Origin of the sequence: Scandinavium tedordense, assembly GCF_024764965.1 — a bacterium.
GTDB lineage: Bacteria > Pseudomonadota > Gammaproteobacteria > Enterobacterales > Enterobacteriaceae > Scandinavium > Scandinavium tedordense.
Window position 1 is genome coordinate 1 of record NZ_JALIGG010000047.1, and the last position, 115,343, is coordinate 115,343.

Annotated in this window: 100 protein-coding genes, 1 pseudogene and 1 riboswitch (1 of these 102 running past the window's edge); of the genes and pseudogenes, 53 read left to right on the forward strand and 48 right to left on the reverse strand. The window is 54.6% G+C overall.

The genetic code is table 11. The features are described from left to right. The 6 genes from MUU46_RS02195 to MUU46_RS02220 form a co-directional block, all read left to right on the forward strand. A partial coding sequence (locus tag MUU46_RS02195) for a hypothetical protein (protein WP_258964647.1) occupies positions 1-386 on the forward strand: 386 nt, incomplete at its 5' end. A 63-nt stretch (positions 387-449) separates the two neighbouring features. Next, positions 450-659: an HHA domain-containing protein gene (locus MUU46_RS02200; RefSeq protein ID WP_159759669.1), complete on the forward strand. Its 210-nt coding sequence runs from the start codon at positions 450-452 to the stop codon at positions 657-659. A gap of 121 nt (positions 660-780) precedes the next feature. Next, on the forward strand, positions 781-1,710 hold the full coding sequence (gene cbpA, locus MUU46_RS02205; protein ID WP_258964648.1) for a curved DNA-binding protein: 930 nt from the start codon (positions 781-783) through the stop codon (positions 1,708-1,710). After that, positions 1,703-2,002, forward strand: a complete 300-nt coding sequence (cbpM, locus tag MUU46_RS02210; protein WP_159759673.1) for a chaperone modulator CbpM — start codon at positions 1,703-1,705, stop codon at positions 2,000-2,002. Before cbpA ends, cbpM begins: the two co-directional genes overlap by 8 nt. A 156-nt stretch (positions 2,003-2,158) precedes the next feature. Further along, positions 2,159-3,127, forward strand: coding sequence for a nickel/cobalt transporter (locus MUU46_RS02215; protein ID WP_258964649.1), 969 nt, complete (start codon positions 2,159-2,161; stop codon positions 3,125-3,127). Positions 3,128-3,267: 140 nt separating this feature from the next. Continuing rightward, the gene (locus MUU46_RS02220) at positions 3,268-4,020 is read left to right on the forward strand and encodes a glycosyltransferase (protein WP_159759677.1); all 753 of its coding nucleotides are present in this window, start codon (positions 3,268-3,270) and stop codon (positions 4,018-4,020) included. A 77-nt stretch (positions 4,021-4,097) separates the two neighbouring features. Here MUU46_RS02220 and proP read toward each other — a convergent pair whose 3' ends face one another. Further along, positions 4,098-5,600, reverse strand: a complete 1,503-nt coding sequence (gene proP, locus MUU46_RS02225) for a glycine betaine/L-proline transporter ProP (protein WP_159759679.1) — start codon at positions 5,598-5,600, stop codon at positions 4,098-4,100. Positions 5,601-6,343: 743 nt separating this feature from the next. Between proP and kdgT the strand changes: the two genes are divergently transcribed. Next, positions 6,344-7,339: a 2-keto-3-deoxygluconate transporter gene (gene kdgT / locus MUU46_RS02230; RefSeq protein WP_258964650.1), complete on the forward strand. Its 996-nt coding sequence runs from the start codon at positions 6,344-6,346 to the stop codon at positions 7,337-7,339. Between the two features lie 23 nt (positions 7,340-7,362). Here the strand turns inward: kdgT and MUU46_RS02235 are convergent, their stop codons facing one another. Both MUU46_RS02235 and crfC read right to left on the reverse strand, forming a co-directional pair. Continuing rightward, the gene (locus tag MUU46_RS02235) at positions 7,363-8,235 is read right to left on the reverse strand and encodes a diguanylate cyclase regulator RdcB family protein (protein WP_258964651.1); all 873 of its coding nucleotides are present in this window, start codon (positions 8,233-8,235) and stop codon (positions 7,363-7,365) included. Next, the gene (gene crfC / locus MUU46_RS02240) at positions 8,232-10,577 is read right to left on the reverse strand and encodes a clamp-binding protein CrfC (protein WP_258964652.1); all 2,346 of its coding nucleotides are present in this window, start codon (positions 10,575-10,577) and stop codon (positions 8,232-8,234) included. The genes MUU46_RS02235 and crfC overlap by 4 nt, the downstream gene beginning before the upstream one ends. A gap of 429 nt (positions 10,578-11,006) precedes the next feature. Here crfC and MUU46_RS02245 point away from each other — a divergent pair, with 429 nt between their 5' ends. The 13 genes from MUU46_RS02245 (at position 11,007) to phnP (ending at position 20,630) form a co-directional block, all read left to right on the forward strand. Further along, positions 11,007-11,342 (forward strand): zinc ribbon domain-containing protein YjdM, encoded by a 336-nt coding sequence (locus MUU46_RS02245; RefSeq protein ID WP_159759687.1) that lies wholly within the window; start codon positions 11,007-11,009, stop codon positions 11,340-11,342. 164 nt (positions 11,343-11,506) lie between these two features. Beyond that, positions 11,507-11,941 (forward strand): VOC family metalloprotein YjdN, encoded by a 435-nt coding sequence (yjdN, locus tag MUU46_RS02250; protein ID WP_258964653.1) that lies wholly within the window; start codon positions 11,507-11,509, stop codon positions 11,939-11,941. Between the two features lie 628 nt (positions 11,942-12,569). Further along, a complete protein-coding gene (phnF, locus tag MUU46_RS02255) occupies positions 12,570-13,295 on the forward strand; it encodes a phosphonate metabolism transcriptional regulator PhnF (protein ID WP_159759868.1) in 726 nt (241 codons plus the stop codon). Beyond that, positions 13,296-13,748, forward strand: a complete 453-nt coding sequence (gene phnG, locus MUU46_RS02260; protein WP_159759691.1) for a phosphonate C-P lyase system protein PhnG — start codon at positions 13,296-13,298, stop codon at positions 13,746-13,748. Beyond that, on the forward strand, positions 13,745-14,341 hold the full coding sequence (gene phnH / locus MUU46_RS02265) for a phosphonate C-P lyase system protein PhnH (protein ID WP_258964654.1): 597 nt from the start codon (positions 13,745-13,747) through the stop codon (positions 14,339-14,341). Before phnG ends, phnH begins: the two co-directional genes overlap by 4 nt. Then, positions 14,341-15,405: a carbon-phosphorus lyase complex subunit gene (locus tag MUU46_RS02270; protein WP_159759695.1), complete on the forward strand. Its 1,065-nt coding sequence runs from the start codon at positions 14,341-14,343 to the stop codon at positions 15,403-15,405. Before phnH ends, MUU46_RS02270 begins: the two co-directional genes overlap by 1 nt. Further along, positions 15,398-16,243, forward strand: coding sequence for an alpha-D-ribose 1-methylphosphonate 5-phosphate C-P-lyase PhnJ (gene phnJ, locus MUU46_RS02275; RefSeq protein ID WP_159759697.1), 846 nt, complete (start codon positions 15,398-15,400; stop codon positions 16,241-16,243). Before MUU46_RS02270 ends, phnJ begins: the two co-directional genes overlap by 8 nt. Further along, positions 16,240-16,998, forward strand: coding sequence for a phosphonate C-P lyase system protein PhnK (phnK, locus tag MUU46_RS02280; RefSeq protein WP_258964655.1), 759 nt, complete (start codon positions 16,240-16,242; stop codon positions 16,996-16,998). Before phnJ ends, phnK begins: the two co-directional genes overlap by 4 nt. Positions 16,999-17,008: 10 nt before the next feature. Then, positions 17,009-17,689 (forward strand): phosphonate C-P lyase system protein PhnL, encoded by a 681-nt coding sequence (gene phnL, locus MUU46_RS02285; RefSeq protein ID WP_258964656.1) that lies wholly within the window; start codon positions 17,009-17,011, stop codon positions 17,687-17,689. Further along, positions 17,686-18,822 (forward strand): alpha-D-ribose 1-methylphosphonate 5-triphosphate diphosphatase, encoded by a 1,137-nt coding sequence (gene phnM / locus MUU46_RS02290; protein ID WP_258964657.1) that lies wholly within the window; start codon positions 17,686-17,688, stop codon positions 18,820-18,822. The genes phnL and phnM overlap by 4 nt, the downstream gene beginning before the upstream one ends. Beyond that, a complete protein-coding gene (gene phnN, locus MUU46_RS02295) occupies positions 18,822-19,388 on the forward strand; it encodes a ribose 1,5-bisphosphokinase (protein ID WP_159759705.1) in 567 nt (188 codons plus the stop codon). Before phnM ends, phnN begins: the two co-directional genes overlap by 1 nt. Next, complete coding sequence (phnO, locus tag MUU46_RS02300; RefSeq protein ID WP_258964658.1) at positions 19,378-19,809, forward strand: aminoalkylphosphonate N-acetyltransferase; 432 nt, start codon at positions 19,378-19,380, stop codon at positions 19,807-19,809. The genes phnN and phnO overlap by 11 nt, the downstream gene beginning before the upstream one ends. A gap of 62 nt (positions 19,810-19,871) precedes the next feature. Further along, the gene (phnP, locus tag MUU46_RS02305) at positions 19,872-20,630 is read left to right on the forward strand and encodes a phosphonate metabolism protein PhnP (protein WP_258964659.1); all 759 of its coding nucleotides are present in this window, start codon (positions 19,872-19,874) and stop codon (positions 20,628-20,630) included. A gap of 75 nt (positions 20,631-20,705) precedes the next feature. On the opposite strand, the gene MUU46_RS02310 is transcribed toward phnP, so the two are convergent. The 3 genes from MUU46_RS02310 to MUU46_RS02320 form a co-directional block, all read right to left on the reverse strand. Continuing rightward, positions 20,706-20,978, reverse strand: coding sequence for a YdgH/BhsA/McbA family protein (locus MUU46_RS02310; RefSeq protein WP_159759711.1), 273 nt, complete (start codon positions 20,976-20,978; stop codon positions 20,706-20,708). 353 nt (positions 20,979-21,331) lie between these two features. Beyond that, on the reverse strand, positions 21,332-21,673 hold the full coding sequence (gene yjdP / locus MUU46_RS02315; protein WP_159759713.1) for a DDRRRQL repeat protein YjdP: 342 nt from the start codon (positions 21,671-21,673) through the stop codon (positions 21,332-21,334). Between the two features lie 69 nt (positions 21,674-21,742). Then, positions 21,743-24,055 (reverse strand): hybrid sensor histidine kinase/response regulator, encoded by a 2,313-nt coding sequence (locus MUU46_RS02320; protein WP_258964660.1) that lies wholly within the window; start codon positions 24,053-24,055, stop codon positions 21,743-21,745. Between the two features lie 502 nt (positions 24,056-24,557). On the opposite strand from MUU46_RS02320, the gene MUU46_RS02325 reads away from it, so the two are divergent. The 6 genes from MUU46_RS02325 (at position 24,558) to MUU46_RS02350 (ending at position 31,513) form a co-directional block, all read left to right on the forward strand. After that, positions 24,558-26,078, forward strand: coding sequence for a sugar ABC transporter ATP-binding protein (locus MUU46_RS02325; RefSeq protein WP_159759721.1), 1,521 nt, complete (start codon positions 24,558-24,560; stop codon positions 26,076-26,078). Next, entirely contained in the window at positions 26,075-27,082 is a 1,008-nt protein-coding gene (locus MUU46_RS02330) for an ABC transporter permease subunit (protein WP_258964661.1), read from the forward strand. The genes MUU46_RS02325 and MUU46_RS02330 overlap by 4 nt, the downstream gene beginning before the upstream one ends. A 30-nt stretch (positions 27,083-27,112) precedes the next feature. Beyond that, positions 27,113-28,054, forward strand: coding sequence for an ABC transporter substrate-binding protein (locus tag MUU46_RS02335; RefSeq protein WP_159759725.1), 942 nt, complete (start codon positions 27,113-27,115; stop codon positions 28,052-28,054). 893 nt (positions 28,055-28,947) lie between these two features. Further along, positions 28,948-29,634, forward strand: coding sequence for a D-lyxose/D-mannose isomerase (locus MUU46_RS02340; RefSeq protein ID WP_258964662.1), 687 nt, complete (start codon positions 28,948-28,950; stop codon positions 29,632-29,634). Between the two features lie 11 nt (positions 29,635-29,645). Further along, positions 29,646-30,506: a ketose 1,6-bisphosphate aldolase gene (locus MUU46_RS02345; RefSeq protein ID WP_258964663.1), complete on the forward strand. Its 861-nt coding sequence runs from the start codon at positions 29,646-29,648 to the stop codon at positions 30,504-30,506. Further along, positions 30,506-31,513 (forward strand): carbohydrate kinase family protein, encoded by a 1,008-nt coding sequence (locus tag MUU46_RS02350; RefSeq protein ID WP_258964664.1) that lies wholly within the window; start codon positions 30,506-30,508, stop codon positions 31,511-31,513. Before MUU46_RS02345 ends, MUU46_RS02350 begins: the two co-directional genes overlap by 1 nt. A gap of 4 nt (positions 31,514-31,517) precedes the next feature. Here the strand turns inward: MUU46_RS02350 and MUU46_RS02355 are convergent, their stop codons facing one another. Then, complete coding sequence (locus MUU46_RS02355; protein ID WP_258964693.1) at positions 31,518-32,276, reverse strand: response regulator; 759 nt, start codon at positions 32,274-32,276, stop codon at positions 31,518-31,520. Positions 32,277-32,538: 262 nt separating this feature from the next. Here MUU46_RS02355 and fdhF point away from each other — a divergent pair, with 262 nt between their 5' ends. After that, on the forward strand, positions 32,539-34,689 hold the full coding sequence (gene fdhF / locus MUU46_RS02360; protein WP_159759733.1) for a formate dehydrogenase subunit alpha: 2,151 nt from the start codon (positions 32,539-32,541) through the stop codon (positions 34,687-34,689). Positions 34,690-34,745: 56 nt separating this feature from the next. Here the strand turns inward: fdhF and MUU46_RS02365 are convergent, their stop codons facing one another. Next, positions 34,746-36,974, reverse strand: coding sequence for a glycosyl hydrolase family 18 protein (locus MUU46_RS02365; protein ID WP_258964665.1), 2,229 nt, complete (start codon positions 36,972-36,974; stop codon positions 34,746-34,748). Between the two features lie 503 nt (positions 36,975-37,477). On the opposite strand from MUU46_RS02365, the gene acs reads away from it, so the two are divergent. From acs to actP, 3 genes are all read left to right on the forward strand, one after another. Then, entirely contained in the window at positions 37,478-39,436 is a 1,959-nt protein-coding gene (gene acs / locus MUU46_RS02370) for an acetate--CoA ligase (protein WP_258964666.1), read from the forward strand. Positions 39,437-39,713: 277 nt separating this feature from the next. Continuing rightward, entirely contained in the window at positions 39,714-40,028 is a 315-nt protein-coding gene (locus MUU46_RS02375; RefSeq protein ID WP_258964667.1) for a DUF485 domain-containing protein, read from the forward strand. Next, positions 40,025-41,674: a cation/acetate symporter ActP gene (actP, locus tag MUU46_RS02380; RefSeq protein ID WP_159759741.1), complete on the forward strand. Its 1,650-nt coding sequence runs from the start codon at positions 40,025-40,027 to the stop codon at positions 41,672-41,674. The genes MUU46_RS02375 and actP overlap by 4 nt, the downstream gene beginning before the upstream one ends. Positions 41,675-41,708: 34 nt before the next feature. Here the strand turns inward: actP and MUU46_RS02385 are convergent, their stop codons facing one another. Both MUU46_RS02385 and MUU46_RS02390 read right to left on the reverse strand, forming a co-directional pair. Further along, entirely contained in the window at positions 41,709-42,398 is a 690-nt protein-coding gene (locus MUU46_RS02385) for an LrgB family protein (RefSeq protein ID WP_133462031.1), read from the reverse strand. Then, positions 42,391-42,801 carry a CidA/LrgA family protein gene (locus MUU46_RS02390; protein ID WP_159759743.1) on the reverse strand — a complete coding sequence of 137 codons (411 nt, stop codon included), beginning with the start codon at positions 42,799-42,801 and terminating at the stop codon, positions 42,391-42,393. Before MUU46_RS02390 ends, MUU46_RS02385 begins: the two co-directional genes overlap by 8 nt. Positions 42,802-42,903: 102 nt before the next feature. Here MUU46_RS02390 and MUU46_RS02395 point away from each other — a divergent pair, with 102 nt between their 5' ends. The 8 genes and pseudogenes from MUU46_RS02395 to MUU46_RS02430 all read left to right on the forward strand — a co-directional run bounded on the left by MUU46_RS02395 (position 42,904) and on the right by MUU46_RS02430 (position 49,365). Beyond that, entirely contained in the window at positions 42,904-43,791 is an 888-nt protein-coding gene (locus tag MUU46_RS02395; RefSeq protein WP_258964668.1) for a LysR family transcriptional regulator, read from the forward strand. A 213-nt stretch (positions 43,792-44,004) separates the two neighbouring features. Further along, complete coding sequence (locus tag MUU46_RS02400; RefSeq protein WP_258964669.1) at positions 44,005-44,484, forward strand: Hcp family type VI secretion system effector; 480 nt, start codon at positions 44,005-44,007, stop codon at positions 44,482-44,484. Positions 44,485-44,526: 42 nt separating this feature from the next. Further along, on the forward strand, positions 44,527-45,387 hold the full coding sequence (locus MUU46_RS02405) for a hypothetical protein (RefSeq protein ID WP_258964670.1): 861 nt from the start codon (positions 44,527-44,529) through the stop codon (positions 45,385-45,387). 15 nt (positions 45,388-45,402) lie between these two features. Next, complete coding sequence (locus MUU46_RS02410) at positions 45,403-45,855, forward strand: DUF1240 domain-containing protein (RefSeq protein WP_258964694.1); 453 nt, start codon at positions 45,403-45,405, stop codon at positions 45,853-45,855. A gap of 25 nt (positions 45,856-45,880) precedes the next feature. Then, positions 45,881-46,138: pseudogene (locus MUU46_RS02415) on the forward strand (LysR substrate-binding domain-containing protein); the annotation flags it as partial. 162 nt (positions 46,139-46,300) lie between these two features. After that, on the forward strand, positions 46,301-47,212 hold the full coding sequence (gene murQ / locus MUU46_RS02420; RefSeq protein WP_258964671.1) for an N-acetylmuramic acid 6-phosphate etherase: 912 nt from the start codon (positions 46,301-46,303) through the stop codon (positions 47,210-47,212). A gap of 2 nt (positions 47,213-47,214) precedes the next feature. After that, positions 47,215-48,666 (forward strand): PTS N-acetylmuramic acid transporter subunit IIBC, encoded by a 1,452-nt coding sequence (murP, locus tag MUU46_RS02425; protein WP_258964672.1) that lies wholly within the window; start codon positions 47,215-47,217, stop codon positions 48,664-48,666. Between the two features lie 339 nt (positions 48,667-49,005). Further along, the gene (locus MUU46_RS02430) at positions 49,006-49,365 is read left to right on the forward strand and encodes a hypothetical protein (protein ID WP_258964673.1); all 360 of its coding nucleotides are present in this window, start codon (positions 49,006-49,008) and stop codon (positions 49,363-49,365) included. Between the two features lie 328 nt (positions 49,366-49,693). On the opposite strand, the gene MUU46_RS02435 is transcribed toward MUU46_RS02430, so the two are convergent. From MUU46_RS02435 to soxR, 4 genes are all read right to left on the reverse strand, one after another. After that, entirely contained in the window at positions 49,694-51,340 is a 1,647-nt protein-coding gene (locus MUU46_RS02435; RefSeq protein ID WP_159759753.1) for a Na+/H+ antiporter, read from the reverse strand. Positions 51,341-51,477: 137 nt separating this feature from the next. Next, entirely contained in the window at positions 51,478-52,824 is a 1,347-nt protein-coding gene (locus MUU46_RS02440) for an NCS2 family permease (protein WP_159759755.1), read from the reverse strand. 537 nt (positions 52,825-53,361) lie between these two features. Continuing rightward, on the reverse strand, positions 53,362-54,030 hold the full coding sequence (locus tag MUU46_RS02445; RefSeq protein WP_159759757.1) for a glutathione S-transferase family protein: 669 nt from the start codon (positions 54,028-54,030) through the stop codon (positions 53,362-53,364). A gap of 266 nt (positions 54,031-54,296) precedes the next feature. Continuing rightward, positions 54,297-54,758 (reverse strand): redox-sensitive transcriptional activator SoxR, encoded by a 462-nt coding sequence (gene soxR, locus MUU46_RS02450; RefSeq protein ID WP_159759759.1) that lies wholly within the window; start codon positions 54,756-54,758, stop codon positions 54,297-54,299. 86 nt (positions 54,759-54,844) lie between these two features. Here soxR and soxS point away from each other — a divergent pair, with 86 nt between their 5' ends. Then, positions 54,845-55,174 carry a superoxide response transcriptional regulator SoxS gene (gene soxS / locus MUU46_RS02455; RefSeq protein WP_159759761.1) on the forward strand — a complete coding sequence of 110 codons (330 nt, stop codon included), beginning with the start codon at positions 54,845-54,847 and terminating at the stop codon, positions 55,172-55,174. On the opposite strand, the gene pdeC is transcribed toward soxS, so the two are convergent. Next, a complete protein-coding gene (pdeC, locus tag MUU46_RS02460) occupies positions 55,159-56,757 on the reverse strand; it encodes a cyclic di-3',5'-guanosine monophosphate phosphodiesterase PdeC (RefSeq protein ID WP_258964674.1) in 1,599 nt (532 codons plus the stop codon). The genes soxS and pdeC overlap by 16 nt on opposite strands. Before the next feature lie 302 nt (positions 56,758-57,059). Further along, a complete protein-coding gene (locus MUU46_RS02465; RefSeq protein ID WP_258964675.1) occupies positions 57,060-58,457 on the reverse strand; it encodes a GGDEF domain-containing protein in 1,398 nt (465 codons plus the stop codon). 542 nt (positions 58,458-58,999) lie between these two features. On the opposite strand from MUU46_RS02465, the gene MUU46_RS02470 reads away from it, so the two are divergent. Further along, positions 59,000-59,281: a YjcB family protein gene (locus tag MUU46_RS02470; protein ID WP_159759767.1), complete on the forward strand. Its 282-nt coding sequence runs from the start codon at positions 59,000-59,002 to the stop codon at positions 59,279-59,281. Positions 59,282-59,378: 97 nt separating this feature from the next. On the opposite strand, the gene ssb1 is transcribed toward MUU46_RS02470, so the two are convergent. Next, on the reverse strand, positions 59,379-59,915 hold the full coding sequence (gene ssb1 / locus MUU46_RS02475) for a single-stranded DNA-binding protein SSB1 (protein ID WP_159759769.1): 537 nt from the start codon (positions 59,913-59,915) through the stop codon (positions 59,379-59,381). Positions 59,916-60,162: 247 nt separating this feature from the next. On the opposite strand from ssb1, the gene uvrA reads away from it, so the two are divergent. Then, positions 60,163-62,985, forward strand: coding sequence for an excinuclease ABC subunit UvrA (uvrA, locus tag MUU46_RS02480; protein WP_159759771.1), 2,823 nt, complete (start codon positions 60,163-60,165; stop codon positions 62,983-62,985). Positions 62,986-63,096: 111 nt separating this feature from the next. Here the strand turns inward: uvrA and MUU46_RS02485 are convergent, their stop codons facing one another. The 5 genes from MUU46_RS02485 to dnaB all read right to left on the reverse strand — a co-directional run bounded on the left by MUU46_RS02485 (position 63,097) and on the right by dnaB (position 68,488). Continuing rightward, complete coding sequence (locus MUU46_RS02485) at positions 63,097-63,465, reverse strand: MmcQ/YjbR family DNA-binding protein (RefSeq protein WP_159759773.1); 369 nt, start codon at positions 63,463-63,465, stop codon at positions 63,097-63,099. A 122-nt stretch (positions 63,466-63,587) separates the two neighbouring features. Then, on the reverse strand, positions 63,588-64,304 hold the full coding sequence (gene aphA / locus MUU46_RS02490; protein WP_258964676.1) for an acid phosphatase AphA: 717 nt from the start codon (positions 64,302-64,304) through the stop codon (positions 63,588-63,590). 212 nt (positions 64,305-64,516) lie between these two features. Continuing rightward, positions 64,517-65,710 (reverse strand): aromatic amino acid transaminase, encoded by a 1,194-nt coding sequence (gene tyrB / locus MUU46_RS02495; protein WP_258964677.1) that lies wholly within the window; start codon positions 65,708-65,710, stop codon positions 64,517-64,519. A 137-nt stretch (positions 65,711-65,847) separates the two neighbouring features. After that, positions 65,848-66,927: an alanine racemase gene (alr, locus tag MUU46_RS02500; protein ID WP_258964678.1), complete on the reverse strand. Its 1,080-nt coding sequence runs from the start codon at positions 66,925-66,927 to the stop codon at positions 65,848-65,850. Positions 66,928-67,072: 145 nt separating this feature from the next. After that, positions 67,073-68,488 carry a replicative DNA helicase gene (gene dnaB / locus MUU46_RS02505; RefSeq protein WP_110511038.1) on the reverse strand — a complete coding sequence of 472 codons (1,416 nt, stop codon included), beginning with the start codon at positions 68,486-68,488 and terminating at the stop codon, positions 67,073-67,075. An 86-nt stretch (positions 68,489-68,574) separates the two neighbouring features. Between dnaB and MUU46_RS02510 the strand changes: the two genes are divergently transcribed. Next, a complete protein-coding gene (locus tag MUU46_RS02510) occupies positions 68,575-69,558 on the forward strand; it encodes a quinone oxidoreductase (RefSeq protein WP_258964679.1) in 984 nt (327 codons plus the stop codon). Positions 69,559-69,729: 171 nt separating this feature from the next. Here the strand turns inward: MUU46_RS02510 and pspG are convergent, their stop codons facing one another. From pspG to MUU46_RS02530, 4 genes are all read right to left on the reverse strand, one after another. Then, positions 69,730-69,960: an envelope stress response protein PspG gene (gene pspG / locus MUU46_RS02515; protein WP_159759783.1), complete on the reverse strand. Its 231-nt coding sequence runs from the start codon at positions 69,958-69,960 to the stop codon at positions 69,730-69,732. Between the two features lie 139 nt (positions 69,961-70,099). Further along, the gene (gene dusA, locus MUU46_RS02520) at positions 70,100-71,098 is read right to left on the reverse strand and encodes a tRNA dihydrouridine(20/20a) synthase DusA (RefSeq protein ID WP_159759785.1); all 999 of its coding nucleotides are present in this window, start codon (positions 71,096-71,098) and stop codon (positions 70,100-70,102) included. Positions 71,099-71,180: 82 nt separating this feature from the next. After that, positions 71,181-72,491 carry a conjugal transfer protein TraF gene (locus tag MUU46_RS02525; protein WP_159759787.1) on the reverse strand — a complete coding sequence of 437 codons (1,311 nt, stop codon included), beginning with the start codon at positions 72,489-72,491 and terminating at the stop codon, positions 71,181-71,183. Positions 72,492-72,667: 176 nt separating this feature from the next. Next, positions 72,668-73,156 (reverse strand): cupin domain-containing protein, encoded by a 489-nt coding sequence (locus MUU46_RS02530; RefSeq protein WP_159759789.1) that lies wholly within the window; start codon positions 73,154-73,156, stop codon positions 72,668-72,670. A 112-nt stretch (positions 73,157-73,268) separates the two neighbouring features. On the opposite strand from MUU46_RS02530, the gene zur reads away from it, so the two are divergent. Beyond that, on the forward strand, positions 73,269-73,790 hold the full coding sequence (gene zur, locus MUU46_RS02535; RefSeq protein ID WP_159759791.1) for a zinc uptake transcriptional repressor Zur: 522 nt from the start codon (positions 73,269-73,271) through the stop codon (positions 73,788-73,790). 76 nt (positions 73,791-73,866) lie between these two features. On the opposite strand, the gene MUU46_RS02540 is transcribed toward zur, so the two are convergent. The 4 genes from MUU46_RS02540 to MUU46_RS02555 form a co-directional block, all read right to left on the reverse strand. Next, on the reverse strand, positions 73,867-74,076 hold the full coding sequence (locus MUU46_RS02540) for a CsbD family protein (protein ID WP_125354113.1): 210 nt from the start codon (positions 74,074-74,076) through the stop codon (positions 73,867-73,869). Positions 74,077-74,224: 148 nt separating this feature from the next. Continuing rightward, a complete protein-coding gene (dinF, locus tag MUU46_RS02545) occupies positions 74,225-75,544 on the reverse strand; it encodes an MATE family efflux transporter DinF (RefSeq protein ID WP_159759793.1) in 1,320 nt (439 codons plus the stop codon). A gap of 139 nt (positions 75,545-75,683) precedes the next feature. Next, the gene (gene lexA, locus MUU46_RS02550) at positions 75,684-76,292 is read right to left on the reverse strand and encodes a transcriptional repressor LexA (RefSeq protein WP_110511047.1); all 609 of its coding nucleotides are present in this window, start codon (positions 76,290-76,292) and stop codon (positions 75,684-75,686) included. A 109-nt stretch (positions 76,293-76,401) separates the two neighbouring features. Next, positions 76,402-76,770, reverse strand: a complete 369-nt coding sequence (locus MUU46_RS02555) for a diacylglycerol kinase (protein ID WP_159759795.1) — start codon at positions 76,768-76,770, stop codon at positions 76,402-76,404. Between the two features lie 129 nt (positions 76,771-76,899). Here MUU46_RS02555 and plsB point away from each other — a divergent pair, with 129 nt between their 5' ends. Then, positions 76,900-79,320 (forward strand): glycerol-3-phosphate 1-O-acyltransferase PlsB, encoded by a 2,421-nt coding sequence (gene plsB, locus MUU46_RS02560; RefSeq protein WP_258964680.1) that lies wholly within the window; start codon positions 76,900-76,902, stop codon positions 79,318-79,320. Positions 79,321-79,419: 99 nt separating this feature from the next. Here plsB and ubiA read toward each other — a convergent pair whose 3' ends face one another. From ubiA to malK, 5 genes are all read right to left on the reverse strand, one after another. After that, positions 79,420-80,289: a 4-hydroxybenzoate octaprenyltransferase gene (ubiA, locus tag MUU46_RS02565; protein WP_159759799.1), complete on the reverse strand. Its 870-nt coding sequence runs from the start codon at positions 80,287-80,289 to the stop codon at positions 79,420-79,422. A gap of 13 nt (positions 80,290-80,302) precedes the next feature. Next, positions 80,303-80,800, reverse strand: a complete 498-nt coding sequence (gene ubiC / locus MUU46_RS02570) for a chorismate lyase (RefSeq protein WP_258964681.1) — start codon at positions 80,798-80,800, stop codon at positions 80,303-80,305. A 188-nt stretch (positions 80,801-80,988) separates the two neighbouring features. Further along, positions 80,989-81,966, reverse strand: a complete 978-nt coding sequence (gene malM, locus MUU46_RS02575; RefSeq protein ID WP_258964682.1) for a maltose operon protein MalM — start codon at positions 81,964-81,966, stop codon at positions 80,989-80,991. A gap of 117 nt (positions 81,967-82,083) precedes the next feature. After that, positions 82,084-83,433, reverse strand: a complete 1,350-nt coding sequence (locus MUU46_RS02580; protein WP_258964683.1) for a maltoporin — start codon at positions 83,431-83,433, stop codon at positions 82,084-82,086. A gap of 43 nt (positions 83,434-83,476) precedes the next feature. Continuing rightward, on the reverse strand, positions 83,477-84,586 hold the full coding sequence (gene malK, locus MUU46_RS02585) for a maltose/maltodextrin ABC transporter ATP-binding protein MalK (RefSeq protein WP_258964684.1): 1,110 nt from the start codon (positions 84,584-84,586) through the stop codon (positions 83,477-83,479). Positions 84,587-84,957: 371 nt separating this feature from the next. Here malK and malE point away from each other — a divergent pair, with 371 nt between their 5' ends. The 3 genes from malE to malG all read left to right on the forward strand — a co-directional run bounded on the left by malE (position 84,958) and on the right by malG (position 88,804). Next, on the forward strand, positions 84,958-86,148 hold the full coding sequence (malE, locus tag MUU46_RS02590; protein ID WP_110511055.1) for a maltose/maltodextrin ABC transporter substrate-binding protein MalE: 1,191 nt from the start codon (positions 84,958-84,960) through the stop codon (positions 86,146-86,148). Positions 86,149-86,212: 64 nt separating this feature from the next. Further along, complete coding sequence (malF, locus tag MUU46_RS02595; RefSeq protein WP_159759810.1) at positions 86,213-87,757, forward strand: maltose ABC transporter permease MalF; 1,545 nt, start codon at positions 86,213-86,215, stop codon at positions 87,755-87,757. A gap of 156 nt (positions 87,758-87,913) precedes the next feature. Beyond that, entirely contained in the window at positions 87,914-88,804 is an 891-nt protein-coding gene (malG, locus tag MUU46_RS02600) for a maltose ABC transporter permease MalG (protein WP_258964685.1), read from the forward strand. A gap of 227 nt (positions 88,805-89,031) precedes the next feature. Here malG and psiE read toward each other — a convergent pair whose 3' ends face one another. From psiE to yjbE, 5 genes are all read right to left on the reverse strand, one after another. Then, positions 89,032-89,442, reverse strand: a complete 411-nt coding sequence (psiE, locus tag MUU46_RS02605; protein WP_159759814.1) for a phosphate-starvation-inducible protein PsiE — start codon at positions 89,440-89,442, stop codon at positions 89,032-89,034. 132 nt (positions 89,443-89,574) lie between these two features. After that, positions 89,575-91,671 (reverse strand): YjbH domain-containing protein, encoded by a 2,097-nt coding sequence (locus MUU46_RS02610; protein WP_159759816.1) that lies wholly within the window; start codon positions 91,669-91,671, stop codon positions 89,575-89,577. Next, positions 91,671-92,408: a capsule biosynthesis GfcC D2 domain-containing protein gene (locus MUU46_RS02615; protein ID WP_258964686.1), complete on the reverse strand. Its 738-nt coding sequence runs from the start codon at positions 92,406-92,408 to the stop codon at positions 91,671-91,673. The genes MUU46_RS02610 and MUU46_RS02615 overlap by 1 nt, the downstream gene beginning before the upstream one ends. Beyond that, entirely contained in the window at positions 92,405-93,043 is a 639-nt protein-coding gene (locus MUU46_RS02620) for a YjbF family lipoprotein (RefSeq protein ID WP_258964687.1), read from the reverse strand. Before MUU46_RS02620 ends, MUU46_RS02615 begins: the two co-directional genes overlap by 4 nt. A 65-nt stretch (positions 93,044-93,108) precedes the next feature. After that, the gene (gene yjbE / locus MUU46_RS02625) at positions 93,109-93,351 is read right to left on the reverse strand and encodes an exopolysaccharide production protein YjbE (protein WP_159759822.1); all 243 of its coding nucleotides are present in this window, start codon (positions 93,349-93,351) and stop codon (positions 93,109-93,111) included. Positions 93,352-93,862: 511 nt separating this feature from the next. Here yjbE and MUU46_RS02630 point away from each other — a divergent pair. Beyond that, positions 93,863-95,284: an L-fucose/L-arabinose isomerase family protein gene (locus MUU46_RS02630; RefSeq protein ID WP_258964688.1), complete on the forward strand. Its 1,422-nt coding sequence runs from the start codon at positions 93,863-93,865 to the stop codon at positions 95,282-95,284. A gap of 90 nt (positions 95,285-95,374) precedes the next feature. Here MUU46_RS02630 and pgi read toward each other — a convergent pair whose 3' ends face one another. Then, a complete protein-coding gene (pgi, locus tag MUU46_RS02635; protein WP_258964689.1) occupies positions 95,375-97,021 on the reverse strand; it encodes a glucose-6-phosphate isomerase in 1,647 nt (548 codons plus the stop codon). Positions 97,022-97,217: 196 nt separating this feature from the next. Between pgi and MUU46_RS02640 the strand changes: the two genes are divergently transcribed. From MUU46_RS02640 to MUU46_RS02655, 4 genes are all read left to right on the forward strand, one after another. Continuing rightward, positions 97,218-99,005 (forward strand): cation:proton antiporter, encoded by a 1,788-nt coding sequence (locus MUU46_RS02640; RefSeq protein ID WP_258964690.1) that lies wholly within the window; start codon positions 97,218-97,220, stop codon positions 99,003-99,005. A gap of 58 nt (positions 99,006-99,063) precedes the next feature. Then, a riboswitch (Lysine riboswitch) is annotated at positions 99,064-99,258 on the forward strand. Between the two features lie 217 nt (positions 99,259-99,475). Beyond that, positions 99,476-100,837 (forward strand): lysine-sensitive aspartokinase 3, encoded by a 1,362-nt coding sequence (gene lysC, locus MUU46_RS02645; protein WP_159759830.1) that lies wholly within the window; start codon positions 99,476-99,478, stop codon positions 100,835-100,837. 96 nt (positions 100,838-100,933) lie between these two features. Then, positions 100,934-101,875, forward strand: a complete 942-nt coding sequence (gene panS, locus MUU46_RS02650; protein WP_159759832.1) for a ketopantoate/pantoate/pantothenate transporter PanS — start codon at positions 100,934-100,936, stop codon at positions 101,873-101,875. A 113-nt stretch (positions 101,876-101,988) separates the two neighbouring features. Continuing rightward, the gene (locus tag MUU46_RS02655; protein ID WP_159759834.1) at positions 101,989-102,261 is read left to right on the forward strand and encodes a YjbD family protein; all 273 of its coding nucleotides are present in this window, start codon (positions 101,989-101,991) and stop codon (positions 102,259-102,261) included. 72 nt (positions 102,262-102,333) lie between these two features. On the opposite strand, the gene rluF is transcribed toward MUU46_RS02655, so the two are convergent. The 3 genes from rluF to metH form a co-directional block, all read right to left on the reverse strand. Then, entirely contained in the window at positions 102,334-103,215 is an 882-nt protein-coding gene (rluF, locus tag MUU46_RS02660) for a 23S rRNA pseudouridine(2604) synthase RluF (protein WP_159759836.1), read from the reverse strand. Positions 103,216-103,299: 84 nt separating this feature from the next. Further along, a complete protein-coding gene (locus MUU46_RS02665; RefSeq protein WP_159759838.1) occupies positions 103,300-104,931 on the reverse strand; it encodes a Na/Pi cotransporter family protein in 1,632 nt (543 codons plus the stop codon). Between the two features lie 136 nt (positions 104,932-105,067). Continuing rightward, a complete protein-coding gene (gene metH, locus MUU46_RS02670; protein WP_258964691.1) occupies positions 105,068-108,751 on the reverse strand; it encodes a methionine synthase in 3,684 nt (1,227 codons plus the stop codon). A 182-nt stretch (positions 108,752-108,933) separates the two neighbouring features. On the opposite strand from metH, the gene iclR reads away from it, so the two are divergent. Next, complete coding sequence (iclR, locus tag MUU46_RS02675; RefSeq protein WP_159759842.1) at positions 108,934-109,764, forward strand: glyoxylate bypass operon transcriptional repressor IclR; 831 nt, start codon at positions 108,934-108,936, stop codon at positions 109,762-109,764. A gap of 77 nt (positions 109,765-109,841) precedes the next feature. Here the strand turns inward: iclR and aceK are convergent, their stop codons facing one another. The 4 genes from aceK to metA all read right to left on the reverse strand — a co-directional run. Further along, positions 109,842-111,563: a bifunctional isocitrate dehydrogenase kinase/phosphatase gene (gene aceK, locus MUU46_RS02680; RefSeq protein WP_159759844.1), complete on the reverse strand. Its 1,722-nt coding sequence runs from the start codon at positions 111,561-111,563 to the stop codon at positions 109,842-109,844. A 50-nt stretch (positions 111,564-111,613) separates the two neighbouring features. Continuing rightward, positions 111,614-112,918 (reverse strand): isocitrate lyase, encoded by a 1,305-nt coding sequence (gene aceA, locus MUU46_RS02685; RefSeq protein WP_159759846.1) that lies wholly within the window; start codon positions 112,916-112,918, stop codon positions 111,614-111,616. 32 nt (positions 112,919-112,950) lie between these two features. Continuing rightward, positions 112,951-114,552, reverse strand: coding sequence for a malate synthase A (gene aceB, locus MUU46_RS02690; RefSeq protein ID WP_159759848.1), 1,602 nt, complete (start codon positions 114,550-114,552; stop codon positions 112,951-112,953). Between the two features lie 268 nt (positions 114,553-114,820). Then, on the reverse strand, positions 114,821-115,343 hold the 3' portion of the coding sequence (gene metA, locus MUU46_RS02695) for a homoserine O-acetyltransferase MetA (RefSeq protein WP_258964692.1). The gene runs 407 nt beyond the window's last position; only the last 523 of its 930 coding nucleotides appear in the window; its start codon lies beyond the right edge, outside the window; its stop codon occupies positions 114,821-114,823.

Genomic DNA, 115,343 nt, shown 5'->3' on the forward strand with positions numbered 1-115,343 from the left:
GAGTCCGGGCACCACTATTTAAAGAAACCAGCCTAAGGGCTGGTTTTTTGCTTTCTGGAGTATGGACTCTCCATCGAACTCCGTTCGATTATTCGCCGCAAGCGGCTCACCCCTTCGGGGCCAACGCAAAAGCACGCCGTTCAACGCCTTCGGCGTTAGTCCGAGTCCGGGCACCACTATTTAGAAGAACCAGCCTATGGCGGGTATTTGCTTTTCTACGTATCAATCCTTTTGCCCCCTTCCCTAAACTGAAAATCGCACTCCCTCAATACAGTTCAACCATGAAGAGAAACCGTCCTGATTCAGGGGTATGCCGGCCTTTTCATGAAAGTTTCATCCAAGTTGAGTCCATTCAGGTCGCAATTGAACAAACATTAATTGGCTAAACAGTGTACTATTGACGCTGTACGCGTCGATAAATTTACCACCGGATACCGGAAGGCTGCCCTATGACCGTTGAAAACTACCTGAAACGACTGCGAAATGTGAACGAAGAGCAGATGCTCGAAAAAATTGTTGCTCGCATTGAAAATAGTATCGAACCCGAATATATGGCTGCATTCCAGAAAGCTGCCGATAAGCGCCGCGCAGAGCTGTGTGATTATCAGTTCAGCCTTAACGACGACTTTGGTGAATTGCAAGCCCCTCGCAAGTATTAAGTCCTACGCTCTTTATTCCGCTGCATTTTCTCCGGGCGAATCACCGGGGTTGCCCTACACTTACAAAGGTGAGCTATTAGGGAAACCCGTTCTGTTTGTGTGATTCACAAGAGATAATGCTATGGAATTAAAGGATTATTACGCCATTATGGGCGTGAAGCCGACGGACGATCTCAAGACCATTAAGACCGCATATCGTCGTCTTGCCCGCAAATACCATCCTGATGTCAGTAAAGAACCCGATGCCGAAGCCCGCTTTAAAGATATCGCGCAGGCTTGGGAAGTGCTGAGCGACGAACAGCGTCGCACTGAGTATGACACCCTCTGGCAGCACCGCAACGACCCGCAGTTCCGTCAGCAGGCACAGCCTGAACCGCAACAACAAAACTACAGCCAGGAGGAGTTCGACGATATCTTTTCCTCCATTTTTGGCCAGCACGCGCAGCAATCGCGTCAGCAACATTCTGCCCGGGGCCATGACGTAGAAATTGAAATCGCTGTTTTCCTCGAAGAAACGCTCGAAGCCCATACCCGCCCTATCAACTACACGCTGCCGCGTTACAACGTTTTCGGCATGGTTGAGAACGAAATCCCCAAATCGCTTAACGTTAAAATCCCGGCTGGAGTTAGCGACGGGCAGCGCATTCGTCTTAAAGGCCAGGGCACGCCGGGCGAGAACGGTGGCCCTGCAGGAGATCTGTGGCTCATCATCCGCATCGCGCCACACCCACTGTTTGATATCGTCGGCCATAATTTGGAAATTGTGCTGCCGCTCGCCCCATGGGAAGCCGCGCTGGGGGCAAAAGTGAAGGTCCCGACGCTGAAAGAGTCGATTTTACTGACCATTCCGCCGGGCTGTCAGGCTGGCCAACGACTGCGAATCAAAGGCAAAGGTCTGGTGAATAAGCAGCACACCGGCGATCTGTTTGCGGTGATTAAAATCGTCATGCCACCAAAAGCAGATGAGAAAACCAGCATTCTGTGGCAGCAGTTAGCTGATGCACAAACCACCTTCAACCCTCGCCAACAGTGGGGTAAAAATCATGGCTAATGTCACTTTCACCCTGACCGTCACCGAATTTTGTCTGCATACTGGCGTCTCTGAAGAGGAGCTGGATGAGATAGTCGGCCTGGGCGTTATCCAGCCCGACGAAAGCCCCGACGCGCACTGGTTGTTTGACGATCGTGCCGTCACCATCGTCCACCGCGCGCTACGTCTTCGGCGTGAACTGGCGCTCGACTGGCCTGGTATCGCCGTCACGCTGACCCTGCTCGATGAAAACGAGCGCCTGAAACAGGAAAACAGGCTGCTGCTTCAGCGGCTACAACGCTTTATCAACTAGCCTTCCGGACCCGCCGATTTTTTCCGCGTGAACAAAGCCGCAACGTCGGACAAGATTTGACACAAAGCCAGCCTGCGGGCTGGCCCTTTCGGTTACCCTTCTTAGCCAGCGCCTCTTATAATGTCTGCATGCATTCTTTACCGACATTATTTCCCTATGACCACATCCGTTCTTAAACGCGACTGGCGAATTCCCGCCGCTGCTATCCTCGCTGCGGTGATACTGGCCTTTGCCTTTCAGCTCCATACCCATTGGGCTACCTTCCTGCAATGGTGCCTGGCGACGCAAATCACGCTGCATCGCTATCTGGTGATGTACCTGTTGCAGCTCAATAACCATCAATACACCGGTGGGCTGTGGCTGCTAGCCGGGGCGTTTCTTTACGGGGTGCTGCACGCCATCGGGCCGGGTCATGGCAAATTTATTGTCACAACCTATCTCAGTACGCATCAGGAAAGTCAGCTGGCCTCGCGGGTAGTGCCTTTCCTCGGTAGCCTGATGCAGGGCGTCAGCGCCATTGTGTTCGTCTTTGTGCTCGCCGTCGGGATGAATCTGGCCTCGGGTGACCTCAGTGAAAGCCGCTGGTACATTGAGAAAATCAGCGCGGTGTTGATCGGCAGCTTCGGCATGTTTGTGATTTGGCAGACCCTGAAAAGCCTGAAGCCGAAAACCTTCAGCATTCGTCGCATTAAACCCCTGTCCAATGACGGGCATGACCACGGCGCCGACTGCGGTTGCGGGCATCATGGCGTCGGGGCCGATATCACCCATGCCGACTGGAGAACCCGCGCAGGCATTGTGATTGCCATCGGGGCACGGCCGTGCAGCGGGGCGATCATGATTTTACTGTTCTCCAACGCCCTCGGCATCGTCAGTTGGGGAATTGCGGCGGTAATGTCGATGGCGCTCGGCACCGCGCTCTCCATTCTCGGGTTATCGCTGGCGGTACGTTACGCGCGTGAACGCACGGTGGCGTGGTTTGGTGAAGGTTCCGAACAAATGCGCTGGCTGGTACCGACGGTAAAAATCATCGGCGGAGTGCTGATTATTCTGTTCGCGGTCGTGCTGTTCCTGACGGTGATTCCGATCAGCGCAAACGGCGACTATATCGCCGCTGGTTGCTAATCTTGTCGCCAGGTATTCAGACGTCGTTTTAAGCGACTTGTGCCGGACACCTCGCAAATAAACAAAAGATTTATTCTAACATTTAGCAGTCGCGGTATAACCAGCAGGTAATCACACAAGGTGATACCAGGGATGACACGATGCGAACATTAAATGCACACTGGATATGGATGGGCGGCCCTCCGCCCGAAAGCTTATTTAATAACCTGTCACGGTTTCGCAGTTTAGATAGCGAAAAAGCGTTCACCTACCATATCTGGCTGGATCAAAACTATGTCCTGCCACCTTCTTGCCTCGAGGAAGGCGTTTACATCCATCAGATTGTCTCCGCGTTTAGAAACGTATCACCGTTTAAGTTACTGCCTAATCTGGAGGGGATCTTTCTGAGGGAGAGGTTTGGCGCATTTAACAATCTCGCAGCCGCAAGTGATATCGCCCGATATGTGATCCTCTATACCGAGGGCGGAATTTATATGGACGCCGATGCAGAAGTTCATGATGTCAGGGTGTTACATCAGTTTTACCGTCAAGCCCTCGCATCAAATGTTGTCTATGTTACCACCGCCAACAACCGGCTCTACCAGGGCGTTATCCTTTCAGAAAAATATCATCATTTCTGGCATCAGGTATTTCGGGGCATCATATCGAAATATCACCAACCCTATTCTTATGGCGCAAAAAGGCACTTTTCCGCTGCTCGTGATGGTCAGCAGCGGGTCACTGATACAGTAATGACGTCGGGTATCGGAGCGATGCTTGGGGCCCAGGCTCCCCGGTTACCTGCATCATTGGCCCACTTTGACCAGCATAAATGTTTTAAGCCCATTGATGCCTCTGCATCAAATTATCGACATCGCCCCGCTTTCCTGCGCCACAACTCTTGTTTCTGGTAAAAAAAAACGGTGCCCGTCAAGGACACCGTTGAATAGTCATCTTTTTGCCCTGCTACAGCCCGAGCAAAGAGAAAAGATTACTCGTTGATACGCGGGTGCTGATCAACCAAACGAGTACGCTTTTCCTGCAGCGCTTCGATTTCCGCATCAATATCTTCAATTTTATGTTCGATATTGTCGTGATGCTCTTGCAGAATTTCTTTCGCTTCATGAATGTCAGACGCTGCTGGCGTCGCACCTTTCAACGGCTGATTAGCGGTTTCTTTCATGTTAATACCGGTCAGCAGACCAATCACCGCAACCACCATCAGGTAGTACGCTGGCATCATCAGGTCCTGCGTATATTCCACCAGCCACGCGGCAAGCGTTGGCGTCAGACCGGCCACCAGCACTGAGATATTGAAGGCGCTCGCCAACGCACTAAAACGGATGTGGGTTGGGAACATCGCCGGGAGCGATGATGCCATCACACCGATAAAGCAGTTGAGGATCACCGCCAGCAACAGCAGCCCAGCGAAAATCAGGGCAACCACATCACTGTTAATCATGATGAACGCCGGGATTGCGCACAGGAACAACAGCACGCTACCGACCAGGATAAACGGACGACGACCAAAGCGGTCGCTCAGCATCCCGATAATCGGCTGAACAAACAGCATCCCGACCATGATGGCGATGATGATCAGCACGCCGTGGTCTTCTGAATAATGCAGGTTATGCGACAGGTAGCTCGGCATGTAGGTCAGAAGCATGTAGTAGGTGACGTTGGTTGAAATCACCATCCCCACGCAGACCAACAGTGCGCGCCAGTGTTTGGTCGCAATCTCTTTGAACGAAACTTTCGGACCATCCTGCAGACCCTGACGGTCGCCCTGCTCCAGTTTATCAACGTGCTGCTGGAACGCAGGCGTCTCTTCCAGAGCATGTCGCAGATACAGGCCGATAATGCCTAACGGCAGCGCCAGGAAGAACGGCAGGCGCCAGCCCCAGTCGAGGAAGTTGTCCTCACCGACAATGGTGGAAATCAATACCACCAGGCCCGCACCGAGCACGAAGCCCGCAATCGACCCGAAATCGAGCCAACTGCCCATAAAGCCGCGCTTACGGTCAGGTGAGTATTCCGCAACGAAGATAGACGCTCCGGTGTATTCCCCGCCCACTGAGAAGCCCTGAGCCATCTTACACAGCAGCAGCAGAATCGGGGCCCAAATACCAATGGTGGCATATCCGGGTATTAGACCAATACAGAATGTACTGATCGACATAATGATGATGGTTATAGAGAGTATCTTCTGACGACCGTATTTATCGCCGAGCATCCCGAAGAATAGGCCACCCAGTGGACGGATCAGGAAGGGAACAGAAAAGGTCCCCAAAGCAGCAATCATCTGAACGCTGGGGTTAGCGTCCGGGAAGAAGACCTTACCAAGGGCGTAGGCCACAAAACCATAAACGCCGAAGTCAAACCATTCCATCGCGTTACCGAGCGACGCAGCGGTAATCGCTTTGCGTAGCTTACTGTCGTCGATGATGGTGACATCACGTAGCGTGATCGGCTTAACTTTTTTCCTTTTTAGCATTTTGTCCTCGTTAACTATCGCCGTGAGCGCACACAGGGGGAGGCAAACACGAAGGTTCGCTTGTGTGCGGTTAGGGAGCGGCGAATTGCTGTGCTCCTCATTTCAAGCGTAGCAGGTTTACTTACACTGGCTGGTCACAGCCTGTACAACCGAACCTGTTGACGCCTGCTCTGGCAGTAAAAGATTCTGACCAAACCCTCAAAGCAGAGTGATATTTTCCATACTTTCCTTTCTTACCCTAACAGTGTTTATATGTGTGATCAACTTCACGGAAAATAATGCTTACTGTTAAGTTGGTTCATGAAACGTCAATAAGTTCATATTGGCGCTAAGTACACTCTTAATCCAGATTCTCCTCAGCCATAAGAAAAATGCTAACCACGCCAGCCAATTAAACAAAAATAAGCCTGGAAATTATTTATTTGCTAACGATTTTCTGTCGACAATTCTTTACATCCAATTCACACCCCGTTGATTATTTAAAGCCTCGCAATCCTTTCCTTTAAATATGTGATCTAAATAACTAAAACACTGTTTTATTTTCATTGAGTCAATATTCCATTGATCGCATTATAGCCCCAACGCATCAGCCCTCCACTGATGAAGAGAAAGCAACCAGGCCAATTCAGCTTAAATTTACTCGTATAAACAGATAGATACCTGAAAAACCGTCAGTCAATTTGTTGAACCGCATTCTTTTATGTCTTCCCAGTGCGGAGCGCTGTGGGAAGCGAGGATAGAAAATGAAAATCAAAGCCACGATTGAACGTATCCCCGGTGGAATGATGTTAGTTCCGCTGCTATTAGGCGCCGTGTTAAATACGCTCGCACCTGATACAGGGAATTATTTTGGCTCGTTCACCAAAGGAATGATTGGCGGTACGGTGCCAATCCTGGCGGTTTGGTTTTTCTGCATCGGGGCGTCGATCGACTTACGTGCGACCGGCACAGTACTGCGCAAATCTGGCACTCTGGTGCTCACAAAAATTGCTGTCGCGTGGGCCGTTGCGATGCTCGCCGCCACCTTTATTCCTGACGGCGGCATTCAGACTGGCTTCTTCGCCGGACTGTCGGTGCTGGCACTGGTGTCAGCGATGGATATGACCAACGGCGGGCTGTACGCCAGCCTGATGAATCAATACGGCTCAAAAGAAGAATCCGGCGCATTCGTGCTGATGTCGCTGGAGTCTGGTCCGCTGATGACCATGGTTATCCTCGGTTCCGCAGGCCTCGCCTCCTTTGAAGCACACCACTTTATTGGCGCCGTGCTGCCGTTCCTGATTGGCTTCACCCTCGGCAACCTCGACCACGATTTCCGCACCTTCTTCAGCAAAGCGACGCCGGTGCTGATCCCGTTCTTCGGCTTCGCGCTGGGTAACACCATTAACCTGAGCGTGATTATGGACACAGGCCTGCTGGGTATCGTGCTGGGCGTGGCGGTAATCATCATTACCGGTATCCCGCTGATTATTGCGGACCGCGTGATTGGTGGCGGGAACGGTACAGCAGGTGTGGCGGCGTCGTCGGCAGCGGGTGCTGCGGTGGCGAACCCGGTGATTATCGCGCAGATTAACCCGGCCTTCGAATCAGTTGCCGCATCAGCAACGGCGCTGGTGGCGGCCAGCGTAATTGTGACGGCGATTCTGGTGCCGATTATCACCGCGCTGTATGCCAAGCGCTTTGGCAACGTTCAGGCGAAACAGCCTGAACCCGTGCCGGTCGAATCCTTACATCATTAATCGTTCACTGACCGGCGGGGCCATCAGGTCTCGTCGGTAAACAACTCTTCCAGCATCCCATCAACCAGCCTGGTCGCAGAACACAGTCTCGGCATTCCCAGCGCCACCGGCTGCCAGGTTTGCGTCACTGACCAGCACACCGGCTGACGCACCGCGTCAGAGCTGCTGCCCAGCCAGGCCAACATCTCCTTGTGATCCATCAAGCCTAATGTCGTCGGCGACGCCAGCCACTGATGATAAGAATGACGCGTTTCCGTCGCAGCACCGATGCCTTGCGCCAGATACTGAGCCGTCATCGAACGCAAACTGTCTTTCAGCAAGCCTCGCACTTCACCGTTTGCAAGCCGCCATGCATCGCCAAACGCGCCCCAGCGCAGCTCTTCCAGCGCAATGTAACAACGCCCGGCCAGCGACCAGCCGTCGTACTGCCCGGCGTGCCAGCGGGTGAACACTTCATCGCTGTGCGAACCGGATTCCACCATCAGCCCACGCTGCGTCAGCGCCCGCTGCTTATGCTCCGCGCGCTGACTGAACTGTTCACTCACCAGACCAAACTGATGGCGGAGCTCCGGCGAACTATGGCTTTTGCTCTGTAACTGTTGCAGGTATCGGCTCATACGCGTCAGCGCCAGATGACCAGGGTCAAACTGACTGGCGAGTTTTTCCGCCAACCCGAGGCGCATCGCCGGGTTATCGCTAAACAGGCCCGCCACCGACCACGGGCGCAGCTGTGTTTGCGCCACGATTTCATTCATCAGGCGTTCGCGAAACTGCTGCTGTTGCGGGGCTAATGTATGCTGACGCGGGTTTTCAATGCCCAACACCAGGTCCACCATAAATCGGGCATGGAGCGATTCCAGTATCCGGCCTGGGCCCTCCAGCAATCGCGTGTTCATCTCTGTTCAGCCGCAAAAAGGGTTTGAATATCATCGCGCAACATGCGCGCATCCTCTTCAATCCAGCGTACCGTGGCCAGGCACTGAGCAAGCTGCAAGCAAAGGGCGTTAACCGTGGACTGATGCTGTTGGCGCAAAGAGAGACTCTCCTGCAAATTTTTCTGCAAGCCACTGAGGCTCTGTGAAAACTCCGCAAAGAAGGTCACCATTCCCGCCGTAACAGAGACATCGACTTGCGCAGCTAAAGCTTTAAGGATTTGTGAGCAGAAGGTCGAAATACTCACGATGATGCGTTCCTTAATCGCATTCACATCAATGATGTAACGCGTTTTGGTCATCACATAATCATCCCAGCCCCAGCCGGGATTATTCAGCCAGCGGCTAATGGAATCGCGCATCCCGCCGCGCTGGCTACCCAACGGCAGATCTTCGGTAGCAATCGCCCCGTTAAACCACTGCGGCATGGTGATTTGCAGCGAACCGGACTGAAAGACTGGCAGCGTTATTCGCGTGTGGAACCCAGCGCGGTGCAGCTCTTCCTTCACATGAGATTCAATCGGCTTCAGCGCGTCATCAAGCGTTCGGCTGAGCGACGTTTCAAGCTGGCCAAAACGCAGCGACAGCTCACGAATAATACTTTGCTGACAGGCAAACACCATGCCTTCACAGTCAGCACGAATAATGCTGAGCAGCCGGTTAGCCTGCTCCTCATCATCGAGCACGATTTCGCCGCTGTCATCATGCTGCGACCATTGCAAATCCGCGCCGTTGGCGAGGCTCATCCGCAGCAGATTATCCGCGCTAAAGCTGCTGTCGATCAGCGCTAAAATCTCACTTTTCTGCCCGGTGATAAACGATTCTGCGGCGTCCATAGCCTGCCCCACTTCATGGCTAATTTCTTCGCTCACCACCCGCTGGCGCACCTCGAACTGCGCCATATCTTCTTCGAGACGAACGATATTATCCTGCAACTGCTCGGCGGCGACGGTCAGCCCTTGCAAACGAAACTCAAGAAAATCCCGGGCGCTTTGGGCATAGTTCAGCAGCTTGTGCGAAGCGGAACGCAGGGCGAACAGCGAGGCGTTGGCGTGTGCGGCGTGCAGCAGCATATTGATAGGTTTTTCAAACAGCGAATCTTCCCACAGCAAATCTGCGGCGTGGCGAATGTGGATCACGTCAGCCAAATCGGCGGTGCGCCAGCGGCGTCCGAGTGCCGCTTCGGCAAAATCCTGCACCCAGCGCTGCTCCTGCGGGTCGGGTAATCGGCCATGAAGGGCCAGTTCATGGCGCGCGCGGTTGGCGAGATAACCCCACATCGACGACACCGGGAAAATCTGTCCCGGATGAATATAACCCTTCATCAACGTGCCGGAGATCATCGCCCGCACCTGATCCTCATCGTCGCTGTTTCGGTCCTTCTGATCGAATTTGTTCACCAGCGCGTACAGCGGTACTGACTTGCTGACCGCGGTAATCGCCTGGCGCACTTCCTGATCGGAAATGGATTTGAGCTGGGTGTAATCCATCACTGCCAGCACCGCCGAGGCGCGGGCGAGCTGCTCATTAAACATTTTTTGCAGATGCGGCTGCCCGGCTTCGTTCGGCCCCGGCGTGTCCAGCAGCGTCAACTGGCCTGCGTTTTCGCCCAGTCCGGCGAGATGCACGAACTCCACCTCAATTACCGGAATATGTTCAATGGAAGCGTAATCGGCAAAGGGAAAGTCGACGTCCATTGCTCGGGAAAGACGAACCAAATCATTCAGGCTTTTCAAACACTGGAATATGGGTTGCGCCCCGAGATAATGTTTTTCAAAAGCAACGCCGCCGATAATACGCTCGAGCAGGGCATTCATGTCTTTATCCATTTCAAGCTTGAGCGCAAGCTTTGCACGGTCGACGTGACGAAGTTTATCCTGCAATTCATGCATTAAGCGTTCAATGGGCTTAACGTGAATAAAATTAAGACCCGGTTCTTTCTGACCCGGGGTATGGCGAATAAGCGTGGGTAATGCGGTCATCGGCCGGTTACGATTAGGTAAAACCTCCGTTCCAACGATGGCATTAATGGTGGTGGATTTACCCGCTTTCATTGTGCCAACAATCGCCAGTACCATTTCCAGACCGGTAATTTTACGCAGCTCGTTATTCAGCGTGTCCTGTTGCGTCGTCAATAAATGGCTTCCCGGATTACGGCCATGCGAGCCACCAGGCCCATCAGGCATAGCCTGAGCACCGCTCAGCATGTTACCCGGAAGCCCATTCACGGTATCGAGATGTCGTAATGCCAGCTGCAGCAAGCGCTCTGCTTCCTGACTCAATTCAAATATTGTCTGTGTGTACATGGTTAAAGTATTCCCTTAACGCAAATTTTATAACTTTTTATTTGTCAGATTTTTTATATCCGGATTTTATTTTTATATAATGATCTGTACTACCATAGAAAATGCAGGACGTAAGAAAACCAAAAGATATACAGATTAGCGCCATAAGCAGCATTCGACAGGATATATTGCATATAAATTACCTGCCAAAATACAGTGAATAAGATAGCGCTGGGTAATAATCAGAAATACGATCCTCAACATAACGCAAACTACATTACTCGGCAATTTCGAAACCTAAAAAATTGTACAGTTTTACGTAAGCGGTACAGGCTGGGGGATAAATAGTCCCGACAACCGTAAGGACATGCGGTATAATGAGTCATACTTTTAGCGCTCAGCGGCGGTTTGAACGGTCTGTGGCGCATTTTCAATTATTACGAGGTTACTATGTCTCTGCCACACTGCCCAAAATGTAATTCCGAATACACCTATGAAGACAGCGGCATGTTCATCTGCCCTGAGTGCGCCCACGAGTGGAACGACGCAGAGCCTTCTAATGACGGTGACGAGCTTATCGTGAAAGATGCCAACGGCAACCTGCTGGTTGACGGCGACAGTGTGACCGTCGTGAAAGATCTGAAGGTTAAAGGCAGCTCTTCGATGCTGAAAATCGGCACCAAAGTGAAGAATATCCGCCTCGTTGAAGGCGATCACAACATCGACTGCAAAATTGACGGTTTTGGCCCAATGAAGCTGAAATCTGAGTTCGTTAAAAAGAACTAACCCCTCGCCATATCGCCCGGCGGCGCTTCGCTTGCCAGGCCTACATGCGATAAGCGTTTGTAGGCCCGGCCAACTTTACGCCGCCGGGAAAAATACAACCGCTTGGTTATATTAACTCATGGTAACTATAATTATCTGGGTATCCACTCTCCGAGGTTATGGTTATGCCGTTAAGTCCCTATATCTCTTTTTCCGGCAACTGCGCCGAGGCCCATGCATTCTACCAACAGGCATTAAACGCTGAACTGGGCTACAAAATCACCTTCGGCGAAATGCCAAAATCCGATCAAAATAGCGAAGAAGGCTGCCCCTCCGGGATGGTCTTTCCACCCGATGCTATCGCCCACTCCAACGTCCGCATTGCGGGCAGCGAGATAATGATGAGCGACGGTATGACCGGTAGCGTCAGCTATTCCGGTTTTACGCTGGTACTCGACACCCAAGACGTCAACGAAGGGAAAGGCTGGTTCGATGCCCTTGCCGAGGGCGGCAAGATTGAAATGGACTGGCAGGAAACGTTCTGGGCCCACGGATTTGGCAAAGTCACCGATAAATTCGGCGTGCCGTGGATGATCAACGTCGTCAAACAGCCGCAGTAATTTCCCCAGGGCGGTCCGCTCCGCCCTGTCACACACCCTACTCCAACTCTTCATCGTTCAGTCACCGCACCTTAACCGGAGTGTCATATTGTCGCGTCACTCTATCGGCAGTTTCTCCCCTCACCCCGACCCTCTCCCCAAAGGGGCGAGGGAGAAAGGATTACCCAAGCTGTCCCGGACAGCCCCCTCTCCCCAAAGGGGCGAGGGAGAAAGGATTACCCAAGCTGTCCCGGACAGTCCCCTCTCCCCAAAGGGGCGAGGGAGAAAGGATACCCAAGCTGTCCCGGACAGCCCCCTCTTCCCAAAAGGGCGAGGGAGAAAGGATTACCCAAGCTGTCCCGGACAGTCCCCTCTTCCTAAAGGGCGAGGAGAAAGGATTACCCAAGCTGTCCCGGACAGCCCCTCTTCCCAAAAGGGCGAGGGAGAAAGGATTACCCAAGCTGTCCCGGACAGCCCCCCTCTTCCCAAAGGGTCGAGGGAGAAAGGATACCCAAGCTGTCCCGGACAGCCCCCTCTTCCCAAAAGGGCGAGGGAGAAAGGATACCCCGGACAGTCCCCTCTCCCTTTTAGGGAGAGGGTTAGGGTGAGGGTCACACACGATACTGACGTTGAAGAGGTCTTCCAAATGATGCACTTGTCCAGACATCCGACCAGTTACCCGACGCGCTACGAGGAGATTGCTGCCAGGCTCGAGCAGGAACTGCGCAGCCAGTATCGCTGCGGCGACTACCTTCCCGCCGAACATCAGCTTGCCGCGCGCTTTGAAGTTAACCGTCACACCCTGCGCCGCGCCATTGACCAACTGGTGGAAAAAGGCTGGGTGCAGCGTCGTCAGGGCGTCGGCGTGCTGGTGCTGATGCGTCCGTTCGATTACCCGCTCAATGCCCAGACACGTTTTAGCCAGAATCTGCTCGACCAGGGTAGCCACCCGACCAGCGAAAAACTGCTCTCGGTACTGCGCCCGGCATCCGGTCACGTGGCCGACGCGCTGGGTATTCAGGAGGGCGACAACGTCATCCACCTGCGCACCCTGCGCCGCGTCAATGGCATCGCGCTGTGCATCATCGATCACTACTTTGCCGACATGCGTTTCTGGCCCGCCCTTCAGCGCTTTAACAGCGGCTCGCTGCACGATTTTCTGCGTGAAGAATTGGCCCTCGTACTGACTCGCACGCAAACGCGGGTAGGCGCCCGCCGTGCTCAGGCCAAAGAGAGCAAGGTGCTGGAAATCCCGAACATGGCGCCGCTGCTTTGCGTGCGCACCCTGAACCATCGTGAAGGCGAAGTTAACGCGGCGGAATACTCCGTCAGCCTGACTCGCGCCGACATGATTGAATTCACAATGGAGCACTGAATGCCATTCGATACCGCCACTCGTCAGCGCTGGATGTCGACGCTGGCCCACAGCCAGCCTGCCGAACTTGCCGCCCGTATGCAGGCCCTGAAGCTCTCGCCGGAATATGAAATCCTCCGCGCACCAGAAAGTGGCCTGGTACAAATCCAGGCCCGGATGGGCGCTACCGGTTCACGATTCTTCGCTGGAGACGCCACCCTGACCCGCGCCACCGTGCAACTGAACGACGGCACGCTGGGCTACAGCTGGGTACTGGGTCGCGATAAAGCCCACGCCGAACGCTGCGCGGCAATAGACGCCCTGCTGCAAACGCATGCCCATTTTCAGACCCTGATGGAAACCCTGATTGCCCCGCTGGAAGCCGAGCGCGAGGCCCGCATTGCCGCGCGCCGCGCCGAAGTGAACGCCAGCCGGGTGGACTTCTTTACCTTAGTGCGTGGAGACAACGCATGACCTTTTCTTCAGAATTAAAGACCGCCTTCCCTCATCCGGTACAGGATGCCCAGCACAGTTTCCGTCGTCTGCTGAAAGCCATGAGCGAGCCGGGCGTGATTGTGTCGATGCATCAGCATAAACACGGCTGGCAGCCGCTCTCCCCGGCGACTACCAGCGTGCTGCTGACCCTGGTGGATAACGACACGCCAGTGTGGCTGTCAGCCTCAGTTGATAACGACATCGCGCGTCAGAACCTGCGTTTTCACACCAACGCTCCATTGGTCGAGCAGCCGCAGCACGCGCTGTTTGCCGTCACCGACGTGTCTGTCAGCACCGAACAGCTGAACGCCCTGTCGGCGGGCAGTGCGGTTGCGCCAGAAACCAGCGCCACGCTGATTGTGCAGCTCAGCAGCCTGAGCGGGGGCCGGATGCTGCGCCTGACCGGGGCCGGTATCAATGAAGAGCGGATGATTGCCCCGCAGTTGCCGGAATGCATTCTTCATGAATTGACCGAACGTCCGCACCCGTTCCCGCTGGGCGTGGATCTGATCCTGACCTGCGGCGACCGTCTGCTGGCTATTCCGCGCACCACTCACGTGGAGGTTTGCTGATGTACGTCGCCGTCAAAGGGGGCGAAAAGGCTATCGACGCCGCACACGCCCTACAGGAACAAAAACGCCGCGGCGACGCGCAGCTGCCTGAGCTTACCGTCGCGCAAATTGAACAACAGCTGAATCTCGCCGTCGACCGCGTCATGACCGAAGGCGGCATCGCCGATCGCGAGCTGGCGGCCCTGGCGCTGAAACAGGCCAGCGGGGATAACGTCGAAGCCATTTTTCTGCTGCGCGCCTACCGCACCACCCTGCCGCGTCTGGCGGTAAGCGAACCGATTAACACCGCAGAAATGCGTCTCGAACGCCGGATCTCAGCGGTCTATAAAGACGTACCCGGCGGCCAGCTTCTCGGCCCGACTTACGATTACACCCACCGTCTGCTCGATTTTACGCTGCTCGCCAACGGTGAGACGCCACAGGTTGCCAAGAGCGATGAGCAACCCACCGCGTCACCGCATGTGTTCAGCCTGCTGACTCGCCAGGGACTGGCGAAGGTGGAAGAAGACACCGGCGAAACGCCGGACGACATCACCCGCATGCCGCCGGTTTATCCGTGCTCCCGTGCTTCCCGCTTACAGCAACTGATGCGCGGCGACGAAGGCTATCTGCTGGCAATGGCCTACTCCACGCAGCGCGGCTACGGGCGCAATCACCCCTTTGCCGGGGAAATCCGCAGCGGTCACATTGACGTGGAAATTGTGCCTGAAGAGTTAGGATTTGCAGTGAACGTCGGCGAACTGCTGATGACCGAATGCGAAATGGTGAACGGTTTCGTCTCACCTGACGAGCAGGCCCCGCACTTCACCCGTGGCTACGGCCTGGTGTTCGGCCTGAGCGAACGCAAAGCGATGGCAATGGCGCTGATGGACCGCGCGCTGCAAGCCCCGGACTACGACGAACACATCGCCGGTCCCGCGCAGGACGAAGAGTTCGTGCTGGCCCACGCCGATAACGTCGAAGCCGCCGGGTTCGTCTCGCACCTCAAACTACCTCACTACGTCGATTTCCAGGCCGAACTGGAACTGCTCAAACGCCTGCAACAGGAGCGCAATCGTGGCTAATCTCAGCGGTTATAACTTCGCGTATCTCGACGAACAGACCAAGCGCATGATCCGCCGCGCCATCCTGAAAGCCGTCGCGATACCCGGCTATCAGGTACCGTTTGGCGGGCGTGAAATGCCGATGCCTTACGGCTGGGGCACCGGTGGTATTCAGCTCACTGCCAGCGTTATCGGCGAGGCTGACGTGCTGAAAGTGATCGACCAGGGCGCCGATGACACGACGAATGCCGTATCGATTCGCAACTTCTTCAAACGCGTCACCGGCGTGAACACCACCGAAAAAACCGAAGATGCGACGCTGATCCAAACCCGTCACCGGATCCCCGAAACGCCACTGACCGAAGATCAGATCCTGATCTTCCAGGTGCCGATCCCGGAGCCACTGCGCTTTATCGAGCCGCGCGAAACCGAAACCCGCACCATGCACGCGCTGGAAGAGTATGGCGTGATGCAGGTGAAACTGTACGAAGACATCGCCCGTTTCGGCCATATCGCCACCACCTACGCCTATCCGGTGAAGGTCAACGATCGCTACGTGATGGATCCATCGCCGATCCCGAAATTCGATAACCCGAAAATGGACATGATGCCTGCACTGCAGTTGTTCGGGGCCGGGCGTGAAAAACGCATTTACGCCGTGCCGCCGTACACCAAAGTGGAAAGCCTCGATTTCGACGATCACCCGTTCACGGTTCAGGCCTGGGATGAGCCCTGCGCCATTTGCGGTTCGCGCCACAGCTATCTCGACGAAGTGGTGCTCGATGACACCGGCACACGGATGTTTGTCTGTTCCGATACCGATTACTGCCGCCAACAGAGCGAGGCGTTAAGCCAATGAATCAGCCGTTACTTTCGGTCAATAACCTGACCCATCTTTATGCGCCGGGCAAAGGCTTCAGCGACGTGTCGTTCGACCTGTGGCCAGGTGAAGTGCTGGGCATCGTCGGGGAATCCGGCTCCGGCAAAACCACGCTGCTGAAGTCGATTTCCGCACGTCTCACGCCGCAGCAGGGTGAAGTGGTTTACGAAACCCAGTCGCTGTACGGCATGTCGGAAGGCGAGCGCCGCCGCCTGCTACGTACCGAATGGGGCGTGGTGCATCAGCATCCGATGGACGGCCTGCGTCGTCAGGTTTCGGCGGGCGGCAACATCGGCGAACGCCTGATGGCCACCGGGGCGCGCCATTACGGCAACATCCGCGAAACCGCCGCGCAATGGCTTGAGGCGGTGGAAATCCCACCGTCGCGCATTGATGAACTGCCGACCACCTTTTCCGGCGGCATGCAGCAACGTCTGCAAATCGCCCGCAACCTGGTGACACACCCGAAGCTGGTCTTTATGGACGAGCCGACCGGCGGCCTGGATGTGTCCGTGCAGGCACGTTTGCTCGATCTGCTGCGCGGCCTGGTGGTGGAACTGGATCTGGCGGTAGTCATTGTCACCCATGATTTGGGCGTCGCTCGCCTGCTGGCTGACCGTCTGATGGTGATGAAGGAAGGCCGGGTGGTGGAAAGTGGATTAACCGACCGCGTGCTCGACGACCCGCTTCATCCATATACCCAGTTGCTGGTTTCCTCCGTTTTGCAGAATTAAGGAGCTGATTATGATTCGCGTTGAAAATCTGAGTAAAACCTTCGTCCTGCATCACCAGAACGGCATCAATTTGCCGGTGTTGTACAAAGCGGAACTGACGGTGAACGCCGGGGAATGCGTGGTGCTACACGGCCATTCCGGCAGTGGAAAATCGACGCTGCTGCGCTCGCTGTACGCCAACTATTTGCCAGATGAAGGCCATATCCACATCAAACATGGCGATGAATGGGTCGATCTCGTTACCGCCCCGGCGCGTAAAGTGCTGGAAGTCCGTAAAGGCACCATCGGCTGGGTCAGCCAGTTCCTGCGCGTTATCCCGCGCATCTCCGCCCTCGATGTGGTGATGCAGCCGCTGCTGGATCTCGGCGTTTCCAAAGAAGAATGCCGCGCCAAAGCCGCCAGCCTGTTGACGCGCCTCAACGTACCGGAACGCTTATGGCACCTGGCGCCGTCGACCTTCTCCGGCGGGGAACAGCAGCGTGTGAACATCGCCCGCGGCTTCGTGGTCGACTACCCGATTTTGCTACTCGATGAACCCACCGCCTCGCTGGATGACAGAAACAGCGCAGCCGTGGTTGAGCTTATCGACGAAGCCAAAGCGCGTGGCGCGGCCATCGTCGGCATTTTCCATGATGAAGCGGTGCGAAATCGCGTCGCCGACCGTCTGCACCCGATGGGAGCCGCAGCATGATTATCAACAATGTGAAATTAGTGCTCGAAAATGAAGTGGTTCACGGCTCGGTCGACGTACAGGATGGCGTTATTCGCACGTTTGCCGAAACCCAGAGCCAAAGCCCGCAGGCGATGGACGGCGAAGGCGGCTGGCTGCTGCCGGGGCTGATTGAGCTGCACACCGATAATCTGGATAAATTCTTCACCCCGCGCCCGAAAGTAGACTGGCCTGCGCATTCCGCCATGAGCAGCCACGACGCGCTGATGGTGGCGAGCGGCATCACCACGGTGCTGGACGCGGTGGCGATTGGCGATGTGCGCGATGGCGGCGATCGTCTGGAAAACTTAGAGAAGATGATTAACGCGGTAGAAGACACGGAAAAACGTGGTATCAACCGCGCCGAGCACCGTCTGCACCTGCGCTGCGAACTGCCACACTTCACCACCCTGCCGCTGTTTGAAAAGTTGGTCGACCGCGAACTGGTGTCGCTGGTATCACTGATGGATCACTCGCCGGGCCAGCGTCAATACGCCGACCGTTCCAAATATCGCGATTACTATCAGGGCAAATACCATCTGACCAACGAGCAGATGAACACATTTGAAGAAGAGCAGCTGGCGCTGGCAGCCGAATGGTCGCAGCCGAACAGGATGGCGATTTCACAGACCTGCCGCACGCGCAACATCGCGCTGGCAAGCCATGATGACGCCACCCACGAACATGTTGCCGAATCCTTTGATATTGGCAGCGTGATTGCCGAATTTCCTACCACCTTCGAAGCCGCAGAGTCCTCACGCCTGCACGGGATGAACGTACTGATGGGCGCGCCGAACATCGTGCGCGGCGGTTCGCATTCCGGCAACGTCGCGGCGCATGACCTCGCTTCACGCGGGCTGCTGGATATTCTCTCCTCGGATTATTACCCCGCCAGCCTGCTTGATGCGGCCTTCCGTATAGCCGACGACGAGCGCAACGCCTACAGTCTCGCACAGGCCGTGCATCTGGTGACGCGCAACCCGGCGCGGGCACTGAACTTGTCTGACCGCGGCGTAATCGCTGAGGGCAAACGCGCTGACCTGGTACTGGTGCATCGTAAAGGCGAGCACGTGCATATCGACCACGTGTGGCGCCAGGGCAAGAGGGTCTTCTGATGACGGGACGAATTATCTGGTTGGTCGGCCCGTCCGGGTCCGGGAAGGACAGCCTGCTGGCCGCGCTTCGCCAGCGGGAGCACGCACAAATGCTGGTCGCACATCGTTACATCACCCGTCCGGCCAACGCCGGGAGTGAGAACCATATTGCGCTCAGCGAACATGAATTTTTCACCCGCGCGGAACGCCAGCTGTTCGCCCTGAGCTGGCACGCCAACGCGCTGTACTACGGCGTCGGCATTGAAATCGACGTCTGGCTGCACGCCGGATTTGACGTGGTGGTCAACGGTTCACGCGCGCATCTGGCGCAGGCCAAAGCCCGCTACGCCGACGCGCTGCTGCCAGTGTGTCTGCAGGTTTCGCCGGATGTGCTGCGCCAGCGCCTGGAGCAGCGCGGGCGTGAAACGGAAAAAGAGATTGCCCTGCGTCTCGACCGGGCCGCGCGTTATCCGCTCAGCGACGGTTTGATGCTGAACAACGATGGCAGTCTGCTACAGTCTGTGGAAACCTTTATGCGCCTGATCCGCGTCCACGGTAACCAGAAAGAGAGCCAGCATGTCCTGTGAACTTCGCCCAGCCACGCCCGCTGACACCGATGCGGTGTACGGGCTTATCTGCGAGCTAAAACAGAAAGAATACGACCGACAGACCTTCGCAGCAGGCTTTGCTGCGAGTTTGAATAACCCGAGTCAGCGCTACCAGCTGGCACGGGTGAACGGCGAAATCGTTGGGCTGATTGGCCTGCAAATGATGTTTCCGCTGAACCTGAATTGCTGGATTGGTGAAATTCAGGAGCTGGTTATTCTGCCGCAGATGCGCGGCCTGAACATCGGCCAGCAGTTGCTGAACTGGGCGGAAGAGGAAGCCCGTCAGTGCGGCGCGAGCCTGATGGAGCTGTCGAGCGGTAAAGTTCGCACCGACGCGCACCGCTTTTACCTGCGCGAAGGCTATCAGCAGAGCCATTTCCGTTTCAAAAAGACCCTATAAGTCCGGGGTTTGTAGGTCCGGCAAAGGCAGTGCTGCCGGGCACATTGAGTGACGAGGTAAAAATGAGCCTGACCTTACGCTTGACCGGCACCGGTGGCGCACAGCTGGTGCCGGTGTTTGGCTGTGACTGTGCGGCGTGTCGTCGCGCCCGACAGGACGAAACCCACCGCCGTCGCCCTTGCAGCGGTGAAGTGCGCTACAACAACGCGCTGACGCTGCTGGACGCAGGCATTCCTGACCTGATGGACCACCACCCGGCGGGCAGTTTTCAGCAGTTTTTACTCACCCACTATCATATGGATCACGTGCAGGGCCTGTTCCCGCTGCGCTGGGGCGTGGGGAACAAGATCCCGGTTTACGGCCCGCCTGATGAACAAGGCTGCGATGATTTATTCAAACACCCCGGGCTGCTCGATTTCAGCCATACCGTTGAACCGTTTGTGGTGTTCGAATTGCAGGGTTTGCAGGTCACGCCGCTGCCGCTCACCCATTCAAAGTTGACCTTCGGTTATCTGCTGGAATCCGCCCACAGCCGCGTGGCATGGCTGTCCGATACCGCCGGGCTGCCGGATAAAACGCTGAAATTTCTGCTGAACAATCATCCGCAGGTGATGATCATCGACTGCAGCCACGAGCCAAAAGCCGAACCGCCGCGCAGCCACTGCGATCTGAACACGGTGCTGGCGATCAACGCGATCGTGCGCTGTCCGCGGGTTATCCTGACGCATATCAGTCATCAGTTTGATGCGTGGATGATGAACAACCCTCTGCCAGAAGGCGTTGAAGCGGGCTATGACGGGATGACAATTGTGCTGGATTAACGCATGTGTAAAAAAAGGAACTGTGATTATCTACACGGGATATATCACAGTTCAACGTTACGACAGGAAAGATTTTTATTTATAGATAATCGCTGTGGCCCTGACATCGGCACTCATCCCGGCACGCTCTAAAGAGGTAATATGATAATGAGCTGCCCCCTTCATATCGGCCTCTTTGCTCAGTGCGTTCATCGCTTCTTCAAAGGTGCCATTTTTAACATTGACCGAGACGTTACCAATTTTTTGATGCATATCAGTCATCTGTGAATCACGAATTTCTGTGGCAGCGAATGAAAAAGAACTAATTGTCATTAACGTAGCAAGAATTAATATTTTATTTTTCATCATGAATACCTTTATTTAATTATCTGAGATTGCTTTATTAATCTGTTTCATTTCTTATTTCATCGTCTAACCACCTGATAAAATAAAATATAAACAGACCAAGCTTCACACCCTTAATTAACTTCGGGTTATCATCAATATTAGTTCAGCGCCGGAGGTTTTTTATCACTAAATCTTAAACTAAAAATAACAAAAAAGTTAAGATCAACGTTGGGATAAATAGAGATAACCGTACTGACGGGGATTATCCATACCGCTATACATCCCCTGATATACATATTGCCGGTTATCAGTCGGGCTACAGTGATACAGACATTCCCTGCCCATTCCCTGCCATCTAAGCTCAGAGAGCCATGTTAGCGATCAGCGTCGTCGCGCAGTCGGCTCTCTTCATCATCAAGCTGGCGACGCTCCTGATCGAGCTGGTGTTGACGGTCGTCTAACTGACGCCGACGGTCTTCAAGCTGACGATAGCGGTCGTCGTACTGGCGACTGCGCTCTGCATCTTGTCGGCGGCTCTCAGCATCGTCATCATTATCGTCGCGATCGTCATGATAGACGTTATCGCTATTTGGCTTATAGGCATCGCTGATGGCTTGCTGAACATTGCCAATCGCGTCATCAATAATATCGGCATGGGCCAGCTGGCTTGCCAGGGCAAGCGTGCCAAACAGTAACGCCGTTGCGGGTCTTTTCATCGGGTCAGACTCTGGGTTGGACTGACCTCAGCGTAATCAACGGCCGTGCAGGCGGGTAGCGGAGGAATCTCAATTGCGCCGCTGTTCGCGCGGCGACACCTGACCTGTCTGTGCATGACGAAGCGCCTGCGCCAGCTGCGCTCGGGTAAAGGGTTTGCGCAGCAGTACGACGTCCGGCAGCTGTGGGTTATGCGCTGGCCGTAAATCCTGGCCGCTGGTAATCAGCACCGCCACCTGCGGATGGTGTGTGCGGGCGTGATTGACCACTTCCGCGCCGCTGAGCCTGCCTGGCAACATCAAATCACTGACCAGCATCGCGATATCCTCCGATGCATCCAGCATCGCAATCGCCTGTTCGCCACGGCTTGCCTCCAGCGTTAACCAGCCCAGCTGATGCAGCTGTTCGCACAAGGTCTGGCGCACGTCGGCTTCGTCTTCCAGCACCAGCGCCAGCCGTTCGGCGGGCATTTCGTCGTCGACCACCCTTTCATCCGCACGCTCAACCGCCTGCAAAATTGAACGCGGCAACTGCAGCCGGAGCGTGGTGCCTTGCCCTGGCGCACTTTCGATTTCCACCCGCCCGCCGGACTGGCGCACAAAACCGTACACCATCGACAGGCCCAGTCCGGAACCGCTGCCGGTCTGCTTGGTGGTGAAGAACGGTTCGAACACCTGGGCTTTTACCGCCTGCGACATACCGCTGCCATGGTCGATCACCTCCAGCGCAACCATGTCCTGTTTGCGCCCGTCGCTGCGGTTCACGCGCTGATTCCAGGTGCGAATTTTGATGACGCCAGCCTGGCCTTCCATCGCATCGCGGGCGTTCATCACCATGTTAATGATGGCATTTTCGAGCTGCCCGACATCTATCCATGCCGACCACGCCGGGAATTGCGCCTCGATTTCCAGCGTTAGCGTGGTGGGCAGCGAGTGGCGCATCAGTTCACCGAGGTTTTCCAGCAGCCCTTTCATCTCCACCGCGTGAGGGTGCAGCGACTGTTTACGCGAGAACGCCAGCAGACGCTGAGTCAGCAGCGCCCCGCGCTCAGCAGCCTGCAATGCTCTGGATATTCGCGGCGCATCAGCCTCATTGGGTTTGACCAGTTCGAGACTGCCGATGATCACCGCCAGCAGGTTGTTGAAATCATGAGCCAGACCGCCCGTCAGCTGCCCAACGGCCTTCATTTTCTGGCTGTGCAACAGCGCTTCTTCCAGCCCCTGCCGCTCGATGCGACCAGTTTCCAGCTGAGTGGTGTTTTCTTTCAACAGCCGGGTGGTGTGCTCCAGCGTCGATTTATTACGCGCAAAAACGCTGAACGCGCGAGCCAGTTCCCCCAGCTCATCGCGTCGCTGCAATGCAGGAACCGAGACGTCCTGTTCGCCATGCGCCAACCGCGACATCGCGTCAGAAATAGCGGTCAGGTTCCAGCCCAGATTGCGATAGATATACCAGCCCGCAAACCCGGTGATCACCAGCGCCAGCAGGGCGAAGCTGAGAATTAAGTCGATAATCGACCCCAGTTCACGATGACTTTGCGCTACCCGCTGCTCAGACGCCTGTGCCACCTGCGCCACGTATTGGTTAATGTCGCCGTTAAGGATCGCCACCAGCGCCTTGATGTGGAACATGTACCAACTGATCGCCAAATCGCTTTGCTCCAGACTCTGGGAAAGCGGGGCGAGTTTGCGCAGTTCTGCATTGAAATCCGGCAATATGAAGGCGATTGTCGGATCCGCGTTTTCCGTTGGCAGCGCGTGCATCACAGTGTCAATCTGACGTACCGTCGAGCGCGGCGTCGACGTTTCAATCGCCGCGGTAATCAGCCGGTCCATTTCCAGCAGCAGACGTCCATCCAGCGAGTCTTCTCCCTGACGCCGGTTAATCTCCTGTAAGTGACGCAGGTAGCTTTGATTTTGATACAGCGAGCTGAGCAGCGCGTTGCGCTCCAGATGGCGCTGCTGCCCGCGCTGCAACATGCCCGCCACGCTTTGCTGAAGTTCGTTACTGCGCTGGATAATGCGCTGCACCAGTTCCGGTTCACGCTGCGCCAGTGGCGCGGTGGCCAGTTGATCGAGCGAATGCTTCAGCGCCTGCTGTGTGGCCTGCAGGCGCTCTGCTTCGCCTTTGTATTCCAGTGCGCCGACGACCTGCGATAGCCGGACCGCGGCAGTGGCGACGTTGGCGGTGTCACGCGCCAGATTCATGCTGCCGGTCATGTCGTCGAAAGTTTGCTGCTGCACCTGTTCCTGGATTTGGCTCGCATGTCGAAAACCGAGCACCGCTGCCGCGCTCACCATTAGCGTGACCGCCACCACCAACAGATTGAAAAACAGCAGGCGGCCGCGCGCACTGGCGAAAAACGAAGGACGGCGTATGGGCATAATGGCTCCGGCTGTTGTGTGTTTCCCCTCACCCTAACCCTCTCCCCAAAGGGGCGAGGGGACCGTTCCGAGCTGGCGTCTCCTTCTCCCGCTGGACGAGGGGACCGTTCCGAGCTGACGTCTCCTTCTCCCACTGGACGTGGCGACGATTTTCTCCCTCTCCCCAAAAGGGCGAGGGGACTGTTCCGAGCTGACGTCTCCTTCTCCCACTGGGCGAGGCGACGGTTTTTCTCCCTCTCCCCAAAGGGGCGAGGGGACTGTTCCGAGCTGACGTCTCCTTCTCCCACTGTGCGAGGGGATTGTTCGAGCTGGCGTCTCCTTCTCCCACTGGTCGAGGCGACGGTTTTCTCCCTCTTCCCTCCGGGGAGAGGGCCGGGGTGAGGGGGAAACGGTGAGGAAAATCAAATTTTCAGCACTATGACAAATATGAACGGCCTCTGACATTTTGCATTTACTTTCCTGTGATGGACTGCTGATATCGACCATCCTCAGGAGTGCAGCCATGAGTCAGACGCCGGTGCTGGAGATGCACAACATCGCCAAGGCCTTTGGCAAGTTTTATGCGCTGAAAGGGGTCGACCTGACGGTCTTTCCCGGAGAAATCCACGCGCTGATGGGGGAGAACGGCGCAGGAAAAAGCACGCTGATGAAAATTCTCGCGGGTGCCTATACCGCCACCAGCGGTGAGATCCTGATTGACGGCAAACCCCATACCATAAAAAGCCCGAAAGACGCCTTGGCCGCAGGCATCACCCTGATTTATCAGGAGATGCAGCTCGCGCCCAATCTCACCGTCGCCGAAAACATTTTCCTCGGCAGCGAACTGTCGCGCGGCGGCCTAGTACAGCGCAAAACCATGGTGCTTCAGGCGCAGGAAGTGATTAACCGCCTCGGGGCGCAGTTCAAAGCCACCGACCGGGTAATGAAGCTCACCATCGCCGAACAGCAGCAGGTCGAAATCGCCCGCGCACTGCACCGCAATAGCCGCATTCTGGTGATGGATGAACCCACCGCAGCCCTCTCCTCCCGTGAAACCCAGCGCCTGTTTGAGCTGATCCTGCGCCTGCGCGACGAAGGGATGGCGATTATCTACATCAGCCATCGCATGGCGGAAGTGTACGAGCTGTCCGACCGCGTCAGCGTGCTGCGCGACGGGCAGTACGTCGGCAGCCTGACCCGCGACAAGCTCAACGCCTCCGAACTGGTGCGGATGATGGTCGGCCGCCCGTTAAGCGATTTGTTCAACAAAGAGCGCGATATCCCACACGGCCAGCCGCGTCTGAATGTTCACCACCTGACCGATGGGGGCAAAGTGCAGCCGTGCAGTCTGCTGGTGCGTTCTGGCGAAATCGTCGGACTGGCGGGGCTGGTCGGGGCCGGACGTTCCGAGCTGGCGCAGCTGATTTTCGGCGTGCGCAAGGCCACCGGCGGGGTGATTGAAGTGGACGGCGAACCGGTGCTGATTCATTCCCCACGGGAAGCCATAGATTTAGGTATCGGTTTTTTAACGGAAAACCGCAAAGAACAGGGCCTGTTCCTCGAACTGGCGGCGCAGGAAAACATCACCATGGCGACGCTGGAACGCGACTCACACTTCGGAATGCTCGACCGTAAAAAAGCCCAGACCATTTCTGATGATGCCATCAAGCTGCTGAATATCCGCGTCCCGCATTCACAAGTGCGCGCGGGCGGTTTGTCCGGTGGCAATCAGCAAAAACTGCTGATTTCCCGCTGGGTGGCGATTGGCCCGCGCATTTTGATTCTCGATGAACCCACGCGCGGCGTGGACGTCGGGGCCAAAAGTGAAATCTACCGCATCATGAATCAGATGGCGCGCCAGGGCGTGGCGATCCTGATGATTTCCAGCGAATTGCCAGAAATCGTCGGCATGAGCGATCGGGTATACGTGATGCGAGAAGGCAGCATTGCCGGAGAGTTGCTGGCCCATGACATCACTCAGGAAAATATTATGACGCTGGCAACCGGCGTAAACGAATCCCATCACCAGGCGGTGCAACCATGACCACGCAAAAAGAAAATTCCGTGCCCTCGCCGCAGCAGGTTGCTAAGGCGTCTGCCCGAAAAATGCTGATGGGCGATCTGATGCAAACCGTGGGGATCCTGCCGATCCTGATATTGATTGTGGCGGTATTTGGCTTAATCACGCCGAACTTTTTCACCGAAAGCAATCTGCTGAACATTACCCGTCAGGCGTCGATCAACATCGTGCTGGCGGCGGGGATGACGTTCATCATTTTGACCGGCGGGATAGACCTCTCCGTTGGCTCGATTCTCGGCACCACGGCGGTGGCAGCGATGGTGGTGTCGCTCATTCCGCAATTCGCTCTGCTTTCCATTCCAGCGGCGCTGATGCTGGGGCTGATTCTCGGGCTGTTCAACGGTGCGCTGGTGGCGTTTGCCGGGCTACCGCCCTTTATCGTCACGCTCGGCACCTATACGGCGCTACGCGGCGCGGCGTATCTACTGGCAGACGGCACCACGGTGATTAACTCCGACATCAGCTTTGAATGGATAGGTAACAACTACCTCGGGCCAGTCCCGTGGCTGGTGGTGATTGCGCTGGCGGTGATCGCGGTGTGCTGGTTCATTCTGCGTCGCACCACGCTTGGTGTTCATATCTATGCGGTGGGCGGCAATATGCAGGCGGCGCGCCTGACCGGCATCAAAGTGTGGCTGGTTTTGCTGTTCGTTTACGGCATGAGCGGCCTGCTATCGGGGCTGGGTGGGGTAATGAGCGCCTCGCGGCTTTATAGCGCCAACGGCAACCTCGGCATGGGCTATGAGCTGGACGCCATTGCCGCCGTTATCCTCGGCGGGACAAGCTTCGTCGGCGGCATCGGCACCATCACCGGGACGCTGGTGGGGGCGCTGATCATCGCCACCCTCAACAACGGCATGACGCTGATGGGCGTCTCTTATTTCTGGCAACTGGTGATCAAAGGGGCGGTGATCATCATTGCGGTTCTGATCGACAAATACCGTACCCGACACCATCAAAGTGCATAACAACAACATCTTACCTGTGAGGAAAACAACATGCGTTTGAAGCCAATCGCCATTGCACTCTGTGCTGGCACTCTGCTCGCCGCCGCGCCGTTTGTGCAGGCAAAAGAGCTGAAATCTATCGGTGTGACGGTGGGCGACCTCGCCAACCCGTTCTTCGTACAAATCACCAAAGGGGCTGAGCTGGAGGCCCGCAAGCTCGCCGGAGATAACGTCAAAGTGACGCTGGTTTCCAGCGGCTACGATCTGGGTCAGCAGGTATCGCAGATTGATAATTTTATCGCCGCCAAGGTCGATATGATTATCCTCAACGCCGCGGATTCGAAGGGCATTGGCCCGGCGGTGAAGCGCGCGAAAGAGGCAGGAATTGTGGTGGTGGCGGTTGACGTGGCGGCCGTAGGAGCCGATGCGACCATCACTTCCGATAACACCCAGGCGGGCGCGATGGCCTGTAAATACATCACCGACCGCCTGAACGGTAAAGGCAATGTGGTCATCATCAACGGACCGCCGGTGTCAGCGGTGCAAAACCGCGTCGAAGGCTGTCAGTCAGAATTCAAAAAACACCCGGATATCAAAGTGCTGTCTGATAACCAGAACGCCAAAGGCAGTCGCGAAGGCGGGCTGGAAGTGATGACGTCGCTGCTGGCGGCGAATCCGAAGATCGACGGGGTATTTGCGATTAACGATCCGACGGCGATCGGTGCCGATCTGGCGGCGAAACAGGCGCAACGTAAAGAGTTCTTTATCGTTGGCGTGGATGGCTCACCGGACGGGGAAGAAGCGCTGAAGCGCCAAAATTCACTGTTTGTGGCAACGCCTGCCCAGGATCCGCAGGTCATGGCGGCGAAAGCGGTGGAAATTGGTTATGACATTTTGCAGGGCAAACCCGCGCCAACTGAACCGGTGCTGATTCCGGTGACGATGATCGACAAGAAAAGCGTCGGGTCGTATAAGGGATGGACGGTTAAGTAATTTGCCTTCTCCCCTCACCCCGGCCCTCTCCCCAAAGGGGCGAGGGGGGAAAACCAAACGGTCCTCTTCCACTTTGAGCCGAGGGGGAAAACCAAACGGTCTCCTCTGCACTTTGAGGCGAAAGAGAAAACCAAACGGTCCTCTTCCACTTTGAGCCGAGGGGGAAAACCAAACGGTCTCCTCTACACTTTGAGGTGAAAGAGAAAACCGAATGGTCCCCTCTGCACTTTGAGGCGAAAGAGAAAACCAAACGGTCCTCTTCCACTTTGAGGCGAGGGGGGAAACCAACTGGTCCCCTCTCCACTTTGAGGCGAAAGAGAAAACCGAACGGTCCTCTTCCACTTTGAGGCGAGGGGGAAAACCAAATGGTCCCCTCTGCACTTTGAGGCAAGGGGGAAAACCGAACGGTCCTCTTCCACTTTGAGCCGAGGGGGAAAACCAAATGGTCCCCTCTCCATTTTGAGGCGAAAGAGAAAACCGAATGGTCCTCTTCCACTTTGAGGCGAAAGAGAAAACCGAACGGTCCTCTTCCACTTTGAGCCGAGGGGGAAAACCAAATGGTCCCCTCTGCACTTTGAGGCGAAAGAGAAAACCAAACGGTCCCCTCTGCACTTTGAGGCAAGAGGGAAAACCAAACGGTCTCCTCTACACTTTGAGGTGAAAGAGAAAACCGAATGGTCCCCTCTGCATTTTGAGGCGAAAGAGAAAACCGAACGGTCCTCTTCCACTTTGAGCCGAGGGGGAAAACCAAATGGTCCCCTCTCCATTTTGAGGCGAAAGAGAAAACCAACTGGTCCCCTCCGCACTTTGAGGCAAGGGGGAAAACCGAACGGTCCCCTCTCCTCTATGGGGAGAGGGTTAGGGTGAGGGGGAAACACAGCGAAGGAGACCCAATGAAACGCTCCGAAATTAACAACATACTCGGCCAGACGCGGCAATTTTTCTCCATGCATGACATGCACCTTCCGCCGTTCGCCAGCTTTCCTCCGACGCAATGGCAGCAGCTTGACCCCGATACCTGGCACGAAGTGTTTGCCCTCAAACTCGGCTGGGACGTCACCACCTTTGGCGGCAACAATTTCGCCGCCCAGGGACTGACCCTGTTTACCTTCCGCAACGGCTCGCCAAACGGTATGCCCTACGAAAAGAGCTATGCTGAAAAAATCATGCACGTGCGCGACGGACAGGTGACGCCGATGCATTTCCACTGGCGTAAGCGGGAAGACATCATCAATCGCGGCGGCGGCAATTTGATTGTCGAGCTGTGGAACGCCAATACCCAGGAACAAACGGAAAGCAGCGACGTAACAGTGACGCTGGATGGCTGTCGTCAGACCCATGCCGCAGGCAGTCAGCTGCGCTTAGCGCCAGGCGAAAGCATTTGCCTGCCACCGGGGCTGTATCACAGCTTCTGGGGTGAGCCGGGCTTTGGCGACGTGCTGGTGGGCGAAGTGTCGACGGTGAACGATGACGAACACGATAATCACTTCCTGACGCCTCTCGACCGCTATAACAACATTGAAGAAGACGAGCCGGCCCATCTGGTGCTGTGCAATGAATACCGACTGTTTCGCTGCTGAAGGAGAATGCTATGCCGATGATTTCTCTTGCCGAAGGACTGGCCCACGCCCGGGAACACCACTATGCGCTGGGCGCGTTTAATGTGCTCGACTCGCATTTCCTGCGAGCCTTGTTTGCCGCAGCAGAGCAGGAGCGTTCGCCGTTCATCATCAATATCGCCGAGGTGCATTTCAAATATCTGTCGCTGGAATCGCTGGTGGAGGCGGTACGTTTTGAGGCCGCTCGCCACGACATTCCAGTGGTGCTGAATCTCGATCACGGCCTGCATTTTGAGGCGGTGGTGCGCGCCCTGCGCCTGGGCTTCAGCTCGGTGATGTTTGATGGCTCGACCCTCGACTACGACGAAAACATCCGCCAGACCCGCGAAGTGGTGAAGATGTGCCACGCGGTGGGCGTGTCGGTGGAAGCTGAACTCGGCGCAGTCGGCGGTGATGAAGGTGGCGCGTTGTACGGTCACGCCGATGAAGCCTTCTTCACCAACCCGGATCTGGCCCGCGAATTTGTCGACAGAACTGGCATTGATGCGCTTGCCGTCGCCATCGGCAACGCGCATGGCAAATACAAAGGCGAGCCGAAACTCGATTTCGCGCGCCTCGACGCGATTCGTCAGCAAACGGGTTTACCGCTGGTGCTGCACGGCGGGTCGGGCATTAGCGATGCAGATTTTCGTCGCGCCATTGAGCTTGGTATTCACAAAATCAATTTCTACACCGGCATGTCGCAGGCGGCGCTGGGCGCGGTTGAGCAACGCATGACGCAGCGTCAGCCGATTTATGATGAGTTTGCCGAGCTACTGCTGGGCATCGAAACCGCCATTACCGATACCGTCGCCGAACAGATGCGGATTTTCGGCAGCGCGGGGAAAGTCTGATGGAACGCCAGGGCATTATTGCCGCCGGAAATATGCTGGTTGATCACGTGCATCGCATCGTGCAATGGCCGGAGCGCGGCTGGCTGGCGGAGATCACTCACAGTGAACGATCCACCGGAGGCGCGCCACTGAACGTGCTGCTGACGCTGGCTAAAATGCGCAACCATATGCCGTTGCAGGCGGTGGGGCTGATTGGCGAAGATGCGGACGGCGATTACATCATGGCGATGCTCGACCAGTATCACGTCAATCGCCAGCACGTGCAGCGCACGTCGTTTGCACCGACGTCGATGTCCCAGGTGATGACTGATCCCGACGGGCAGCGTACCTTTTTCCATTCTCCCGGCGCGAACCGGCTGTTGGATCTTCCGGCCTTTGATCGGTTGGAAGGATCGATGAAGATCTTCCATCTCGGCTATTTGTTGCTGCTCGACAGCCTGGATCTGGCGGACAAAGAGTACGGCACGCGGGCCGCGCGGTTGCTGGCGCAGATGCGCGAGAAAGGCTACGAAACGTCGCTGGATTTGGTGTCACGCAAAGGCGACCCGCGTTATCAGCCGTTGGTGCGTCCGGCGCTGACTTATGTCGATTACTTAGTGATTAACGAACTGGAAGCCGGGGAGTTTAGCGAGCTGCCGATCCGTATCGAAAACGGTGAGCCAATAATCGACAACATCGCCCAGGCTGCGGCGCTGCTGCTGGCGGCAGGCGTGAAACAGCGGGTGGTTATCCATTGCCCTGAAGGCGCGTGGTGCGAAGCGCCCGGTGAGCCGGGCGAATGGGTGCCGTCCTGGCAGCTGGCGCAAAATGAGATTATCGGCAGCGTCGGCGCGGGCGATGCCTTTTGCGCCGGGTTCCTGTACGGTTGTCACGAAGGCTGGGCGCTGCGCCAAAGCGTGCAGTTGGCCCACGCCTGTGCGCGCGCCAGTCTGCTGTGCGCCAATGCGATTGACGGGGCGAAATCCCTTGATGAGTTGACCTTGTTTATCAGCGAAAACAGCGTGTGAGCCGTCAGAATTGCCCGGCGGCGCTGCGCTTGCACGGACCGACACCAGCCTCTGTCACATCAGCGGCGAAGACATAGCCCAGCCCACGCAGGGTTTTGATAAGCGTCGGCTGGTGCGGATTGCATTCTATTTTGCGGCGCAGGCGCATGATCAGCACGTCTATTGTCCGATCAAACACCTCGGTGCTTTCACTGTGAGTCAGCTCCAGCAGCTGTTCCCGGCTGAGCACGCGCCGGGCGTTTTGCGCCAGGGCCAGCAGCAATCCGTATTCGCCCTGGGTTAGCGCCACTGCGTTTTGCGTGGGGTCGAACAGCTCGCAGCGTTCGGTGTCGAGCCGCCAGCCGTTAAAGGTGATTCCGCCGCCCTGCCCGCTGCGCACGTCCACCGCCAGCGCACCGCTGCGGCGTAATACCGCTTTAAGGCGCGCCACCATAATCCGCGGGTTAAACGGTTTGCCGATATAGTCATCGGCGCCCATTTCCAGCCCGACCACCACGTCCGATTCGCTGCCCATTCCGGTGAGCATGACCACCGGTAACTCCGGGCGTATTTTCTGCACCTGCATCAGCACCTGCAGGCCGTTGATATCCGGCAGCATCATGTCGAGCAGCACCAGCGCGATATCTGGCCGCTGCGCCACCGTCGCTACGCCCTGCTGACCCAAATGGCACACCACCACGTCAAACACATGCTCGGCGAGCACATCCCGAAGGAGTTCGCAGATTGCCGTGTCGTCATCAATCACCAGTATGACCGGTTTCATCATCAGCCCCTGCTCTGAACGCCATGGAGTAAGTCTGGATGATTCTGGGGCGTGCTCCAGCCAATTCCAGCGCCGGGTGACGAATTTATAACCGCTGTCACATCCCGATGGCTTTCGACACGTCAAAACTGACGAGCCGCCCTCTTTCGTCAGCTGCGCCAACGCTGAAACCCGCCAATACCCATACCGTAAAGAGTGGCATAAAACCTGCATTAACGAGCGCTGAACGCATTTATGCGACTGTTAAACTGGAGCGAAACCGATGAAAAAAGTCGTCACGGTTTGCCCTTACTGCGCATCGGGCTGCAAGATAAACCTGGTGGTGGATAACGGCAAAATAATCCGGGCGGAAGCGGCGCAGGGGAAAACTAACCAGGGCACGCTGTGCCTGAAAGGGTTCTACGGTTGGGATTTTATCAACGATACCCAAATCCTCACCCCGCGCCTGAAAACCCCGATGATCCGTCGCCAGCGTGGCGGCAAACTGGAGTCCGTCTCCTGGGACGAGGCGCTGAATTATGTCGCCGACCGCCTGAGCGCCATCAAAGCCAAATACGGCCCGGACGCTATCCAGACCACCGGTTCGTCGCGCGGGACAGGGAATGAAACCAACTATGTGATGCAAAAATTTGCGCGCGCCGTTATTGGCACCAATAACGTCGACTGCTGCGCTCGCGTCTGACACGGCCCTTCGGTTGCAGGTCTGCACCAATCGGTCGGTAACGGCGCTATGAGTAATGCCATCACAGAGATTGATAACACCGACCTGGTGTTTATCTTCGGCTACAACCCGGCTGATTCGCACCCTATCGTTGCGAATCATGTGATTAACGCCAAACGTAATGGCGCGAAAATCATCGTCTGCGATCCGCGTAAAATTGAAACCGCGCGTATTGCCGATATGCATATTGCCTTAAAAAACGGCTCGAACATCGCGCTGCTGAACGCCATTGGCCATGTGATCATCGAAGAAAATCTCTACGACACGGCGTTTGTCGCCAGCCGTACCGAAGGCTTCGAGGAGTATCGCAAAATCGTTGAAGGCTATACGCCAGAATCCGTGGAAACGATAACCGGCGTGAGTGCGCAGGAAATTCGCCAGTGTGCGCGGATGTACGCGGGTGCAAAATCCGCCGCGATCCTGTGGGGCATGGGCGTGACTCAATTCTATCAGGGCGTGGAAACAGTGCGTTCGCTGACAAGCCTGGCGATGCTGACCGGCAATCTGGGTCGGCCAAGTGTTGGCGTTAACCCGGTTCGTGGGCAGAACAACGTGCAGGGTGCCTGCGATATGGGCGCATTGCCGGATACCTATCCGGGCTATCAATACATCAACAATCCGGCCAACCGCGAGAAATTCGCCAAAGCCTGGGGCGTGGAAAACCTGCCTGCGCATACCGGCTATCGCATCAGCGAGCTGCCACACCGTGCGGCGCATGGCGAAGTGCGCGCGGCCTACATCATGGGCGAAGATCCGCTGCAAACTGACGCTGAGCTTTCTGCGGTGCGCAAAGGGTTTGAAGACCTTGAGCTGGTTATCGTGCAGGACATCTTTATGACCAAAACCGCCTCGGCGGCCGACGTCATTTTGCCGTCCACCTCTTGGGGCGAACACGAAGGCGTTTATACCGCCGCAGACCGTGGCTTCCAGCGCTTCTTCAAAGCGGTTGAGCCGCAGTGGGACCTGAAAACCGACTGGCAAATCATCAGCGAAATCGCCACCCGGATGGGCTATCCGATGCACTACAACAACACTCAGGAAATCTGGGATGAGTTGCGTCATCTGTGTCCGAGCTTTACCGGGGCCACTTACGAAAAAATGGGTGAGCTTGGCTATGTAATGTGGCCGTGCCGTGATGAGTCAGACGCCGATCAGGGTACGTCGTACCTGTTCGCGGAGAAGTTCGATACGCCGAACGGTCTGGCGCAGTTCTTCACCTGCGATTGGGTCGCGCCTATCGATAAACTCACCGAAGAGTATCCGCTGGTGCTCTCCACCGTGCGTGAAGTCGGCCACTACTCCTGTCGTTCGATGACTGGTAACTGTGCCGCGCTGGCCGCCCTGGCCGATGAACCGGGTTACGCACAAATTAATACCGCTGACGCGGCAAGGCTCGGTATTGAGAACGAAGCGCTGGTGTGGGTGTCTTCGCGTAAAGGCAAAATCATTACCCGCGCGCAGGTCAGCGATCGCCCGAACGTCGGGGCGGTTTACATGACCTATCAGTGGTGGATTGGCGCCTGTAATGAGCTGGTCACGGAAAACCTAAGCCCGATAACCAAGACGCCGGAGTACAAGTACTGCGCCGTTAGGGTCGAGCGAATTACCGACCAGCCTGAGGCTGAGCAGTACGTTATTGATGAATATAATAAGCTGAAGTCCCGGTTACGAGAAAGTGCGCTAGGTGCGTAAAAAAAACGCCAGCCCGATATCGGTGCTGGCGTTTTCATTTTCTTAAATGACAACAGTTATTTGATTGTCAGTGTCTTAAGTACTTCCAGTTTTTTACTTTTTGCTGTAATGCCATCAGTACGTACAACGGAAACAACATCTCCTGCCTTCAGATCGCGGGCAATAGTCACCGTGGCTTTGGTGCTTGTTAGCTGACGACTCACGGCGCCATAGGATTTACTGGTTGAGGATGACCCAATATATTCCGAGTTGATATAGTAAGAAATCGTGCTTGCGCCGATCCAGGCAGGCCGGGCAATATCAATTTTCGTGGCCCAGTAAGATGTCTTTGTATAGCTGATATTCAGAATATCTTCGCTCTTTACAATATTCACCATATCCGCAGTGACGGTCATCGTTGCCAGTACCGTTTTGGCTTTATCATTGGTTTCGATAGTAAGAATATCACCCGCTTTCAAATAGTTAAGGGCTTTATCCATAACCAAATTGCCATTTGCATCTTCAGTCAGCTTGCAATCAAATGCATTGCCCTTAGAAACGGTACACGGATAATAATGCTGGCCGCCTAAAGGTTGAAGGTGCGCGACAATATCTTGTTTATGATACATGTCTTTATCTACCGTCAGGCTCATATGTGGATAGCCGTCTGCACCTCTGACAATGCTCAGTGATTTGACAAATTGCGGGTTAACATCAGCATCCAGTACTTTTCCAACCAGTTTGCCCAGTTCATAATCCGGAGTATCACCGCTGATATCCCAAATAATCGCACCACCAAACCCTTGCTGGTTAATATAATCCACTTTTTCACGCACGGACTGTGGATCATCATAGGTCAGCAGTTCTTTGGTTGCTGCATTGTACATATACGGTACGTGTGATTCGCTGTCCCAGTAACGGGTAAATCCGCCTTTAGACAGTTTATCTTTCAGCACATACCATGGGTTGGTACCGGTAAACTGTCCGACGTCATCCCACGCGCCCTTAACGGTTGCTGAGCCTTGTGCAAACAGACCTGGCAGGCCCGGGATAATCTGTGTTGGTTCAACATTACCCCAACCACGACCATAGAAAGGCACACCCATCAGCAATTTATTCTTCGGTACACGCCAGGTATTAACATATTCCTGCATGGTCGAGGACACGTTCAGCTTCTGATCGGCATCTTTGCTGTTGGCATAAAGCGGCGCATTATGGCCGGTGATCGGATCAAAGGCGCCGTGGATGTCATAAGCCATCACGTTAACGCTATCCAGCAGCGGAGCTGTCACTTCTGGGTTAATATACTGAATATTATTATGATTGGTCGTTACCGCAGACGAGAGCTGGTAATATTTGTCGTCTTTCAGGCCCTGAGCATCGAGCTTACTGCGCAGCATCTGGATCAGTGAGGTAAACTGGTTTTTCTCACTTTCAGTGTCCGGGTATTCCCAGTCGACATCAATGCCGTCGAATTTCCACTTCAGCATGTAATCAACCATGCTCTGCGCCAGACGCTCGGTACCTGCTGTCGTGGCCGTCGCAGCTTCAAACGCACCTTCAGCAGAGTTATCCCAGCCGCCGATGGAAATCATAAATTTCACGCCGCTCTGTGCCATTCGTGACGCCAGGTCTTTCATCAGCGAAGGACCTTTCTCACTATCGTGCAGCGTCACGACGCCATTTTTAACGACCGCAAAGCCGTAGTTTAAATGGGAGACCAGTTTGGGATTGACTTTATCCGGCGTGAAATTATTGTGCGCATCATAAACACCCCATTCCGGGAAATAGCCCACGACTTTACGCTGTTCAGCCACACTCTTTTTTTGATCCTGTTGATACTGTTGGGCGACGTCACCGGTCCACGGGGTGAAATTAAATGTGCCCAAAATATTCTGTTGCAGGTTTGTGGCTTCACCTTTCAGCCATACTGAGTTCACACCGGGTTTTTCACCGGGATTTGCCCACCACTGGTTGGTCCAAAAATACCCCTGATAACGTACGCGGGTATTGGCGGTACCATAAGACTGGCTCGCATCCCATGTCGGCGTGGTCATCACCTGAGGCAGCTGATTAGCGACAATAACGCTCTGAATGCCCGGGAAATTATTATTTACCCCGGTGTCAGTAGTTTCAAGCGCCAGCCAGGATTCCCCATTATCAATGGAGCGCATCATGGCGCTGCCATTGGTCCCTTCGAGGCGGTTGAGATCATCATTCGCGACCACTTGCGCAAAAGCTGCCGATGATGCACCTGCGGCCATAATACTGAGTCCAATCATCAGGCTGAGTGATTTTAATTTCATAATACAAATCCTTTATGTATTAACTACAAGGAAACACATTTATATAAAATATATCTAGAGGGTAAGACATGGCTGATATTAATCAACAACAATCCTTTTATCAATTCATCATGGCTATATGCCACAGACTTATAAATTACAATTCATTCATATAATGAATGTCTGCAAACTAAAATATCGCTATAATCTCTATAAATATGCCACTGCATAGCATAAAGAGCGAAACCTCATTACCATCTATTCATATTGTGAATTTTATAGATAGAAGATCTATTTCCGTTAATTATTAATTTAATTCTGATAAATTGAATAGGATAAATTTATTATTTAGTTTTTCGCGTAAGTGAGTTTGATAAATATCTCTCTCGCGGTTTCGGCAAGCCCATGTTCTTCCTGGTAATCAATGCGTGATCTGCCGCCCAAAGAGCGAACAAAATCACCACTCACCTCACGCTTAACACTATATTGACATATTGATAACAAAGTGCAGGGAGAAAAAAAGCATGAGCCAAATACACAAACATTCTATTCCCGCAAACATTGCGGAAAATTGCCTGATCAACCCGGAGCAGTATGCCGCGAAGTACCAACAGTCGGTGAGCGATCCTGACGCCTTTTGGGGCGAGCAGGGAAAAATCCTCGATTGGATGAAGCCCTATCAGAGCGTTAAAAATACCTCTTTCGCCCCCGGTAACGTCTCAATCAAATGGTACGAAGACGGCACCCTGAATCTGGCGGCGAACTGCCTCGACCGTCATCTGGCCGAGCGCGGCGATCAGACCGCCATCATCTGGGAAGGCGACGACGCCACCCAGAGCAAACACATTTCCTACAAAGAACTGCACGCCGACGTGTGCCGCTTCGCCAACGTGCTGACCGAGCTCGGCATAAATAAAGGCGATGTGGTGGCGATTTACATGCCGATGGTGCCTGAAGCAGCAGTGGCGATGCTCGCCTGCGCGCGTATTGGGGCTGTACATTCAGTCATTTTCGGCGGCTTTTCACCGGAAGCCGTCGCCGGACGCATTATCGATTCCAGTTCGCGCCTGGTGATCACCGCCGATGAAGGCGTGCGCGCAGGCCGTTCCATTCCGCTGAAGAAAAACGTCGATGACGCGCTGAAAAACCCGAACGTCAACACCGTGGAACACGTAGTGGTCCTGAAACGTACCGGCGGGACTATCGCCTGGCAGGAAGGCCGCGATCTGTGGTGGAACGAGCTGGTTGAAAAAGCCAGCGATAAGCATCAACCGGTTGAAGTTGGCGCGGAAGACCCGCTGTTTATCCTCTACACCTCCGGGTCTACCGGCAAACCAAAAGGCGTGCTGCACACCACCGGCGGCTATCTGGTGTATGCGGCGAGCACCTTCAAATACGTCTTTGATTACCATCAGGGCGATATCTATTGGTGCACCGCCGATGTGGGCTGGGTCACCGGTCACAGCTATCTGCTGTACGGCCCGCTGGCCTGCGGCGCGACCACGCTGATGTTCGAAGGTGTACCGAACTGGCCGACGCCTGCGCGCATGAGCCAGGTGGTCGACAAACACAAAGTGAACATTCTCTACACCGCCCCGACCGCTATTCGTGCCCTGATGGCCGAAGGCGATAAGGCAATTCAGGACACCAATCGCTCTTCTCTGCGCATTCTCGGTTCCGTGGGCGAGCCTATCAACCCGGAAGCCTGGGAGTGGTACTGGAAGAAAATCGGCAACGAAAAATGTCCGGTGATAGACACCTGGTGGCAGACCGAAACCGGCGGCTTCATGATCACTCCACTGCCGGGTGCGACCGAGCTGAAAGCCGGCTCCGCGACGCGTCCGTTCTTCGGCGTACAGCCAGCGCTGGTCGATAACGAAGGCAACGTACTGGAAGGGGCGACCGAAGGCAACCTGGTGATCACCGATTCCTGGCCGGGCCAGGCGCGCACGCTGTTTGGCGATCACGACAGGTTCGAGCAGACCTACTTCTCGACCTTCAAAAACATGTACTTCAGCGGAGACGGCGCACGCCGTGACGAAGACGGTTATTTCTGGATTACGGGCCGCGTTGATGACGTACTGAACGTGTCCGGCCACCGTCTGGGCACCGCAGAGATTGAATCAGCGCTGGTGTCACATCCGAAAATCGCCGAAGCGGCGGTGGTCGGCATTCCGCACAGCATTAAGGGCCAGGCGATTTATGCCTACGTCACCCTGAACCACGGCGAAGAGCCGAGCGCGGAACTGTATACCGAAGTGCGTAACTGGGTGCGCAAAGAGATTGGCCCACTGGCGACACCGGACGTGCTGCACTGGACCGACTCGCTGCCGAAAACCCGCTCCGGCAAAATCATGCGCCGCATTCTGCGCAAAATTGCCGCCGGGGATACCAGCAACTTTGGTGATACCTCAACGCTTGCCGATCCGGGCGTGGTGGAAAAACTGCTCGAAGAGAAGCAGTCCATCTCAATGCCTTCTTGATGTGATGTGCCCCTCGCTTTTTCAGGCGAGGGTCGGGTGAGCGGATTGAGCCGTACATTATTCCTCTCACCCTAACCCTCTCCCTTTAGGGGCGAGGGAACAGTACGGTGCTTTTACATAAAAACAATACCTTACCTCCCCAATGGATTTCGTGACGCAGGCGGGCGGCAAGCACGACACTCCCCAACAGCATAGAACACTATGTGGCTGGGGCGACCGTGTACAGCCAACGCACCTGCGCCGTGAAAGACGAAGGGGAACCTCTGGAGACGCGGTGATGAATCAAGATATTTGTCAGCAGATAGAAAACAGTGCGCATTTCAGGGAGCTCGTCGAAAAACGGCAACGGTTTGCCACCCTCCTGTCGATCATCATGCTGGTGGTCTACGTCGGTTTTATTCTGTTAATTGCTTTTGCGCCCGGCTGGCTCGGTACGCCGCTGCATGCGGGCACCAGCGTCACGCGCGGCATTCCCATCGGGATTGGCGTAATCATCATTTCTTTCGTGCTTACCGGCGTGTACGTCTGGCGGGCAAACGGTGAATTCGACCGGCTGACGACGGCCGTTCTGCGTGAGGTGAAGACTCCATGAAAAAACGACTGACGGCGCTGGCCACCTTGCTGCCGCTGGCGGCGAACGCTGCCGATTCCATTAGTGGTGAAGTGCAGCGCCAGCCGACCAACTGGCAGGCGATCATCATGTTCCTGATTTTTGTGCTGCTGACGCTGTACATCACCTACTGGGCCTCTAAACGCGTCCGCTCGCGTAACGATTACTACACCGCAGGCGGCAATATCACCGGTTTCCAGAACGGGCTGGCGATTGCCGGAGACTTTATGTCTGCGGCGTCATTCCTCGGTATTTCCGCGCTGGTGTATACCTCCGGCTACGACGGCCTGATTTACTCTCTCGGCTTCCTCGTCGGCTGGCCGATTATCCTGTTCCTGATAGCCGAACGCCTGCGTAACCTCGGGCGCTTCACCTTCGCCGACGTGGCCTCGTATCGCCTGAAACAAGGGCCGATTCGTGTTCTGGCGGCCTGCGGATCGCTGGTCGTCGTGGCGCTGTATCTGATTGCACAGATGGTCGGCGCCGGGAAACTCATCGAACTGCTGTTCGGCCTGAACTACCACGTCGCCGTGGTGCTGGTCGGCGTGCTGATGGTGATGTACGTCCTGTTCGGCGGCATGCTGGCAACCACCTGGGTACAAATCATCAAAGCGGTCCTGCTGTTGTTTGGCGCCAGCTTTATGGCATTTATGGTCATGAAGCACGTGGGCTTCAGCTTCAATAACCTGTTTACCCAGGCGATGGCGGTTCACCCGAAAGGCGCGGCGATCATGAGTCCGGGTGGACTGGTGAAAGACCCGGTTTCTGCACTGTCGTTAGGGTTGGGCCTGATGTTCGGCACTGCCGGTCTGCCGCACATTCTGATGCGTTTCTTCACCGTCAGCGATGCACGTGAAGCGCGTAAAAGCGTGTTCTACGCCACCGGATTTATGGGTTACTTCTACATTCTGACCTTCATCATCGGTTTTGGCGCGATCATGCTGGTCGGGGCGAACCCGGCGTTTAAAGACGCGGCGGGCCAGCTGATTGGCGGTAACAATATGGCGGCGGTGCATCTGGCCGATGCGGTAGGCGGCAACCTGTTCCTCGGCTTCATTTCAGCCGTGGCATTCGCCACCATTCTGGCTGTCGTTGCGGGTCTGACGCTGGCAGGCGCTTCTGCAGTGTCCCATGACCTTTATGCCAACGTGTTCCGTAAAGGCGCGTCCGAACGCGATGAGCTGCGGGTGTCGAAAATCACCGTGCTGATCCTCGGGGTGGTCGCCATTCTGTTGGGGATTTTGTTTGAGAAGCAGAATATCGCCTTCATGGTTGGCCTGGCGTTCTCGATTGCTGCGAGCTGCAACTTCCCGATAATCCTGCTCTCGATGTACTGGTCGAAACTGACGACGCGCGGGGCGATGATTGGCGGCTGGTTGGGTCTGCTAACGGCGATTGTGCTGATGGTTCTCGGCCCGACCATTTGGGTGCAGATCCTTGGCCACGAAAAAGCCATCTTCCCATATGAGTACCCGGCGCTGTTCTCCATCGCCGTGGCATTTATCGGGATTTGGGTATTCTCCGCCACGGACAACTCCGAAGCCGGAATGCGCGAACGCGAGCTGTTCCGCGCGCAGTTTATTCGTTCTCAAACCGGGATTGGCATCGACCAGGGCCGGGCACACTAAGCACTTTATCCCCGGTCTTCCGGCCGGGGATGTCTCAGAACATCGCCCACGCAACTAGCGGCGCACACAGTACCATCGTGACGCCGGAGAGCATCATCACCAGGCTTGCAATCACCCCTTCCTGCGGGCCAAGTTCGTAGGAACGCGCAGTGCCTGCTCCGTGTGATGCGGCACCAAAGCCTGCGCCTTTAGCCATGCCTTCGCGAATGGCGAGACGCAAAAACAGCATATCGCCAACTGCCATGCCAAACACACCGGTAATCACCACGAATAGCGCCACCAGCTCCGGCTGCCCGCCGAGCGGTTTCGCAGCGGCGAGCGCAAACGGCGTGGTAATTGAACGCACCGCCAGGCTACGCTGAATTTCATCCGACAATGTAAACAGGCGTGCCAGCCAGACCGAGCTGCACACCGCCACTACGTTGGCCGTCACAACACCCGCGCTGAGGGACATCCAGTGGCGTTTGATCACCGCCAGATTGTCATACACCGGTACCGCAAAGGCGATGGTCGCCGGGCCAAGCAGCCACAGCAGCCAGTGCGCTTCGCCCATGTAATTCTGATAAGAGATGTGGCCGAACACCAGGATCAGCACCAGTAACAGCGGGGTGAACACCAGCGGCATCAGCGGCAGTTTGCGAAAGCGGCGATACAGGCGTTTGTTGGCGTAATAAAGTCCGAGGGTAACAGCCAGACATAGCAGGCTTAACGCAAGACTATTCACGATTCATCCTGCTTAGCTCGTAGCGATACACTTTATCGACCACCCAGGCGGTCGCGCCGAGGACCATCAGCGTACTCAATGCAATCACCAGAAAAATGCGCCAACCGTCGACCATCAGCAGTTGCGCGTAATTCACCACCGCCACCACCGCCGGAACGAAAAACAACAGCATCTCCGCCAGCAGCCAGCGCGAACCGGCGCGTACCCAGTTGAGCGGCAAAATACGGCAGACAATCAGCGCCAGCATCAGCACTAAACCGACCAGATTGGCAGGCAGCGGAAGATGGCCCCACGCCACCAGATATTCCGCCAGCACAAACAATCCGGCGTACAACACCACCTGCACCGGGACCTGAAGATGGTGCAGGACAGCAGGCGTTACGCGCCCTAAGGCCACAGCCATGAAAGGAATTCCTGAAAAAGATGAAGGCGCTCAGTATAGAGAACCGCCGAGTGTGACTGAAATGAATTAAAATCATTGAAGGTATAGTTTCGAGGAATAATCATGGACATAAGAACGCTGCGCTATTTCGTTGAAGTGGTCCGGCAACAGAGCTTTACCCGTGCGGCAGAGAAGCTGTTTGTCACACAACCTACCATCAGTAAGATGTTGAAAAATTTAGAAGATGACCTTAACTGTACGCTGCTCATCCGCGACGGGCGCAAGCTGCTGCTGACCGATACCGGACGCGTGGTGTTTGAGCGTGGCCTGGCGATCCTGGCCGAATTCCGCCAGTTGGAAGCGGAACTGAGTGATATCAATCACCTGCAAAAAGGGCTACTCCGTCTCGGAATTCCTCCAATGGTTGGCATGTTAATGGCCGGCCCAATCAGCTTGTTTCGCCAGCGCTACCCCGGGGTGGAACTCAAAATTGCCGAATTCGGTGGCCTGACAGTGCAACAGGCAGTGATAAACGGCGAGCTGGATGTGGCGATGACTGCCCTGCCCGTGGATGAAGAAAGCGGCCTGTCGACGATGCCGTTGTTCAGCCATCCGCTGTGCGTGCTGGTGCCGAAATCTGGCGAATGGCTACACGTTGATTCCATTAGTCCGGAACAGTTAGCCGCGCATCCACTGCTGATTTATAACGAAGATTTTGCGCTCAGCCGCCAATTGATGACCTTATTTGCCGAGCACGACGTGAAACCGCGCATTGCCGTTCGCAGCGGCCAGTGGGATTTTCTGGCGGCGATGGTGCAGGCGGGCGTTGGTGTGGCAATTTTACCGGAACCGATTTGCCAGCGGCTCGACAAAAATACCCTGCGCTGGATCCCGCTCGACAGCAAGCTGCACTGGCAATTGGGCATGATCTGGCGCGAAGGCACCTACCTTTCGCATAGCGCCCAGGCCTGGCTCCAGTGCTGCGAAGGATTTTGGCTGCCAGAAAACTAGTTCCATTGTCGTCAAACTGTTCTGATGTAATAAACGGCAGAACGTTTGACGAATTCTCTGCTTTAGCCAAATAATTCCCTCACCTCCACGTATTTATTGTACTTGAGACAAGAAAATTAAAATAATGAGATTGATACGACAAATTTAAAGATGCCACCTCTATATTATATTTATCGATATAATAAATCAGGCGAATGTTTCTCAAGGACTAATATGTCACACTTATCATGGATGACCCTCACGGGGAATTTACAAGGCCGCATATCGGTAAATTGTGGTTCAAGAAACTCCATCGGCAATAAATCTCAGGTCAGCCATCTAGATCAGATCATGATTTATGGTCTTAATCATAAAACTGAAAGGCAGCAAAACGTTAACCACCACGAAATGCAAATTATTAAACCCATTGACCGTTCATCACCTCTGTTAAATAAAGCCATAAATGATAATGAACAACTGGAGTGTGAAATTTACCTCTACAGGGTCAATCCATTGGGGCTACAGGAGGCTTATTACAAAATAAAACTTATCAAGGCACATATATCTCATATAGAAACCATCGTTCCCCACAATATTATTGAAAATGGGAATGAAGCACAGGAACGAATTTCATTTATCTATGAATCGATAAGCTGGAAACATTGTATGGCCAGTACCAGTGCTTACAGCCTGTGGGAAGACAGGATTTTCTAACGGATGAAATGGCAATAATGAGTATTGTAGATAAGGAATAACATGTTTTTACGTAATGGCGACTTCAGCGAGTTTCAGGCAGACGCACTGTCAGGCGAAAACGTCTGGACCTCAATGAATCCCCTTCAGCGCGATATGGATTTCATGAATGGCGGCCCTATCGTCAAAAGTCACGCCATCCTGCTTCTCACTCTTGAAGAAGCCGAGCAGGTTGTGGACGACCTCATGGGTGGCATCGATAGATTTTTCTCCTACACTGCAGCACCAGGCAATATGAAAGATGGTCTGAATGCCTTTCGTAACCTCTCGAAGCTGACCACCTGGTACAACCCGGCTCAGCAGCTGGTGTTTAATTTAAATATCCTTAAGGTACGGGCCATTGAGTACAAAGTCGGCGGTAAATCCTATATTAAAATCACTGGGTACCCTGGTCTGCGACGCATTCTGACTGGTACCCGTTATGCGTCAAGTAACCCACAGATGCTCGAAATGGCGATCGGCAGAATCGGCATCAAAAACAGCATAACTATCGGCACGAAATACTGTATTTATGCCTCACTTGCCTGGCGGGCGATCGAGCTTATTTTTAAATCGGATTACCATCTGACTGATTTCCTGGTTGATGTCAGTATGGATGTGGTGAAAATTTTGGTTTCGAGTGTAGTGATTGGTGTTGCCGCTGGGCTCCTGACATTAATCAGTCTTCCGATAGTATTTACTACCACAATCTTAGTTTTCGTCGGTATTGGATTAAATATTGGACTAAATATTACTGATGATAATCTTGAGTTATCTCAAGCCCTGAAAAATAACATCAGGCATGAACTTCGGTACAGAGGTTACATTGAGCTGCGTAAGAATATGTTTGATAGCCTGCATTCCAACTCTTTATTAAGATACTAAAAAAATGGAAGTGTCATGATAAACCTTGAACTAATAAAAACAAAACTCATATGTATTTTCGCTCTATTTTTTTTCTCCTCATTTTTCTACGTAATTATTTGTGGATTCCCCATGAGGCAATTTAAATCAATTTTGGCATGGGGCGATATAATTGAATACAGCAAGGCAGCAATAATGTGTATTTCCGGATTGCCACTATTTTTAATAGTGATGATTTTTTTCTGCGCTGCTTTATTCCACAAAGGAAGTAAAATACTTCAATTCCCAGTTTCATTGCATTTTATCACATCAGTGATTGCAGTTGCCTCATTGGCTCTAGGGATAGCTTGCACAGTGATATTTTGGATCGTAATCAACTTATCAAATTATACATTATGTGATTTGCCAAATACTAAGTCATTTGCTTACTTTGCCCGAGATCCTGCCATGTGCCAAGCCATCCATTCCAAAGGATTTTGGGGCGAGTAATACACATACATACATTACACTATGCCATGACGTGAAACCGCGCATTGCCGTTCGCAGCGGCCAGTGGGATTTTCTGGCGGCGATGGTGCAGGCGGGCGTTGGTGTGGCAATTTTACCGGAACCGATTTGCCAGCGGCTCGATAAAAACACCCTGCGCTGGATCCCGCTCGACAGCAAGCTGCACTGGCAATTGGGCATGATCTGGCGCGAAGGCACCTACCTTTCGCATAGCGCCCAGGCCTGGCTCCAGTGCTGCGAAGGATTTTGGCTGCCGGAAGACTAGTTACACTCCGCCTGCATGTTTTTGCCCTTTCCCTATCGCTCATTTGCCGGTGCAGACTGCGTCCGATCACAGATTAGGATCTGGGATAAAATATTACTTCTTACATCAATAACTGGAATATATTATTCCAAATTATAGAGAACGCAATTCATCGAGGTCGTTATGAAAATTGATTTATCCGCACTGGCTACAGAGAGCCGCAACCAGGCAAGTGAGAACATTGACACCCTGTCGACGCTGGAGATGCTGAAAGTCATTAATGCAGAAGACCAAAAGGTCGCGTTGGCGGTTGAAGAACAGCTGCCTGCCATCGCCAAGGCCGTCGATGCAATTACGCAAGCTTTTGCCTGCGGCGGACGCCTGATTTACTGCGGCGCGGGCACCTCGGGTCGCCTCGGTATTCTGGACGCAAGCGAATGCCCGCCTACCTACGGCACGCCACGCGAAAGGGTGGTTGGCCTGATTGCGGGCGGTAAAACCGCCATTTTGCAGGCGGTCGAAAACGCCGAAGACAGCCCACACATGGGCGAGCAGGATCTGCGTGATTTGGCCCTGAACGAACGCGACGTGGTCATCGGCATTGCGGCCAGTGGGCGCACACCCTATGTGATTGGCGCCCTGAACTACGCACGCAGCGTGGGTGCGACCGTCGGGGCTATCGCCTGCAACCGTGGCAGTGAAATTGGCAAGATTGCCGACATCGCCATCGAACCTATGGTCGGCCCGGAAGTCGTTACCGGCTCTTCACGCATGAAAGCGGGCACCGCCCAGAAACTGGTACTCAATATGCTCACTACCGGGGCGATGATCCGTTCCGGCAAAGTGTTCGGCAACCTGATGGTCGATGTGGAAGCCACCAATGCCAAGCTGCTGCAGCGCCAGGTGAACATCGTGGTACAGGCGACCGAATGCGATCCGGCGACGGCGGAAGCTGCGCTGAACGCCTGCGATCGTCATTGTAAAACCGCCATTGTGATGGTTCTGGCGGGCGTCAGCGCCGCCGATGCCAGCGCGATGCTAAACAACAACAACGGCTTCATTCGCAGCGCCCTACAGGGCATCGGGAGCAAGTAATTATGGCGAAGATAACCGGCTCGATGATCGAGCAACTTCTGCGACTGACGGGAGGACCGACGAACATCAGTGTGTGTGGCAACTGCATGACGCGCCTGCGCCTGACGCTGGTCGACCGTGATGCCGCCGATATCGCACAGCTCAAAGCGGTGCCCGGCGTCCTCGGCGTTATTAACGGCGACGACCAACTGCAAATTATCCTCGGGCCGGGTAAAGCGCAAACTGCCAGCGAAATGATGAATGACCTGCTGAAATCAGAGGGGGCTGAAACCGCTGTACCAGCGTCAGTCGCCGACCTGAAAAACCAGGCCAGTCAGAATAAAGCGAAGATGAAAGGCAAGCAGAACAGCGCGGTACATAACTTTTTGACCAAGTTTGCCACCATCTTTACGCCGCTAATTCCAGGCTTTATCGCTGCGGGCCTGTTGCTCGGTATCGCGACGCTGTTGCAGCAAATTTTCATCAACGACAGCGCATCACCGGCGACCTGGCTCGTGGACATGACGGCCTACATGAAGGTGTTCAGCATCGGCCTGTTCACCTTCCTCAGCATTCTTATCGGTTTCAATACCCAAAAAGCGTTTGGTGGCTCGGGCGTGAACGGAGCCATCATCGCTTCTCTGTTCATCTTGCGCTATGTGCCGGAAGGCACCGTCGGCTATTACGCGGGAATGCAGGACTTTTTCGGGCTGGTTATCGACCCTCGCGGCAACATTATTGGCGTTCTGCTGGCCTGTATTCTCGGGGCGTGGATTGAGCGCCAGGTGCGACGCTTTATTCATGATTCACTGGATATGATCCTGACATCAGCCATTACACTGCTGATTACCGGAGCCATCACTTTCACGGTGATTATGCCGATTGGCGGCGAGCTGTTTAAAGGCATGTCGTGGTTGTTCCTTCACCTGAACGGCAACCCATTTGGCACCGCACTGTTGGCCGGTCTGTTCCTGATAGCCGTTGTGTTCGGCATTCATCAGGGCTTTGTGCCTGTGTATTTTGCGCTGATGGACGCTCAGGGCTTCAACTCCCTGTTCCCGATTCTGGCGATGGCCGGTGCCGGACAGGTTGGTGCGTCACTGGCGCTGTACTTCCGCGCCAAACACGGCTCGCTGTTACGCACCCAGATTAAAGGCGCCATCTTCCCAGGCCTGTTGGGGATTGGCGAACCGTTGATTTACGGCGTGACGCTGCCCCGCCTGAAACCGTTCGTGACGGCCTGTCTCGGCGGTGCGGTGGGTGGCTTCTTCATTGGTCTGATTGCGTGGCTGGGTCTGCCCGTGGGCCTGAACACCGTCTTCGGCCCGTCTGGCCTGGTGTCGATTCCACTGATGACCTCTGCACAGGGTATTTTCGCCGGGATGGCAGTCTACGTGGCGGGGATCCTGATTTCGTATCTTGCAGGTTTCGTATTAACCTGGTTCTTTGGCAGTAAAAACGTCGATCTACAATAACGATACCAAGGACCCCTCTCCTCTTTAAACCGCCTTCCATGAAGGCGGTTTTTATGTTTTGGCCCATCGTCCCGCAAAGTGAGTTAGGGCTGTCGTTTTCTCCATGACGCCCGTTCCGGCACTGATTATCGGCAAAAAGTGTGATGGAGATCAAAAAGCCATTATGAGGATTAATTATCCTTCGTGACACCATTTGCAGCAGTAAGACTTTTCTTACGCAAATAATAACGGTCGATAATCGAAGCTTATTTTATTGATCCTTACTGTCTGTTTCCCTGCTTTCTTGTAAGCCCTGTCATTCATTTTGCTTGATGGGTATACAGTTTAAATGAGGATTACATGCGCTATTTATTACTATTATTATTACCGATTGCGCTGGCAGGGTGTGCAACGGTTTCAACCACAAAGACAATTCAAGTTACGCCACAACCGGGTCTCGACCATATCGTCATTAATAGCAATGCAACCGCCCGTTGCAAAGACATTTTCTTTATCATCTCCTGTAAAGTAAACCTCGAGATGATGCCTGTCGGCGGGATGGACACCTCAACACAAACCGTGGCTCTGGCAACCACCCCCTCGGTTGTAACAGAGACGACAACCTCACGGCTTGAAGAACTGGATAAATTAAAATCACAGGAACTGATCAGTTCAAGAGAATATAACGTTAAACGCAGTGAAATTTTGAGAGGCTTGTAATGAGAAAGCTCGGTTATATGACATTAGCGATTGCCTCACTGTTATTACAAGGCTGCGTCAATATTGGCACTTCGAAATCGGTCGCTATTCCAGTGAGTCCAACGCAAAAAAGTGTCATGGTCACCAGCACCGCAACGGTTCACTGCAAAGATTACATTTTATTCTTCAAATGTAATATGGATATCAATACCCAACCGATGTAGCAGAAGGTCTGCCACTCTTTGGCCTGCCTCTCTCCCTGGTTTTCACGAGATCGAAAACAAAAACGCCTGATATCAATTCAGGCGTTTTGCTATCAACAACCGTTCACCGGTGAGTGAACAGAATATTATTGGTCTTCAATCAGCAGCGCTTCCAGCAAATCGAGATCGTGCAGGAGCTTTTGCAGCGTTTCATTACTGATTTGCCGGGTAGCGCGCAGATGGTAAAGCTCACCACGCTCGGAGCGCAGCGCCGCCAGTCGAAAACGGCGCTCAAGACTCTCTTCCAGCATCGTGGTTTCCACATCTTTTCGCCCGTCCGCCCGACGCCGCAGGTTACCGATCACGCGTGAACTCACCTCAGTGAGCAGTTGGTTATCGATATTCTCTTTGGTGTCTGCCGCCAGGCGCTCTTCCATTTTCTGGATCGCGACAATCGCAACATCAGCCGTTGCCGCGCGGGCCAGACGCTCCTCTTTATGCTGCTGGGAATGGTCTGGGATCTCAATATGCTGCAGCAATGTTGGCAGCATCACTACACCCACAAACAGCGAGAACAAAATAACGCCCGCTGAGAGGAATACCAGTTCATAGCGAGCCGGAAAGACATTGCCGTCGGGCAGTAACAGCGGAATAGACAACACACCTGCAAGGGTGATCGCCCCACGCACGCCTGCAAATGAGGCAATCAGTAACTCGCGCGTACTCCAGCTCCCAAACTCCATCGGTTTCTTTTTCAGGAAGCGCAGGCTGAAGCGCTGCATGGTCCACAACCAGCCAAAACGCACCAGCATCAGCGCGGCATAAATCAGTAGAACATCGGCGAACAGCATCCAGGTCTCGACGTTTGGATCGGCTTCTGCGGCCACCAGCGAGGTTTCGAGTATTCCTGGCAACTGCAGGCCCAACAGCAGGAATACCATGCCGTTAAACACAAACTCCAGCATTGCCCAGGTACTGTTGGCACGCAGACGCATGGCCAGCGGCGCAGTACGCATCACGCCGGAACGGGTGATGGTCATCCCGGCGGCAACGGCTGCCAGAATGCCCGATACGCCGATGTGTTCGGCAATCAGGTAAGACGCGAAGGGCAACAGGAACAACAGCACAATTTGTGTCGCTGGCTCATCACCACCCCAGCGGCTGAGGAAACGCAGCGAACGACCGTACGACCAGCTGACAATAAACCCGGCCAGGATGCCGCCGGTCGCCACTTTGACAAACTCAAGCGCGGCCCCACCGACGGTGAACACCATCGTGCCCATCACCACCGCAACGGCGAATTTGAGTGACACCAGGCCGGACGCATCATTCATCAATGCCTCGCCCTGCAAGATGCCCATGATTTTTTTCGGGATGCGCCCTTCACCAACAATACCGGACAGTGCCACGGCATCGGTTGGCGACAGCACAGCCGCCAGCGCAAACGACGGGATCAGCGGAATACCGGGTACCACCCAATAAATCAGGAAGCCAATGCCGACCACCGTTATCAATACTAACGCCAGCGCAAGACCAAAAATCTCTCGCCCATGTTCAAGAAATTCACGCGTGGGCGTCTTCCAGCCGTCAGCAAACAGCAGCGGCGGAATGAACAAAACGAGGAACAGTTCCGGATCAAACTCGACGTGTAAGCCGAACGTCGGCCACGCAAGCATCGCGCCGATACCAATCTGCATCAGCGGCAGTGGAACCTGAAAAGGGAGGACGCGGGTGATGACCCCGGAAAGGGAGACCACAAGGGTCATGATCAGTATTGTGAAGAAAATTTCCATGCTATCCCTGTTTGCGATGTCTTATTACTGAACCTCATATAATACGCTCTCAAGCTTATCGCAAAGAACGGCAGGATGTGCCCTAAAAAACAAAACGGGCGGCAAACGCCACCCGTTTTTTACTGCGCTGACCTGGCTTAAATCGCCCAGCCACCCGCATAGAAGGCCACCAGTGCCAGGGCGATAACCACGGTACCGATATTGAGCTTACGCCACTCACCCGATACGATGCGGCCAATCACCAGCGTGGCGAAACCAATCATGATGCCGGTCACGATGTTACAAGTCAGGACGATGAGCACCGCAGTGATAAGCCCAGCCATCGCGTCGACAAAATCACCGAAGTCGATTTTCGCTACGTTGCTCAGCATCAGCAGGCCAACGTACATCAGCGCCGGGGCAGTTGCGTAGGCAGGCACCAGATAAGAGAGCGGGGCCAGGAACAGGATCAGCAGGAACAATACGCCGACGGTGATGGCTGTCAGGCCAGTTTTACCGCCAGCGGCAGTACCGGCTGCAGATTCGATGTAAACCGCTGCAGGCGCAGCACCCACCAGACTAGAGAATACGCTGCTCAGGGAGTCAGTGGTCAGCGCTTTGCCGCCGTTGATGATCTGCCCATCTTTATCCAGCAGGTTTGCCTGACCGGCGACTGCGCGGATGGTGCCCGTGGCGTCAAACACCGCAGTCATCACCAACGCCAGCACGCTTGGCAGAACAACCGGATTCAGCGCGCCCATGATATCGAGGCTGCCAATGAGCGAATTCCCGTGCTCGTCGCTGAGAGAAGGCATGGCGAAGATACCGGAGAAATGCACGGTCGGATCGAAAATCAGCCCGACAACGGACACACCAACGATAGTCAGCAGAATGCCGCCCGGCACCTTCAGCTTTTCCAGACCGATAATCACCGCCAGGCCAATCAGCGACATGATAACAGGGAAGCTTGCGAAGTGACCGAGAGTCACTGGCAGGCCGTCCAGCGGGTTTTTGATAACCAGACCAACGCCGTTCGCTGCGATCAGCAGCAGGAACAGACCGATACCAATGCCGGTGCCATGCGCAACACCCTGCGGCAGGTTGCGCAGGATCCAGCTACGAATGCCGGTGGCGGAAATGATGGTGAACAGTACACCCATCAGGAATACCGCACCCAGCGCCACAGGAATGCTGATCTGCTGACCAAGCACCAGGCTAAAAGCGGTAAACGCGGTCAGCGAGATGGCGCAGCCAATCGCCAGCGGCAAGTTCGCCCACAGGCCCATGACCAGAGAACCGACACCCGCCACCAGACAGGTCGCCACGAAAACGGCCGCCGGTGGGAAGCCCGCTTTACCGAGCATACCCGGTACGACGATAACGGAGTACACCATTGCCAGGAAGGTGGTTAAACCGGCAAGGATCTCCTGGCGTACGGTGCTGCCACGAGCTGAAATTTTGAACCAGGCGTCCAAACCGCCGGTACGCGCTGAAGGCGTAGACATAGAAAACATCCCCTGAGAATTTTTATCATTCGTCCGTCCGCGTGATGGACAATCCACTGCCAGCCAAGCGTTATACACAACATCATTCAGATGCCATGTACTTTTCCCTGTGCGATATCGCGACGAAGGGGGGTCGCAAAAAAAGCAAACGATTAGCTTCACGCAAACAAAAACGGTGTGCAATGTAACCTGCTCCTGTCCTTCACGGCGGAACAGATTTTTACCGCATGGATTTCGGGTTGCATTGCGGCGGCAATTGCGCGAATCCCCAGGAGCATAGATAACTATGTGACCGGGGTGAGCAAAAACAGCCAACAAAAAGCGACCCAAAAAACATCGGTAAAAAAAGGCAAACGATTATCTGGCTTTTATACTGCCCTTTTCAACTGATGTTTATGCCATTTCACTAATTTTCCCTTATGACGGCGAAGAAATAGACAACGTGTGCGCAAACGTTATCGTCCATGCGCAATCTGCTAACATTTTTGCGAACGTTTGTTTTCATTTCGCCGGGTCATCGGTTTTTGTGATGATGAATCAGCTGCCGGGAAAATCAAGTGGGCCGCCCTGTTGAATGGCTCTCTGCCAGGCAGGACGGTTTTCAACGCGTTTTGTCCACGCCGTCAGATTCGGCAGTGCTCCCTGTCCTCCACGCGCCATTAATGCCATCGCCGGATAGCTCATCTGAATATCGGCCATAGTGAGCTGCTCCCCGGCAAACCAGGTGTTTTGCGCCAGGTGCGCTTCAATAAACGCCGCATGAGTTGCCAGCTGTTTATTGAGATATCCCTTTTGCACGCCCTGCCCCAGCAGTTTTCCCACCGTTCGCAGACCCATTGGCACCGGCGGTTTACCGAGGTTAGCAAACACCAGTTTCATTAACAGGAACGGCATCAGTGAGCCCTCGGCGTAATGCAGCCAGAAACGGTACTGAATACGGTCCTGCGGGTTCAGGGGTTTTAGCGTTTGTCCGGGATCGTGCGTCTCCTGTAAATATTCCAGAATTGCGCCCGACTCGGCGAGGATCAGACCGTCATCCTCCAGCACCGGTGATTTACCTAGCGGATGCACTTTTTTCAACGCCTCAGGCGCCAGCATCGTCGGCTCGCGCTGATAGCGCACTATCTGGTAGGGCAATTCCAGTTCTTCTAAGGCCCAAAGCACGCGCTGGGAACGCGACAAATTAAGATGATGCACCGTCAGCATGGCGGTCTCCTGTGAGTTGTTCAAAATAACTATAGGAACTGTGGTGAAAGGCGCGAAAAATTTTGGCGAAATAATCGTCATTCCCGCTGGCGAAACTCGAGTTGCGACTTACAATTAAAGTGTCAGTACAAACCGGAACCTCCAACCACTTTTGATCCAATGAGGCGTGCTGATGTCGGGGGAAACCCTCCTGTGAACCAACGGGATAGAGAGAAAGACAAAGACCGGAAAACAACTAAAGCGCCCAATTGTGGCGCTTTAGTTTTTTAATCGTTATCGTCCGGGAAGTGTGCGCCAGGCCCCTTCTCGCCGAGCATATCGCCCGGGTTACGTAGCGGACAGTCACGATGCGACAGGCAGCCGCAGCCGATGCAGCCATCAAGCTGATCGCGCAAAGCGACCAGCGTGTGGATACGATTATCCAGCTCTTCGCGCCACTGTGACGACAGCTGTTTCCATGCCTTGGGGCTCAGGTTATGCCCTTCTGGCAGCACGCCCAACGCATCGCTGATGGTCGAGAGCGGAATGCCTATTCGCTGGGCAATCTTGATAATCGCCACATAGCGCAGCACATCGCGACGATATCGACGCTGGTTGCCATCATTACGCGTACTCTCTATTAATCCTTTGCTTTCATAGAAATGTAGCGCCGATACGGCCACGCCACTACGCCTTGCCACTTCGCCCGGCGTCAGTAGCGTTTTAATACGAGGAGATCTCTTTTCCATAAAGCACTTTACCTCAAGTTAACTTGAGGAATTATACTCGCCCGCAGACGAATCGACGAACCGAAATTGTGAAAGAGAGGCTGTTTATGTCCCATCACGACATCATAGAAACGCTGATTGAATGGATTGATGAACATATTGATCAACCACTTAACATTGACGTGGTCGCCAGAAAATCGGGTTATTCAAAATGGTATTTACAGCGGATGTTTCGCGCAGTGATGCACCAGACGTTGGGTGAATACATTCGCCAGCGGCGGTTGCTAATGGCGGCAGAAGCACTGCGCACTACGCAGCGTCCGATTTTTGATATTGCGATGGATTTGGGTTACGTGTCGCAGCAGACCTTTTCGCGCGTCTTCCGCCGGGAGTTCGACCGTACCCCGACTGACTACCGCCATCAAATCTCGGCGTGAGATACCTGATGACTCGCCCACTGCATTGAGCCTTGCTGCCATTCAACAAACTCTTGCGACGGCATGGCTTTCGCAAAATGCCAGCCCTGACAGAACTGTACCCCACGCTTAAGAAGCCAGTTGACCTGCTCGGCGGTTTCGACGCCTTCAGCGATGATCTTCAGCCGCAGGCTTTGCGCCATTTCAATGATGTGTTCTGCAATCAAATGACTGGTGCTGTTGGTGGTGAGCGTGTCGACGAACGATTTATCGATTTTCAGGATATCGACGTTCAGCGAATAGAGGTTGTGCAGATTGGAATAGCCGGTGCCGAAATCATCAATAGCCACTTCATAGCCCGCCTGACGAAACGCCTGTATAACTGGCGTCGTTTTGGGTACGTCAATAAACCCGCGTTCCGTCACCTCAATTTTGATTTGCTGGGCTCGAACCCGATATTGTTGGGCTTTGTCAGAAATCATCCCAATCAGACGTAAAGAGTGGAAATCAGACGCCGACAGGTTAATGGAAACATACAACTGCGGGTGGTGCTGTAGAAAATCACCTAAATCGGCAAACACCGTTTCCACTACGTAATCCGTCACCTGCTCAATTAAACCTTCTTTTTCCGCCAACGGAATAAATTCAGCCGGGCTCATCACCGGGCCGTCAAATCCCGGCCAGCGCAGCAGCGCTTCGGCTCCAACGCATTGATTATTTTTGATATCAATAATCGGCTGATAGTGCAGACGCAGCTGTTGCTTATTCAGCGCCCGCTGTAACAAGCGCTTCGGTGAATTAAATCGCTGACGGCTGCGGGCCCAGGCTATCAGGATAAGAATGCTGCAAATGAATCCCAGCGGCAGGGTCAGCATCGCCTGATGGCGGAAATTTTGGAAATAACGCGCATCCGATGACGAAATAATAATAGCAATCGGCCGACGTTCAGAAAGCGCGATGGTATAAAAACGACCATCATGTTGAAACGCAGACGCGCTGTGATGAATAAGTGTTTTTAATGTATTCAGACTGGCATTTTCGCTAACCGAAAAGAAGGTATTGGTTTTAGTGTCGTAAGCGCCAAACGCGAGGCTGTCGTCGTCCGTCACGATTTCACCATAGGAGAGCGGGTTAATCACCGCAACATAATTCCCGCGCTGCATATACGTCATGTTATAGCCGGGGTAAAACGGAGTATCGCGATAATAATAAATAGAAATATCAGGCTTGCGGCGATAATTAGGCTCTGGCATCAACCAGGCTTTACCTGGATGCACCGACGTGGAGCAGACAAACTGATCGCCATGGGCGTAAATTAAATCTTCAACGTACAGGCGCCCGCGAACGATATTTAACATCTGCTTCTGATGTTCTGGCGAGCAAAGTGCGCCGGTGTAATGTTCGGCTGCATCTCTGGCCAAATCGGCTTGGTGAATAACCAGTTCTGTTTTATTCAGCGCTATATGGGCGAATGTAGTCAGCTGGCTGTGGGTTTCAGACTCGGCTCTGAGGTGCGAAAACCAAAGCGCAAGCATCATCGGCAAGAGCACGACGATGATCACCCCCAAGCCCCTCTGCACGTTGCTTCGCGCACTCTGATTCATATTCAGCCTGATATCCCTGCATTTAATGTGCCTGACGCTCAGGCTGGATGCTTTATGACAGGTGATAAAGTTGCATGAATCATTCAACATTAGCAACCGTCTTTTACATTCAAAAATCGAATATTTGATGATGACGATAATATTTGTCCGTAAGGCAAACTAAAAGTTGTGCCAACGTTTTTATTAAGCCTGCTATTTATTAAGCAACCGTTGATCATGTTGTTTAAAAGACAGACGCAATAGAATTAAGTAAAATCTAATAACAATAGCAGGCAGCATAAAAATTGCTGCCCGTTGTAGAGTTAAGATATCAATGAAGTCACCACCGTTTTGCCGCGTCCGGTGCGTTTGGCATCATAAAGTGCGTTATCGACCAGCGTTAATAGCACCGCGCGTTCGGTATTATTTTCACGGACCCCCATCACGCCTGCACTAAAGGACATCACCACTGAGACATCGCCGACCGCAAAAGGCACAGAGCATAGTTGCGCCCGCAGCCGCTCGGTAAACGCAACCGCTTCGCCGGTTTCAGCAAACGGGAGCAGGAGCAGAAACTCTTCCCCGCCTAATCGTCCCAGCCTTGTCTGACCCTCGCACTGTTCACGGACCCGCTGACAGAAGTAGACCAGCGCATCATCACCTGCCACATGCCCCCAGCGGTCGTTAATTTGTTTGAAGTAGTCGAGATCAATCATGACCATTACAAAATGCGTATCATTTTGTTCTGAATGACAATTATCGAGGCTTTGCTGTAAATGGTCGAGGATTGCCAGCCGGTTATAGCAGCAGGTCAGTGCGTCGGTAGTGGCCTGAAAGGCCAGCAGATTTTCCGCGCGTTTACGCTCGGTGATATCCACCCCGATATTCATTATTTCACCGTCGGGTAACATGATATTTGACCACAGCGTGGCCAGCACCTCCCCGTCACGTCGGCGCGGATACCATTCATGCATCTCAAGCGTAGGAGAGTAGTTCACCGACTCACGCACCCCGCGACGCACTTCAGGATCGGGATAAAACAGCGCCAGCGGGTCCGGCTGACGATTTATTTCATCCAGCGTCCAGCCGAATACCCGTTCACATTCTCCGTTCCATAATATGCAGCGATTATGTTTATCAAAGGAATTCATTAATACCGGCGCGCGATCGAAAAGAATTCGATATTGATTAACGATATTTTTCAATTCAACGGCGGTGCGCTCGCGGGTTATTAATTCGGTCATCGCGTCATGTAATTTTTCCGCGATTATCAGCGCTACGCTGCGTAATACACCTGGCGCCAATAAAGGCTGGTCGAACGCGAGAAAAAGAAAAGCCCGGACATCGTCCTGTAGCGGGAATATTCGGCACAGCACGCCACACTGTAATTCCTGCGCCAGCGGATGCGCGTCCGGATAAAGCAACCGCCCCACATCCCGATGCCAACACTTCACTCGCCAGGGCGCCTGTTGCAGGTGTAGCGCCGCGAGTAAGTGTCGGGCGCTTTCCTCGGCATACAGCGGGTCACCCAGCACTTCTATATGCTGCACGTCCTCGCTTTCCAGCATTATCCAGGAAAGCCGCGCGTCAAACACCCCATGAATGAGCTGCAAGACATCGGTCAACGTGCGATGTGCGGACAAACCGGGCATCAGCTTGGCCAGACGATGCAGGCAGAGTTCTGCATCGTTAATTGCTGTGTGTAATCGCTCTTTTTTCATTTTTTCAATCACAGGTTCGTTGAGGAAAAAAACCCGCAATGAATGAATCAGATACTGATTTACATGATTAAGCACAGGTTAATCATGAAGGTGTACGTTCTAAGTAACAAAACACACTGTGTTGTCTTAAAAAAATTACAAATACTAAAATAGTCAATAAAATCAATAGATGATTAATTGATCGCAAGTAAATTTATTTGTCCGAAAGCATAGGCCAAGTAATTTATAATGTAAATATTGTATAAGTACTAAACTATCGTATCGATTTTCTATCTCACTGAAATATCTGAAATCCCCACCCAATACCGCAAAGAATATATTCTTCAAATCAATGTGTCGTCCTGATACCGCGATTCTCTGTATGTAAAATTTCACCATACCAGTGGCGAATAAAACAGCGAATGTGATATAGTTCACACAATCTCATGAAACACAAAACAGTGTTTCATTACATTGGTCGAAGCCTGTCGATAGCCAGAGTGTGATGCCCCTGATGAGCAACGCCGCGCTATCCTTGGCTCCGTTTTCAGAGGGTACGTTTCATGATGTCTGTCACCACCGGCGTTGTTCTCCTCCGCTGGCCACTCACGAGCGCTGTGTTGATGTTTCTGGCGAGCACGTTAAAAATTCAGTTCCGTAAATCCGATTATGCCGGGCTGGCGGTTATTTGCAGCCTCTTTGGCGTTGCGGCCTCCTGTTGGTTCGCCACGGGTTTACTGGGGATTACCCTGCTCGACCTGACGCTGGTCTGGAACAATATCAAAGACGTGATGATGGAAGTCATGAGCCAGACCCCGCCAGAATGGCCAATGATGATGACCTGATTTCAGCGACTCCGCATGAGTTCGCAGAATAAAAAAAGCGCCTCCTTTTACGGGAAGCGCTTTTTTAATGCGTGACGTTTCTGTCAGACAATATACGTTAGAACGGGATATCGTCGTCGAAATCCATCGGCGGTTCGTTAGATGGAGCCGGTGCTGCTGCTGGCTGCTGCTGCGGACGAGACTGCGCGCCGCCGCTGAACTGATTACCACCGCCCTGTGGCTGCTGTGGTTGACCCCAGCTTCCACCCTGCTGCTGACCACCACCTGCTGGTGCGCCGCCGCCCTGACGGCCACCGAGCATTTGCATGGTGCCGCCTACGTTAACAACCACTTCAGTGGTGTATTTTTCAGCACCGGCCTGATCGGTCCATTTGCGGGTACGCAGCTGGCCTTCGATGTAGACCTGAGAACCTTTACGCAGATATTCACCGGCCACTTCTGCCAGTTTGCCGAACAGCACTACGCGGTGCCATTCAGTCTGCTCTTTCATTTCGCCGGTCGCTTTATCACGCCAGGATTCAGAAGTAGCCAGCGTAATGTTGGCAACTGCACCACCACTCGGCATGTAGCGTACTTCCGGGTCCTGACCCAGATTACCGACGAGAATCACCTTGTTTACGCCTCTGCTGGCCATGATCGTGTCTCCTGAAAACATTTCTTAATAGTGTAAACGGGGGATTGTAGCATTACAAAGTGCCGATTTGATAGTTTGCGAGCCGTATTCCAGGATTCCGTTGTGGACAATTGTCGTTGCAGCGAAGCGCTGAAGCACGTTTCCAGTACTGTATATTCATTCAGGTCAATCTGTGTCATAATTAGCCGTTTCCGCCGTTTGTCCTTCTAACAAACCAGGCATTCCGAGTCTCTACCGGGAAAGGTGAATGGATAAGATCGAAGTTCGGGGCGCCCGCACCCATAATCTCAAAAACATCAACCTCGTCATCCCTCGCGACAAACTTATTGTCGTGACTGGGCTTTCTGGGTCAGGTAAATCTTCGCTGGCGTTCGATACGCTGTATGCCGAAGGCCAGCGGCGCTACGTTGAGTCACTCTCCGCCTATGCACGTCAGTTCCTGTCATTGATGGAAAAACCTGACGTTGACCACATCGAAGGGCTATCGCCCGCGATTTCCATCGAGCAGAAGTCAACGTCTCACAACCCGCGTTCGACCGTCGGGACCATCACTGAAATCCACGATTATCTGCGTTTGCTGTTTGCCCGCGTTGGCGAACCGCGCTGCCCGGATCACGATGTGCCATTGGCAGCGCAGACCGTCAGCCAGATGGTCGATAACGTGCTGTCACAGCCTGAAGGCAAGCGCCTGATGCTGCTGGCGCCGGTGATTAAAGAGCGTAAAGGCGAGCACACCAAAACGCTGGAAAACCTGGCGAGTCAGGGTTATATCCGCGCTCGCATTGACGGCGAGGTTTGCGACCTGTCCGATCCCCCAAAGCTTGAGCTGCAGAAGAAGCACACCATCGAAGTCGTGATTGACCGCTTCAAGGTGCGTGAAGATCTGACCCAACGCCTGGCCGAATCGTTTGAAACCGCGCTGGATCTCTCCGGCGGGACAGCGATCGTCTCAGATATGGACGATCCGAAAGCCGATGAACTGCTGTTCTCCGCCAACTTTGCCTGTCCGATTTGCGGCTACAGCATGCGTGAACTCGAACCGCGTCTGTTCTCGTTCAACAACCCGGCCGGAGCCTGCCCGACCTGTGACGGCTTGGGCGTGCAGCAGTATTTCGACCCGGACCGCATCATCCAGAACCCGGAGCTTTCCCTTGCCGGGGGCGCAATCCGTGGTTGGGATCGCCGTAATTTCTACTATTTCCAGATGCTGCGCTCGCTGGCGGAGCATTATGAATTCGATATCGAAGCTCCGTGGGGCAGCCTGAACGCCAATGTGCACAAAGTGGTGCTGTACGGTTCAGGCAAAGAGTCGATTGAGTTCAAATATATGAACGACCGGGGCGACACATCCGTGCGCCGCCATCCGTTCGAAGGCGTGCTGCATAATATGGAGCGTCGCTACAAAGAGACCGAATCTAACGCGGTGCGCGAGGAACTGGCGAAATTCATCAGCAACCGTCCGTGCACCAGCTGTAACGGTACCCGTCTGAACCGCGAAGCGCGCCACGTGTTTGTTGAAAACACCCCGCTGCCAACCATTTCCGACATGAGTATCGGCCATGCTTTAGACTTCTTCACTAACATGAAGCTGTCCGGACAACGTGCTCAAATTGCTGAAAAAGTACTGAAAGAGATTGGCGATCGCCTGAAGTTCCTGGTCAACGTCGGCCTGAACTACCTGACGCTTTCCCGCTCGGCGGACACGCTCTCCGGCGGCGAAGCCCAGCGTATCCGTCTGGCAAGCCAGATTGGCGCCGGTCTTGTCGGCGTGATGTACGTGCTGGATGAACCGTCAATCGGCCTGCATCAGCGCGATAACGAACGCCTGCTCGGCACGCTGGTCCATCTGCGCAATCTCGGTAACACAGTGATTGTGGTAGAGCATGACGAAGACGCGATCCGCGCGGCTGACCATGTGATTGATATCGGCCCTGGTGCCGGTGTGCACGGCGGCGAAGTCGTGGCGGAAGGTACGCTGGAAGACATTATGGCGGTACCAGAATCGTTGACCGGCCAGTACATGAGCGGTCAACGCAAAATTGCCGTGCCGAAAGATCGCGTTCCTGCCGACCCATCAAAGGTACTGAAGCTTACCGGCGCTAGTGGCAACAACCTGAAAGACGTCACGCTGACGGTGCCGGTTGGCCTCTTCACCTGCGTGACGGGCGTATCCGGCTCCGGTAAATCAACGCTGATTAACGACACGCTGTTCCCGATTGCGCAGCGCCAGCTCAACGGCGCAACCATCGCGGAGCCCGCGCCGTATCGCGATGTCACGGGCCTCGAGCATTTCGATAAGGTTATCGATATCGACCAGAGCCCGATTGGCCGTACGCCGCGCTCTAACCCGGCGACATACACCGGCATCTTTACGCCAGTGCGTGAACTGTTCGCGGGCGTGCCAGAATCGCGTGCGCGTGGTTATACGCCGGGGCGTTTCAGCTTTAACGTACGCGGCGGCCGCTGCGAAGCGTGCCAGGGCGATGGCGTTATCAAGGTGGAAATGCACTTCCTGCCGGATATCTACGTGCCGTGCGACCAGTGTAAAGGCAAGCGCTATAACCGCGAAACGCTCGAGATTAAGTACAAAGGCAAGACCATCCACGAAGTGCTGGATATGACCATCGAAGAAGCACGTGAGTTCTTTGATGCCGTTCCGGCACTGGCGCGTAAACTGCAAACGCTGATGGACGTGGGCCTGACATACATTCGTCTCGGCCAGTCGGCGACCACGCTCTCAGGTGGTGAAGCCCAGCGCGTGAAGTTAGCACGTGAATTGTCCAAACGCGGCACCGGGCAGACGCTGTATATCCTCGATGAACCGACCACAGGTCTGCATTTTGCCGACATCCAGCAGCTGCTGGACGTGCTGCATAAGCTGCGCGATCAGGGCAATACTATCGTGGTTATCGAGCATAATCTGGACGTGATTAAAACGGCGGACTGGATTGTCGATCTCGGCCCGGAAGGCGGCAGCGGCGGCGGGGAAATTCTCGTCTCCGGTACGCCGGAAACGGTCGCAGAGTGCGAAACCTCGCATACCGCGCGCTTCCTCAAACCAATGCTCTAACTCTCTGATTTCTTTAGGCGAGATATCCGGGTTGTAGCCAGATGACAACCCTGTGAATCCCAGGAGCTTAGCTAACTAAGAGACTGGGGTGAACAGGGGTGGTCAGCGCCGCTACGGCCTGGAGGGCAAAGCATAAAGCTGCTGTCGGGTTTCGTCCGGCAGCATCCCCATCGCCTGCTGATAAGAGGCATCTACCAGATAGTAAATTTGCGAATCCGGCAGTGAACCGTCGAGATACACCGTGCTCCAGTGTGCTTTATTCAGATGCTGGCTGGGGCGCACATCGCTGTGCTGCTGACGCAATAAATCTGCCAGCTCCGGACTGGTTTTGAGCGACGTCACCGGACGGCCTTCCACCTCTTTCACCATCGCGAACAACACATCAGACACTTTAATCTGCGTGGCCTTCCAGTCGCTATGAACGCTCTGTTCCGCGCCTGGCTTGTTCATGCAATATTGCAGCAACTCCGAAATGGTCATCTTTATTCCCCCTGAAGGAACGCGAAATGAGTCTTTTCTTAGTGTGCAACAAGTCGGCGGAAAGTGGAAACGGTTCTGATTAAAAAAACGGCAACCTCTGGGAGCCACCGTTTTTTTTGCTGTCAGTATTCGGAGTTGACGATGACTTCTTCCCCGTACGCCCCGGCGTTTGGCAGCGGTTTGTAGGTGGAGTTTGAAGCCCGTAATACGCGGATGCCACGCGCGCCAATGTCATGGGCGGCGGTAATATCATTGTCGGAATCACCGTAAAAGACTTTGATATTTTTCTCTTTCAGCCACTGAACCTTGGTGTTTTGTCCGGCTTTGTCACCAGCAAAAATAACCGGGTTCATGTTGGCGGCCGGGATCAGGAAATCATCCTGCAACGTTTTGCTGACGGTTTCGGTCTTGGTCTGGCTGCGACCAGTAACAAACCAGATGCTGTCGCCGCGTTTGACGTGCATGGCAATCAACGCACGCGCCACTTCTTTCGGAATGCTGAAATCATCCCAGCCGTTGTTCATCTTTTCCCAGAATTCCGGGTTCTTCAGGTAGTCTTCACTGTCTGGAGAAAAGGTCTTTTTACCGCGCCAGAAGCCTGGGCTTGAGAACAGCACGGTATCATCAATATCAAATCCGACGGACATGGGTGCCCGGCCCAGCAGACTATTTTCAATCTGCGCCACAGATACCCAGTGGATCGGCGCCTGTTCGGCGAGCTTCGCGACATTTGTACCAATATAGAGCGGAGATGGCGACGACGCATGAGCGTCAACCACGGTGCTGTTTATCGTAAACAACAAGCAGATAGCGCTGAGCGCTAATGAAACCTTGCGCATATTTATCCCTAAAAATCAGACTATTATCACTAAAAGGTAAATGGGAAGTCAAAAAAGCATTCTGACCATAACCGCGAAAAGTAATGAAGGAAAGGAATATCTGGAAGGAATGTCATAGAAAAAGGTGATGATCACACTCACTAAAAAACGCACCCAATAGAGTGTCATTTGGCTCTCCCGCGACGACGAGAGAGCCAAAAGTAAGCGAGTACTTACATTACAGCAGAAAACGCCTGCGCCACACGCTGCACGTTTCGGGAATTAAGGCCTGCCACGCACATGCGACCGCTGGCAATCAGGTACACGCCAAACTCTTCGCGCAAACGCTCAACCTGAGCGGCGCTCAGGCCTGTATAGCTGAACATGCCGCGCTGTTGCAGCAGGTAGTCAAAATTACCGTCCGGCATCGCCTGCTTCAGGACGTTTACCAGCGCCTGACGCATCTCCAGGATGCGGGTACGCATGGCTTCAACTTCGGCCAGCCACGAGGCTTTCAGCGCAGCACTGTTCAGCACAGCCGACACCACCTGCGCACCGAAATTCGGTGGGCTGGAGTAGTTACGGCGCACAGTCGCTTTCAACTGGCCCAGCACGCGCCCTGCGGTTTCGCTGTCTTCACAAACCACCGACAAGCCGCCAACGCGCTCGCCGTACAGCGAGAAGATTTTGGAGAATGAGTTGCTGACCAGTACTGGCAGACCGGCGCTCGCAATGGTGCGGATAGCGTACGCATCTTCTTCCATGCCTGCACCAAAGCCCTGATAGGCGATGTCGAGGAACGGGATCAGGTTGCGCGCTTTCAGCACTTCCGTTACCGCATCCCACTGGGCGTTGGTGAGATCAGCCCCGGTTGGGTTGTGGCAGCACGGATGCAGCAGCACGATGTCCTTTTCTGGCAGCGTATTCAGTTTTTCCAGCAGCGCCTCGAAACGCACGCCGTTAGTCTGTTTATCAAACCAAGGGTAAGTACTTACTTCGAATCCAGCGCCTTCAAATATGGCGATGTGGTTTTCCCAGGTCGGGTCACTGACCCACACGTTTGAACCCGGGAAGTAGTTTTTCAGGAAATCGGCCCCGACTTTCAGCGCCCCCGAACCGCCAAGCGTCTGGATGGTCGCCACGCGCTTTTGTTGCAGCACCGGATGCTCAGCCCCAAACAGCAGCGGCGCAATCCCGTTGCGATAAGCGTTTAACCCTTCCATCGGCAAGTATACCGACGCACCGTGCGGCTGCGCATTCAGCTGCGCTTCGGCTTCGGCAACGGCTTGTAATTGCGGGATAATCCCATCTTCGTTGTAATAAAGGCCGATGCTGAGATTCACTTTGTCACTACGGGGATCGTCTTTGAATTTTTCCATCAGCGAAAGGATGGGATCGCCAGCGTAGGCGTCAACGTTCTGAAACACGCGATGATTCTCCAGATGTCATACAGGGCAGGGATAAACACAATAAACCGGATGCGAAGGAAGATCGAGGGGATGTTAAGGGAAAGCAAACAGAGGCGTTCACCCTCTCCGTAACGAAGAGGGTGATATCAGACATTTCAGTCGAGGTATTTCATCGCAACCCGCGAAGTCAGGCGCGTGATAAGTTCGTAAGCACTCACTTTTGTTATTTCAGCAATGCGTTCAACCGGCAGTCCTTCGCCCCACAAAATGACCGAATCACCCGCTTTATCGGTGGATTCCGGCCCCAAATCGACGCAAATCATGTCCATCGCCACGCGACCAACAATCGTTACCTCCCGGCCATTCACCAGTACGGGTGTGCCAGACGGCGCGGCGCGCGGATAACCGTCCCCGTAGCCCATGGCGATGACACCGAGCCGGGTGTCGCGCTCGCTCGACCAGGTACCGCCGTAGCCCACCGGTTCACCCGCTTTGTGCTCGCGCACGGCAATCAGGTTAGAAGTCAGCGACATCACCGGTTTGAAGCCAAAATCGTCGGCCCAGGGTTTATTCTCGAGTGGCGATACACCGTACAGGATGATCCCCGGACGCACCCAGTCAAAATGCGACTGTGGCCACAGCAGAATCCCACCGGATGCGGCAATTGAACGCTGCCCCGGTTTACCTTCGGTGAAGGTCAGAAAAATATCGAGCTGCTGTTCGGTCGCGCCGCAATCTGGCTCGTCCGCACGGGCAAAGTGGCTGACAACATTCACTGGCTGGCGCACATTTTTGCACTGGCTCAGGCGTTGATAAAACGCATTTGCTTCTTCCGGGCGCACGCCCAGGCGGTGCATACCGGTATCCAGCTTCATCCAGACGGTGACCTGCTCAGGCAAATCAGCCTGCTCCAGCGCTTCTAGCTGTTCGGGATTGTGCACCACAGTGTGGAAACCCTGAGCGGAAATCAGCGGCAGATCGTGGGCATTGAAAAAACCTTCCAGCAGCAAAACCGGCTGCGTAATGCCGCCCTCTCGCAGATGCACGGCTTCTTCCAGGCGGGCGACGCCAAAGGCATCGACGTCAGGGAGCGTTCGCGCGGTCTCCAGAAGACCGTGTCCGTAAGCGTTCGCTTTCACGACCGCAACGAGCTTACTGGCGGGAGCCAGTTCGCGCAGGCGTTGCAGATTGTGTCGCAGAGCGCGGCGGTTAATGACTACAGTTGCCGCTTGCATGTGAATTCCTTAATTAGCGAATCTCCTAAATCATTCGTGTTGCGGGCAGGCGACAAGCCCGCGAGTCCCCGGGAGCTTAGTCAACTAAGCGACCTGGGCGAGCGAGTACAGTCAACGCACCAGCAGCGCGAAGGATGACGGAGATTTATTCGTCGTCGTATTGCGGGCCCGCATAATTATCAAAACGCGACCATTGTCCGTTGAAGGTCAGGCGTACAGTGCCGATCGGGCCGTTACGCTGTTTACCCAGAATGATTTCGGCGATACCTTTCAGGTCACTGTTCTCGTGATAAACCTCATCACGGTAGATAAACATGATTAAGTCGGCATCCTGCTCGATGGAGCCGGATTCACGCAAGTCGGAGTTAACCGGACGCTTATCTGCACGCTGCTCCAGGGAACGGTTAAGCTGCGACAGGGCCACCACCGGCACATGAAGCTCTTTCGCTAACGCCTTGAGAGAGCGTGAAATTTCGGCAATTTCCAGGGTACGGTTGTCCGACAGCGACGGTACGCGCATCAGCTGCAGGTAGTCGATCATGATCAGGCCAATGCCGCCATGTTCGCGAGCGATACGGCGTGCGCGGGAGCGCACTTCCGTCGGCGTCAGGCCGGAGGAATCATCAATGTAGATATTCCGTTTTTCGAGCAAAATGCCCATGGTGCCTGAAATGCGCGCCCAGTCTTCATCATCAAGCTGGCCGGTACGGATGCGGGTCTGGTCGACGCGCGACAGCGACGCCAGGCAACGCATCATAATCTGTTCGGAGGGCATTTCGAGACTGAAGATAAGTACTGGCTTATCCTGCAACATCGCCGCATTTTCGACGAGATTCATCGCAAATGTCGTTTTACCCATCGACGGACGCGCCGCGACGATAATCAAATCCGACGGCTGTAACCCGGCGGTCTTTTTATTCAGATCGTCATAACCGGTGTTCACGCCCGTGACGCCGTCGTGCGGCTGCTGGAAAAGCTGCTCAATTCGCGCCACGGTGGCGTCGAGCACTTCAGCGATATTTTTCGGGCCTTCGTCTTTATTGGCGCGGCTTTCCGCGATTTTGAACACCCGGCTTTCCGCCAAATCCAGCAGGTCTTCGCTGGTGCGGCCCTGAGGGTCAAAACCGGCTTCGGCGATTTCATTCGCCACCGAGATCATGTCCCGTACGACTGCGCGTTCGCGCACAATATCAGCATAAGCGCTGATGTTCGCCGCACTTGGCGTGTTTTTTGACAGTTCGGCCAGATAGGCGAAGCCGCCGCAGGTGTCCAGCTGCCCTTCCCGCTCAAGCGATTCCGCGAGCGTAATCAGGTCAATCGGGCTGCCTTTTTCCTGCAAACGCGCCATTTCGGTAAAAATATGGCGATGCGGACGGGTATAAAAATCTTCTGCTACGACGCGTTCGGCAACGTCATCCCAGCGCTGGTTATCCAGCATTAAACCACCCAACACCGACTGTTCCGCTTCAATCGAGTGCGGGGGTACTTTCAGCCCGGAGACCATTGGATCGCGGTCACGTGGCTCAGTCTGTTGTTTGTTGAAGGGTTTATTTCCTGCCATAGTGAATGAAGATACCGGATAGAGATTGGGTCGAAATAGTAGCATAAGTGTGTGTTTTGCCCCACCCAAAACCAACAGGAGGAAGCATGGCAACGCGAATAGAATTTCACCAGCACGGTGGGCCTGACGTACTCAACGCCGTGGAGTTTACCCCCGTGGATCCGAAAGAGAACGAGATTCAGGTGGAAAACAAGGCCATCGGCATTAACTATATCGATACCTACATCCGCAGCGGGCTGTATCCGCCGCCCTCTTTGCCGAGCGGTCTGGGAACAGAAGCCGCAGGCGTGGTCAGCAAAGTCGGCAGCGGTGTGAAGCACATTAAAGCAGGCGACCGCGTGGTCTATGCGCAGTCATCGCTCGGCGCTTACAGCTCGGTCCACAACGTGCCCGCCGATAAAGCCGCCATTCTGCCCTCCGCAATTTCCTATGAGCAAGCCGCCGCCTCTTTCCTCAAAGGGCTGACAGTGTTCTACCTGTTGCGAAAAACCTATGAAATTAAGCCGAACGAACCATTCCTGTTCCATGCGGCGGCCGGGGGTGTAGGGCTTATCGCCTGCCAGTGGGCGAAAGCGTTGGGTGCTCAGCTGATTGGTACCGTTGGCTCAGCGCAAAAGGCACAGCGCGCGTTACAAGCCGGCGCCTGGCAGGTGATTAACTATCGGGAAGAAAACCTGGTGGAGCGCGTGAAAGAGATAACCAAGGGTAAAAAGCTGCGCGTGGTCTATGACTCGGTGGGGAAAGACACCTGGGAAGCATCGCTCGATTGCCTGCAGCGCCGCGGCCTGATGGTCAGCTTTGGTAATTCCTCCGGCGCGGTCACCGGCGTAAATCTGGGTATTCTGAATCAGAAAGGCTCGCTGTTCGCCACCCGCCCTTCCCTTCAGGGTTATATCACCACCCGCGAAGAGTTAGAGGAAGCCAGCAACGAGCTGTTTTCGCTGATCGCCAGCGGCGTAATTAAAGTGGACGTGGCCGATAGCCAGAAATTTGCATTGCACGATGCGCAAAAAGCACATGAAGCGCTGGAAAGCCGCGCGACACAAGGGTCAAGTTTGCTGCTGCCGTGATTCTCCCGCCTGAGAAAAAGCTAAGGGCTTCCATTCGGAAGCCCTTTCTTTTTTTATCGTTCGCTGTATGTAGGGTACAGCGCGATGAATTCGTTATCGCGCTAAGAGTGACAGATTTATGACCTACTGCCTACGCTGCCTTTCTCAGGTTGTGACGAACTCCGCAAACCCTTAATAACGACGTCGATAAGCCGGGACCTTCGGCGTTTTGACCGCCCGGATAATCCACACCACGGCGACGGCAAGCAGCAGCCACGGCAACAATTTGATCATCATGGCAAACAGGCCACCGACGAACATCAGCGCGGTCGCGACCACTATCGCTGCCAGAATGCCCAGCACGGAGACTCCGGTAACCAGCAACATCACAAAGAATCCGATGATAAATAACAGTTCCAGCATGGCTTTTCCCCTTAAAAAATAACCCACTTCCTTTGCTATTACAAAAATCATGCCAAAGTATATTTCATTGATTTTAAACGAAAACGCCCCGCAGAATATTGCGAGGCGTGGTCAATCAGACTAACTTTTAGCGTATTTCTTAACGCTTATTCGCCACTAGCTGTAACGCCTGTTCAAGCACGTCAATATTGGCACCCGCTTTATGCGCGTTTTCACTGAGGTAGCGACGCCACTGCCGTGCGCCCGGAATGCCCTGGAACAGACCGAGCATGTGACGCGTCACGTGGCCGAGATAAGTACCGTTGCTCAGCTCTCGTTCGATGTAGGGATACATCGCGCGAACGACATCTACCGGATCCGGATCGACGCCTTCAATACCATAAATTTCACGGTCGACTGACGCCAGAATACCCGGGTTCTGATACGCCTCGCGGCCCACCATTACGCCATCCATATGCTGCAAATGCTCGTTGGCTTCGCCCAGCGATTTGATGCCGCCGTTAATCGACATCGTCAGGTGCGGGAAGTCACGCTTGAGCTGATAAACGCGAGGATAATCCAGCGGTGGAATTTCACGGTTTTCTTTCGGGCTGAGGCCGGAAAGCCAGGCTTTACGCGCGTGGATAATGAACATCTCACATTCGCCATTGCCGGAAACCGTATTAATAAAGTCGCAGAGGAATTCGTAGCTGTCCTGATCATCAATGCCGATACGGGTTTTGACCGTAACCGGAATCGACACCACGTCACGCATCGCTTTAACGCTGTCGGCGACCAGTTGCGCATTACCCATCAGGCAGGCACCAAACATGCCGTTCTGTACGCGATCCGACGGACAACCCACATTGAGGTTGATTTCATCATAGCCACGTTCTTCCGCGAGTTTCGCACAATGTGCCAGCGCGGCCGGATCGCTGCCACCCAACTGCAGGGCCAGCGGATGCTCGTCGTCACTGTAGGCCAAATAGTCACCTTTGCCATGAATAATCGCTCCGGTGGTCACCATTTCGGTGTACAGCAGCGTGTGGCGGGATAACAGACGCAGGAAGTAACGACAATGCCTGTCCGTCCAGTCGAGCATCGGTGCGATGGAGAAACGGTGCGCAGGATAAGCGGAGGATTGTGTTTCTGGCAGCATGGCGAAGTAATGAGCATCCGGTGGAAAATGGGGCGCTACTATAGCACAAAGAAAAAGCGGAGGCGCATGGCCTCCGCAATTGTCAGAATGTCAGGCTCAACTGCGCACCGGCTCCCCAGGTTTCATCCTCACCGTACAGCCCCATCAGGTCGATATGCACCGTGTTCATTGGTGCGAAGCCGACCCCGGCGGTGAAGACATTGCTGTCATTACCTTTAACATCCGCCCGGTAACCACCACGCACCGCCAGCCAGCTTAATGGCGTCACTTCTGCCCCAACACCGACGTATTGCGAATCGTCTTCGGTTTTGAAGCCTTTGGTTTCCGTCAGGTCACCGTCGGCGGTCAGCGTCAGCAAATCGGTATGCCACGCTACGCCCGCAGTCACCAACGGTCGGATTTGGTACGTATCTTTGTAATTGGTAGTCACCCCGGTGGCGTTGTTCTTGATGCGCACGTCTTTGGTGTCGATATCGCGAGACATCAGATTCTGCCCGCTCAGGCCGACAGTCCAGTTTTCACCAAAGTCCGCCGCGATACCCGCATCAACGTTAAAGCCGGTGTCATCATTACGGTACTTACTGTCCTTCCAGTCATCGCTGTGATAATCGTCGATAGACGTGGTGTAGTTATAGAGCCAGGTTTGTTGCAGTTTCGGCGTCACGCCGAGCGACACCGGCACGCCGCCGATATCGAATTGACGCGCAATAGCGATGCCGTAATCGGACACAATCGCCGCTTTCCCCGACGCGGTAGAGTTCAGGTTATTGGTTATCTGATCGCTACCGTTCAGCACCGCATTGGCAGCCTGGCTGGCGGCAAACCCGTCAGAATTCTGAATGTTGCGCAGGTAGTCGATATCGCTCTGATCGATGTTCGAACTGACCCGAGCATGGGCGTAGGCTTTGGTAACGAACGCCAGCGAGACCGCCGAGGTCGGCACGCTCACCGCGATCCCAGCGCCAGCATTTGCCCGCGCCGTTTTACCACGCAGATCGTCCAGTTGCCCGGCCAGATCCCCCGCCGCACTCTGGAACTGATTTAATGTACCGCCAGGATCCATCAGGATCCCTTGCGGCGTCAGGTTATCGAGTACGCTTTTGTAGTGGTCGATCTCATTGCTGATATCATCAATTTGATCACGAAGATTGTCTTTGTCGGTAATCTGCGCGCCCACAGATGGAATAACGACAGAGACATCATCATCCGGTTGTGACTTCGCCAGTAGCGCGGGGTTGATCAGCACCGCACTCCCATAGTTCGCCGACGCCACGCCGGTTCCCCCCATGGCATCATTTCTTGCTTCTGACCACGTATTGGCCGCTCCCGCCTGATTTGCCATAAACAGGGAGACAGCCGCAGACACCACAGAATATTTGATATTTTTTTTCACGGTTTGCTCGTTATTTGCAGATGAACGTTAATCCCCTTTCAGTTATCCGCCAAAAAGGGTCGAACTATTGCTGTGAATAACGATATAAAAAGCAGCCAATTAGGGTGATTTGCGTTAAGGGGCGCTGTGATAACGTTGGAATATGCGTCGCCCCTCAATATTTATAGAAGAGATTGTTATTTCCGTGAAGGTTTCCCATCGTGTGGACCAAAAAACTGTGGCGGATGGTCCACCCATCGATCCTGGCGTGTCGCGGCATACTCTGGATTCAGCGGATAATATATCCGGTTGTGCTTTTTATTCACTTCTCCGACGACCAGTAACTCCACCTCTTCCTCAGTATTATTGATGAAGGTGTGGCAGACACCAGTGCCTGACGGGAATCCCACGCTGTCGCCCGGTTCCAGCTGCCAGAGGTAGCCGTTGATCCACGCCTGAGGGCGGCCTTCAATCACATAAATAAACTCTTCTTCATCGCTTTCGGCGTGGGGATAAGAGGTACGTCGGCCGGGTGAAAGACGTTCATGGTGAATGCCAAGACGCATCAGGCCCAGCTTGCGAGCCAGCGGCGCGCCAACGGAAAACAGCTCTTTGCTATCGGGATAACCGGCGTTATCAGGCTCTTCCAGCTCGCGCCAGTGTCGAATACAGTCTGGTCTTTTCATGGTGTTCCCTCAGGTAGTGATGCGTCAGGTATAGCATACCCTGCAGGTTATCGGCGTTTCGGCCATAACATGATAAAGTAGGCGTTTACTTTACACCCGATTCGAGGCGCCTATGGACCAGACCACTCCACAAGACATGCTCGTGCAGGCCGAAAGGCTTTGCGCACAACGTGGCGTTCGTCTGACACCGCAACGCCTCGAAGTATTACGCCTGATGACCATACAAAAAGGTGCAATCAGCGCGTACGACCTGCTGGACCTGCTGAAAGTCAGTGAGCCGCAGGCGAAGCCGCCCACCGTTTATCGCGCGCTGGAGTTTTTACTCGAGCAAGGGTTTGTGCATAAGGTGGAATCGACCAATAGCTACGTGCTGTGCCATCTGTTTGATAAACCGTCGCATACGTCGGCGATGTTTATTTGCGATCGCTGTGGCGTGGTGAAGGAAGAAGCGGCTGACGGAGTGGAAGACATTATGCATACGCTGGCAGCCCGCATGGGGTTTGCGCTGCGTCATAATGTGATTGAAGCGCATGGGCTGTGCTTAGGGTGTGTTGAAGTGGAAGCTTGCCGCACGCAGGACTGCTGTGGTCATGACCATACAATTCAAATCAAACGAAAGCCCGGTCAAAAGTAAGCGCGACAAAAAGAGTGGGCGGCCTTAAGCCGCCCCGAGGGTTGTACTTCCTTGTACGCACGGGTAGTGCGTTTGTTTACCAGCGATAATCGTTGCGGGTTTCCCAGTCTTTGACCTCGTCCTCGGCCTGATCTTTTGCGTATCCGTAACGCTCCTGGATTTTCCCGACCAGCTGGTCACGCTTACCTTCGATAACCGTAAAGTCATCATCGGTGAGCTTACCCCATTTCTCTTTCACTTTACCTTTCAGCTGTTTCCAGTTGCCGCCGACTTCGTCTTTATTCATGATCTATTCCTCATCAGTTCGGTGGTGCAGAGTGAAGATACGTCGTCCGTTAACACCGTTTTCTGCTGGACGTGATAAAGAGTATAGGTAAGCATTTCGCCATCCGGGGATTATTCAGAATCTTTAACCACCGACTGAAATAAAGTCGTTACGAAAACCACGTTCCTTGCTGCCAGTGACGTCGCCAAATCCATGCCAGAGACAGCCCGCGCAGCGCCAGGAATACCGCCAGCGCCAGCCACAATCCGTGATTGCCCAACACCGGCACCGTCAACAGCGTGAGGGCAAAACCGGCAGCCGCCACCGCCATGCTGTTACGCATTTCCGCCCCGCGCGTCGCACCGATAAACATGCCGTCGAGCAGATAACACCACACGCCGATCACCGGTAAAACCACCTGCCAGATGACGTAACGATCGGCCAGTTCGCGCAGCTGGGTAATCGATGTCAGCATGGCGACGATGTGCTCCCCCGCCACGGAATAAATCAGCGCAAAGGCCAGAGCAACAATTCCGGACTGACGGCAGGCCGCTTTCCAGACGTCCAACAGCTGGCTGTCATCCCGCGCGCCATAAGCCTGCCCGGAATGCGCTTCCACCGCATAAGCAAAACCATCCAGCGCGTAGGCGGTGAAGGTGAGCATCGTCATCAGCACCGCGTTCACGGCGACGATATCGCTGCCCAGTCGCGCGCCAAATACCGTGAGCGCACCAAAACAGAGCTGCAGCAGCAGCGAGCGCAACATGATGTCGCGATTCAACGCCAGCAGGCGGCGGATATTGCCGCGCCAGGCCTCTTTGAGCATATCCAGCGATATGCCACGCAGGTGAAGCACGCGCCGCACCATCAGCAAGCCAATGAAAAATGTCGCGTATTCGGAACATGCCGTCGCCAACGCAGCGCCCTGCACGTTCATATGCAGGCCCATCACCAACCATAAATCGAGCACGATGTTTAAGACATTGCCGACCACCAGCAAAATTACCGGCGCGCGCGCGTACTGAACACCGAGCAGCCAACCGAGCAGAACCAGGTTTGCCAGGGACGCAGGCGCGCTTAACCAACGGATTTCGAGGAAACGCCGCGCCTGTTCCAGTACGGCATCGCTGCCGCCGACAATATGCAGCGCCAAGTCAATCAGAGGGGTGCGGAGCACAACAATCACCAGGCCCGCTCCCAGCGCCAGCAGCAAGGGCTGCACCAGCGCGCGAGCCAGACGTACAGGGTCTTTAGCGCCGTAGGCTTGTGCGGTGAGGCCGGTGGTGCTCATGCGCAGGAATAACAACAGCATGAACAGGAAACTGGTCGCCATGGAACCGATCGCCACGCCGCCGAGATAAACAGGACTGTCAAGATGACCGATGACCGCCGTATCCACCAGACCCAACAGCGGCACGGTGATATTTGAGAAAATCATCGGCAGCGCGAGACGCCACAATGCCTTGTCTGCAGTGGTGAAGAGCGACATGAGAAAACCTGTGATTGTGAATGCGTAAAACGAAGTGGCGCCAGAATAGCGCCACTCTTCCCGTCAAAGATTACGTGGCTAATGTGCTGGCGCTGGACGCCTGAAAGCCATGTGAATTATTGAGGATTTCTAAAGCCCGTTACAGCCACTCGCCGTTGCGAATAACGCCAACTGCCAGCCCTTCGATGGAGAAGTTCTGCTGACGCAGATCGACCACAATCGGAGAAAACTCGCTATTTTCAGGTAACAGCTCAACAGTGCTGCCCTGTTTTTTCAGCCGCTTAACCGTCACTTCATCGTCGATACGGGCGACAACGACCTGACCGTTACGCACATCCTGCGTTTTGTGAACCGCGAGCAAATCACCGTCGAGAATACCGATATCACGCATCGACATTCCGCTGACGCGCAGCAGGAAATCGGCGCTCGGCTTGAACATCGCCGGGTCGACCTGGTAGTGGCCTTCAATATGCTGCTGTGCCAGCAGAGGTTCACCCGCCGCAACACGCCCGATCAGCGGGATACCGGTTTCTTCTTCTACCAGAAGACGAATGCCGCGTGAGGCACCGGAAACAATCTCGAGCACACCTTTACGTGCCAGCGCTTTCAAATGCTCTTCAGCCGCGTTCGGGGAACGGAACCCCAAGCGCTGCGCGATTTCCGCACGCGTTGGCGGCATGCCCGTCTGGCTGATGTGATCCCTGATGAGATCGAACACCTCTTGCTGCCTGGTCGTTAACGCTTTCATTCCGCCCCCTGGGTGTATATACAGTTATGCTGTGAGTATATACAGTTAATGGCGAATTTGGAACCGCAAAACGCACAAAAAACCAGACGTTTGCGTAATTCTGCGGGCGTTATCGATAATGCGACCACAGCAGCGTTACCCAGGTGAATAAGGCGATAGCAATTGCCAGAAACACCGCGGCAGAACCCATATCTTTTGCACGACCCGACAATTCGTGACGTTCCGTCCCGATGCGGTCAACCACCGCTTCAATCGCACTGTTGATAATTTCCACTATCATCACCAGAAGCACTGAGCCAATCAGTAACACTCGGGTGATGGCATCCACATCTAACCAACAGGCGAGAATGATGGCGACAACAGCAGCAACGCCTTCCTGGCGAAAAGCGGCTTCGTTTTGCCATGCAGCGCGAAATCCCTTCCAGGAGTAACCTGCTGCTTTGACGATTCGGGTTAACCCGGTGGTATCATTTGCCATCAAAAGAACCTTTTACATTATTTAGCATCAATGTCACTGCGCGCCTGACGCGGTAGAACAGATATTCTGTGCACTTTCTGTTATCCTTGCGGCGCATTTGCATGATTAACCAGAGGCTTTACATCGTTTATGTCTGGCTGGCCACGAATTTACTACAAATTACTGAATTTACCATTAAGCGTGCTGGTAAAAAGTAAGTCTATCCCGGCAAATCCTGCTGAGGAACTGGGACTCGATACCTCACGCCCTATTATGTACGTTCTGCCGTATAACTCGAAGGCAGATCTGCTGACTTTACGCGCCCAATGTCTGGCGCATGGTCTTCCGGATCCGCTGGAGCCGCTCGAAATCGACGGCACCGAGCTGCCGCGTTACGTGTTCATTCACGGCGGGCCGCGCGCATTTACGTATTACACGCCGAAAGAAGAGTCTATCAAGCTGTTCCACAATTATCTGGATTTGCATCGCAGCAACCCAGAGCTCGATGTGCAGATGGTACCGGTGTCCGTGATGTTTGGACGTTCCCCGGGCCGCGAAAAAGGCGAAGTAAACCCACCGCTGCGCATGATGAATGGCTTCCAGAAATTCTTTGCCGTGACTTGGCTCGGTCGCGACAGCTTCGTGCGTTTCTCACCGTCCGTTTCGCTGCGCCGCATGGCCACCGAGCACGGTACCGACAAAATTATTGCACAAAAGCTGGCACGTGTGGCACGAACTCACTTTGCCCGTCAGCGTTTGGCTGCCGTCGGCCCGCGTCTGCCTGCGCGTCAGGACTTGTTCAACAAGCTGCTGGCGTCCAAAGCGATTGCACGCGCGGTGGAAGACGAAGCGCGCAGCAAGAAAATTTCCCATGAAAAAGCGCAGCAAAACGCCGTCGCCCTGATGGAAGAGATTGCAGCGAATTTCTCTTACGAAATGATTCGCCTCACCGATCGCGTGCTGGGCTTCACCTGGAACCGTTTGTACCAGGGGATCAACGTTAATAATGCCGAGCGCGTGCGCCAGCTGGCTCACGACGGCCATGAAATTGTTTATGTCCCCTGCCACCGCAGTCACATGGACTACATGCTGCTGTCCTACGTGCTCTATCACCAGGGGCTGGTGCCGCCGCATATCGCCGCGGGCATCAACCTGAATTTCTGGCCAGCCGGCCCGATTTTCCGTCGTCTGGGCGCGTTCTTTATTCGTCGTACCTTCAAAGGCAACAAGCTCTATTCCACCGTGTTCCGTGAATACCTCGGTGAGCTGTTCAGCCGTGGTTACTCCGTTGAATACTTCGTGGAAGGCGGTCGTTCCCGTACCGGTCGTTTGCTGGACCCGAAAACCGGCACCCTGTCGATGACTATTCAGGCGATGCTGCGCGGCGGCACTCGTCCAATCACCCTCGTGCCAATCTACATCGGCTATGAGCACGTGATGGAAGTGGGGACTTACGCGAAAGAACTGCGTGGCGCGACCAAAGAGAAAGAGAGCCTGCCGCAGATGCTGCGCGGGTTAAGTAAGCTGCGCAATCTCGGCCAGGGTTACGTCAACTTTGGCGAGCCATTGCCACTGATGACTTACCTGAACCAACATGTGCCGGAATGGCGCGAATCTATCGATCCGATTGAATCCATTCGCCCGGCATGGCTGACGCCAACGGTGAATAACATCGCCGAAGATCTGATGGTGCGTATTAACAACGCAGGCGCGGCTAACGCCATGAACCTGTGCTGTACCGCGCTGCTGGCATCACGTCAACGCTCTCTGACCCGCGAACAGCTGACCGAACAGCTGGAATGCTACCTGCAGCTGATGCGTAATGTGCCCTACGCGGCTGATGCCACCGTGCCGTCTGTCACTGCCAGCGCGCTGATTGACCACGCATTGCAGATGAACAAGTTCGAGGTCGAGAAAGACACCATTGGCGATATCATCATTCTGCCGCGCGAGCAGGCGGTGCTGATGACTTACTATCGCAACAACATCACCCACATGCTGATGATCCCGTCCCTGCTGGCGGCCATCGTTACGCAGCATCGCACTATCTCGCGCACCGAGATGGTCCGTCATGTGGAGATGCTGTATCCGATGCTGAAATCCGAACTGTTCCTGCGTTGGGAAAAAGAAGAGCTGGCGGGCGTTATTGACGAGCTATTAGCAGAAATGCAGCGTCAGGGGCTGGTGACCATCGAGAACGACGATGTTCGCATTAATCCGTCGCATTCCCGCACCCTGCAGCTGTTGGCGGCCGGGGCGCGTGAAACGCTGCAACGTTATGCGATAACCTTCTGGCTGTTGAGCGCTAATCCGTCCATCAACCGTAGCACGCTTGAAAAAGAGAGCCGTACCGTGGCTCAGCGTCTGTCGGTGCTGCACGGCATCAACGCGCCAGAGTTCTTCGACAAAGCGGTGTTCAGTACTCTGGTATTGACCCTGCGTGACGAAGGCTACATCAGCGACAGTGGCGATGCCGAACCGGCTGAGACGATGAAAGTCTATCAGCTGCTGGCCGAACTGCTGGCACCGGATGTCCGTCTGACTATCGAGAGCGCCAGTCAGGACGCGTGATCTAAGCGCATAAAAAAAGGCGGAGCCATTCACATGGTTCCGCCTTTTTTTTGTTACCGGGTGATCATGCCCGGCAAGCAATGCGCCGCCGGGGAAAAATTAAATCAGGTAACTCATCGCCAGACCGATAAACAGTACCAGCCCCACGTAGTTATTGTTCAAAAACGCCTTAAAGCAGGCATCACGGTCACGGTCTTTAATCAATTTTTGCTGGTAAACGAACAGCGCACCGGCGACAAATATCGACCAGTAGAACTCCCAATTTAAGCCGCTCACCCAGCCCACGGCAGCCATCAGCGCCAGCACGGCCACCTGCAAAATACCGATGATCAGTTTGTCCTGTTTACCGAACAGAATGGCGGTCGATTTCACGCCAATCTTGAGGTCATCGTCTCTGTCGACCATCGCGTACTGAGTGTCGTACGCCACGGCCCAGCAAATGTTGGCGAGGAACATCAGCCAGCAACTCAGGGGCAGCGATTCACTCACCGCGGCATAGGCCATCGGAATCGACCAGCCAAATGCTGCGCCCAGCACGACCTGCGGCAGATGGGTGTAGCGCTTCATAAACGGATACACCCACGCCAGCGCTAACCCTGCTACCGACAACAGAATGGTCATCTTATTGAGGGTCAGCACCAGCAGGAACGAGAGCACCACCAGCACGATAAACAGCGTACGTGCCCCTTTCTCGCTCACGTCACCGCTGGGTAACGGGCGATGTGCGGTGCGTTTAACATGTCCGTCAATTTTGCGGTCCGCGTAATCATTGATCACGCAACCGGCGGCGCGCATCAGCCAGACGCCCGCCACAAACACCGCGAGGATCCACAGCGGCGGCACGCCAGGCATCGCCACCCACAGCGCCCATAATGTCGGCCAAAGCAGCAGCAGCGAGCCGATTGGCTTATCAATTCTCATCAGACGGCTATAAGCCTGCAGCTTATTCTGCGTCAGACTCCTCTCCATAATTCACTTCCTCTCAGTACAGCGGTGACGCAGGCAGAAACAGCTCGGTTAACAGCAGCGGTTTTCCGCTCAGCCGGAGACGGGAACGACGCCCCCACAGCTCTGCATCTTTACCAATTTCAATAAAATCACGGGTTAAAGTGGATGACGTAAACAGATAGCGCCCCAGCGGCGTTTTGCCCAGCTGTTGCAGTTGCAGCTCGGGCCCGCTCAGGGTGGATTCAGGCACAACCGTGCGCCCGGCAAGCCAGGGTTCACCGTCAGCACACAGCAAAATTTCACGCAGCCAGTAGCGCGCTTCAACAGGCAGCAATGCCTGCTCTGCAATAATCTCATCCTGACCGACAAAACCTTCGCGGATAAGCGTCACAGTGACACGCTTGCCCTGCTGTTCGAAGCGTTTGGTCATGGAATCTTCCAGCAGCAACCAGTCAAGCTGTGCCGCATCGAGTTCCGGAAGGGTGGTGTAATAGCGTAGCGCACGCAGTTGCGCCAGCTCAGGGTGTGACATACCAGGCTCTCCGATACATAACTTATCGGCATTGTATCGTAGAAAAGGGTTCGCGGGAGGAAGAAACGTCAATATACGACCCACCGCGCAACAGCCATGTAACGACCGCTGTTGCGCCAGAAAAAACGGTGCGCCCAAAAGGACGCACCGAATGGCCTGGGCCAAACATCAGCAATGTGGGGAGACTATCACCCCTTGCCTTTTACACTACTGATAAAGGTGGAACGGGCCGAAGTCGAACCGAGGCGCTCGGCTTCGTTTAACAGTTTCAGGGCCTTGTCGATGTTGCCCTCGTTAACTGCCTGTTTAATCGCGGTATTGAAATAGCTTTCGGTGTCATTCAGAACCGGCTCGCTTTTCGCGGCAGGTGCCGAAGATGCCGCTGAAGCCGCAACTGGAGCTGCAACAACTGCAGCCGTTGCAGGTGCCGCAGAAGGTGCTGCGTACACTGGTGCCGCCGTGTTACCCACAGTGACAGCACCTGGGCCAGAAGAGCCAAACAGTGGGCCGACCAGCACGCTGGAGGCAGACGACGTTTTCACTTTCAGCTTCAGGGTGCCTTCAGAGACGTGGCGTGCAATCGGGTCCGGAATATCTGGCACCGCGTTGCCAATACCTTTGGCATACGCTTTCGCCGGGTCAATCAGCGTGGTGGTCTGCTGCAAATCTTGCGGCGTGGTGAACACCAGCACGTAAATTTTCTGCTGCCCTAACGCAGGCGTCAGGCGCATGACACCTTCCAGGCGGTCGGCGCTCATGACGCCCGGTTCCTGGTAGATGAAATAGCTACTTGGGAAGAACGCTGATGGCGTCATGTTCTGATCCAGGATCAGCACGTTCGGCGCATAAACGTGGGTTTGTTTGTTCACTTCGCTAGTGAGGGTAATGCTCAGTTCACCAATGTTAGCCGGGACGCTATAGGCCGCCACCGGGCCGGTAATGCCGGGCACATTCAGCGGCTGACCGCCTCCGGCAAGATCGGTACTTTGGGTTTTAGATTGATCAACAGGCGTCCAGACCAACTGCTGCAAGGCAGAAGCCGGGATAGCCGGGGCGGCAGTGGTATTCTGCGGCACGAAATTGACGTCAGCGAAACTGACTGCCGGTACGCTTGCCAGCAGGCCAGCGGAGAGGCATAGCGCGATGAGACTTTTGTTCATTTTCATTTTATTGACCTCAAAGACAGGGCTCAGCGGTAGCCAGGCAATAGCGCGCTGAGTCTAAAACAGAGGGGCTTTCACCCCTCTTTATCAGGCATAACAGTGGGTTAACTTAACTGCACATTACCACCAGATTTCCATCTGGGCACCGAAGCTCCACTCATCGGTATCACCACGGCCAAGGCCAGAGGTTTGCATACCGAAGTTAGAGTTGTAGTTCGCGCTTTGAGTGTTCGGGTTGCCAGCAGTGTCGTAGCCCCATTTCTCATCCCATTTCGCGTAAGTTGCGAACACACGCAGTGCCGGACGAGACCAGATGCTGTCGCCTGCCTGCCATTGTTGCGCGAGGGTAATTTTGTACTGATTGTTGGTGTCGCCGGTGTTCTGGGATTTGACGTTGTCGTAGCCCACTTCCAGCAAGGTACTCATGATTGGTGTCCATTTGTACATCGGACGAACACCCACGGTGTACCACTCAGTACCGTTGTTGTTATCCCAGCTGATGTCCTGGTACATACCGACGTACATCAGGTCCCAGCTGTCGCCCAGGGAAATTGCACCGTGGTCGATAACACGCAGCAGGTGGCCGTTGTTGTTGATGCCATACGCGTACAGTGAGCCATCGGTATCGCTGTTGCCGATACCAATGCCTGCGCCCTGAGACTGGCCTTTACCTTGAGAGGTCATGGAGTCAGTGGCGTACTGAACCACGAATTTGTTAAAGCCTTTCAGCATGCTCTGGGTGTGTTCAGCGGTGAACATCCAGCCATCTTTAGACGCCTGTGGCTGCAGGTAGTAATCGTCATTGACGTTGGTGTGACCGTAGTCAACACCCAGCTCCAGGGTACCGCCTGGGTTGATTTCCATCTGGCCCAAACGAATGTCAAACACGTCGTTGGCAGTTGAAGAGGTGTAATCACGCAGGTTGTTACTGGAGAAGGCAGAAGAACCACCCGCTTCCGTTGAACGCGTTGCTGCGAAGGAGAGTTTACCGATGCCAACGTCCACGTTTTCCAGACCAGCGCCCGGACCGGAGATATCCCAGTAGTAGAAGTCGATCATGTGAACGTCATGACGCTGATAGAAACGCTTACCGGCCCAGATGGTGGAACCTGGCAGTGCGTCGATCAGGTTTTTACCCTGCACGTTGGCTTCACGGAACGCCGGGTCAGTCGCTTCCCAGTCGTTCTGCTGCGCAACGGAGTACGCTACGTTAGTGTCGAAGTAGAAGCTCTTATCGCCCTCTTTCCACACTTCCTGACCAAATTTCAGCTCGGCGTACGTTTCACATTCGTTACCGAGACGATATTTACTTTGTGCACCAGTTGCCTGGAAACACTGTTGTGCGCCGCCGCTACCGGTCCAGCCGATACCCGAACGGGCATAACCTTTAAAATCTACGGCGCCCGCGTGTGCAGACAAAATGCCTGCTGTCACAGCGATTGCCACTGGAAGTTTGCGCAGAGTAATCATCGTTCTATCTCCTGAGACCATTGCTTTTCTTTTGTTATGGGATTTAAACGCCCGGTTCTTTGTGCAGCCGACGACATGCAGAGCCATCTTCACGGAATAGATGGCAACGCTCTGGCGGCAGACCGATAGCGAATGAGGCTCCCTCTTCTACCAACACCACGTCATTCTGGCGGTACACCAGGTTCTGACGGATGGCGGGGATCTGGATATGAATTTGCGTTTCGTGACCCAGTTGCTCGACGACCTGCACGTCCCCTTCGAGGGTGACATCGGCGATGTCACTCGGTAGAAGATGCTCAGGACGAATACCTAACGACATATTGGCGCCGACCTGCACGCCGGTACTTTCAACCGGCAGCCAGATTTGCTGACGGTTAGGCAATTCAACCTGCACCTGCTCAATGGCGGTGGCAGTGACTTTCACCGGCAGGAAGTTCATCTTCGGCGAGCCAATAAAGCCCGCGACAAAGCGATCGGCCGGGTAGTGATAGAGTTCCAGCGGCTTGCCAATCTGCGCGACGCGTCCGGCATCCAGCACCACGATTTTGTCGGCAAGGGTCATTGCTTCGACCTGATCGTGGGTGACGTAAATCATCGTGCGGCCCAGACGCTTGTGCAGACGGGAAATCTCAATACGCATCTGTACGCGCAGGGCGGCGTCGAGGTTCGACAGCGGCTCATCGAGCAGGAAAACGCGCGGTTCGGCCACCAGCGTACGGCCAATGGCCACACGCTGACGCTGACCGCCTGAAAGCACTTTCGGTTTACGTTCCAGAAGGTGAGCCAGCTGCAGCACTTCGGCCACCTGAGTCACGCGCTGGTTAATGACGTCTTTCTTTGCCCCAGCTAACTTGAGGCCGAAAGACATATTTTCTGCAACAGAGAGATGGGGGTACAACGCATAGGACTGGAACACCATGCCGATGCCGCGTTCCGCAGGCGGCGTCTCGTTCATGCGTTTTTCACCAATCAGCAGTTCCCCGCTGGTGATAGTTTCCAGACCGGCGATCATTCGCAGCAGCGTAGATTTGCCGCAGCCCGATGGCCCGACAAACACCACAAACTCCCCCTCATGGATGTCGAGATTGATGTCTTTCGACACCACCACGTCACCCCAGGCTTTCGTTACGTTTCGCAGCTGTACGCTCGCCATCCCCTTCTCCCTTCGTTACAACTCGTCACTAAAAGAAATATTCATCTGCGGCTGACTATGCGCGACCAATAACTTTCGTGAATCCTCCACCCCTTGGGTTTTTCATGGGGGAGGAGACGGGAGGATGAGAAGAGCAGGTCTGAGCCCGCTCGTGGCGTGGCTTGGCTAAAAGCGTGATGGGCACGTCAAAATTCAGCGTCATATTGTGTGCGCCAGAACCCATAACTTAAAACTATGTAACAGAGATCACATAAACGGGGGGTGGGGCGTAGGGTCGGGGAGGATGGAAAGAGGTTGCTAAGAAAGGAAACTCTGCGTTGTAAAAGCCACCAGGCGTATCCACGAGTACATCACCAAATAGGACGGGATATATGAAAATCAAAACTGGCGCACGTATCCTCGCGCTGTCTGCATTGACCACGATGATGTTTTCCGCCTCTGCCTTCGCCAAAATCGAAGAAGGTAAGCTGGTTATCTGGATCAACGGCGATAAAGGCTATAACGGCCTTGCTGAAGTCGGTAAGAAATTCGAAAAAGACACCGGCATCAAAGTGACCATTGAGCACCCGGATAAACTGGAAGAGAAATACCCGCAGGTTGCCGCCACTGGCGATGGCCCGGACATCATCTTCTGGGCGCATGACCGTTTTGGTGGCTACGCGCAGTCTGGTCTGCTGGCTGAAGTGACCCCAGATAAAGCGTTCCAGGACAAGCTGTACCCGTTCACCTGGGATGCCGTGCGTTACAACGGCAAGCTGATTGCCTACCCAATCGCGGTAGAAGCGCTGTCGCTTATCTATAACAAAGACCTGGTGCCTAACCCGCCGAAGACCTGGGAAGAGATCCCGGCGCTGGATAAAGAACTGAAAGCGAAGGGTAAATCTGCGCTGATGTTCAACCTGCAAGAACCGTACTTCACTTGGCCACTGATTGCCGCCGACGGCGGTTACGCGTTCAAGTTTGAAAACGGCAAATATGACGTTAAAGACGTGGGCGTTGATAGCCCAGGCGCGAAAGCAGGTTTGACCTTCCTGGTTGACCTTATCAAGAACAAACACATGAACGCCGACACCGATTACTCCATCGCAGAAGCTGCCTTCAATAAAGGCGAAACCGCGATGACCATCAACGGTCCGTGGGCGTGGTCGAATATCGACAAGAGCAAAATCAACTACGGCGTCACCATGCTGCCGACCTTCAAAGGCAAAGCGTCTAAACCATTCGTGGGCGTGCTGAGCGCGGGCATCAACGCCGCCAGCCCGAACAAAGAACTGGCGAAAGAGTTCCTCGAAAACTACCTGCTGACCAACGACGGTTTGGCGGAAGTGAACAAGGATAAACCGCTGGGTGCCGTTGCGCTGAAATCCTACCAGGAACAGCTGGAAAAAGATCCACGCATCGCTGCCACCATGGCCAATGCCCAGAAAGGCGAAATCATGCCTAACATCCCGCAGATGGCCGCCTTCTGGTACGCCACCCGCACCGCAGTCATCAACGCTGCCAGCGGTCGCCAGACCGTAGACGCTGCGCTGAAAGATGCGCAGGGACGTATTACCAAGTAATACCGCACGACCCCTCTCTCCGATGGAGAGAGGGGAAAAGTAACGTTGTAGAGGAATAGACCCCATGGATGCCGTTAAAAAGAGTCACTGGTGGCAGAGCGAAACGCTGAAGTGGTCCGTTGTCGGACTGCTGGGACTGCTGGTCGGCTACCTTGTTGTTTTAATGTACGCCCAGGGGGAGTACCTGTTCGCCATCATGACGCTGATTTTAAGCTCTGCTGGCCTGTATATTTTCGCCAATCGCAAAGCCTACGCGTGGCGCTATGTTTATCCTGGTGTGGCCGGCATGGGGCTGTTCGTCCTGTTTCCGCTTATCTGCACCATCGCCATCGCTTTCACTAACTACAGCAGCACCAACCAGCTGACCCAGGAACGCGCGCAGCAGGTGCTGATGGATCGTTCTTATCAGGCGGGCAAAACCTATAACTTCGGGTTATACCCGGCGGGCGATGCGTGGAAGCTGGTGCTGACCGACGGTGACAGTGGTAAAAATTATGTCTCCGACGCCTTCACGTTTGGCGGAGAGCAAAAAATCACCCTGAAAGAAGCCGATGCGTTGCCGGAAGGCGAGCGTGGCAACCTGCGCATCATCACGCAAAATCGTCAGGCGCTGAACCAGCTGACCGCGATTCTGCCGGATGACAGCAAAGTGATTATGAGTTCTCTGCGCCAGTTTTCCGGCACGCGCCCGCTCTACACCGAAGAGCAAAGCGGCGAACTGACCAATAATCAGAGCGGCGTGAAATATCGCCCGAATAACCAGACGGGTTTTTATCAGGCGGTAAACGCTGATGGTAACTGGGGCGACGAAAAGCTAAGTCCGGGCTACACCGTCAGCATCGGCTGGGATAACTTCACCCGCGTCTTCACCGACGAAGGCATTCAGAAACCGTTCTTCGCTATCTTCGTCTGGACCGTGATTTTCTCGGTACTGACCGTACTGCTGACCGTGGCCGTGGGCATGGTGCTGGCCTGCGTGGTGCAGTGGGAATCGTTGAAAGGGAAAGCCGTTTACCGCGTACTGCTGATTCTGCCATACGCCGTGCCATCGTTTATCTCGATCCTTATCTTCAAAGGTCTGTTCAACCAGAGCTTTGGTGAAATCAACATGATGCTGAGCGCGTTGTTTGGCATCAAACCGGCGTGGTTCAGCGACCCGACCACTGCGCGCTCGATGATTATCATCGTCAACACCTGGCTCGGCTACCCGTACATGATGATCCTGTGCATGGGGCTGCTGAAGGCGATTCCGGACGATTTATACGAAGCCTCGGCGATGGACGGCGCAGGCCCGTTCCAGAACTTCTTTAAGATTACGCTGCCGCTGCTGATCAAGCCGCTGACACCGCTGATGATCGCCAGCTTCGCCTTTAACTTTAACAACTTCGTGCTTATCCAGCTGTTGACCAACGGTGGCCCGGACAGACTCGGCACCACCACTCCGGCAGGCTATACCGACCTGTTGGTGAGCTACACCTACCGTATCGCCTTCGAAGGCGGCGGTGGTCAGGACTTCGGTCTGGCGGCGGCGATTGCCACGCTGATCTTCCTGTTGGTAGGGCTGCTTGCGATTATCAACCTCAAAGCCACGCGCATGAAATTCGATTAAGCCTAAAAGACCAGGCGTTATTGGCGCAGCCAGTTTGAACATGGACTGCGCGGAAAAACCGGAGCGTACACGTAGTACGTGAGGATTTTGAGCACAGCCCAGGTTCAAAATGGCAAGTAAAATAACCTGGAGCAGTGTTAAGGAGAGATTCATTTTATGGCTATGGTTCAACCGAAATCTCAAAAGCTGCGTTTATTCACCACGCACCTGTTGCTGCTGATTTTCATCGCCGCAATCATGTTCCCGCTGCTGATGGTTATCGCCATTTCGCTGCGTGAAGGTAACTTCGCCACCGGGAGTCTTATCCCGGAGCAAATCTCCTGGGAACACTGGAAACTGGCGCTGGGCTTTAGTGTCGAACACGCCGATGGCCGCATCACGCCGCCGCCGTTCCCGGTACTGCTGTGGCTGTGGAACTCGATCAAAATTGCGGGCATCACTGCGGTCGGTATCGTGGCGCTTTCCACCACCTGCGCTTACGCCTTCGCCCGCATGAAGTTTCCGGGCAAAGCGACGCTGTTGAAAAGTATGCTGATTTTCCAGATGTTCCCGGCGGTGCTGTCACTGGTCGCGCTGTATGCTCTGTTCGATCGCCTCGGCCAGTACATTCCGTTCATCGGCCTGAATACACACGGCGGCGTTATCTTTGCTTATATGGGTGGCATCGCGCTGCACGTCTGGACCATCAAAGGCTACTTCGAAACCATTGACGGTTCACTGGAAGAAGCCGCCGCGCTGGATGGCGCCACCCCGTGGCAGGCGTTCCGCCTGGTGCTGTTGCCGCTGTCGGTACCGATTCTGGCGGTGGTCTTTATTCTGTCATTCATCGCCGCTATTACCGAAGTGCCGGTCGCGTCCTTGCTACTGCGCGACGTGAACAGTTACACCCTGGCCGTGGGAATGCAGCAGTACCTCAACCCGCAAAATTACCTGTGGGGCGACTTTGCCGCAGCGGCCGTGTTGTCTGCTATCCCTATCACCCTGGTGTTCCTGCTGGCCCAGCGCTGGCTGGTTAACGGCCTGACGTCGGGCGGGGTGAAAGGTTAAGTTTCATTGTTATACCTGCCCTAAAGATTTCGGGTTAGGGCAAGGCGGTGATTGAACGAATTCCCAGGAGCTTACTTGAGTAAGTGACTGGGATGAGTGAAGAAGCTCAACGCTGCCATAACCCGAAAGATGACGGGCAATGCCACTGTAATGCCACTGTAATGCCACTGTTATCCTCAATTTGTACTTGTGACTGTTGATTTGGCGCTCCCTGGAGCGCCATTTTTTTATTCACGTTTCAGGCGCTTAGAGTTGCACAGCCACAGCGTGATAACCAACAGCAGGATCGCCGCAGAGTAGATCAGGACGTCGAGAGGAGATTTATGATCAACGATGATCAACCGCACGATGGCGGTGATCCCGATGTAGACAAAGTAACGCAGCGGGAAATGAAAGCCGGACTGAAAGTACTTCACTATCAGCGCGATAAATTCGAAATAGAGAAAGTAGACCACCAGCCCTTCCACCAGTTCGTACTTGCTGGTCTGTACTGGCGCAAACAGCACATCGGCCAGATGGAGCGTTTCTTTACCGAGGAAAACCACCAGGATCAGCCCCAGGCTCAGCAAACCCAGGTTCAATACGGTCTGCAAAATGGTGGAGATAAACTCTACACGTGGGCGAGTCAGCGACGTCATACAGCTTCTCCTTCGTTGTGGTGAATCCCTTGTATAACGCAAAAATGTGACGGAGATCTACATTTTTGCTTATATTTCGCACATAGGGTGACCCTCTCCCCGCAGGAGAGAGGGTCAGAGTGAGGGGAAAACTTAGCGGAAGTTCTGACTGCGATCGCTGGTCATGTCATACAGCTGGAATTTACGACCGAGCTGCTGGCCGCCGTCGCGCGTCAGCGGTGTCCAGCCAATCGATGCGCGGCTGCGGGTCGGACCGGATGAGAACAAGTCCAGAGGCACCGAGACGTACACACCTTTGGTGAAATCACCCTCGCCATACTCATCCGCCGACACGTTAGTGATCGTCGCATACGCGCCCACCACCACGCCGCTGTCGAAGTGTTTCGACACTTCCAGCGTGCCGCCTTTATCGCCCGCCAGATATTGCCCGACGCTGGCTTTCACCAGTACGTCCTGTGCGAACGACGGGGTCCAGTAGGCGGTCAAATTCCCTACTTTGGCGCTGTAATCGGTGAACTTCATCATGTCCAGAGAGCTGGTCCAGTCACGCTGTTTCACGTAGTTGGCATCGACGCCAAACGCCCAGTTGCTGTCGACCGGACGCCATAGCACTTCTCCACCCACGCCGCCGTACATGGTTTCCAGATAGCCACCGTACACCTGGCCATAAAAATCATTGCCCAGATACTGCAAATAGTTGGCCTGCAGGTTATTCACGTAAACGTCGTTTTCAACGTATTCACGCACGTGAGTACGCACGCGCGGCAGCGTCGAATCGTTGGGTGGATTGGTGTAGTTGAACTTGTCATAGTTGTTGGCGATGTTGCCAAACACGCTGCCGGTGGTCAGCAGGTGGTCGGTCACCCACCAGTCGGCTGTGGCCATCACCCCCAGCTGGTACATGTAGAAGCTTTCCGGCCCACCAATAGACTGGCTGAGCACCGGATCGACGTGGAAATCAAAGCGTGATTTGTCGATGTACCAACCCTGCTCGGTTTTGTCCGGCACCACTGGCGCTTCACGTTTCTGCACCAGTTCGGTCTGCTGACCCAGCGGCTCACCTTCCAGATGTCGCTTCAGGCTGGCGACGTCGGTTTCCGTGGTCACCTGCGGCATGTTCAGACGGTTTTCAGTCACGCGAATGGTGCTGATGCCGTCCGGCAGATCGTTCATGATGATGCGGTTTGCACGCTCAATCCCTTCACGAGAATCGCGGTATTTCACCTGCTCGCCGGTGACGTACAGCGTGTCACCTTTAACCTGAATGTTCGGGTCAGCAAAACCGGCGTTGTACTTGAGCAGCGTCAGCTGATTCGCCACCACCGAGTGCTGCAGAATGGCGTCCTGCGGCTGCGGCTGGTATTTCGGTCGGCTGTTGTCGTTATACGACGGACGCAGATCGTTAAAGTTGGTGCGCAGGGTCACGCCGAACATGAAGGTGTTACCGCGCTCGTAGCTGAGGTTAACGTCGGCCCAATCGGTCACGCGATAAATGGCGCCGACGTTAAACTTGCTTTTTTGTTCGAGCTTTCCAGCGAAGTCTTCGCTGTAGTTATTACCTTCATACTCCAGTTTCAGACGCAGAGGCTGCCACGGCGTCTGGTATTCCACGCCGCCAAACAGCGAGGCCGGGCCGTGGAACATCTGGCTGCTGTCCATCGATCCCGCCTGTTTGTAGCTGTTGTCGCGATAGCAATATTTGTCGCTGTAGCTACAGAACGGATTTTTGACGTTGCCGCTGGTACCAAGATAGCCCCAGCCGAGGCCCAGACTGAAATCAAAGGGTCCCCAGGCTTTGCTGGCGACCAGATATTCCGCATCAAACAGCCCGGTCCCGCCGATATCACGCGCCCCCACAGAGACCTGTGGCAGCCAGTAGCTCTCTTCCCACAGACGTAGCTTGAGGTCGAACGCTTTATCTTTGTAAGTCTGATCACCCGAGAACGCATCTACGCTGCTGTACTCTCGGGTTCGCACGTCGGTATAACGCAGGGTCGTTTCCAGCCACGGGAAAAGCTGCACTGAGGCAGAATAGTAACGGTACTGGTCGTTATCGCGATAGTTGAGACTCATCTCCCCTTCCCGCGCCATGCGAGCCGTTGGCGTTTGCAGCAGGCCGACACCACCAAAATCTGACTGCGACGGGCCAATCGGCGCCGGATACGTTTCCGCATGGCAGGCCGCGCTGACGCCCAGCGCCAGCAGGCTGTAGAGAAATCTTTTTTTCATTATTCCGGGATCCGCTGTGCAAGGGCACGAAGAAGTGCGGCGTTCAGATCGTCATACTTCTTCGTCCAAAGTGAGTCGGCGAAACCGACAAAAATGATGCTGCCGGGCATCGGCTCAATGTGACGCTTATTCCAGTACGCCACTGGCGCTTTTTCTTTGCGTCCATCGGGATAAATCACCCAGGCATAGCTGCGGTCCGCGCCGCTCAGCAGGCTCACCTCATCAAGATACGCCGCCACGTCTTTGCCAGGGACAAACGCGGTTTTACCCGGACGGCTGATCAACCCAAACATGCTGACGGTGGTCGGCTGCTGGCCAACCCACAGGCTGTACTGGCCTTCCAACGGTGGGTTCGCGCGACGCCCAAGCCGCACGCGATCAGGGTCGAGGCTGATAAACTGTCTACCGGTGATGCTCAGTGTTTGCAGCTGCTGGCGCATGCCGTTAATGGCCATGGCATCGTCATCACTTTCGTCCGCCGCCAGCGCGCCAAGCTGCGCCATCAGCGTCTGTTTTTGCTGCTGGGCCACGGCAGTGGCCTGTTTTTCAGCGATAACCGCCCCTGGCCACCAGCTGTTTTCCAGCCTCGGCTGCGCCACTAAATCCGCCAGATGGGCGGCCTCGGTCAGGGTTTTTGCTTCTTTTGCGCCGTTGATATAAACGTCGACGGTGCCTGCGGCCAGCGCGAATGGGGCAACAAACAGCGTCATCACTGCGGTCAGGGTGCATTTTTTCATTGCTTCGCCGCCTTGATCAGGGTGGTTTTCACCGGGAAGAAATTCGCGCCGAGATACTGCTCTGACTGACGAATTTGTCCGTCGCTGTCCACCCAGAAGCGGTTCTGCCAGCTCGCCTGATCGCTACTCGCGTCTTCCACCAGCACACGCACAATGGTGGATTCTCCCGCCAGCGTCAGGGTGTCGGTGCCCTGCCAGTGGAATTCAGAGCGGGCGGTGGCGTAGCGCACCTGTTTGTGTTCCGTCCAGCCCAGAGTGCGGATCCAGCTTGCGCCATCGATAATCTGGTTAGGTTTTGTCAGTGGATCGTCGGCGAGGTTATTCACGCTGAGCAGGTTGTCGCCGCCGAGCAATGTTTTCACGATGCGCCCATGCTGCGTCACCACCGTGGCCTGATCTTGCGTCACCCACTTCTGCTGACCGTTTTCTGAAAACGCGAGGACCACAAACAGCTGCGGGCCGTTATTGAGCTGCATGTACTGACTGGCATACGGCATATTCTGGATATCGTCGGCGGTAAGCTGTACGCCTTGCGTGCCGAAAAGGCTATGCCACAACGATTTGCCGAGCCCTTCCGTGCTGGCCGAACAGGCCTGAAGCAGCAGGCAAAGAGTGAAAATAATAGGTCGCTTCACGACTCTTCTCCGAAGGGGCAAAATAACCACACCGAAGTGTGGTTAGGGTTAATGACCCGTGAGACTTAGCGGGTACTTGTGGTTGTTGTGGTCGTGGTTCCGGTATTGGAGCCATCACCACCACCGGTCGCCGCCAGTGCGACCCCCACGGCCGAACTTACGGCGCTGGCGCTGGTTGCGGCGGAACTGCCCGCAGACACAGACGTCGCTGCTGTTCCTGCCGCATCACCGGTTTCCACCGGGGCTGCATAGACAGAAGTTGCCGCAAACGCAGAAATGGCAAAAATGCCATACATAACTTTTTTCATTACTATTTCCCTTCATTGATTGAATGAATGGAGTTTCACCTGAGAAATTCAGGCGATATCGAGTATACACAACTAAAGCTGACGAATTAGGGCTCAGGAAATAAGCAGGCGGGTTTTAGGACAATGAGAGAAAATCGTTATTTCAGAATCAGTAAAAATAATAAAACCCTTAAAATTCAATTGCAATTGAAAATAACAGCCTCAAGAAAATCCTAAAAAACGAATTATGCATTGCCGGTCACAATGGTTTTTAGGATTAACCTGAACGGACGAATAGAATAGCCTTGTGGCTCCTGCTTCTTTATTCCTTGTAATTTTAATGGGAAATAAATAGCAAGATTTCTGCCTCGTGCAAATGCGTTCCGCACGGGATCGATATTCTGCGATCCACATTCTCCGTTCCTCGATTCAAATGCCAACTCTGGTTCAGGCATGTCCATCAGGCGCAGGTTTTCCCGCCTGCTGGTGCGTAAAGTGATGACATCCTGTCACGCTTGTCTGAGGCTCCATCATGAAAACGTTCACCGTTGGTCTGTTTGGCATTGGGCTTGATACTTACTGGCCACAGTTTCACGGCTTGCGCGAACAGCTCGAAGGCTATCTGAGCCGGGTTGACGAGCAATTACAACGCCGCGAAGTGGCGGTAGTGAATGCCGGTCTGATTGATAATCCGCACACCATGGATGCCGCCGCCGCGAACTTCGCCGCAAAAAATATCGATGCGCTGGTGCTGTACATCACCACTTATGCGCTCAGTTCCACCGTCCTGCCGTTGGTGCAGCAGCTGAACGTCCCGGTGATTATCCTGGCGCTGCAGCCGGAGAAAAAAGTCCCCTGCATCACGATTAATCAGCATCCGGATCGCGGCGTACGCACCGGCCAATGGTTGGCGCACTGTCAGGCCTGTAGCGCCCCGGAACTGGTGAATGTATTCCAGCGGGCAAACATCGGTTACACCCTGGTGCCGGGCTATCTCGACGATCCCCAGGCGTGGCGGGAAATCGACAACTGGCTGGCGGCCGCCCAAACGGTTCATGCCCTTAAAACTACCAACGTTGGCGTGCTCGGCCACTATTACAACGGCATGTACGACGTCTACTCAGATATGACTAATCTGTCGGCGAAATTCGGCGTGCGCTTCCGGGTGCTGGAGATTTGCGAACTGGCGGATTCGTTGGCGTCGATAACCTCTGGGGAGCATGAGCAAAAACGCAAACAGGTGTTCGACGGGCTGAACGTCGACCCGGCGTGCGAGGCGTTTGAACTGCAGCGGGCGATAACTACCTCGGTGGCGCTGGATAAGCTGGTTGCCCACCATCAGCTGGGGGCAATGGCTTATTACTACGAAGGCGCGTCCGGTTCAGCGCAGGAAAATATCATCACCTCGGTCATTCTCGGCAATACGCTGCTAACCGAGCGCGACATCCCGGTGGCCGGAGAGTGTGAAATCAAGAATGTGCTCGCCATGAAAATTCTCAGCCTGTTGAAAGCAGGCGGTTCGTTCTCCGAGCCGTACGGCATGGATTTCGAAGCCGACACCGTGCAGTGGGGCCACGACGGCCCGGCACATCCACTGATGTCAGAAGGGAAAGTCAGGCTGGTGCCGTTGCCGCTGTACCACGGCAAACCGGGCAAAGGGGTGTCGATTCAGATGACCGTCGCGCCGGGTCCGGTGACCTTTTTGTCGGTGGTGGAACATCGGGATGGTCGCGTCACGCTTCAGTTCGCCGAAGGAGAAGCGGTGCCTGGCGAGGCCCTGGATATCGGCAATACCAACAGCCATTATCGTTTTGCGTTATCGGCCCGGGAGTTTACCCGTCGTTGGTGCGAAGGCGGCCCGGCACACCATTGCGCCATTGGCATGGGTCACGTTGGGGAAAAAATAGAGGTGATTGCGAAGCTGTTGGGGGTGGAGAGTTTGCGGGTAGAATGAGTTATTGCCCCGGCCCTCTCCTACGGGAAGCGGGTGAAAACATAAAAAAAGCCTTCTCAAAGAGAAGGCTTTTTGTCGTTTATTGCTGGTTTATTTCCAGGATTTATAACGGTTAATCAGGCCGTTAGTCGAGCTGTCATGGCTACTAACGTCTTTATCATCGGTCAGTTCTGGCAGGATACGGTTTGCCAGCTGTTTGCCCAATTCAACGCCCCACTGATCGAAGGTGAAGATGTTGAGGATCGCGCCCTGAGTAAAGATTTTGTGCTCATACAACGCAATCAGCGCACCCAGGCTGAACGGCGTGATTTCGCGCAGCAGGATGGAGTTGGTTGGACGGTTTCCTTCGAACACTTTGAACGGCACAACGTGTTCCAGCGTTTTCGGATCTTTACCCTGGTCGGCGTATTCCTGCTCAACCACGTCGCGAGATTTACCGAACGCCAGCGCTTCAGTCTGAGCGAAGAAGTTAGACAGCAGCTTCGGATGGTGGTCAGACAGCGGGTTGTGGGTAATAGCCGGAGCGATAAAGTCGCAAGGAACCATTTTGGTACCCTGGTGAATCAACTGGTAGAACGCATGCTGACCGTTGGTACCTGGCTCACCCCAGATGATTGGGCCGGTCTGGTAATCCACCGCGTTGCCGTTACGGTCAACGTATTTACCGTTGGATTCCATGTTGCCCTGCTGGAAGTACGCCGGGAAACGGTGCATGTACTGATCGTACGGCAGGATTGCTTCGGTTTCAGCGCCGAAGAAGTTGTTGTACCAAATGCCGATCAGCGCCAGCAGGACCGGCAGGTTTTTCTCAGCAGGGGTGGTAGAAAAGTGCTTGTCCATCGCGTGTGCGCCAGAAAGCATTTCAACGAAGTTGTCGTAACCAACGGACAGAATGATCGACAGACCAATCGCGGACCACAGAGAGTAACGACCACCAACCCAGTCCCAGAATTCGAACATATTCGCGGTATCAATACCGAACTCGCCCACGGCTTTACCGTTGGTGGACAGCGCGGCGAAGTGTTTCGCTACGTGCTTTTCGTCACCGGCGGTTTTCAGGAACCAGTCGCGCGCGCTGTGGGCGTTGGTCATGGTTTCCTGAGTGGTGAAGGTTTTAGAAGCAACCAGGAACAGCGTGGTTTCCGGGTTCACGTCTTTCAGCACTTCCGCGATGTGAGTACCATCGACGTTAGACACAAAGTGCATATTCAGGTGATTTTTGTACGGACGCAGCGCCTCGGTCACCATGAATGGACCCAAGTCGGAGCCGCCGATACCGATGTTCACCACGTCGGTAATCGCTTTGCCGGTGTAGCCTTTCCAGCTGCCGGAGATTATCGCTTCTGAGAAGTGCTTCATCTTTTCCAGCACCGCATTCACTTCCGGCATCACATCTTTGCCGTCAACGATAATCGGCGTGTTGCTGCGGTTGCGCAGGGCAACATGCAGTACCGCGCGGTCTTCGGTGCGGTTAATTTTTTCACCAGAGAACATGGACTTAATGGCACCCGCCAGGTCAGTCTCTTTCGCCAACGCTTGCAGCTTGTTCAGCGTCTCTTCAGTAATGCGGTTTTTAGAGAAATCCACCAGCATCTGATCATCGAACGTTGCAGAAAACTTGGCGAAACGGTCGCCATCTTTCGCGAACAGGTCGGCAATCGACACGTCCTTCATTTCATCATAATGTTTCTGTAATGCCTGCCAGGCAGAGGTCTGCGTTGGATTGATGTTTTTCATAGCAATACTCTTCTGATTTGAAAAATGTGACTTCGGTCGATTGTAGCGCCTGCGACGCTTTTTGTGATGATTTTTGTGTTATTGAGAACTTTCAGCTCAGCCTTCGTTATCCTGAACTCATCACAGCTGCTTATAATCTACACATGCGCCATTTCGCAAAATGATTTGCTCCACGTGACTAAGGAAAAAAGAAAAAATGGAACTGCCGGTCCCGTTTCTCCTGGTGATCATCGCCATCGCTTCCCTGCTGGCCCAATGGCTGGCATGGGGTTTACGCATTCCCGCCATTTTGCCGCTGCTGCTGATTGGCGTCGGGCTCGGCCCGGTCCTGCATATTTTACAACCCGATCTGCTGTTTGGCCCGCTGCTGTTCCCGCTGGTGTCGCTAGCGGTGGCCATCATTTTGTTTGAGGGAGCACTGACGCTGCGTTTTGACGAAATCCGCGGTCTCGGTGGCGTGGTGCGCAATCTGGTCACCGTCGGGATGCTGATTACCTTTGCGGTCATTTCACTGGCCTGCTGGGGTATTCTTGGGCTTACGCCACAAATATCGGCGCTGATTGGCGCGGTAACGGTGGTCACCGGCCCGACGGTTATCGCCCCGCTAATGCGCGTGGTACGCCCGACGGCGGGCATCAACCAGGTGCTGCGTTGGGAAGGTATCGTCATCGATCCGGTCGGTGCGATCTTTACCCTGCTGGTGTTTGAATTTATCACCGCGCACGAAACCTCCTCTGGCGGATTCCATCTGCTGATGACGCTGGCGCAGACGCTGGCCGTGGGACTTGCCAGCGGCGCGATATTTGGCTTCCTGATCGGCAATGCCCTGAAGCGTGGCTGGCTGCCCGGCTATCTGCAAAACTTTGCGGTGCTGGCGATTGTGCTGCTGACTTTCGGGCTGTCGAACGCCCTGGCGGACGAATCCGGGCTGCTGGCGGTGACGGTGCTCGGTATTTGGCTAGCCAACATGAAGGAAGTCGAAACGACGGATATCGTCGAGTTTAAGGAAGAGCTCTCCGCGATCCTGCTCTCGGCGTTGTTTATCATTCTGGCGGCACGGCTCGACATCCAGGCACTGTGGGCGATGGGCTGGCCGCTATTAGGTCTGTTATTGGTGGTGCAGTTTGTCGCGCGACCGCTGTGTATTCTGGCCTCAACGTACGGCTCATCCCTGAGCTGGCGCGAAAAACTGCTTTTGTGCTGGATTGCGCCTCGCGGGATTGTCGCCGCCGCGGTCAGTTCACTGTTCGCCCTGACGCTACAGAAAGACGGTTACGACGGCGCCGATCAGCTGGTCACGGTGGTGTTCGCCATTATCATCGGCACGGTGGTGCTGCAAAGCCTCACCAGCGGCTGGCTGGCGCGAATGCTCGGCGTGCAACAGCGTAAACCGCGCGGCATTTTGATTGTCGGCGCGAATACCGTGGCCCGCACGCTAGCGCTGGCACTGAAAAAACTCGATATTCCGGTGCAGCTCAGCGACAACAGCTGGGAATATTATCGTCTGGCGCGAATGGACGGTTTGCCGACCTATTACGGCAACGTCTGGTCGGAACATGCAGAGAACTACCTGAACCTGAGCGATACGCGTCAGGTCATCGCCCTTTCACCGAATCGCCATCAAAATGCACTCGCGGTGCTTCATTTCAAGCACATCTTCGGCGAAAACCGGGTGTTCTCGATTCGTACCGGCCAGGAAACCAAAGGCCGTAGTGAAAAAGAAACGCGGCATGAGCGCCTGTTCGACAAAGATGTGACGTGGGCGCGGCTCAGCAGTCTGCTCGCCAAAGGTGCGGCAGTGAAGGTCACCCGACTGAATGAGAATTTTGGTTGGGAGGATTATCTTAACGCGAATCCAGGCGCAACGCCGCTGTTCGCCCAGAAAGAGGACGGCGTTTTGATGACAATGAACAGCCATCTGACTCCGCCGCTACCGTGTACATTAGTGGCGATTGTTGAAAATGAAAAATCGACATCATCGTAACATTGACAACACCCCCCCGAACCCTTTATTTATAAAACCCTACCTGCGCATTCGTGCGCAGGCCAGAAGAGGAGCATCGCCCAGGCGAGGTGTTCGAGGAGCCAATCCTGCGACAACATCTTATGGGGAGCGATGCCGAGATAGCGGAACATCTGGCAGTGTTCACTATCGGCTACAGAGGCTGAATCCTCTGGGCTGTCACCGGAAGTGACCCGCAGTCGGGCGCTTCACAAGGTGGAGCGCTTCTGGGTGAACTGTAGCTTTCTACGTCTACCCTTCCGCTCTTTCCTTGTGCCAAGGCTGAGAATTTTGCCTGGCTCCTTAAGACGTTATTGTCGCAGTCAGTTTGGACACAGACAGCGCCCAGCACCGCAACGTACACGAAGTACGTGAGGATGTGAGCACTGCCCAGGTTCAAAAGGACAAGAAAAATAGTCTTAAGAAGCCAGGCTCCCTGACACGAGGTTTTTATGACACACCCAGTATCTCCGCTCGTCGTAGCCAAATTTGGCGGCACCAGCGTAGCCGATTACGATGCAATGAACCGCAGCGCCGACGTTGTGCTTTCTGATTCTGGCGCTCGCCTGGTGGTCCTTTCCGCCTCAGCGGGGGTGACGAATCTGCTGGTTGCGCTGGCGGAAGGTCTCGAATCCACAGAACGTTTCGTTAAACTCGACGCGCTGCGCCGAATTCAGTTCGATATTCTCGAGCGCCTGCACAATCCCAACGTTATCCGCGAAGAAGTCGAACGTCTGCTGGAAAATATCACCACCCTGGCGGAAGCCGCTTCGCTGGCGACGTCAACGGCACTGACCGACGAACTGGTAAGCCATGGCGAACTGATGTCGACGCTGCTGTTTGTCGAAATCCTCCGCGAACGTAATATCCAGGCCCAGTGGTTTGACGCCCGCAAAGTCATGCGCACCAGCGACCGCTTTGGCCGCGCCGAACCGGACATCGCCGCGCTGGCTGAACTGACCAGCCAACAGCTCGCCCCGCGCCTGGAAGAGGGCCTGGTGGTCACTCAGGGCTTTATCGGCAGCGAAGCCAAAGGCCGCACCACGACGCTTGGCCGTGGCGGTAGCGATTACACCGCGGCACTGCTGGGTGAAGCGCTGCATGCGGCTCGCGTTGATATCTGGACCGACGTACCGGGCATCTACACCACCGACCCGCGCGTGGTCCCTGCCGCGCATCGCATCGATGAAATTGCGTTTGAAGAAGCCGCTGAACTGGCGACCTTCGGCGCGAAAGTGCTGCATCCTGCCACGCTGCTGCCTGCGGTACGCAGCGACATTCCAGTGTTTGTCGGCTCAAGCAGAGATCCGAAAGCCGGTGGCACGCTGGTGTGCAACAAAACTGAAAACCCACCGCTGTTCCGCGCGCTGGCTTTACGACGCAAGCAAACGCTGCTGACACTGCACAGTCTGAACATGCTGCACTCCCGCGGTTTTCTTGCAGAAGTATTTGGCATTCTTGCCCGTCACAATATTTCTGTCGATCTGATAACGACGTCAGAAGTGAGTATCGCCCTGACCCTCGACACCACCGGTTCAACTGCCACCAGCGACACCCTGCTGACGCAGTCGCTGCTGATTGAGCTTTCGGCCCTGTGCCGCGTGGAAGTGGAAGAGAACCTCGCGCTGGTTGCGCTGATTGGGAACGATCTGTCGAAAGCCTGCGGCGTGGGAAAAGAGGTGTTCGGCGTGCTCGAACCGTTCAACATCCGCATGATTTGCTACGGCGCGTCCAGCCACAACCTGTGCTTCCTGGTGCCCGGAGACGAAGCCGAGCAGGTCGTGCAAAAACTTCATCATAATCTGTTTGAATAATTATCCTTAGCAGGATAAACAATACCTATAGCCGGGCTCGAACCCGGCTTTTTTATACCTATAAATAAAACACAACACTATCGCAAGGAATCTATCATGCTCGCTATCCTCACGCGGCTGTTCCCGCTCTGGGCCGTCCTGCTCTCCGTACTGGCGTACAAAGTCCCGACCACTTTCACGGCAATTGGCCCGTGGGTGACCACGCTGCTGATGCTGATCATGTTCGGTATGGGCGTGCATCTCAAAATTGACGATTTCAAGCGGGTGCTGTCACGCCCTGCCCCAGTTGCTGCCGGGATTTTCCTGCACTATCTGGTGATGCCACTCGCCGCGTGGCTGCTGGCGCTGTTGTTCCACATGCCGCCGGAACTGTCTGCCGGGATGGTGCTGGTTGGTAGCGTCGCTAGCGGCACGGCGTCAAACGTAATGATTTTCCTGGCAAAGGGTGACGTGGCGCTGTCCGTGACCATTTCGTCGGTCTCCACGCTGGTCGGCGTGGTAGCTACGCCGCTGCTGACACGCCTGTACGTCGACACGCACATTCAAGTCGACGTGATGGGTATGCTGCTCAGCATTCTGCAAATCGTGGTTATCCCGATTGCGCTCGGCCTGGTGGTGCATCACCTGCTCCCGCGCGTGGTGAAAGCGGTCGAACCGTACCTGCCTGCGTTTTCAATGCTGTGCATTCTGGCGATCATCAGCGCCGTCGTTGCGGGTTCGGCCTCGCATATCGCCTCGGTCGGTTTCGTGGTGATTGTAGCGGTTATTCTGCACAACACGCTTGGCCTGCTCGGCGGTTACTGGGGCGGTCGCCTGTTCGGCTTCGACGAATCGACCTGCCGCACGCTGGCAATTGAAGTCGGAATGCAGAACTCCGGCCTGGCGGCTGCTCTGGGCAAAATTTACTTCGGCCCACTCGCCGCGCTGCCTGGCGCGCTGTTCTCTGTCTGGCATAACCTTTCTGGCTCGCTGCTGGCGGGATACTGGTCAGGTAAACCTGTAGAGAAACAGAAAGTGTCGGTTGCAAAAGAGAGTTAATGCGCCAAAAACTACGCTGGCGGTGATGAAAGCACTGGGCTTTGGGCTGACAATCAAGAATACTTAAGGCCTTCCGTTGCAGCACACGGTTTCTAATACCAGAGGTATACAGCATGGCAATTTCACGTCTGACCCAGCAGGACATGACCGAGAAAGAACAACGCGAGCTGAAAACCCTCCTCGACCGCGCCCGCATCGCCCATGGCCGCCCGTTGACCAATGCAGAAAATAACAGCGTCAAAAAAGAGTACATCGACAAACTGATGGTAGAGCGGGAAGCAGAAGCCAAGAAAGCCCGCCAGTTAAAGAAAAACCAGGCGTATAAAGTCGATAAAACAGCAACATTCACGTGGACTGCCAGCGCAGGGCCGCGAGGAAAACGCTAAGCACTAAAAGCCTGCGAAAGAACAAAAAATGCCGGGGATCTCCCGGCATTTTTCTTTTGAACTCAGAGCAGATTACCGCCCTTTCTTTTTACGTCCTGGTGAGGCAAAACGCTTACGGTTTGCCAGTTCTGCCGGGGTTTTCGCCATGTTTTTTGCGCCACTGCTGGCAGGTTTCTTTGCCGGAGTGGTCGCAGTTTTCGGCTTAGCCTTCGCTTTTGCCGGTTTGGCTTCCGAGGACGAGTTTTCAATCAGCTTGAACAGTTCGATCAGTTCATCATCGGTCAGGTCACGCCATTCGCCTAATGGCAGTCCTTTCAGGCTGACGTTCATGATTCGCGTACGCTCAAGCTTGGTGACTTCAAACCCGAAATGTTCGCACATGCGACGAATCTGACGATTCAGGCCCTGAACCAGGGTGATGCGGAAAGTGAACGGTGCTTCTCTTTTCACTTTGCATTTTTTCGTCACCGTGCCGAGGATCGGTACGCCCTTACCCATACCCGCGATAAATTCATCCGTCACCGGTTTGTTGACCGTGACCAGATACTCTTTTTCATGGTCATTGCCGGCACGCAGGATTTTGTTCACCAGGTCGCCGTGGTTGGTGAGGAAAATCAGGCCCTGCGAGTCTTTGTCCAGGCGGCCAATCGGGAAAACGCGGCTGCTGTGGTTGACGAAATCGACAATGTTATCCTTCTCGCCGTTTTCAGTGGTGCTGACAATACCGACCGGCTTGTTCAATACGATTAACACCAAATCGTCTTCCTGACGCGGCTCGATGAGCTGGCCGTTAACTTTCACGACGTCGCCTGACACCACCTGATCGCCAATGGTGGCGCGTTTACCGTTGATGAGCACGTTGCCCTGTTCGATGTAGCGGTCGGCGTCACGACGTGAGCAGATGCCACTTTCGCTGATGTATTTGTTTAATCGGATTGATTGAGTCGGCAGCATAGTTTCTCCTGTAGAGGCGAACTATAGCAAAGGCCGATAGCCTTAGAAAACAGCTATCGGCCTGCGGATGTGGCGTGTTGCAGATTAATAATCGTCGCGGTCGTCGTCTTCGTCCGGCTGTTCCATCACGCTGTACGCCACCGCACAGAACAGGGAGTTGAGACGTTTCATGTCACCGAGCAGCCCCAGGTGCAGCGAGCTGGTTTCGATACTCTGCACGTTTTGCTGATGCAGCCTGTCGACATGAGCATGTGAGTAGCGACGATTCAGGATGCGGAAACGGTGCTTGTTACGGCGCAAACGGCGGGCGCTGTCGACGTCACCGGAGAAGAACACTGACATCGCCAGTTGCAGGTTGCTGAGCAGCTGCTCGAAAAGAACATCCAGTTCTTTCAGCCCTTCGACGGAAAAGGCCCGGCGCGCGGCCAGGGATTTATCGGCAATCTCACTGCCCATGCGCTCGATGATGTCGGAAGCCTGTTCGAGGTTCAGCGACATCTCAATGATTTCTGCCCAGCGTCGGGACTCCTCTTCTGCCAGCTCGTCCTTCGGCATCCGCGCCAGATACAGCTTGATGGCGGTGTAGAGCACGTTGACGTCGTCAGCGATTTTACGCAGCTCTTTCTCTTCGCGCGGCTCACCGTGAATGACCTTGTGCAGGCCCGCCATCATGTTTTCCATCGCATCACCAATACGCAGCGTTTCACGGGCGGCGTTAGCCAACGCCAGCGTCGGTGTATCCAGCGCCGTTGGGTCGAGATGTTTCGGTTTCAGCCGCGCATCCAGCTCCGGTACTTCCACGATAATGCGCTTGCAGAAGCGGGCCATCGGCTCAGCGAACGGCACCATCGCCAGGCAGCGGATCAGGTTGTAGAACACGTGGAAATAGATAACCAGTTCAGATTTTGCCACAGGCAGGCGGGCCATCACGTCCGCCAGTATGTGCACGAACGGCAGAACAATAACACTGCCCACCAGCTTAAACAGCAGGCTGCCGAGTGCTACGCGACGCGCGGCGGCATTGGCGGTGCTGTTGTTCAGCATCGCCAACAGGCCAGACCCCAGATTCGCACCTATTACCAGACAGAGCGCGACCGGGAACGAAATCACGCCGGTAGCCGTTAAGGTCGCGGTCAGCAGCACGGCGGCCAAGCTTGAGTAAGTGATGACCGCGAACAGTGCGCCAATTAGCGCATCGAGCATAATATCGCCGGTTAGCGAGGCGAAAATTACCTGTACGCCATTGGCCTGGGTTATCGGGTGAACGGCCTGAACAATCAGTTCCAGTGCCAGCAGGATGAGCCCGAGGCCAATCCCCACACGCCCCAACTGCCCAGCGCGCGTTTGTTTACGCCCGAGGAAGAAGATAACGCCGACGAAAATCAGTAGCGGCGACAGCCAGGAAAGATCGAAGGTCAGCACACGGGCCATCAGCGCGGTACCAACGTCGGCACCGAGGACGATAACCAGCGCAGGCGTCAGCGCCACTAAATCTTGCGCGACAAACGAGGTGACCAGCATGGTGGTGGCATTGCTGCTCTGCACCAGTGCAGTGACGCCAATTCCCGCGCAGAAGGCGAGCGGTTTCTTTTCGACGCTGCGGCTCAGCACGGTGCGCAAACGGGCGCCGAAAACGCGCATAACGCCGGTTCGGACGATATGTGTGCCCCAGACCAAGAGCGCCACAGCGGATAGCAGGTGTAATAAAGTGAGCACGGGTTATTTTTCTCCTTATCGTTATATGGGATATGTATCCTCACCCCCTTTCAGTATAAGGGTTTACGTGCAATAAAGAGACAAGGCGCCGTTAGGGCGCCTCGTTTGTTGTAAGGAAAGATGACAGATTTATGACTTAATCAGCGTCATATCCCAGATTCGGCGCTAGCCAGCGTTCGGCCTCTGCGACGCTCATTCCCTTGCGGAGGGCATAGTCTTCCACCTGATCGCGCTGAATTTGCGCAATGGCGTAGTACTTGCTGTCCGGGTGGCTGAAGTACCAGCCCGAAACCGAGGCGCCTGGCCACATGGCGTAAGACTCAGTGAGTTTCATACCCGTGTGGGTTTCGGCATCCAGCAACTGCCAGATGGTGGCTTTTTCGGTATGTTCCGGACACGCCGGGTAACCCGGCGCCGGGCGAATACCTTGATAGTTTTCGCGAATGAGTTCCTCATTGCTGAGGTTTTCATTGGCGGCGTAGCCCCAGTGCACTTTGCGCACGCGTTCATGCAGGTATTCCGCGAAGGCTTCCGCCAAACGATCGGCAAGCGCCTTGATCATGATTTTGTTGTAGTCGTCATGCTGCGCATCAAACGCATCGGCCAGCGCGTCTTCCTCCAGTCCACCGGTGACCGCAAAGGCACCGAGATAATCCGCTTTTCCGGACGTTTTTGGCGCGACAAAATCAGACAGGCAGTAGTTAGCGAAGCCCACCTTTTCCGTCTGTTGGCGCAGATGACGACTGACCGCCAGCACGTGCGTACGGGTTTCATCGCGATAAATTTCAATGTCGTCGCCGATACGGTTCGCCGGGAACAAGCCCACGACGCCACGCGGGTTCAGTGATGTGTTCGCACTGAGGTTATCGAGCATTTCATTCGCATCGGCAAACAGGCGTTTGGCCTCTTCGCCCACCACTTCATCTTCAAGAATGCGTGGATATTTTCCCGCCAGCGACCAGGTCATGAAGAATGGCGTCCAGTCGATGTAATTACGCAGCGTTTCGATGCTGGCACTGACCGCCTGCACGCCGAGGCGATGCGCGACCGGTGGCGTGTAGCTTGCCCAGTCGAAGGCCAAATCGTTATCGCGGGCGGCCAGTAATGACACCGGCGGCGTGCGCGGCTTTTTACGCGCGTGCTGGATACGCACCGTGTCATATTCCTGACGCGTGCGGGCAACAAACGCATCACGCTGCGTCGCCGAGAGCAGTGCAGAAACCACGCCCACGGTGCGCGAGGCGTTCTGCACATACACCGTCGGGCCACTGTAGTTCTGCTCGATTTTCACCGCCGTGTGCGCTTTCGAGGTCGTTGCGCCGCCAATCAGCAACGGAATGGTGAAACCCTGACGCTCCATTTCTTTCGCCACGTTGACCATTTCGTCCAGCGACGGGGTAATCAACCCGGAGAGGCCAATCAGGTCGGCATTCACTTCGCGCGCGGTTTTGAGGATTTTGTCGGTCGGCACCATCACGCCAAGATCGATAATCTCGTAGTTGTTACATTGCAGCACGACGCCAACGATATTCTTGCCGATGTCATGCACGTCCCCCTTCACGGTGGCGATGACCATTTTTCCGTTGGTGGAACCTTTCTCTTTGCTGGCTTCAATGTACGGTTCAAGGTACGCCACCGCCTGTTTCATCACGCGGGCGGATTTCACCACCTGCGGCAGGAACATTTTGCCTTCGCTGAACAGGTCGCCGACCACGTTCATGCCGTCCATCAGCGGTCCTTCGATAACTTCGATTGGCCTCGAGGCCTGTTGGCGCGCTTCTTCGGTATCGATCTCGATAAATTCTGTGATGCCTTTGACCAGCGAATACTCGAGGCGTTTTTTCACCTCCCAGCTACGCCATTCAGCTTGCTGAGTATTGGCCGCGTCATCGGCTTTGCTGCCGCGGTATTTTTCTGCGAGATCCAGCAAACGTTCGGTGCTGTCATCACGACGGTTGAGCACTACGTCTTCCACCGCGTCGCGCAATTCAGCGGGCAAATCGTCATAAATCGCCAGTTGTCCGGCGTTGACGATCCCCATGTCCATCCCGTTGCGGATCGCGTAGTAGAGGAACACGGCGTGGATGGCTTCGCGCACCGGGTCGTTGCCGCGGAACGAGAAGGAGACGTTAGAAACGCCGCCGGAAATCAGCGCGTGAGGCAACTCGCGTTTGATGTCTTCGCACGCGCCGATGAAATCCTGCGCGTAGTTGTTGTGCTCTTCGATGCCGGTCGCAACGGCGAAGATATTGGGGTCGAAGATAATGTCTTCCGGTGGGAAGCCCACGTCTTCGGTCAGAATTTTATAGGCACGGGTGCAGATTTCGATTTTGCGCGCGCGGGTATCGGCCTGGCCAATTTCATCAAACGCCATTACTACCACGGCAGCGCCGTAACGACGGACTTTTTTGGCGTGAGCGACGAAGGCTTCGACGCCCTCTTTCATCGAAATGGAGTTAACGATGCCTTTGCCCTGAATACACTTCAGACCTTTTTCTATAACCTCCCACTTCGAGGAGTCGATCATAATGGGCACGCGGGCGATGTCTGGCTCACCGGCAATCAGGTTCAGGAAGCGCACCATTGCCGCTTCGGCATCGAGCATCCCTTCATCCATGTTAATGTCGATTATCTGCGCGCCGCTTTCCACCTGCTGAAGGGCAACGTCCAGCGCTTCAGCGTATTTCTCTTCTTTTATCAGACGCTTAAATTTGGCTGAGCCCGTGACGTTGGTTCGTTCCCCGACGTTCACAAACAGGCTCTCAGCGCCGATATTCAACGGCTCAAGGCCCGCCAGACGGCAGGCAACCGGCAGTTCAGGAAGCGGGCGTGGCGCAAGACCTTCCACCGCACGGCTCATCGCCGCAATGTGCTCCGGCGTGGTGCCGCAGCAACCGCCGACGATATTCAGAAATCCGGACTGCGCCCATTCACGAATTTGCGCCGCCATCGTGTCGGCATCGAGGTCATATTCGCCGAAGGCATTCGGTAAACCTGCGTTCGGGTGCGCCGTAACGTAGCACTCCGCAATACGCGACAGCTCCTGTACGTACTGGCGCAGTTCATCTGGCCCCAGCGCGCAGTTCAAACCAAACGACAGCGCATCCGCATGACGTAGCGAGTTATAGAACGCTTCCGTAGTTTGCCCGGAAAGCGTACGGCCGGAAGCATCGGTGATGGTGCCGGAAATCATGATCGGCAGATCAACGCCTAACGCTTCCATTTCCTCTTTCACCGCGTAAATCGCGGCTTTGGCATTGAGGGTGTCAAAAACGGTTTCGATAAGAATCAGGTCTGAGCCCCCTTCCACCAGCGCTTTGGTGGATTCACGGTAGGCGACCACCAGCTGATCGAAGGTGACATTACGAAATGCCGGATCGTTTACATCGGGAGAAATAGATGCCGTGCGGTTAGTCGGGCCAAGTACTCCGGCGACATAACGCGGTTTGTGCGGCGTGCGGGCCGTCCATTCATCGGCACAGGCGCGAGCCAGCTTTGCCGCCGTGAAGTTGATCTCCGCCGACAGCGATTCCATATGGTAATCCGCCATGGCGATGGTCGTTGAGTTAAAGGTATTGGTCTCAACGATGTCCGCCCCGGCCTCGAAATAGGCGTTATGGATGGCTGCAATGATGTCCGGTTTGGTCAGCACCAGCAGGTCGTTGTTGCCTTTCAGGTCACTCGACCATTCAGCGAAGCGTTCGCCACGGTAATCTTCTTCGTTCAGGCGATAGCTCTGGATCATGGTGCCCATGCCCCCGTCCAGAACCAGGATTCTATCTTTTAATTGCTGCTTCAGCTGCTTTTCGATGGTGCTCACGCGGACTCCCGACAACGCTCTTATCAACATGCCATAGTGGCATATTCAACTACCGTGGAAAAGAGAGCCAGGCGGAACATGAGAGATGTTCACTGCCACTGCTCCGATCAGTTCTGATAACGGTTGCATTATAATCAAATAAAACGAAAATGATTTCCACGATACAGAATAAGGAGCTCGTCATGGTTGCAACTGTTCCCGCAAAACGTGGCAGAAAACCCGCCCCTGCCGCAGCAGCCCCACAGCCCACCGGCCAGGTACAGTCGCTGACACGCGGCCTGAAGCTACTGGAGTCGATTGCAGAATCCCATGGCAGCGTGGCGTTGACCGAGCTGGCGCAGCAGGCTGGCCTGCCGAACTCCACCACTCACCGCCTGTTGACCACCATGCAGCAGCAGGGCTTTGTTCGTCAGACCGGCGATCTCGGCCACTGGACGGTCGGCGCGCACGCTTTCATCGTGGGCAGCAGTTTCCTGCAAAGCCGTAACCTGCTGGCGATTGTACATCCAATCCTACGCAAGTTGATGGATGACTCCGGAGAAACGGTAAACCTGGCAGTGCTCGACCAGAGCGACCATCAAGCGATCATCATCGATCAGGTACAGTGTACGCAGCTGATGCGCATGTCCGCGCCGATCGGCGGCAAGCTTCCGATGCATGCATCAGGCGCCGGGAAGGCATTTTTATCTCAATTGACTGACGAGCAGGTGAGCGGGTTGCTGCACCGGAAAGGGCTGCACGCCTACACGCACGCGACCCTGGTTTCGCCGGTACATCTAAAAGAAGATTTGGCGCAGATTCGCAAGCGCGGTTACTCGTTTGATGATGAAGAGCACGCGCTGGGCCTGCGTTGTGTGGCGGCGTGTATTTACGATGAACACCGCGAACCGTTTGCCGCCATCTCTATTTCAGGGCCAATTTCCCGTGTGACCGACGATCGCGTGACCGAGCTTGGGGCGCTGGTGATTAAGGCGGCGAAAGAAGTGACGCTGGCGTTTGGTGGAACGCGTTAAGGCGAGTACGGTTTGATGTCCCAACCTACAGTGACACGGCGAAAACAGTAAAAACGGCAACCTTGAGGTTGCCGTTTTTACTTCCGCACGCTAAATCGTTGTCGCTTACGGTAGGCAAAAACATCTTCCACATGTCCGTCCCTAATGCGCGTTTGCAGGCCTCGCCAGTAGTCTGCGCGCAGCAGTTCAGCGTGCATTTCCTCAAACAACGGGCCAATACGCGCATCCGTACATAACCAGTGACGAAACTCTTCAGGGAAGACATCCCCCGGTGAGACGCTGTACCACGGCTCGCTGGCGAGCTCATCTTCCGGGTAACGCGGCGGCGGGATGTCGCGGAAATTCACTTCCGTCATGTAGCAAATTTCATCGTAATCATAAAATACGACCCGCCCGTGGCGCGTGACGCCGAAGTTTTTGAATAGCATGTCGCCGGGGAAAATATTGGCCGCCGCCAGCTGACGAATAGCGTTTCCGTATTCTTCCACCGCATCACGTAACTGCTGGCCGTTGACCCGTTCCAGCCAAATATTGAGCGGCACCATCCTCCGCTCAATGTAGAGATGACTGATGGCGATGCGATCCCCGAGATCGGTGATTTTCTGCGGGACTTCCTGCCACAGTAGGGCGAGCAGCGCGGGAGATATTTGCCGTTTTTCCAGCACGAAGTTTTCAAACTCCTGCGTGTCGGCCATTCGCCCAACGCGATCGTGTTCTTTGACCAACTGATAACAGGCCCGCACGTGCGCCGCATTCATCTCCTTTTGTGGCGCAAACCTGTCTTTGATGACCTTAAATACCCGGTCAAAACCGGGGAGCGTAAAGACCAGCATCACCATGCCACGAATACCCGGCGCTTCGATAAACTGCTCTTCTGTTTGGCGAATATAGGTCAGATACTCGCGATAGCTTTCCGTTTTGCCATGCTTCTGGCAGCCAATCGCCATGTACAGTTCAGCGGTGGTTTTGCCCGGCAGTATTTCCCGCAGCCATTCGACTAATGCCGCCGGGAGGGGCGCATAAACCATGAAATAGGAACGAGCGAAACCAAAGACAATGCTGGCCTCGGCGCTGGTCGTCAGACAGGTATCAACGAATAACTGGCCTTCATCGCTACGATGCACCGGCAACAGCAGCGGCACGATGCCTTCGGGCGTGTGCAACTTAGCCACCAGCCAGGCCGCTTTATTGCGATAAAACAGTTCGTTCGCCATTTGCAGATACGATTCGCGTAAAACGTCTGCCCCAAATGCATCTATCAGATGCGCCACGATATATCCCACATCGCGCGCTTTATCCTGCCACGGCAGGCGCAGCGGCAGGTCTGTCAGCATTTGATTGAGCAGCGCCTCCCAGCCATTATCCGGGTAAAAATCTTTCGCCAGTGGGCGAGGAATGGCGCGAAAGCGGCGCTCAGGCTGAGAGCTGAAAATAAAAAGCCGCTCGGGAGTCAGCGAGCGGTGGTCAAATAACCGGCAATACACAGAGTTAAAAAAGCTTTCGGCAATTTCAAAGCGAGGGTAATCAGGCAGCAGCGCGGTGTAATGCTCTTTCACCCGCAGTAAAAAAGCCGCATCAGGACTTTTACCTTCCGTGATACAACGCAGCTGTTCCACTACCAGGCCCACATGATGGTCGTACAGATGAATACGCTGTTTCATCGCCTGTTGTACCGCGTGCCAGTCTGCCTGCTCGAAACGCTGCTGCGCCCCGGAAGTGACTTCCAGAAAGCGGCCATACTGCGCGTCGAATCCTTGCAGAATAGTTTGAGCGATTAACAGTTCGAGGCCACGCGTCATCTGCATCTCCGGTGTGGGTTCCTCTCTCCCCGCAGGAAGAGACGAAAAAATCAGAACTGCGATTCTTCGGTCGATCCCGTCAGTGCAGTGACGGAGGATGCGCCACCCTGAATGATGGTCGTGACCTTGTCGAAATAACCCGTGCCCACTTCCTGCTGATGCGAGACAAAGGTGTAGCCCTGTTTACCCGATTCAAATTCAGGCTGCTGCACTTTTTCGACATAGTGGCGCATCCCTTCGCCCTGCGCGTAGGCGTGGGCCAAATCGAACATGCTGAACCACATGCTGTGAATGCCCGCGAGGGTGATGAACTGGTATTTGTAGCCCATTTCCGACAGCTGCTGCTGGAAGCTGGCGATGGTTTTATCGTCCAGATTTTTCTTCCAGTTAAATGACGGCGAACAGTTGTAGGCCAACAGTTTGCCCGGATATTTCGCGTGGACTGCGTCGGCGAAGCGGCGAGCCAAATCAAGGTCCGGTGTGGAGGTTTCACACCACACCAAATCGGCATACGGCGCGTAGGCCAGTCCGCGGCTGATTGCCTGCTCGATGCCCGCACGGGTACGGTAGAAACCTTCACTGGTGCGCTCACCGGTGACAAACTCGCTGTCGTACGGGTCGCAGTCGGAGGTTATCAAATCTGCGGCGTCGGCATCGGTACGGGCAATCAACAGCGTCGGCACACCCAGTACGTCGGCAGCCAGACGCGCGGCAACCAGTTTTTGAATCGCTTCCTGGGTTGGCACCAGTACTTTGCCCCCCATGTGCCCGCATTTTTTCACCGAGGCCAGCTGATCTTCAAAATGAACGGCCGCCGCGCCCGCTTCAATCATCGACTTCATCAGTTCGAACGCATTGAGCACGCCGCCAAATCCGGCTTCCGCATCAGCGACGATCGGCAGGAAATAGTCGATATAGCGAGGATCGTTTGGTTCAATGCCCGATGCCCATTGGATCTGATCCGCACGGCGAAACGTGTTGTTGATCCGATCCACCACCGACGGCACAGAGTTAGCCGGATACAGAGATTGATCCGGGTACATGCTCGAGGCCAGGTTAGCATCTGCCGCAACCTGCCAGCCGGACAGATACACGGCTTCAATCCCCGCTTTCGCCTGTTGCAACGCCTGCCCGCCAGTCAGCGCCCCGAGGCTATTCACGTAGCCCTTTTTCGCGTCGCCGTGCAGCAGGCGCCACATTTTCGCCGCACCATGCTGCGCCAGTGTGCATTCCGGGTTTACCGAGCCGCGTAATTTCACTACCTCTTCTGCAGTGTACGGACGGCGAATGCCTTCCCAGCGCGGGTTGGTCCATTCCTGTTTAATGTCTTCGATTTGTTGGGTACGGGTTTTCATTGGCAGATGCTCCATTTTTATTATTGGGTGGGCTAGGCCAGCAGGCGGTAGCCGGGCAGTGTTAAGAAATCGACAAGTTCTTCGGAGGTCGTGATTTGCTCCATCAGGCGCGCCGCTTCGTCAAAGCGACCGCTGCTGAAGCGGTGTTCGCCGAGTTCGTCCTGCACAACCCGCAGTTCTTCAGCCAGCATCTGGCGGAAGAGTGCTTTGGTCACTGGGGTACCGTTGCTGAGCGTCTTCTGGTGATGGATCCACTGCCAGATAGAGGTGCGGGAAATTTCTGCCGTCGCGGCATCTTCCATCAGACCGTAAATCGGCACGCAGCCGTTGCCGGAGATCCACGCTTCGATGTACTGCACAGCCACACGAATGTTGGCGCGCATGCCCTCTTCCGTACGTTCGCCATCGCATGGCGCCAGAAGCTGTTCAGCAGTAATCGGTGCGTCTTCATCGCGGGTCACGAACAGCTGGTTTGGGTTGTCGCCCAGCACTTCGTTAAATACCGCCATCGCGGTATCTGCAAGGCCAGGATGCGCAATCCATGTGCCGTCATGGCCGTTGTTGGCCTCCAGCGCTTTATCCGCCTTCACCTTATTGAGCACCTGTGTATTGCGCCCGGCATCTTTGCTTGGGATAAACGCCGCCATGCCGCCCATCGCAAACGCTCCGCGCTTATGGCAGGTTTTGATCAACAAACGCGAGTAAGCACTGAGAAAAGGCTTGTCCATCGTGACCATCTGTCTGTCAGGCAGCACACGGTCTGGATGATTCTTCAACGTTTTGATATAACTGAAAATGTAATCCCAGCGCCCACAGTTCAGACCCACGATATGGTCACGCAGCGCATGCAGAATTTCGTCCATCTGGAATACCGCCGGGAGCGTTTCAATCAGCAACGTGGCTTTGATGGTGCCCCGTGGCAGGTCGAAACGGTCTTCAGTAAAGCTGAACACTTCACTCCACCAGGCCGCTTCCTGCCAGGCCTGGGTTTTCGGTAGATAAAAATAAGGACCGCTGCCTTTGGCGAGCAGGTTTTTATGGTTGTGGAAGAAGTAGAGTGCGAAATCAAACAAGCTTCCTGGAATGGACTCTCCACGCCAGGTCACATGCTTTTCTGGTAAATGAAGTCCGCGAACCCGGCATACCAGCACCGCAGGATCCGGCCCCAGCTGATAAATTTTCCCGGCTTCATTGGTGTGGCTGATAACGCCGTCAACCGCATCGCGCAGGTTGATTTGTCCGTCGATGACTTTGTCCCAGTTCGGAGCCAGCGAATCCTCAAAATCCGCCATAAACACTTTTACGTTGGCATTCAGCGCATTGATGACCATTTTGCGTTCGACGGGGCCGGTGATCTCCACCCGGCGGTCGAGCAGATCCTGAGGAATACCGCGAACCTTCCACTCTGAATTTCTAATGGAATCGGTTTCCGAAATGAAATCTGGCAGCTGTCCGTTATCAATATTTTGCTGCTGCTGAATACGTGCGGCCAGCAGCTTGTTGCGTTTTGGCGTGAACCGGGTAACCAGTTCATTGAGAAATTCGATCGCTTCTGGGGTCAGGATCTGCTGTTCCTGGTCACCAAACGGCTGGCTAAAGGCCAGTTCTTCTGCGGTTGTTGCCTGTTGTGTCATTGCGCGGCTCCTCGTCGTTGATCCAAAGTCACTTCCCAAAAACGAACAATGATCGTTGTCTGGTTTTCGTTCAGTTCAATTAAGCCTACGCAATAATTATCCAAAATCAAAAACAATTTCCATTTTTTAATTAAATCAAACTTAACATATTGATAACTTTGAATTTAAAGTTTTCTCACTATTTGGTTATGTTTTCGGAAATAAAAAAGGCACCCGTAGGTGCCTGTTCTGGTGTGCTGAATCGCTTTACGATCGCATAGACCGAAGATTACTCCAGCGTCGGATTCATATGACGCAGATCGTATGGTGTTATCTGGTAGACGTAATAGTTGAGCCAGTTGATGAACAGCAGGTTGCCGTGGCTACGCCAGGTCGCTCGCGGTTTATTTTGTGGATCGTTTTTAGGGAAGTAGTTGTACGGCACTTCCGGGGAAAGCCCCGCTTCCTCATCACGGAAAAACTCACCGGCAAGGGTATGTGCATCGTATTCCGGATGTCCGGTTACGAAAGCAATCCGCTTGTCTTTGCTGGCAAACAGATAAGCGTCCCCCTCTTCCGTTTCAGCCAGTATTTCAAGGTCTGTGTAATCACGGATCAGCGCCGCAGGGAAATCAGCGTAGCGGGAATGCGGGGCCAGGAACGAATCATCAAAACCGCGAGTCAGCAATGCATGAGGATGCAGGATGTGATGTTCATATACGCCAGAAAGCTTATCAGAGCGGGTTTGTTTGGGGATACCATACAAAATATTCAGTGCAGCCTGAACGGCCCAACAGACGAACAGCGTTGAG

What these genes read in the sequence shown, in the direction of transcription:
- cbpA (WP_258964648.1), top strand. Translation starts at nt 781, where the DNA reads ATGGAATTAAAGGATTATTACGCCATTATGGGCGTGAAGCCGACGGAC.
- MUU46_RS02395 (WP_258964668.1), top strand. Translation starts at nt 42,904, where the DNA reads ATGGACATAAGAACGCTGCGCTATTTCGTTGAAGTGGTCCGGCAACAG.
- MUU46_RS02655 (WP_159759834.1), top strand. Translation starts at nt 101,989, where the DNA reads ATGGCAATTTCACGTCTGACCCAGCAGGACATGACCGAGAAAGAACAA.
- dinF (WP_159759793.1), bottom strand. Translation starts at nt 75,544, where the DNA reads ATGTCGCTCTTCACCACTGCAGACAAGGCATTGTGGCGTCTCGCGCTG.
- murQ (WP_258964671.1), top strand. Translation starts at nt 46,301, where the DNA reads ATGAAAATTGATTTATCCGCACTGGCTACAGAGAGCCGCAACCAGGCA.
- phnN (WP_159759705.1), top strand. Translation starts at nt 18,822, where the DNA reads ATGACGGGACGAATTATCTGGTTGGTCGGCCCGTCCGGGTCCGGGAAG.
- panS (WP_159759832.1), top strand. Translation starts at nt 100,934, where the DNA reads ATGCTCGCTATCCTCACGCGGCTGTTCCCGCTCTGGGCCGTCCTGCTC.
- MUU46_RS02325 (WP_159759721.1), top strand. Translation starts at nt 24,558, where the DNA reads ATGAGTCAGACGCCGGTGCTGGAGATGCACAACATCGCCAAGGCCTTT.
- aceB (WP_159759848.1), bottom strand. Translation starts at nt 114,552, where the DNA reads ATGACACAACAGGCAACAACCGCAGAAGAACTGGCCTTTAGCCAGCCG.
- MUU46_RS02410 (WP_258964694.1), top strand. Translation starts at nt 45,403, where the DNA reads ATGATAAACCTTGAACTAATAAAAACAAAACTCATATGTATTTTCGCT.
- MUU46_RS02335 (WP_159759725.1), top strand. Translation starts at nt 27,113, where the DNA reads ATGCGTTTGAAGCCAATCGCCATTGCACTCTGTGCTGGCACTCTGCTC.
- phnM (WP_258964657.1), top strand. Translation starts at nt 17,686, where the DNA reads ATGATTATCAACAATGTGAAATTAGTGCTCGAAAATGAAGTGGTTCAC.
- malM (WP_258964682.1), bottom strand. Translation starts at nt 81,966, where the DNA reads ATGAAAATGAACAAAAGTCTCATCGCGCTATGCCTCTCCGCTGGCCTG.
- zur (WP_159759791.1), top strand. Translation starts at nt 73,269, where the DNA reads ATGGACCAGACCACTCCACAAGACATGCTCGTGCAGGCCGAAAGGCTT.
- soxS (WP_159759761.1), top strand. Translation starts at nt 54,845, where the DNA reads ATGTCCCATCACGACATCATAGAAACGCTGATTGAATGGATTGATGAA.
- MUU46_RS02615 (WP_258964686.1), bottom strand. Translation starts at nt 92,408, where the DNA reads ATGAAAAAATGCACCCTGACCGCAGTGATGACGCTGTTTGTTGCCCCA.
- acs (WP_258964666.1), top strand. Translation starts at nt 37,478, where the DNA reads ATGAGCCAAATACACAAACATTCTATTCCCGCAAACATTGCGGAAAAT.
- MUU46_RS02485 (WP_159759773.1), bottom strand. Translation starts at nt 63,465, where the DNA reads ATGACCATTTCGGAGTTGCTGCAATATTGCATGAACAAGCCAGGCGCG.
- MUU46_RS02540 (WP_125354113.1), bottom strand. Translation starts at nt 74,076, where the DNA reads ATGAATAAAGACGAAGTCGGCGGCAACTGGAAACAGCTGAAAGGTAAA.
- uvrA (WP_159759771.1), top strand. Translation starts at nt 60,163, where the DNA reads ATGGATAAGATCGAAGTTCGGGGCGCCCGCACCCATAATCTCAAAAAC.
- phnO (WP_258964658.1), top strand. Translation starts at nt 19,378, where the DNA reads ATGTCCTGTGAACTTCGCCCAGCCACGCCCGCTGACACCGATGCGGTG.
- yjdP (WP_159759713.1), bottom strand. Translation starts at nt 21,673, where the DNA reads ATGAAAAGACCCGCAACGGCGTTACTGTTTGGCACGCTTGCCCTGGCA.
- MUU46_RS02310 (WP_159759711.1), bottom strand. Translation starts at nt 20,978, where the DNA reads ATGATGAAAAATAAAATATTAATTCTTGCTACGTTAATGACAATTAGT.
- MUU46_RS02445 (WP_159759757.1), bottom strand. Translation starts at nt 54,030, where the DNA reads ATGCTGACGGTGCATCATCTTAATTTGTCGCGTTCCCAGCGCGTGCTT.
- MUU46_RS02630 (WP_258964688.1), top strand. Translation starts at nt 93,863, where the DNA reads ATGAAAACGTTCACCGTTGGTCTGTTTGGCATTGGGCTTGATACTTAC.
- yjbE (WP_159759822.1), bottom strand. Translation starts at nt 93,351, where the DNA reads ATGAAAAAAGTTATGTATGGCATTTTTGCCATTTCTGCGTTTGCGGCA.
- MUU46_RS02270 (WP_159759695.1), top strand. Translation starts at nt 14,341, where the DNA reads ATGTACGTCGCCGTCAAAGGGGGCGAAAAGGCTATCGACGCCGCACAC.
- phnK (WP_258964655.1), top strand. Translation starts at nt 16,240, where the DNA reads ATGAATCAGCCGTTACTTTCGGTCAATAACCTGACCCATCTTTATGCG.
- MUU46_RS02345 (WP_258964663.1), top strand. Translation starts at nt 29,646, where the DNA reads ATGCCGATGATTTCTCTTGCCGAAGGACTGGCCCACGCCCGGGAACAC.
- MUU46_RS02465 (WP_258964675.1), bottom strand. Translation starts at nt 58,457, where the DNA reads ATGAAAAAAGAGCGATTACACACAGCAATTAACGATGCAGAACTCTGC.
- MUU46_RS02350 (WP_258964664.1), top strand. Translation starts at nt 30,506, where the DNA reads ATGGAACGCCAGGGCATTATTGCCGCCGGAAATATGCTGGTTGATCAC.
- cbpM (WP_159759673.1), top strand. Translation starts at nt 1,703, where the DNA reads ATGGCTAATGTCACTTTCACCCTGACCGTCACCGAATTTTGTCTGCAT.
- MUU46_RS02235 (WP_258964651.1), bottom strand. Translation starts at nt 8,235, where the DNA reads ATGAACACGCGATTGCTGGAGGGCCCAGGCCGGATACTGGAATCGCTC.
- dnaB (WP_110511038.1), bottom strand. Translation starts at nt 68,488, where the DNA reads ATGGCAGGAAATAAACCCTTCAACAAACAACAGACTGAGCCACGTGAC.
- dusA (WP_159759785.1), bottom strand. Translation starts at nt 71,098, where the DNA reads ATGCTGCCAGAAACACAATCCTCCGCTTATCCTGCGCACCGTTTCTCC.
- MUU46_RS02610 (WP_159759816.1), bottom strand. Translation starts at nt 91,671, where the DNA reads ATGAAAAAAAGATTTCTCTACAGCCTGCTGGCGCTGGGCGTCAGCGCG.
- murP (WP_258964672.1), top strand. Translation starts at nt 47,215, where the DNA reads ATGGCGAAGATAACCGGCTCGATGATCGAGCAACTTCTGCGACTGACG.
- aphA (WP_258964676.1), bottom strand. Translation starts at nt 64,304, where the DNA reads ATGCGCAAGGTTTCATTAGCGCTCAGCGCTATCTGCTTGTTGTTTACG.
- MUU46_RS02220 (WP_159759677.1), top strand. Translation starts at nt 3,268, where the DNA reads ATGCGAACATTAAATGCACACTGGATATGGATGGGCGGCCCTCCGCCC.
- MUU46_RS02510 (WP_258964679.1), top strand. Translation starts at nt 68,575, where the DNA reads ATGGCAACGCGAATAGAATTTCACCAGCACGGTGGGCCTGACGTACTC.
- kdgT (WP_258964650.1), top strand. Translation starts at nt 6,344, where the DNA reads ATGAAAATCAAAGCCACGATTGAACGTATCCCCGGTGGAATGATGTTA.
- MUU46_RS02470 (WP_159759767.1), top strand. Translation starts at nt 59,000, where the DNA reads ATGATGTCTGTCACCACCGGCGTTGTTCTCCTCCGCTGGCCACTCACG.
- MUU46_RS02530 (WP_159759789.1), bottom strand. Translation starts at nt 73,156, where the DNA reads ATGAAAAGACCAGACTGTATTCGACACTGGCGCGAGCTGGAAGAGCCT.
- aceK (WP_159759844.1), bottom strand. Translation starts at nt 111,563, where the DNA reads ATGACGCGTGGCCTCGAACTGTTAATCGCTCAAACTATTCTGCAAGGA.
- plsB (WP_258964680.1), top strand. Translation starts at nt 76,900, where the DNA reads ATGTCTGGCTGGCCACGAATTTACTACAAATTACTGAATTTACCATTA.
- MUU46_RS02435 (WP_159759753.1), bottom strand. Translation starts at nt 51,340, where the DNA reads ATGGAAATTTTCTTCACAATACTGATCATGACCCTTGTGGTCTCCCTT.
- rluF (WP_159759836.1), bottom strand. Translation starts at nt 103,215, where the DNA reads ATGCTGCCGACTCAATCAATCCGATTAAACAAATACATCAGCGAAAGT.
- ssb1 (WP_159759769.1), bottom strand. Translation starts at nt 59,915, where the DNA reads ATGGCCAGCAGAGGCGTAAACAAGGTGATTCTCGTCGGTAATCTGGGT.
- MUU46_RS02200 (WP_159759669.1), top strand. Translation starts at nt 450, where the DNA reads ATGACCGTTGAAAACTACCTGAAACGACTGCGAAATGTGAACGAAGAG.
- MUU46_RS02405 (WP_258964670.1), top strand. Translation starts at nt 44,527, where the DNA reads ATGTTTTTACGTAATGGCGACTTCAGCGAGTTTCAGGCAGACGCACTG.
- MUU46_RS02440 (WP_159759755.1), bottom strand. Translation starts at nt 52,824, where the DNA reads ATGTCTACGCCTTCAGCGCGTACCGGCGGTTTGGACGCCTGGTTCAAA.
- MUU46_RS02555 (WP_159759795.1), bottom strand. Translation starts at nt 76,770, where the DNA reads ATGGCAAATGATACCACCGGGTTAACCCGAATCGTCAAAGCAGCAGGT.
- phnF (WP_159759868.1), top strand. Translation starts at nt 12,570, where the DNA reads ATGCACTTGTCCAGACATCCGACCAGTTACCCGACGCGCTACGAGGAG.
- MUU46_RS02215 (WP_258964649.1), top strand. Translation starts at nt 2,159, where the DNA reads ATGACCACATCCGTTCTTAAACGCGACTGGCGAATTCCCGCCGCTGCT.
- yjdN (WP_258964653.1), top strand. Translation starts at nt 11,507, where the DNA reads ATGCCGTTAAGTCCCTATATCTCTTTTTCCGGCAACTGCGCCGAGGCC.
- soxR (WP_159759759.1), bottom strand. Translation starts at nt 54,758, where the DNA reads ATGGAAAAGAGATCTCCTCGTATTAAAACGCTACTGACGCCGGGCGAA.
- lysC (WP_159759830.1), top strand. Translation starts at nt 99,476, where the DNA reads ATGACACACCCAGTATCTCCGCTCGTCGTAGCCAAATTTGGCGGCACC.
- MUU46_RS02430 (WP_258964673.1), top strand. Translation starts at nt 49,006, where the DNA reads ATGCGCTATTTATTACTATTATTATTACCGATTGCGCTGGCAGGGTGT.
- MUU46_RS02330 (WP_258964661.1), top strand. Translation starts at nt 26,075, where the DNA reads ATGACCACGCAAAAAGAAAATTCCGTGCCCTCGCCGCAGCAGGTTGCT.
- crfC (WP_258964652.1), bottom strand. Translation starts at nt 10,577, where the DNA reads ATGTACACACAGACAATATTTGAATTGAGTCAGGAAGCAGAGCGCTTG.
- ubiC (WP_258964681.1), bottom strand. Translation starts at nt 80,800, where the DNA reads ATGTCACACCCTGAGCTGGCGCAACTGCGTGCGCTACGCTATTACACC.
- ubiA (WP_159759799.1), bottom strand. Translation starts at nt 80,289, where the DNA reads ATGGAGAGGAGTCTGACGCAGAATAAGCTGCAGGCTTATAGCCGTCTG.
- MUU46_RS02400 (WP_258964669.1), top strand. Translation starts at nt 44,005, where the DNA reads ATGTCACACTTATCATGGATGACCCTCACGGGGAATTTACAAGGCCGC.
- MUU46_RS02245 (WP_159759687.1), top strand. Translation starts at nt 11,007, where the DNA reads ATGTCTCTGCCACACTGCCCAAAATGTAATTCCGAATACACCTATGAA.
- MUU46_RS02375 (WP_258964667.1), top strand. Translation starts at nt 39,714, where the DNA reads ATGAATCAAGATATTTGTCAGCAGATAGAAAACAGTGCGCATTTCAGG.
- phnG (WP_159759691.1), top strand. Translation starts at nt 13,296, where the DNA reads ATGCCATTCGATACCGCCACTCGTCAGCGCTGGATGTCGACGCTGGCC.
- pspG (WP_159759783.1), bottom strand. Translation starts at nt 69,960, where the DNA reads ATGCTGGAACTGTTATTTATCATCGGATTCTTTGTGATGTTGCTGGTT.
- proP (WP_159759679.1), bottom strand. Translation starts at nt 5,600, where the DNA reads ATGCTAAAAAGGAAAAAAGTTAAGCCGATCACGCTACGTGATGTCACC.
- iclR (WP_159759842.1), top strand. Translation starts at nt 108,934, where the DNA reads ATGGTTGCAACTGTTCCCGCAAAACGTGGCAGAAAACCCGCCCCTGCC.
- actP (WP_159759741.1), top strand. Translation starts at nt 40,025, where the DNA reads ATGAAAAAACGACTGACGGCGCTGGCCACCTTGCTGCCGCTGGCGGCG.
- MUU46_RS02580 (WP_258964683.1), bottom strand. Translation starts at nt 83,433, where the DNA reads ATGATTACTCTGCGCAAACTTCCAGTGGCAATCGCTGTGACAGCAGGC.
- psiE (WP_159759814.1), bottom strand. Translation starts at nt 89,442, where the DNA reads ATGACGTCGCTGACTCGCCCACGTGTAGAGTTTATCTCCACCATTTTG.
- alr (WP_258964678.1), bottom strand. Translation starts at nt 66,927, where the DNA reads ATGCAAGCGGCAACTGTAGTCATTAACCGCCGCGCTCTGCGACACAAT.
- pdeC (WP_258964674.1), bottom strand. Translation starts at nt 56,757, where the DNA reads ATGAATCAGAGTGCGCGAAGCAACGTGCAGAGGGGCTTGGGGGTGATC.
- malF (WP_159759810.1), top strand. Translation starts at nt 86,213, where the DNA reads ATGGATGCCGTTAAAAAGAGTCACTGGTGGCAGAGCGAAACGCTGAAG.
- MUU46_RS02340 (WP_258964662.1), top strand. Translation starts at nt 28,948, where the DNA reads ATGAAACGCTCCGAAATTAACAACATACTCGGCCAGACGCGGCAATTT.
- pgi (WP_258964689.1), bottom strand. Translation starts at nt 97,021, where the DNA reads ATGAAAAACATCAATCCAACGCAGACCTCTGCCTGGCAGGCATTACAG.
- MUU46_RS02355 (WP_258964693.1), bottom strand. Translation starts at nt 32,276, where the DNA reads ATGAAACCGGTCATACTGGTGATTGATGACGACACGGCAATCTGCGAA.
- MUU46_RS02640 (WP_258964690.1), top strand. Translation starts at nt 97,218, where the DNA reads ATGGAACTGCCGGTCCCGTTTCTCCTGGTGATCATCGCCATCGCTTCC.
- MUU46_RS02365 (WP_258964665.1), bottom strand. Translation starts at nt 36,974, where the DNA reads ATGAAATTAAAATCACTCAGCCTGATGATTGGACTCAGTATTATGGCC.
- phnP (WP_258964659.1), top strand. Translation starts at nt 19,872, where the DNA reads ATGAGCCTGACCTTACGCTTGACCGGCACCGGTGGCGCACAGCTGGTG.
- malK (WP_258964684.1), bottom strand. Translation starts at nt 84,586, where the DNA reads ATGGCGAGCGTACAGCTGCGAAACGTAACGAAAGCCTGGGGTGACGTG.
- lexA (WP_110511047.1), bottom strand. Translation starts at nt 76,292, where the DNA reads ATGAAAGCGTTAACGACCAGGCAGCAAGAGGTGTTCGATCTCATCAGG.
- malG (WP_258964685.1), top strand. Translation starts at nt 87,914, where the DNA reads ATGGCTATGGTTCAACCGAAATCTCAAAAGCTGCGTTTATTCACCACG.
- malE (WP_110511055.1), top strand. Translation starts at nt 84,958, where the DNA reads ATGAAAATCAAAACTGGCGCACGTATCCTCGCGCTGTCTGCATTGACC.
- MUU46_RS02320 (WP_258964660.1), bottom strand. Translation starts at nt 24,055, where the DNA reads ATGCCCATACGCCGTCCTTCGTTTTTCGCCAGTGCGCGCGGCCGCCTG.
- aceA (WP_159759846.1), bottom strand. Translation starts at nt 112,918, where the DNA reads ATGAAAACCCGTACCCAACAAATCGAAGACATTAAACAGGAATGGACC.
- phnL (WP_258964656.1), top strand. Translation starts at nt 17,009, where the DNA reads ATGATTCGCGTTGAAAATCTGAGTAAAACCTTCGTCCTGCATCACCAG.
- MUU46_RS02390 (WP_159759743.1), bottom strand. Translation starts at nt 42,801, where the DNA reads ATGGCTGTGGCCTTAGGGCGCGTAACGCCTGCTGTCCTGCACCATCTT.
- phnH (WP_258964654.1), top strand. Translation starts at nt 13,745, where the DNA reads ATGACCTTTTCTTCAGAATTAAAGACCGCCTTCCCTCATCCGGTACAG.